Below are 115,343 nucleotides of genomic sequence, written 5' to 3'. Positions count from 1 at the left end.
GTAATTAATCCCCAACATATAAGAAATCGCAACCCCAGGAAGTACCGCATGAGAAATGGCGTCTCCCATTAGTGCCATGCCACGTAATACAATAAAACAACCAATTACGCCGCAAATGATCCCGACCATGATCGATGTAAATAACGCTTTTTGTAAAAACCCATAGGTCATCAGATCCGAAATAAATTCCATTACACACCTACCCCCACATCATTTAAAATTGGAAAGGGCGTTTGGTAAGCCTGCTTCATCAGTTCAGGTTTGAAAACAGATTCTACTGGACCAGATTCAATCAACTCCTGATTGATTAAAATCAATTCATCAAAGTATTCCTCTACTTTCGATAAGTCATGATGTACAACGAATACTGTTTTCCCCTCGTCTTTTAATTGCTTTAAAATCTTAATAATTGTTTGCTCACTTGAAATATCAATCCCTACAAATGGCTCATCAAGGAAAAAGTAATCTGCTTTCTGCGCCAATGCCCGAGCAAGAAATACACGCTGTTGTTGCCCACCAGATAACTCACCAATCTGTGCCTTACTAAAACTTTCCATCCCAACCTGTTTCAGGCATTCCATTGCCCATTGTTTCTCTTTTTTTCCGGGGCGGTGAAACACACCAAGATTCGGATAGGTCCCCAGCATTACCGTGTCACGCACTATGATTGGAAAATCCCAATCAATATTATTTCGTTGTGGAACATAGGCGATTTTTTTCCGTACCTCTTTAATTGTCTTGCCATCAAATGATATTTCCCCTTTATCGATCGGTATCAAATTTAAAATAGCTTTCATTAAAGTTGATTTTCCCGCCCCATTCGGTCCAATCACGCCAATCAGGTTTCCCTGCTCAATATGAAAAGAGACATTCTTAACCGCTGTTTTACCGTAATAAGAAACTTGTAATTGGTTCACCGTAATCGCATTACTCATATTCATCCCTCTTTTTTCTCTGGTTTTAAATCTCCTCATTTTATAATTTACCCGTTATATATTGTTTATATTCACGGTAATTGCATAAGCTATATTATGTAGTATAGAAGACCATTAGTTAGTTGTCAACAATTAAATTGTACGAGGGCAACATTTATATAATAAAGTATATGCATTGCTTTTATTATTGCTTATTTTATAGGACTAGGGTTCATTGTGGCACATAGGCGATTTTTCCGTAATAGCATTACTCATATTTCATCCCTCTTTTTTTCTCTGGTTTTAAACCTCCTCATTTACCCAATATATTGCTTATATTCACGTTAATTGCATAGGCTATATTATGTAGTATAGAAGACCTTTAGTTAGTTGTCAACAAATAAATTGCATTAAGGCAACATTTACGTAATAAAAGTATATACAATGCTTTTGTCTTTACTTATTTATTTTAAAAAGAGCATCCCAATGCAATTGAGACACCCTTTATCCTTATTTAAATTATTATTTTCTTCTTGTTTTTCGTTGATTATTTCCTTTACTCTTTTTGCGAAAACTTATCTTTTTGGAACTTTCCAGTTCAAAGTCAACTGCACGTTCATCTAGATTTACACTAGTAACCCTCACTTTTACCTCATCACCGATTCGGTAAACATTACCGGTACGTTCTCCGATAAGTGCTTGGCTACGTTCATCGTAATGATAATAATCATCTGTTAAGTAGCTGACATGTATGAGCCCCTCTACTGTGTTCTCTAATTCCACGAATAAGCCAAAATTCGTTACAGAACTAATCACGCCGGTAAACACTTCACCAATTTTATCCTGCATATATTCCGCTTTTTTCAAATCATCCGTTTCCCGTTCAGCATCAACAGAAGTACGTTCTGCTTCAGACGTATGTCTCGCAATTTCCGGGAGACTATCCTTCCATTTATTGATTGTTCGCTTGTCCATTTGTTTGTTAATTAAATACGTTCGGATCAGGCGATGGACAATTAAATCCGGATACCGGCGAATCGGTGATGTGAAATGGGTGTAAAATTCTGTTGCTAATCCAAAATGCCCAATACTATTCGGGTCATATTTGGCCTGTTTCATCGAGCGCAGCATTAATTTAGATACAATCATTTCTTCCGGCTTACCTTTTACGCTATCAATTACTTTTTGCAATGCTTGTGGATGAACTTCATTCGACTTTCCTTTTACTGCATAACCCAAACCTGCAACAAATTCAAAGAAGTTTTGCAACTTGCCCTCATCCGGGTCCTCATGAATACGATGAATGAACGGCACATCCATCCAGTGCACGTGCTCTGCGACTGTTTCATTAGCAGCCAGCATGAATTCTTCAATCAATCGTTCGCCAACAGAACGCTCGCGCAAAACAACATCGGCTGCTTTACCTTTTTCATCTACAAGAACCTGTGCTTCTTTAAAGTCAAAATCAATTGCACCACGACCCATTCGCTTGCCATTTAATACCGCTGCAAGTTTTTCCATGTGCTCGAACATCGGAACGAGCGATTGATACTTCTCACGCAATGCTTCATCCTTATCAACGAGGATTTTATTAACGTCATGATAAGTCATTCTTTCCGTTGTATTAATAACACTTTGGAAAATCTCATGGTTAACGACGGCACCACTTGTATTAATTTCCATTTCACAACTGAGTGTTAATCGATCCACTTGTGGGTTCAATGAGCAAATCCCATTAGATAATTTATGTGGAAGCATTGGGATAACGCGGTCCACCAAATAGATACTTGTTCCTCGCTCATAGGCTTCTTTATCCATCGGTGTATCTGCTTCTACATAATAGCTGACATCGGCAATGTAGACACCGAGTTTGTAATTCCCATTATCAAGCCGCTTTACCATTACTGCATCATCAAGATCTTTGGCATCTGCGCCATCGATCGTTACCATCACTTCCTCACGCAGATCTCGTCGATCCTTGATTTCCTCTTCTGAAACTGTCTCAGCTGTATGTGCAGCCTGGTCCAATACTTCCTCGGGAAAATCGATGCTGATTCCGTGCTTATGAATGATAGATATAATATCAATCCCTGGATCATTTTTATGCCCAAGGATATGAATAATCTCCCCTTCAGCACTCATACGACCTTCTGGGTACTTTGTGATCCGCGCAATTACTTTATGCCCACTTACTGCACCATTGGTACTGCTCTTCGGAATAAAAATATCATTAGGAATTCGCTTATCATCAGCAATCACGAAACCGAATGACCGATTATCGTCAAATGTGCCGACTACTTGCGTTACAGCGCGTTCCAATATTCGAATAACCGCTCCTTCAGGACGATCTCCATCCGTATCCTTTTTCTCTAATCTTACTAATACCAAATCTTTATTCATGGCTGAAGCTAAATCAGCATGATTAATATAAATGTCTTTCTGTTCCTCATCATCCGGAATTAAAAAAGCAAAACCCTTTGCATGCATTTGAATCCTGCCACGGATCAAATTCATTTTTTCCGGTAGTCCAAAACGGTTTTTCCGTGTACGAACAAGTTCGCCAGCTTCTTCTAATTCATTTAATGCTTTTACAAGCTCTTTAAATTGTGTTGCCTCGTCCATGTTCAGTGCATCTTCTAATTCATGGATCGTTAGTGGCTTTGTTCCTGCTTCTTTGAAAAATTTTAATAGTTCATCTTTCATTTGTTCACCTTCTTCCATATTATTGTACACCTTTTTTTCGTGATATAATCATTCTTCCCAATTCAGTGATTCCAAAAACTGATAAATATCCTCATAAAGCAAGTCTTTCTCTTTATCCAATGTAATCACATGACCCGAATCTTCATACCATTTGATATCTTTCATATCTGCTTCAACATGGTCATAAATATAATCCGCACTGTCTGTATTAATCATTTTATCTTTCCTTGCTTGGGTAACAAGTGTTGGTGTGTAAATTGTATCTATATTACTTTTTACTTCATCAATTAAATCGCTTAATTGTTTAAAGTTTGCATGTTCCATTAAGTAAGCTATTTCCGAATGAATCGTTGCTTCATCCTTTTTCTCCAGTTGCTTATACTCTTTTGAGAACTGTTTAAATCCTTGTGTTAGTTGGGTCCTATTATCAAAGAACATTGGCGCACACATCGTGATAATCGCTTTTGTCTTTTCTGAATATGCGAGTTTTAACCCAAGTACACCACCAAGCGACAATCCAGCAACAGCAATTTCCGTATAGCCTAAATCCTGCAGGTGTGCATAGGCGTTTGTTACATCCTCCCACCACTGCTCTGGAGTTGCCTTGAGTAACTCCTCCGGTGGAAGGCCATGTCCACGATAAATTGGCGCATGACTCGTATAGCCTTTCTTTTCTAAAAAGCGGCCCAGCATTCTAACATCAGCGGAATGCCCGGTGAATCCATGTAATAATAACACGGCTCTTGGACCCGCTTCAAAAGTAAATGGTTGTGGTTTCACTATTTTCATTCAACATTCTCTCCTATTCTAACTACTACATACTCTACCCGTTATTTGACGTTATACAACATCAACCTAAGATAATCAAAAACCCTTACCACACAATATGTGATAAGGGTTAGTTTCTATTGTAAAACATATGCACTTAGAAAAGCTAACACGAAGAACAACGTACCTGTAACAACAGTTCCGCGGTGTAGAAATAAATCTGCACCCCGCGCCTTTTGTTTTCCAAATAATTGTTCAGCACCACCTGAAATAGCTCCTGAGAGACCTTCACTCTTACCAGATTGTAATAGTACTAAGACGATCATAATTACTGCATCTACAACCAACAATATATTAACAACACTTAACATGTCTCCACGACACCTCCCAATACGGAAATATACCTCTATCTACTTTATCATAATGATGATTTATTTAGCAAGGTTATTTTGTTATTTCCTATTATACCTTATAATGATAAAGAAGACTTGGTTCAAGTGATAATTTCAACTGAACCTTAGCCGCACTTATTTCGAAGCTTGGCGGAACTTATCATCCGCCTGTAGAGGCGGGGCTATTAGTGACGCCGCGAAGATAAATATAGAAATGGGTGATATATTTGGAGAAATCATTTTGGATAACAATGGAAAATGGTGTGGATGTTTATCTAAAAAAGTGGTATCGACCAGGTAAGCCAAAAGCAATCGTTCAACTCTCACATGGTATGGTCGAACATATTGATCGTTATGAAGAATTTGCAGAATTTCTAGTAGAACGGGATATTTTTGTATATGGACACGATCATCGCGGGCATGGCAATACCGGGGAGAGACAAGGATTACTTGGATATTTCGCCGAAGCGGATGGTTTTTCGAAAACAGTCAATGACCTACACGAGATAACGACCATCTTGAAACAGGAATACCCAGATATTCCATTATTACTTTTTGGTCATAGTATGGGGTCATTTATTGCTAGAGTATATTTACAAAAATATGCTGCTGACATTGATGGTGTTATCCTATCTGGGACTGGTCATTTTCCAACCGCAACATCTAAGGTTGGTAAAAGCATGGCTGCCGTGCTTCCTCAAGGGGAAGCGTCCGAATTCATGAATCGCATTGCTTTTGGCAACTATAATAAGCGAATCAAAAATAAACAAACACCGTTTGATTGGTTAACTCGAGATCCGATCGCTGTAAAAAAGTATATGGATGATCCCTATACAGGGTTTATTCCAACTGCACGCTTTTTTTATGATTTGATGTCTGGATTACTGACAATGAACGATCACAAGCTGAATCGGGCGATCAGAAAAGGATTACCAATGCTACTAATCAGTGGGGATGCAGACCCCGTTGGCAATTATGGAAAAGGGATTTGGAAAACAGCCGAGCAATACAGGCAAATAGGTTTAAATCGGATCGTTGTGATGCTATTTACAGATGGCCGTCATGAATTATTAAATGAAATAAATAAAGAAGAAATCTTTTTTGCAATATATAATTGGTTGCAAAAACGGTTACCTTAACAATAATGCTTGAATACAACAGTCCTACCATATAAAATGGTAGTGGTAGAAAATATGGAAGGGTTGGTCGAACTTTATGATAAACAAACAAGGAATCGCAGCATCTTCAGGCATAGCAATTGCCAAAGCTTATCATCTCGCTGTTCCGGATTTATCTTTTGAAAAAAAGAAAATTGATAATCCAAATACAGAAATCGAGCGTTTAAATAAAGCTTTAGAAATCTCCAAACAAGAACTTGAAAAAATAAGAACCCATACGAAAAATGAACTGGGAGATGAACATGCAGAAATTTTCTCTGCGCATTTACTCGTATTAAGTGATCCAGAGCTCATCAACCCGATCACAGATAAAATTAAATCTGATAATGTCATGGCGGAAGCGGCGCTGGAAGAAATAGCTAATATGTTTATCGACATGTTTAAAAATATGGATAATGAATATATGCGCGAACGAGCTGCAGACATCCAGGATGTGACAAAACGTGTCATGGCACATTTACTAGGGGTATCATTCCCAGACCCTGCACTAATTGACGAAGAAGTGATTGTCATTGCGAATGATTTAACGCCTTCAGATACGGCACAACTAAACCGTCAATTTGTTAAAGGGTTTGCTACAGATATCGGTGGCCGTACATCGCACTCAGCCATTATGGCCAGATCACTTGAAATTCCAGCTGTTGTGGGAACAAAAAATATCACAGAGGAAGTTTCACAGCATGATATGATCATTGTTGATGGTTTAGAAGGTATTGTTTTAATCAATCCTTCAGAAGATGAGCTGGCTAATTACCGTGAGAAACAAGCAGCATATGCGGAACAAAAAGAAGTATGGGCACAGTTAAAAGATGAACCTACTTTTACAAAAGATGGCGAACAAGTGGAACTAGCAGGTAATATTGGTACACCTGAAGACGTTACAGGCGTATTGAACAACGGTGGAGAGGCTGTTGGTCTCTATCGTACAGAATTCTTATATATGGGCAAAAACGCACTTCCAACAGAGGAAGAGCAGTACGAGGCATATAAATCCGTTCTTGAACAAATGGACGGAAAGCCTGTTGTTGTTCGAACATTAGATATTGGTGGAGATAAAGAACTCGATTATTTGGATTTACCGAAAGAAATGAATCCTTTCTTAGGTTTTCGCGCGATTCGTTTCTGTTTAGAAAATGAAGCAGTCTTCCGTCCACAGTTACGGGCACTACTGCGTGCGAGCGCCCATGGAAACTTAAAAATTATGTTCCCAATGGTTGCTACACTAGAAGAATTCCGTCAGGCAAAAGCAATTTTGCTGGATGAAAAAGAAGCGTTGAAAAAAGATGGCTTTAAGATTTCCGATGATATTGAGGTCGGCATCATGGTGGAAATCCCATCCACAGCCGTTATTGCCAAACAGTTTGCAAAAGAAGTAGATTTCTTTAGTATTGGAACCAATGACTTAATTCAGTATACAATGGCTGCCGATCGGATGAATGAACGTGTTTCCTATCTATACCAACCGTATCACCCAGCAATATTGAATTTATTAAATAATGTAATCGAAGCGGCACATAGTGAAGGAAAATGGGTCGGAATGTGCGGGGAAATGGCCGGCGACTCTATCGCGATCCCTATCCTGCTTGGACTTGGATTAGACGAATTCAGCATGAGCGCAACCTCCATTTTACCAGCGCGTACGCAATTACGTGATCTGTCTAAAGGAAAATTAGCTTCTTATAAAGATAAATTATTATCTATGGGTACAGCTGAAGAAGTCGTCGCATTTATTAAAGAAAAAACAGAATAGTAACGACGGATAGCGCTCAGACTGATTTTAGTCTGAGCGTTTTTTTGCCCGCGCACATCTTATAGCTGCTGCGCCTGATTTCAAGGTATGCTCTCCTGTTTTTATTTTTACTAGTACTGACGCCCGATTGCCTAACTACTCAGTTATAATCTTTAACTTCTCCTCAATTGGTAACCTACCTTTATCACGCCCCACATGTTGCGGATAACCGATTTGCATCACAGCGGCAATTTTTACTTCATTGCTGTCTAGGCCGATATCAGCCGCAAACCCGGCATCATGCATATATGGCGTAATCGTCCACAGCATGCCTACACCATATTCCCAGGCAGCGAGTTGTGCGTTTTGAATAAAGGCGCATACTGCTGCATAATCTTCTTCGTACCGCACAGCTTCAGCTTCCTTTTTAAAATAAATCAATGCGTGATGTGGTATTTCTAAAAGAAATGATGACATGGAATCTATCACTTTTACTGTCTTAGCATCGTTATCTTTTTTTAACATACCGATCCGCTGATAACTCGCAATAATCGCATCAACAAATGCTACTCTTCCTTTCTCCTGGTATAGATTGATATTCCAAGGTTCTTTCATGTAATGTGTTGGTGCATAAGATCCATACATAAATATATCCTTTAAAATTGCTTCATCCACTATTTGCTCCTTGAATGAAAATGTGGACCTACGTCGTTTAATTGCTTCTAATATATCGATTGGACTCACCTCAAACTAAATCTTTCTATACGTCCACTATATCAGAATTTCTATTTAATTCATTCAAACCTCTGCTCTGTCATGATCGACATAAAATCAATATAAAACTTTTGATAATCCAGATTAAAAGCAATCCGATGTTTCTTTGCAGTTTCATCTTCTAAATCTGTAAATGGTCTAATATCAGCAATACTTTGTCCTCTTTCTGTGCCTTGTTCTGCTTGAACAATAGCAACTGGTAATGTTTCAAAAGTAAACATATCTTCATGGATCGTAGCCATCAAGGTTAAAACGTCATGAAGCGGACTTCCTAGAACATTTGGGTTTCGCTTTTTATAAAAATCATAATAATAATCTAATAAAGGCTTAACAATTTTAATCGGCCCTACACGATCAATATAATCAACCATTTGCTCTGTAGCTATCGCTTTTTCTGTCACATTCAATGGAATAATTGTTAAGTTTTCTGCATGGGCTAATACTGCACGGGCTGCAACAGGATCACCATTAAAATTAGCTTCTGATACTGCTGATACATTACCAGGTACCCAAAACGCCCCACCCATTACATAAAATGCTTTTACTTTACTCATTAACGTACGGTACAGAATGAACATCGTTGCCAGAGATGTTAGTCTTCCTATGTTAACAATAATTATTTCATCTTCATATGCTTTGATAATGTCTACAATTTCAAGGAAATTTTCAAGGTCGCCTTCAGGGTAATTTGTTGGTGGAATAATTGGCCCAAGTCCATATTCACCATGTATCTCAGGGTAATAGATCGGTGTTTCTCCTGTCATGGGTAATTCAGCACCTGTAATAATTTTTACATCCTCAATCTCCTTCGAATTAAATAAGCCTTTAACATATTCAATATTTGCAATAGCGTTTTTCCGAGGTATATTCCCATAATCAGCAACAACGCCGACAATATCAATATCATCATTTAAATAACCATAAATGAGTGCTATCGTATCATCGATTCCAATATCTCCAAATAGCAATACCTTTGCAGCCAATAGAGCTCCCCCTTTATCCCTTTTCCTATATCGTATTAAGTCCCGGTATTGTCCTATGCCATTTTATGTTATTTGTTTACCGTCTGAGCAAGATCATCTTTCTACTATTCTATTTTAAGGTAAATTAAAGAATCCTACAGCCTCTTTTTCTTTTTATTCGAGCAATTGATATGAAAAATAACCTGAAAATTAATAATTAACTTCCGGGTTATTACGTTTTTTGATCTTTATTTGATTGTTTATGGAACTGATTGTATAATTTGATGAATTGCTTATCAATAGCAATGAAAAGCAAATAGATTACTAGTTTTAGGAGGAGTTATGATTCAATGAAGATACCTATTATCTATGAAGACAACCATCTACTTGTTGTGGATAAGCCTGCCAATATACCTGTACAGGAAGACAGTAGTGGTGATATTGATTTACTTACCCTTTTAAAAAAGGATATAAAAGTTCGCTATCAAAAACCCGGAAATGTTTTTCTAGGTCTGGTCCATCGTTTAGATCGCCCTGTTGGTGGTGTCATGGTACTTGCCAAAACATCCAAAGCGGCTTCCAGATTATCTGATGCCATTCGTAGAAAAAAGTTCGGGCGTGATTACTTAGCCATCGTACGAGGTGTCCCAGACAAAAGCCAAGGGATGTTGGAGCATCATTTGTTTAAAGATACGAAGAAAAACAAAGTGCATGCCGTCTCTGCCGACCATGTTCATGCAAAAAAAGCGATGCTTGCATACAAAGTTACCAACAATACAAGACAATTGAGTCTGTTGTCTATTCGATTACATACAGGGCGTTCCCATCAAATTCGAGTGCAGTTGTCTACAGTTGGAGTTCCACTCTATGGTGATCAAAAATATGGACAACCAGTAAACCGGCCGGGACAGCAAATTGCTTTAAAAGCACACACACTTTCGTTTCCACATCCGACAACAAAAGAAATCATGCGGTTTGAATCAAAACCGCCAAAAGAATACCCGTGGGATCTTTTTGAATTTAAATAGTCATAGTCCTATACATAAGAAAGAGGCAGATTACTCTGCCTCTTTCTTTAATTCATCTTTCATATTTACTTTTTCAAGTTATAGAATGCACTTTCACCAGCATACACACCCATACCTGCTAGTTCATCTTCGATACGTAGCAACTGGTTATATTTTGCAACACGGTCTGTACGTGATGGTGCACCGGTTTTAATTTGTCCTGCATTTGTCGCAACGGCAATATCAGCGATTGTTGCGTCTTCTGTTTCACCTGAACGATGCGAGATGACTGCAGTATAGCCTGCCTGTTTTGCCATTTCGATTGCTTCAAACGTTTCAGTAAGTGTACCGATTTGGTTCACTTTAACAAGAATGGAGTTACCTACACCTTGTTCAATACCTTGGGCAAGCTTCTTCGTGTTTGTAACGAATAGGTCGTCACCTACAAGTTGGACACGATCTCCCAAACGATCTGTTAGCAATTTATGGCCTTCCCAGTCATCTTCATCCAGACCATCTTCAATTGAAATGATTGGATATTTATTTACCATTTCTTCATACCAGTCAACCATTTCTGCGGAAGTGCGAACAACACCTTCGCCTTTTAGGTTGTATTTTCCATCCTCATAAATTTCGGATGCAGCAACGTCCATTGCCAACTTGATATCTTCACCAGCTTTATAGCCCGCTGCTTCAATCGCTTCTACAATTGTTTCCAGTGCTTCTTCATTGGATTTCAAGTTAGGAGCAAATCCACCTTCATCTCCAACAGCTGTATTATAGCCTTTTTCTTTCAATACATTTTTCAATGCATGGAAAATTTCTGCACCAGTACGAATTGCTTCCTGAATAGATGGAGCTGAAATTGGCATAATCATGAATTCTTGGATATCAACATTATTATCAGCGTGTTCGCCACCGTTAACAATGTTCATCATTGGTGTTGGTAATGTTTTTGCATTAAATCCGCCTAAATAATTGTATAGCGGAATTTCTAGATGACTTGCAGCCGCATGTGCCGCAGCCATGGATACACCTAAAATTGCATTTGCACCCAATTTCCCTTTATTTTCTGTACCATCCAACTCAATCATCAGTTGATCGATAATGTTTTGTCTCGTTACATCTAAACCTAGTAATTCCGGTGCAATTAGATCGTTGACATTTTCTACTGCTTTTAAAACACCTTTACCTAAATAACGTTCCTTGTCACCGTCACGTAATTCCACAGCTTCATATTCCCCCGTGGAAGCACCACTTGGAACCAATGCAGAACCAAATGCTCCTGACTCTGTAAGCACTTCTACCTCAATTGTTGGGTTACCACGTGAATCTAATACCTCGCGCGCATAAACATCTGTAATATATGGCATAAAATCTCTCCTCTATTTTTTAATTAATGATTCGCCTGTCATTTCTTCCGATTTTTTCACTTCTAATAAATCAAGTAATGTTGGAGATAAATCAGCTAAAATCCCACCATCACGCAGTTCAATATTTTCTTTCGTTACGATGACCGGTACCGGGTTGGTTGTATGTGTTGTCATCGGATTACCTTCCATTGTAACGACTTCATCCGAATTGCCATGGTCCGCTGTAATAATGGCGTATCCACCAAGTTCGATTATTTTATCCACTATTTTCCCTAAACATGCATCAACCGCTTCAATTGCCTTAATGGTAGGTTCCAGTTTACCTGAGTGTCCAACCATGTCCGGATTGGCGAAATTAAGAATTATCCCGTTATGCTGTCCTGAATCAAGTTCCTCAAGCAAGGCATCCGTCAGTTCGTATGCGCTCATTTCGGGTTTCAGGTCATATGTCGCGACTTTTGGTGAATTAATTAACACGCGTTTTTCACCAGGGAATTCTTCATGTTTGCCACCACTCATAAAGTAAGTTACGTGTGGATATTTTTCCGTTTCCGCAATACGCAATTGATTCATATTGTTGTTTGCAAGTACTTCACCAACTGTATTAATCAAATCAATTGGTTGATAGGCTACCTGTCCTTCTATTTCATCACTGTATTTCGTAAACGTAACAAAGCTTACATTTTTCGGAGCCTGTTTGCCAAGATCAAACGCATTAAAGTCTTTATCTGCAAACACGCTTGAAATTTGGATGGCACGATCTGGACGGAAATTATAAAAGATAATGGCATCCTCATCTTCTATTTTGCCGATCGGATCTCCACTTCCATCTGTTAGGACAGATGGAATAACGAATTCGTCATAAACATCGCTTTCATAGGAATCGTTAATTACTTCATATGGATCACGGTAACTTGGACCTTCCCCATAAACCATGGCATCATAGGACTTTTTCACACGATCCCAACGTTTGTCGCGATCCATTGCATAATAACGGCCTGAAATCGTAGCAAATTGTCCAACACCATATTCTTTCATTTTCTCTTCTGTCCGCTTAATATATTCCAATGCAGACTTTTGTCCAACATCACGACCATCCAAGAAAGCATGTACATACACTTTTTTCAGGTTTTGATCTTTGGCTAATTTCAATAATGCAAACAGATGGTCAAGATGACTGTGTACTCCACCATCAGATAAAAGACCAAATAGATGTAGTGCTTTGTTTTTTTCTTTCGCATTGTTTATTGCTTGTAAAAAGGCTTCTTTTTCAAAAAAGTCGCCTTCCTTGATCGACAAATTAATACGTGTCAAACTTTGATAAACAATTCGGCCAGCACCAATGTTAAGATGTCCAACTTCAGAATTTCCCATCTGGCCTTCAGGAAGACCGACTGCCTCTCCGCTGGCTATTATTTGATTGTGTGCATATTTGTTATAGTACCGATCAAAATTAGGTGTATTCGCTTGTTTCACTGCGTTACCTTCTGTTTCACTGCGGATACCAAATCCATCTAGAATGATTAGCGCAGCCAGTTTGTTTTGACTCATTTTGTACCTGCCTCCACAAGTTGCAAGAATGACGCTGCTTCTAAGCTGGCTCCTCCAACTAATGCACCATCAATATCAGACTGTGCCAACAATTCATCCACGTTTGCCGGTTTCACACTACCACCGTACTGAATGATCACCTGATCTGCAATTTCCTGTGATGTAACTGCTTTTACGACATTGCGAATGTGCGCACAGACTTCATTTGCATCAGCACTGGATGCTGTTTTCCCTGTTCCAATTGCCCAAATCGGTTCATAAGCAATAATTGTTTCAGCTACCTGTTTTTCTGATAAACCTTTTAATGCCGCTTTTATTTGCGTTTCCACATGACTTTTCGTTTCATTTGCTTCACGTTGCTCTAATGTTTCTCCACAACAAACAATTGGTATTAAACCATGATCAAAAGCTGCATGTGTTTTTTTATTTACGATTTCATCGGTTTCAGCGAAAAGTTCTCTACGTTCCGAATGTCCAAGCACAACATGTGTAACACCTAGGTCTTTTAACATAACCGGACTTACTTCTCCGGTAAATGCACCACTTTCTTCAAAATGCATATTTTGAGCGCCAATTTTCACACTGGATCCTTTTGTTTTCTCTACAAGGGAAGCAAGAAATGGAAATGGTGCACATACAATCGCCTCGACCTTATCATTGGTAGGGGCTTTGCTTACTGTTTCTTCAACAAATTCATTTGCTTCTGTTAACACCTTGTTCATCTTCCAGTTACCTGCAATTACATTTTTACGCATCTTCTCACCTCTCCAATTTTATAAATTATTTATCACTTAACGCCTCGACACCAGGAAGAACTTTCCCTTCCATAAATTCGAGGGAAGCGCCGCCACCAGTGGATACATGATCCATATCTTCAGCAAAGCCAAACTTTTCGACCGCTGCAGCAGAGTCTCCTCCACCAATAACTGTATAACCTTCCGTATTTGCCAATGCTTCTGCAACTGCTTTCGTACCACCCGCAAATGCATTCAGCTCAAACACACCCATTGGTCCATTCCAAATAACCAGCTTGGAGTCTGCTACAATATCCTGATATACTTCTCGCGTTTCAGGGCCAATATCCAGTGCTTCCCAATCAGAAGGAATTTGATCGATAGGAACGATTTTAGTGTTTGCCGTTTCTGAAAAATCATCTGCCACAACAGCATCAACTGGTAATACAAATCTAACGCCTTTATCTTTAGCTTTTTTAATGAATTCATTTGCCAAATCGAGTTTATCTTCTTCTAATAACGATTTTCCAATTTCGTGACCCTGTGCTTTAATAAATGTATAAGCCAGTCCGCCACCAATAATTAAATTGTCCACTTTTTCCAACAGGTTATCAATTACGTTTATTTTATCCTTTACCTTCGCACCACCAATAATAGCGGTAAACGGGCGTGCCGGATTTTCTAATGCTTTCCCTAATACATCAATTTCTTTTTCCATTAAAAACCCTGCTACAGCAGTTAATTTCTCTGCAACGCCTGCTGTTGAGGCATGAGCCCGGTGTGCTGCACCAAAAGCATCATTGACATAGAAATCAGCCATATCTGCAAAGTGCTGCGCTAATGACGGATCGTTTTTCTCTTCTCCTGCTTCAAAGCGAACATTTTCAATTAATAAAATATCCCCGTTATCCATTTTTGAAATGGCTTCATTTACTTCTGTCCCATAAACAGCATCTGTTTTAATAATATTCTTCCCAATGAGATCACTCAGCCGTTTCGCGACCGGATCCAATCTCAGTTCTTCTACAACTTGCCCTTTGGGTCGGCCAAGATGACTTGCCAAAATCACAATTGCACCTTGATCAGATAAATAGTCAATCGTTTTGAGTGCTGCTTTTATTCTTGTGTCATCCGTAACTTCCCCGTCCTTCATCGGTACGTTGAAATCAACTCGGCAAAACACCTTTTTACCTTTTACATCAATATCCTGAAGCGTCTTTTTATTCATTTATCCACCCTCCCAATTGTCAGCTATGTAGCATGAGCCATTTTAGGTTTTCCCCGAATAGCTCCATCTTAATCATTATATACCATGGAATACCAGCATGTCTGTTTTGGTGCAGTAAATCCTTCATATAATGAAAAACGGAGGAGGAATGTGCTCCTCCTCCGTTTTATTTGCTAAAACTTATAGTCCTTTTTCTTTCATAAATGCTGCTAAATCAATACAGCGAGCCGAGTATGCCATTTCGTTGTCATACCATGAAATAACTTTCACCATGTTATCTCCTAATATCATTGTTGATAGACCATCAAAAACGGATGAATGGATATTACCCACAATATCCGTAGATACAAGTGGTTCTTCACTGTACTCTAAAATACCTTTTAGATCGCCTTCTGCAGCTTCTTTAAACACTTGGTTTACTTCCTCTACAGTAACGTTCTTATCCAACTCAGCAACTAAATCGATAAGTGATCCGTCTGGAGTTGGGACACGCACAGCCATACCGTTTAATTTACCGTCTAGCTCTGGTAATACTTTACCAACTACTTTTGCTGCACCGGTAGATGTTGGGATAATATTTTCAGCTGCAGCACGTGCACGACGATAGTCTTTATGCGGCAAATCAAGAATTTGCTGATCATTTGTATAAGAGTGAACAGTTGTCATTAATCCACGTTTTAAACCGAATTTTTCATGAAGTACTTTCGCAAGTGGTGCTATAGAGTTTGTTGTACATGATGCATTGGAAACCACGTGATGTTCAGCTGCATCATAGTCTTCGTTATTAACACCCATAACAATAGTTAAATCTTCACCATTCGCAGGTGCTGAGATAATTACTTTTTTCGCTCCTGCATCAATGTGTTTTTGTGCATCTTCACGTTTTGTGAAGCGGCCAGTTGATTCAATAACAATTTCTACACCCAAATCTCCCCAACCTAAGTCTGCTGGATCACGTTCAGATAGTACTTTGATTTCTTTGCCGCCAATAACAATATTAGAACCATTTACAGTAACTTCTTGATCCAATCGGCCATGCACAGAATCATATTTCAATAGATGTGCAAGCATGTTTGCATCCGTTAAGTCATTTACAGCTACAACCTCTACCTCATCATTCTTCAATGCTTGACGAAATACGTTACGTCCAATTCTTCCAAAACCATTAATACCAATTTTTACTGCCATGTTTATTCCTCCTAATATAAATTAAGTACTTTTGAATTTAATATATTTAAAGAGGTTAAGAACCCCTTAAAATCTCTTTTGCTGCTGCTTCGTCGGTGATCAACAGATGACTCTTTCCTTGCTTAAAATAAGATGCGATCGCTTGTCCCTTGGATTTCCCACCAGCAATGGTAATGACATATTCAATAGAAGCTAAATCCTCTAATTGGATACCAACTGTTCTTACTTTATGAACGACATTGCCATCTTCATCAAAATAAAACCCAAATGCTTCACTCACCGCACGATTCGCCTTTAACTTCTCGATTACAGCGTCCTCAGTCTTTCTTCTTTCTGCCATTGTCAGGGCATCCCCGATTCCATGGAGAACGATCTCCGCACCTTTGATCTGCTTTAATGTTTCTTTTACCGATGGTTCATTGATAATCGTTTGGTATGCCGATTCGCTTAGTGGATCAGGTACATACAACAACCGATACTCAGCCATCGATTTTCGGGCCATCTCCGCGGCAATCGTGTTCGCTTGGTTTTCAACCTTCTCACCAATCCCACCACGTGCCGGAACAAACAAGTAATTATTTGTCTTATTGAGGGTCGACATGACGTCAGCAACGGCTGCCATCGTAGTACCACCAGTTACGGCAATTGTACTTCCTTGTTTTAAAACGTTATTCAGAAATGTAACACAGGCTTTGCCCATTTCCTGTTTGACCCATTCATAGTTATCACTATCATCAGGAACAATTATAACGTTCTCTATTTGTAACTTTTCCTTAATTTGATTTTCTAAAACATTTAAACCCATCATTTCACTCATAAAGCCAGCAAGTTGATCAACAATTAATTTACCCTCTTTTGTCAGATACATCCCTTTCGATGTAACGAGGATTAAACCTTGTTTTTGCAGGAAGTCAATTTCACTGCGAACAACTCGCTCTGTTAGACCAGCATTTTCTGCAAGCCCTCTTCTGCCAACCGGCTGAAAAAGGTCTACACTATGCAAGATAGAATAACGCTGCTTCATTACTTTTAACAGATCGGGTAATAGTTTTTTTTGTAAATCAATTAAAGCTCTCATCAATAAGACTCCTATTCGCTGGACATAAAAAGTCCCACATGGCTATATTATGTCCCGCTTACAATTTAATTATAACATAGCAAGCTAAATATTCAAACTGAATGCTCTATATATATATAACATTTTAAAGGTACCGGTATAACGTAGGTGATAGCCAAGCTTGCTTATTACTAAATAGCTATCAGCTTGTTCACTTCCAATTATACATTATCTTTTAACGCCTGCTCCAAAGTATTCATATTGATTTGTTCGCAGTCTAGTGTTGTTTGATTTATTTTCACATACGGAATGAGCAGTTGGTACTCCTCCAGCCATTCATCATTTGAATAAATATCCCTTTCCTCCAGTTCAAAGGAATAATCGCGTTGCAGCATGGTCAATAACCCATTCGCATCATCACACAGTGAACAATTCTCTTTTGTGTAAAAAATCACCTTCAACATCTTTACCCTCCATTCCAATCGTGCGCGCTTAAAAAACCACTAGCAAGGTACTTATAAGTACCTTGCTAGTGTGGTTTTATACTATAATTTACTTTGACTTTGCGTCTTGTGATTCTTGCTGAACTTCATTATAATACTGAACGCTCGTCATTGCACCTTCATCAACCATATGCGCATCGTCGATTTCCTCAGGTTTGCCCCAGTCCTTCACATATTGGGAACCCAATTTATTAATTACTTTATTAAATTGAAGTTTTGTCTTTTTTCGATTCTCACTTTTGGACAAATAAGCGGCCCCTGCAACTGCTCCAGCTACACCGATTGCTTTTGTAAGTTTACCCATTTGAAATCATCTCCCTTTCCGTAATGGTTTGTAGAATCTCTATTATCAGTCTATCTTTATTATCTCACATAGGTGAATATAATGGAAATATTCCTTTTCCTAACAGCATCGGTACTCAGTAATGGTTTACAGATCGGTACCCTGGGGTAGAAATGAATAGCATGAGATTCTATCAAGCAGGAGGGTTACTATTGCAAAAGCAAATTGTAGGGGTTTATCAAGAAAAGGGAGAAGCCATCGATAAAATAAGGGATTTAACAATCGAAGGATTCTCTGTTGATGCAATCACTATTGTGACAAATCGTAGAAAAACAGATAGAATTGAGGATGACACAGGTGTGGAAGTCCAACGTGGAAAACCTGATCATAAAGATGATGAATCAATTATGAATAAGATTGGTCGAATTTTCACGGATGATATTACGAACCCAGATGAGCAACTCGTCACCCTTGGTATTCCCAAAGAACAAGCGGTAGTGCATCGTGACGATTTAAAGTCCGGGAAAATCATCATCGTTGTAGATAAACTTTAACAAAATCGGAAGCGTCAATACTGAAAACCAGGATGCATACACCGAAACACTACATGTTCACAGTGCTTCGGTGTGCTATTTTTTTACCCCAATACCTTCAAGCCAACCGCACCGGCAATGATACAAACTAAAAAGAGCATTCGTTTCCAGCCGGCAGACTCTTTAAAGAATATAATTCCTATTAAAACTGCGCCTACCGCACCCAGACCTGTCCAAACCGCATAAGCCGTACCGAGCGGTATATCTCGCATCGCAAGCGATAAAAATACAAAGCCACTACCAAATGTGAATATAATCATCGCCAGCCAGCTATATGATTTTTTGCGTAGGTAGAGATTGATGCTCATGACTCCGAATATTTCCCCAAAACTGGCAATCACCAGATAGATCCATGCCATCTTACTCCCCTCCTTCGTCTGCGGTTTTCTCATCTGGTGTCGTCATTTTGATACCGACTACGCCTATGATAATTAATCCAATAAAGAAAAGCTTAGCAATCGAGAAGTCTGCACCAAATAGAAGGAAGTCGATCAATACAATGGCAGCTGCTCCCGATCCGGTGAAAACAGCATATACCGTTCCAGCAGGTAATTTTTCACATGCTTTAATAACAAAATAAAAGCTTAGTACAATCACAATAAAAGTACCAATCCATTCTATTGGTGAATCCGAGTATTTTAATCCAATCACCCAAAATACTTCTACAATTGCAGCGAATAGTACATAGAGCCAAGCCAATTAAACTTCCTCCCCATCAGAAACAATATCATTCCATCCTAATTCTAACACAAATCAATGGAACAAAAGCACGCCAAACATAGCAAGAGCACATGACAGAAGTTCATCTATTGTTCACACTTCAACAACAATAAAATGATATACTGTGTTTGGTATTGTTATTTTCAATCAATAAGAATTAGTGAGGGAGGGGTATTAACTTGCTACCCATTGAACGGCAAAATCGCATTAAAGCGTTAATCTTGAACAAGCGCAATATTAAAATTTCAGAGTTAAGTCAAACGCTGCAAGTTTCTGAGATGACGATTCATCGTGATCTAAAACCATTAATCGAGACAGGAATGATCATCAAAACTTTCGGTGGTATTTCACTCAATTCTAGTGAAGCAGGGAAATTAGACGATACCCAAACGTGTGTTTTTTGCAGCAGTGGCGTCGACGAACGTCAGGCATACCGGCTGATTTTATCTAATAACCAAATAGAAGTGGCATGTTGCGCACATTGTGGTCTGTTAAGACAACGACAACTTGGGGATGATGTTACCCAGGCAATTTGTCATGATTTCCTAAAACAAACTACCATTAGTGCTCCTGACGCTTGGTATGTGATGGATACATCGATACATATGGGATGCTGTCAGCCGCAGGTCCTAACATTCCAATTCAAGGAACACGCAGTTAAATTTGTTAAAGGATTTGGCGGAAATGTTTATCCTTTTCAGGAAGCAATAGAAGTTCTTGATCAAAAAATGAATCCGAATCATCCGCATTGCTGTCAAGCGGATAAGAAAGGAAGGTAGCAGATGAGTAAACTAAAAGTTATCATGCTAGGTCTTATACTTTTCCTCGTTGCATGTGGAGGAGAAGAGATTGAAACGAATATGGATGAAAGTGTAAAACCATTTGAATTTACTACAGAGAGTAATGATACATTGAGTAACGAGGATCTTAATGGAGAGTGGTGGGTTGCTGATTTCGTCTTTACGAACTGTACCACTGTGTGTCTGCCAATGACATCAAACATGTCTGTCCTACAGACGAAAATGCAGGAAGAAGATATTGACGCACAGCTTGTTTCCTTTAGTGTCGATCCGGACTATGATAGCCCAGAAGTGTTAACAGAATATGCAGCAGATTATGATGCTGATTTGGATAATTGGACTTTTTTAACTGGGTACGACTTTGATACGATTAAGGAACTTTCTATCAAATCGTTTAAATCATTACTTGCTGAAGCCCCTCCTGGGGATGATCAAGTCACACACGGAACGAGTTTTTTCCTCGTTAATCCGGATGGCGAAGTGATTAAAAAATATAATGGTGTCGATACAAAGGTAATGGATGAAATTATTGATGACTTGAAAGTTGTAACTAAATCTTAAATAGATTGTTCAGGGGGAAATAATGATGGGTAAAAAAATAAGTTTATTGATCATGATTTTCGGTCTGATTCTGCTTGCAGCATGTGGCCAGAATAACGATGACGCAACATCCGATGCAGATACTGAAGATCAAGAAGCGTTAAAAACATTGAATGTAGCATTTGAAGTTCCGGAAACGGCCGATCTAAATGAAGATGTAACGTTAAAAGCGATTGTTACCTATGGTGATGAGGAAGTCGTCGATGCAGATGATGTTGAATTTGAATATTGGTTAGCTGGGCATGAAGATGACAGCACTATGTTAGATGCAGAAAATAATGAAGATGGGACCTATACACAAACTGTTTCCTTTGATCAGGACGGCGAATATGAAATATATGCACATGTAACTGCAAGGGATTTACACACCATGCCAAAGAAAGCAATTACTGTTGGAGATGGCGCTAGTGAAAATACAGATAGCGACAAAGATTAAGACGATCCCTACGAACGCGGAAGCAAATAATGAAGGGACTAATCCTCATGCTTGGATTAGTCCCTTTTTCATCCTAAAATGCGCCTGCTCCCCCATCGTCAGTGGTGGAGATCATTGTTGTTGTAGTGGAACTAGCCGAAACTACTGTTACATATAATGCGATATTAATCGCATTAAACACTGTTGTTGCATAGACCGGATTGTTTAGCAATGGATAAAAAGCATTTAATTTTTCGATCTGCTTAACATCATCGACAATTAAACAAATTTTACCCTTCTTTATGTATCACATCTAATACACTTCTCAGATCAGCTACTGCAATTTGACCTGGTGCTGATACATGTTTCCCTACCGCAAATGTTGCCACGGAACCAAAAACTTGCCCTGTTAAGCGACTAATTAAACCTATCTTCCCCATCGCCATCGTGATAATCGGTACGTCCTTATGCTTTGTTTTCATTACGTTAGTCGCGTCCAATAATGTGAGAACGTCCGCTGAACTGTTTGGCATGACAGCTATCTTCGAAATATCCGCACCAAGTTCCTGCATCTTTTGTAATCGGGAAATAATCTCATCTTTTGTTGGTGTTTTAATAAAATCATGATTAGAAAGTATGGTATGCACATGATTCGCTTTCGCCTCTTCGATTAGCGATTTAACTTTTTCCTCATTAAAAAACAATTCAATATCAATTAAGTCAACAGCTTTTGACTCCATGGCTATTGTAAGTAAATTAACATATGCCTGATCTGTAATTTTTTTATTTCCGCCTTCTTTATGACTTCTGAAAGTAAATATAAAAGGAATATCTTGAAGCTGTTTGCTTAACTTTCCAATCATTGCTTGAACAGATTCTAGATGATCAACATGTTTAAATTCATCCACTCGCCATTCGATCATGTCCGGTTTTACTTCCTTCACTGCCTTTAACTCTTCTATCAGTTCTATCTCTGATTGTCCCATTAATGGAACAATCACTTTCGGCATACCTTGACCGATCTTCACATTTTTTATTTGGATAATATTCATCTGCAACAGCTCCCGACACTTTTTTAGACGTTCTATAGTAAGTGAAACATAGGATTTCACCATTAAAATTTTATCAATAAGCCAATTTTCCTAAAAATCATCATAGCATTTGTAAGCAAAAAATTCTATACTAGAGACTAGAGATATTATCTTAACATAACCAATGACTCATCTATCAGTTTAATCGTTATAGTAGAGAAGAGAGGCGTCCACATGACAAGCAATGACCAATCACTGCGAGAGAAAAATATCGTATTCACAGGATTTATGGGTGTTGGAAAAACAAGCATCGGTAAAGCTGTAGCAAAGAAATTGTATCGGGATTTCGTGGATATTGACGAGGAAATTGAAACGAAGCACAATATGGCTACCACTGATATATTTAAAGAGATCGGTGAGCAAGCATTTCGGGAAGAAGAAAAGAATATGATTGCGGACTTTTGTAAATCAAAATTGAAGATTATTTCAGTTGGAGGCGGTGCCTTCTTACATGAAGAAACAAGGGAGATTTGTTTATCCGAGTGCATCGTCTTCTTTCTTGATTTATCATGGGAATCGTGGCAGGACAGAATAAGTCTGATCATTGACAGTCGACCGGTTTTACAAGGTAAGAGTATTGACGAAATCAAATCGTTATTCTATGATCGGCAATCCATCTATGAAGGTCATCACTCCAAGGTAAAAACGGATAATCTGGTGATTGAAGAAGTTGCCGACAATGTCGTTCATGCATTAAAGACAGCCTGGGATATTTACGAACCGAATTAAGAAGTATTGGGTTTAGGATAAACGAAAGACAAGGGATACCATTTCCCTTGTCTTTCGTTATGGCATCGTATTCCCCTTTTACGAGCCAAAAGTTATTTTAATAGCTTGTCCTTGATTCATGAACAGTTATATACAAACTAACACATTTTTATATGTGTGGTTCTATATTCCGCCGGTTTGCTGAAAAAACGATTCTCTGTTCGACGTGCGAAACCCCATTCTATTTATTTTATACGAACCTCAATTGCATCTTTGTTTCGTTCCACTAAATCGTCCAATAACTCACTGGCATGGTGATTATATTCTTCTATACCAAACTCATCATCTTCTAGTTCACCCAATATTTCTGAAGTATAAACATTGATATATGCAGCTATTTCCGCGGAAACTTCAGTATACTTTTCATAATATTCCTTCGGGTCAATCCCAAGCTCCCTCGCCTGTGGATCAGCAAATGCACGAATGGATTGTGCTTTCGCGCTATATAATTCGTCCTGGGGATACTCGCCATATGATTCCTTTATCTCTTTTACTTGCTTAGAAACGTCTATATTCATCTTTTTTACTTCCTGTTCAGCCAATTTAGCTTTAACAGCTTCATCAATCATCTCCACTATTGCATCATCTGTATACAAAAAACGCAAGTAACCAACCGTGATTTCTTCTCCTCTAACCATTGCTGCAACATCGTCATCCTTATAATCCGTTGAATTCATACATCCACTAAGGATGAACAAACAAATAAGTAGCATGGAACCAACCCATTTGTACATTGTACACCTCCATAATTTCCTGGTTCCGCCAATCTCTTACTATATATAATGGCCGGATTGCTGAACAAGAATAAAATTTATCCACCCATGGAACCTCTCCCTTTACTCTATTCGATATAATAAATAAAAATTCTTTTTACGACCTCTTTTGTAGAAAGTTTTCTATCTTATATCTTATCGAAATAAGTATACGCGTACGTCTTTATAAAGAGCATCCTAACATGGTGCTTGTTCAGGACTTAATTGATGATGAAAGTTTATTGTATAGTCACAAATGAAATAGATGCGTTGGTTAGTAAAAGGATTGTGAAACTGGAAGGGACAAAATATGAAGTTGTGTATGGTATTGTCTAGGGATGTGATTGTGTAATAAAAATAAATAGAGGCTTCTGTGTAGTAGATCTCTTCTACATACATTGATTCTGCTTTAGCAAATGGACTTAAATCTCCATCTATAATACTATCGTTTACTTTTTTTATAATAATCATTCGAATAAGCACTAGTATCATCAATACCGTAGGGCAATTTACTACGAGGCTCTCTTTAGGCAAGGACAAAATGAAGGTTGGTCTCGAATACGAAATAAAGATATGGTATGCGCCACTTCAACTGATAAGTATATGAAATCAACCTATTTGAGGGCCTTATTTAACCTGATTATTAAAAAAGTTATAAAAAAATACTCCGAGACCCGATGGTTAGAAGTTTGTTACTAACTCCCCATTTTCATCAAAAATGACAAGGGTACAATAAACGCTGTATCCCTTGTCACCATTGACTTTATAAGTAGCGCGCCCGAGAGGAATCGAACCCCCGACACCTGGTACCGGAAACCAGTGCTCTATCCGACTGAGCTACGGGCACATTCTAAAAACTATTTTTCGCACATAGGCTATTATAACGTCCTTCACTAATAGAAACAAGTCATTTATAAATTTAATCGTAAAATTTTTCCAAACCAAATACTAGATTTTTTCGAGAAAAAAGAGAAAAACAACAAAAAAATGAAATAAACTATATAATATAAATAAATTAAAGAGTCTAATTATTCGTTACATAGGGAGGTTTTTTAAGATGGATGAAGCTACTCCGCTTTTAGAGGTTAACAATCTACATACCCATTTCTTCACTAAATCCGGTGTTGTTAAAGCTGTTGATGGGGTTGATTTTACAATTAATCCCGGGGAAACACTAGGTATTGTCGGAGAATCTGGTTCAGGAAAAAGCATCACCGCGATGTCGATTCTCGGGCTGATCCCTTCGCCCCCTGGAAAAATAACCGAAGGAGAAGTTATTTTTAAAGGAGAGGATTTGCTTCATAAATCAGAAAGACAGATGCGAAAGATACGCGGCAAGGAAATTGCCATGGTGTTTCAAGATCCAATGACATCGTTAAATCCTGTATTTACAGTAGAAAAACAAATGATGGAAACAATTCTGGCACATGAACCCGTTTCCAAAAAGCAAGCAAAACAACGGGCGATTGAATTATTGGACCTGGTTGGTATTCCTGATCCGAGAAAACGATTGAAAGACTATCCACATGAATTTAGCGGTGGCATGCGGCAGCGTGTCATGATTGCCATGGCATTATCCTGTAACCCTTCCCTATTGATTGCTGATGAGCCTACAACAGCGCTGGATGTAACAATTCAGGCACAGATACTTGAACTCTTTAAAAAAATGCAGACCGAGCTAAATATGGCAATCGTTATGATTACACATGATTTAGGCGTTGTCTCAGAAGTATGTGATCGTGTCATGGTCATGTATGCTGGTAAACCTGTTGAATATACCGAAACAAGCCATTTATTTGATCGTGGCAAGCATCCATACACACTTGGGTTGATGAATTCTATTCCTAAAATATCTACAGAGAAGCAAAAATTGGAAGCCATTCATGGTTCCCCACCCGACTTAAGATATTTGCCAAGAGGTTGCAGCTTCGCTCCAAGATGCAAGCATGCAATGGAAAGCTGTTTAACCATTGATCCTGCATTGAAAAAAATAGACACGGACCATTATGTGAGCTGCTTATTATATGACGAAGCAAAAAAGAAGGTGACGACATGAGTACTTTATTGGAAGTTAAAAATTTGAAGAAGCATTTCCCACTCAAAAGTTCAAAGTTATTCAGCACAGAAAAACCGATACTCAAAGCGGTAGATGGTGTTTCATTTTCAGTTAAAGCTGGTGAAACACTTGGTCTTGTAGGAGAAAGTGGTTGCGGTAAATCCACTACAGGGAGAAGCATTCTGAAATTGCAGGAACCGACAGAAGGTGAGATCTTTTTTAAAGGAGAAAACATCACAACTTACCGTGGTGAACAGCTACGTAAGCTTAGACGGGAAATGCAAATGATATTTCAGGATCCCTATGCCTCCTTAAATCCCAGAAAAACAATTGAGAAAATCATTACCGAACCCATGCGTATCTTCAATATACCAAAAGCGGAACGAAATAAAAAACTGGATGACCTGCTTGATGTCGTTGGCTTAAGTGCTTATCACAAGAATCGCTACCCGCATGAATTCAGTGGTGGACAGCGACAAAGAATCGGCATTGCACGCTCATTGGCACTCGAACCGGAACTAGTCATCTGTGATGAACCTGTTTCCGCTCTAGACGTGTCCATTCAAGCGCAGGTTATCAATTTAATGGAATCGTTACAGGACAGATTTAATCTAACTTATATTTTTATTGCGCATGATTTAAGTGTTGTACATCATATTAGTGATCGTGTCGCTGTCATGTACTTAGGAAAGTTGGTAGAAATTGCAGATGTGGACGATCTGTATCGATCTCCCAAACATCCCTACACCCAAGCATTACTATCAGCTGTCCCTGAAGCAAATCCACATAAGGAAAAGGAACGGATTATATTAACCGGTGATCTGCCTTCACCTGCCAATCCACCAAGCGGATGTAAGTTTCATACCCGCTGTCCTTATGCAGAAGCGATTTGTCTTACTGAAGAACCTATACTAAAAAACGTGTCACCAGAAGGTCAAATGGCGGCATGCCACTTTGTAAAGGAGGTGGTGGAACAAACTACCGTGTAACACATGTTGTAAAAACAATATATTCAAGGGGGAAGTACATTGAAAAAGCGCAATCCTTTTACATTGTTTGGTTTTCTTTTAATCATGCTGCTCGTTGTTAGTGCCTGTAGTAGTAATACGAGCAGTGATGACGCTGACGCCGGGAATGACAATGCAGAAGCAACAGAAGATAATGACAGCGATAAAACGCTTGTATTTGGCCGCGGAAGTGATTCCATTACACTGGACGCTGCAATCCCAACAGATGGCGAATCTATTTATGTTACCAATCAAATCTACGATACACTCGTCAGATACGAAACGGAAAATACCGAAGTTAAACCAGCATTAGCAACAGACTGGGAAGTGAGTGATGACAACCTCGAATGGACTTTTCAATTACGTAATGATGTAACATTCCATGACGGTAATGATTTTACTGCAGAGGACGTTGTCTTTAACTTTGAACGCTGGACGACTTCAAGTGAATTTTTCTATTATGGATATATGTTTGGAGCTACAGAGGACAATATGAAAGGGATCATCGACAAGGTGGAAGCAACGGATGATTATGAAGTGAAAATCACCCTTTCCGAACCGAACGCACCATTCCTGCAGACATTGGCAATGCCACCTTTTGGCATCGCGAGTCCGGAAGCGGTTGAAGAATCTGGGGATGATTATTTTAAAAACCCGGTTGGAACAGGTCCATTTGTATTCGAGGAATGGATTCCGGATGACAGTATTACCGTTTCCAAAAATGAAGATTACTTTGGCGAAGTTGCAAAGGTCGATCAAGTTGTATTCCGTGTCATTCCTGATAATGGAGCACGTTTCATGGAACTTCAAGCGGGATCCATTGACTTGATGAACGGTTTAAATCCACAGGATATTCAAACAGCGGAATCAGATGAAGACTTGCAGATTATTCGCAGACCATCGATGAACGTGGCTTACATGGCTTTAAACACTGATAAAGAAGGCCCTATGTCGGAAAAGTTAGTCCGCCAAGCAATCAACCTTGCCATTGATAAAGAGCAATTGATTACCTTGTATGAAGGAATTGGTAAAGCAGCAGTCAATCCGATTCCGCCATCATTATGGGGCTATAACGATGAGATCAAAGACTACGATTATGATGTGGATGAAGCAAAAAAATTGTTAGCTGAAGCTGGTTATGCAGATGGCTTTGACATTACACTATATACTTTCGCAAATCCACGGGATTATATGCCACAGCCAAAAGTTACTGCGCAAGCCATTCAAGAAATGCTGAAGGAAGTAAATATTAACGTCGAAATCGTTGAAAACGACTGGGATAGTCACTTAACCGCAACCGAAAATGCAGAACATGATATGGCATTTTTAGGTTGGACTGGCGACAATGGCGATCCGGATAACTTCTTTTATGTCTTGTTGGATAAAGATAATACAAAAGTGGGTTCAGCTGGAAACGTTGCTTTTTATAAGAGTGATGCAGTTCATGATCTATTCAAAGATGCACAAATGGAAATGGATCAGGATAAACGAACGGAATATTATATGGAAGCACAGGAAATTATCCATGATGACGCACCATGGGTTCCCATTGCCCATACAACACCACCACTTGCAGGGAAAAAAGGGATAACAGATTATTTACCACATCCAACAGGTAGTGAACCATTTAACTTGGTGGAAATCGAGTAATAAAACATCCTACAGGGGGGAGTAATGCTTCTCCCCCACTTATGCTGAAAGATTTACGTTAGTGTTATTGAATGGAGGCATACGACCATGTTAAAGTACATTATTCGAAGGCTATTGATGCTTGTCCCTGTGTTGATTGGGGTCTCTATTCTCACCTTTTCACTGATCCACCTTATTCCAGGGGATCCAGCCAGAAGTATGCTCGGGGAAAAAGCGACAGAAGCACAGCTGGAATTATTACGGGCTGATTTAGGTTTAAACGATCCTTATATTGTTCAGTATGGTAGGTTTTTAGGAGACATATTACAAGGAGATTTAGGTCAATCCATTCAATCTAAGGAAAATATTGCTTATGAAATCATGCATAAATTACCTGCAACGATTGAACTAACTATTTTCGCTATGATTGTCGCGATAATTATCGGTATTGTTGCGGGCGTGATTGCAGCAGTGAAGCAATATTCATGGTTTGATAACATCAGTATGACTGGTGCCTTATTTGGTGTTTCCTTACCGATATTCTGGCTTGGTTTAATGATGATCTGGATCTTTTCTGTAAAATTCAATGTGTTGCCACCTTCCGGAAGAATTACAGCCGGGACGGGTTTACAAACCATCACGAATTTCTATTTATTAGATAGCATTCTAACTTTGGATTGGCAGGCATTCAAAGATGTATTCCTTCATTTATTAATGCCGGGCGTTGCACTTGGAACAATACCGATGGCAATTATCGCAAGGATGACGAGATCAAGCATGCTGGAAGTCATGCGGCAGGATTATATTCGTACAGCTGATGCAAAAGGGTTAAAAAAACACCTGATTGTATTTCAGCACGCTTTAAAGAATGCCTTTCTCCCTGTGCTTACAGTTATTGGCTTGCAATTTGGGTTATTGCTTGGTGGCGCAGTATTAACCGAAACGATCTTCTCCTGGCCAGGTGTTGGCAGGTACGTCTATCTTGCAGTACTCAGTCGTGATTACCCGATCGTTCAAAGCACGATTTTAATCATTGCAATCATTTTTGTGCTCATTAATTTAGTTACTGATATTCTCTATAAATACTTCGATCCGAGAATTCGATATGATTAAGATTTGCTAAAGTTACTTTGCTGGAAGGAATGAAGGAAAGGATGTGCAGCACATGCCAATTCAACCAAACCCGGTACCAGATCCTGAACCGGTCATTATTGATCAGCAACAACGAGAGATAAAGCCCAGGCGGATGTGGGTAGATTCATTATTACGCATTATTAAAAGCAAAACATCCTTCGTCGGATTATGTATCATTCTCATTTTAATTATTACGGCCATCCTTGCGCCGGTCATTGCGCCGTACAGCCCGACAGATCAATCGATCATTGATCGCTATCAATCTCCTTCAGGAACCCATTGGTTAGGCACAGACGAACTCGGACGAGATATTTTCAGCCGAATTATTTATGGAACACGTATTTCGATCCAAATCGGCTTGATCACGGTGGGAATTTCAATGGTGATTGGTGTCCTTTTAGGCGGGATTGCCGGTTATTTCGGCAAATGGGCAGATCAGATTATCATGCGCTTAATCGATATTCTTATGGCCTTCCCTAGCATTCTGTTGGCGATCGCCTTAGTAGCTGTACTTGGGCCGAGCCTGCAAAATGCAATGATTGCAGTCGGAATTGTCGGGATCCCGCAATTTGCCAGGATTGTTCGATCCGCTGTTTTATCTGTAAAAGAGACGGAATACATCGAAGCTGCACGCGCGATTGGGGCAAAGCACAAAAGGATTTTTCTACAGCATGTATTACCTAACTCCCTTGCACCGATCATCGTACAAGCAACACTAGGAATCGGTACCGCCATTCTTGATGCAGCAGGACTCAGCTTTCTCGGTTTAGGTGCCCAGCCACCTACACCAGAATGGGGAGCCATGTTAAGTGATGGGAGATCCGCCTTACAAACAGCGCCATGGGTCGTTGCATTCCCAGGAATTGCTATTTTCCTAGTTGTACTTGGATTTAATCTCTTCGGTGATGGCCTACGTGACGCGTTAGATCCAAGACTGAAAGAATAGATGTACCAACTGCAACTAATATAGTAAACTAACAGGTAAGATTACGCTTACTTGTTAGTTATTTTTTTGCACAATGTGAGGTAAAATGTTTTTAGAGCCAAGCTTGATGGAGGTGCACTTTTGAAAAAATCTATTCCTTTTTTGCTCTGTTTAGTCATTGCGCTCATAATAGCATTTACAAACATGGACACATCCCAATCAAACCCGATGACAACCTACCCCAATTTACCAGCACCGATTGGCAAAGAGAAAATTTTAATTACTTCTGCAGGACAGGCAATGGAAGGCGCCATCGTTTACTCCATTTCAGAAAGCCTTCACCTTGATGCTGATTACCGGCCAAGAGCATTGGACAGCGATTTATATGATTATCAAAGTGTCATTATCATCCTTGGCTATAGCGCAAATGGGTTAGCTTACACGAATCGTTCCTTTCAAGAAGAGCTTAGCCTTACAAAAGCGTTATTAACCGAAGCTATCTTACAAGAATTACCGATTATAGTGGTTGATCTTTCCAGCAGAGGCAGAGATAGTAAACATACACGTGAATTGTTTGAGCTAGTTACGCCATATACAGCTTATTATATTGGACTTAAAAATGAACAGGGATATCACCCATATAAGCAGGATCTGCCAAAACTTGATATACCCGTAACACTTTTAAATGAGCTAGATGACTTAGCCACACCACTCAATTCTGCATTTCGATAATTCATTTGAAAGGCTTGATTCTATATGCTTCAAGATAAAAAATATCCGTTCATTGGTATAGCTGGTCTTGCATTAGTTATCTATGGAATTGCCATCTCGTCATTCTTTGAAGGGTGGTCCAATTTTATTACGGAAACGATCTATGAGAGCATATTACTGCAAGATAGTGGTCAACTGTTAATTGCTACATTTGCTTATGTCGCTAAAGGATTTCTATTATTCTTTTTTATTTATTTTGGCTCGATGATGATGACACATGTTTTTTCCAAACGGGTTTCCGGCCTGATCTCTTCCCTATTATTTATGGCTGTGACTACCATTTCTATTTTTACATTAAACCAATTATACCAGGAAAACTTCTCCTACCTTAGCCATTTTATCACCATAACGATTATTTCGCTTTTACAAATTTTTATCCCAAAACAACGCTATTTCCTAACAATTTTCGCTATTATCTTATTGCTTGTCATCATGTCCATGCAATGGCTACAACTTATTCCGTCTCTTTCCCAACTCGGCATTGGTACGGGTGATTTCGCTGTCATGATTAAAATGGCCGACAATTACTTTACTAAAAATAATTTATTTAATACATTAGCAACCATCTTCTTTCTGGTATTTTTGATTATCGCCATCATTTTCACTTTTTTAATTCATCTTTTGCATAAACAGATTTACACTTTAAAAAAGTACCACGAACAAGAAGAAAAATTAAGGGATGCACAGGTCGCTTTAGCAGAATCAAAAGTATATCAGGAAATAGCCATGGTTGTTCATGATTTAAACACACCACTTGTTACTGTTGAAGGTTTACTTTCCTTAATTCAATTAAAGATGCAGCCGGAAGACCAGAACCAAACTGCAGCTTATTTTAACCGGATGAATCAGTCCCTGAATAGAATGAAAGATATGATAGCAGAAATATTATATGAAAATACCAAACACCCGATTGAAGTGAAGGAATTACTTAAATATGTAACAAGTCACCTTTGTTTAGATGAACAGCTGGTTAGATTAACTGTAAATATACCACCAGATTTACCGCCTATTCCTGTGAATAAAATACGATTTTCACGTGCCATTGCAAACTTATTAGAAAATGCAATAACTTCTTTTGCAGGAAAAGCAGGAGAAATCACCACCAATGTCAAAGTAGTGGATAACAGGGTTTCATTTCAAATCCGGGATAATGGCTCGGGAATCGAGGCCGATCTATTAGATCAGGTATGGACCGACGGTTTTAGTACAAGGAACTCTTCAGGACTGGGCCTTTCTTTCGTGAAAAAGGTAGTCGAAAGCCATGCTGGTACCGTAACAATCGATAGTGTCCCGAATCGTTATACAATAATATGCATCTCCATACCGATTAAAAAGGAAGGTGAGATAAACGTTGAGCGCGACCATCTTAGTCGTCGATGACAATGAAGATATTCGTTTTACGCTAAAGGAAATTTGCGAATATGCAAATTGGCAAGTGATAGAAGCCTCTACTGGAAAAAGAGCAGTGGAATTAATCAATGTGCTTGCACCTGACTTAATTTTACTTGATTATCACATGCCCGATTGGGATGGCATCCAGACTACCAAGAAAATAAGAAGATTGAATGAAAACGTACCGATCATTATTTTAACGGTGGACGAACGTCAAGAAATCGCAAATTCCTTTTTGCATGCAGGCGCAACGGACTTTGCACTGAAACCGATTAAAGCACCAGATCTCATTTCCCGTATTCGGATTAATTTAAAAATGGGAAAATTAACGGAAAACAAAAATAGCGCCTATGTGGACAAAGGAATTAATCATAAAACTTTACTGTCGATTAAAAATTGCTTAATTCAATTGGATAGGCCATCCACGATCAACGAAATTCAGCAAGGGCTTCCCATCGCTTATCAAACAGTACACCGCTATTTAATTTACCTTGAGGAAAAAGGAGAAGTCGAGGTGATTTCTCAATATGGAAAAAAAGGACGTCCAAGGAACACCTATCAATTAACCTGGTCGTCTACAAATGTTTATATTACCCCAAACGGGGAATAATGATACAGTATTTTCGAAATGAATGATTCTCGAACGTTTTTGTTTGACCTTCATTGACCTTTTAGTTATGATAAAAACAGATCCAAATTCAATGGATATTCGTGTTAGAAATTAGGGAGGAATTTAATTATGAATTTAATACCAACAGTTATTGAACAGACAAACCGTGGTGAACGCGCATACGATATTTACTCACGTTTATTGAAAGACCGAATCATTATGCTAGGAAGTGCGATTGACGATAATGTTGCAAACTCTATTGTTGCGCAATTACTTTTCCTTGAAGCGGACGATCCGGAAAAAGATATTTCACTATACATCAACTCTCCAGGTGGATCTATCACCGCTGGAATGGCAATTTTTGATACCATGCAATTTATTAAATCTGACGTATCAACTATTTGTACTGGGATGGCAGCATCTATGGGATCATTCTTATTAGCTGCTGGTGAAAAAGGCAAACGTTATGCACTGCCAAATAGTGAAGTGATGATTCACCAACCGCTTGGTGGTACCCAAGGACAAGCAACCGATATTGAAATTCACGCAAAAAGAATCATTGAAATCAAAAGAAGAATGAACGAAATTCTTTCAGAACGTACAGGTCAACCACTTGAAGTCATTGAACAAGATACAGAACGTGATAACTTCATGTCAGCACAGAAATCAGTTGATTATGGATTAATCGATAAAATTCTCGTGCGTAATACAGATAAATAATAAAAAAACCTTTCACTATTATGTGAAAGGTTTTTTTATCAGTAGGAAAGTATAAAAATTCCTACTGTATAACTGCAACTAAGGCATTCACCATTAAAGCTTGGTGAATGCCAAGTTTTATTTTATTACTTTTACACTAGGCATTATTTGTTCCCTCTAAGCCTGTGCTTCCTCTCTTGAAACAAATGAAGATAAATGATCGATTGCAGCTTCTGCATCCACACCATCAGCTATTAACGTGATCATCTCCCCAGTTGTGATTGCTAGGCTCATGAGCCCCATAATACTTTTGGCATTCACTCTTTTACCATCTTTTTCAAGAAACAAATGTGCTGTGTAATGATTTGCTTCCTGCACAAATAGTGCTGCAGGTCTTGCTTGTAAACCTGTATCTAACTCAACTTTGACTGACCTTTCGACCAAATCACTCATCCTCTCATTTTCGTAAGCGCTATCATTCGTATTTAATTTTTATCGACAGTAATGTACCATCATACAAATACTGCCGATAAGATCGACATTCCATAAACATTCTGATCGTTTAAAATTACCAATATTATATCATGAAATAACGATAAATTGAAATTATTGATTTCCAACCCTTTTATACTTCGCCTAGTTTAATTTTCTCAGCAAACAGATCGATTTTTTTTAATCGATGATTTACACCTGACTTGGAAATCTTTCCACTTTCAACCATTTCCCCTAATTCTTTTAATGAAACTTCCTGATGCTCCACACGCAATTTTGCGATTTCCTGCAATTTTTCAGGAAGCTGATCAAGTCCTACAGTACGCTCAATAAAATTAATATTTTCTATTTGGCGAAACGCAGCACCGATCGTTTTATTTAAGTTTGCTGTCTCACAATTTACTAGTCTATTTACCGAATTCCGCATATCCCGCACAATTCTTACGTCTTCAAACTTAAATAATGCATTATGCGCACCAATAACACTTAAAAATGCAGTAATTTTTTCTGCTTCTTTAATATAAACAATATACCCATTTTTACGTTCCAATGTTCGCGCACGTAAATCAAATGTGTTGGCAAGTTCACACAATGCTTCATTATGTTCCTGGTGGAAATTAAAAATTTCTAAATGATAGGAGGATGTCTCCGGGTTATTGATGGAACCGCCTGCTAAAAAGGCACCACGTAAGTAGGATTTTTTACAACAGGTTTTGTTTAAAAATTTGTTTGAGATTGATCGGATAAATGTAAAAGGTTCCCGGAATATTTCCAGATCCTTTAACATTTTGCCGACGTCTTCCTTCATTCGAACAATATAAACATTGTTTTTCTTTAGCTTCATCTTTCTTCGGACAAGTAGTTCAATGGGGATCGTGTATGCTGTTTTAATTAGCGTATAGATACGGCGTGCGATTGCTGCATTTTCAGTTTGAACATCCAGCGAATAATCATCTTTTGCCAGGGAAACAGTTCCATTCATTCGAATTAAAGCTGTTAATTCCGCAAGTACACAACAATCATCAAGTTCAATTGTCGTCAATTCCTTTTTTATTTCTGAAGCAAAGGACATTTTTTTCCCTCCTTTACTATGACCACAATGATACTTAAGCTAATATCGAATATAATAATTTAGCAATTTTTCTTGTGTCATGCCTTAATGTGGTTCGCTCATGGTTAATGATGTCACCTTCAATAATTTGTAGCCCCATATCAATTAAGCGTTCTGTATCATAAATGACTGGCTCTGCGTTCTCTTCCGCATATATTTCACGAACCGGCCCTTTGATTGGTTCGTTATGTACTACGATTGCATCCACACAGTCTTGACCAATATGATCATTGATTGCCTGAACATGATCTGCAGCACTGTATGCAGTTGTTTCTCCAGCCTGGGTCATGACGTTACAAACATAAATAATCTTGCCTTGCGCCTGTTTCAGTGCATCATCTATCCCAGGAATAATAATGTTTGGCATGATACTTGTATACAAGCTGCCAGGTGAAATGACAATTAAATCAGCTTCTTTAATCGCTTGAATAGCACCAGGAAAAGGTTTTACGGGCTGAGGACTGAGAAAAACACGCTTTATTTGCTTATTCGATAGTGGAATATTCGATTCTCCAGAAACAATCGATCCATCCATCATTTTTGCATGTAAATACATGTTTTCATTAGAAATGGGATAAATATTCCCTTTCACATTTAACACACGGGAAATCTCTTTAATACCGGTATAAAAATCACCTGTTATAGATGTCAGAGCTGCAAGCAACAGGTTCCCCATCGAGTGACCTGATAATCCATTACCTGTAGCAAATCGGTGCTGAAATAATTCTACAAGCATTGGTTCCGCATCAGACATAGCAGCAATTACATTTCGTATATCACCAGGTGCTGGGATATCCATTACATCCCGTAGTCTACCTGTGCTTCCTCCATCGTCAGCCACTGTAACAAGTGCAGTTAATTGAATGGGCAAGTCTTTAAGCCCACGCAAAAGAACAGGCATACCTGTACCGCCACCGATAACAACTACTTTTGGCTCCGTTTGATTTCCCATCTCTAATGTTCCTTTCTTTTATCGATGTCCCTATGGCTGATGTGCGTAATATAACTAGCTGATAACTCCTTCGCAAAATACTCAGTTAGAGCGACTGAACGGTGCTGTCCACCCGTACATCCAATGGCTACTACAAGCTGGGATTTTCCTTCTTTTTTATATTGTGGAAGCATAAACTGCAATAGATCAAGTACTTTTTCATTAAATATTTGTGTTTCTGACCACTTAAAAACATAAGAAGAAACCTCTTGGTTTAAGCCTGTTAATGGTTGCAGGTGCCCTACATAGTGGGGATTGGGCAGAAACCTTACATCGAAAACCAAATCAGCATCAATTGGCAGACCATATTTAAATCCGAATGATACCATATGCACGGAGAATATCTCTTGTTTATCGGTTGTGTAAGCTTTTACGATTTTTTCCCGTAATTCTTTTGGCTTTAAATTGGTAGTATCAATAATGCGCTGGGATCTGCCTCTTAATTCATCTAAGATCTTTCTTTCCTGCTGGATTCCATTCAATGGTAAACCGCCTACAGCCAATGGATGTGCACGTCTTGTTTCTTTATATCTGCTAACAAGCTTTTCATCCTTCGCATCTAGAAAAAGAATATGTTCTTCCAACCAGTTTTCTTTACCTAAAACATCTAATGATTCGAATAAGGAGTCAAAAAATTCACGTCCACGCAAATCAATGACCAGTGCAACTTTTCGAATGTTGTTTGTAGAGTCCTTCATCAATTCAAGGAATTTCGGTAACAATGTTGGCGGTAAATTATCTACACAATAGTAACCTAAATCCTCGAAGCTTTGCACGGCGACCGTTTTCCCTGCACCAGACATGCCTGTTATAATGACCAAATTCGTTCCTTTTTCTTCGTTTTCCATAAGATATCGCCCCCATCATCAACCTATTCCCGGAAGGCTATTCCGGAACTACATGTGAACCCTCTTACACACCATCTTCTGTGTAAGAGGGTACTTTATTTTATTGCTTCTGTTTCCCTCAGAAGCATATAATTTAAGCATTACTTCTATTATACAATGAATGAATGGAAAGCAACAAGCATAATAAGCTCTCCTGATTGTTCGACAGGATGGGACAAGTTATGAAAGATACACCAGCCTTATAATATAAAAAAAGCACAGGTGATTATCACCTGTGCAATAAACTAATCTATCTATTAAAAGGGGGTCAATTAGTTAAGTTCATTGTACCCCATCTATATTGCGAGCGTGTTACAACAGCGTTAAAAAGTAATTACTTTTTAAAAAATTGTTCCACACCTTTTCCGCAGATTAACGGGCATTAAAATTCCACCTCAAAAATTGAGGCTAAACGACAATTTTAGTGGGGACTACTGCCCACAAAAGCCCTGCAAACAGGGAACAAAGACTAAAGTTAAAGTCACGACGTCTACACTAACACGTCCTGCGCGTCGAAAACTCCTACTGAATGAAGTTTAACTTTACGAGTTTGCTGTTTTGATCGATTCTTTTAGGTTATCCACATATTTTATTGCTTCTTCAGCTGCAATACTTCCGTCTCCAGTAGCTGTCACAATTTGTCGAAGCGTCTTTTCGCGAATATCCCCTGCGGCAAAAACACCTTTGACACTGGTTTCCATGTTTTCGTTCGTAGGAATATATCCTTCTTCATTTGTAATACCCAACGATACAAATGGTTCACTAAGTGGTACGGTGCCAATATAAACAAAAACACCATCAACAGGTTGTTCATATTCCTCACCAGTTTCTCTATTTTTCAAAGAAACACTGCTTACTTTACCACCTTCACCATTGATTTTTTCTACAACAGTATTCCAGATAAAGTCCATTTTTTCGTTTTCAAATGCACGCTCCTGAAGAATCTTTTGTGCGCGTAATTCACCACGACGGTGTACAACCGTTACTTTGTCGGCGAATCGGGTTAAATAGCCCCCCTCTTCCACTGCAGAGTCACCGCCACCAATGACAATAAGGTTTTTCTTTTTAAAGAATGCACCATCACATACAGCACAGTAGGATACACCACGACCAGTTAATTCTTCTTCGCCAGTAGTTCCTAATTTCTTATATTCTGCTCCTGTTGTAATGATCAATGCTCTTGTGTTATATTCTTTTTTTCCTGCAACAACCGTTTTATAATCACCATGATCAATCACTTCTTTTATATCGCCATAACCATACTCTGCACCAAATTTCTTCGCATGCTCAAACATGTTATTGGATAAATCTGCACCTAAAATATGCTCAAATCCCGGATAGTTTTCAACATCCTCTGTGTCTGCCATCTGTCCTCCAGGAATACCGCGCTCAATCATTAATGTTTCTAAATTTGCTCGGGATGCATAAACAGCCGCAGTCATTCCAGCTGGCCCTGCTCCTGCAATAATTACATCATACATACGTTCTTCGGACATTCATACCGCCCCTTCTCACTACTTAATTTAAACCATATATAGTTTAATCAATCATTAGCCCCACGTCTATTATTATGCTCACAGACCGTCCGGACCTACTTCATTTACTAATTTCGGATGTTTTTTTATGCCTTCTTCCCATAAATTCTGTGCCTTTTCGGGAAAACCCTGTTGAAAAATCGTTTTACTGTACCACCGATAAAAAGAAGGGTGTCCTTTAACGATACCCTTTGCCAATAATCTAAAACGACTATATGCTTGTTCATGAAAACCCGTCTTAGCCAATGTAACCGCGATTCTCAATTTCTGCTGCTCATGCATGGGGTATACGTTTAGTAATGCCTGAATATAATTTTCATATTCCGGTTTATTGCCCTGTTCATAATAAAACACAGCCAAATTTGTCATACTGTATAAAGAATTGGCATCGTCTTTTAGTATATCTAATTCCATTTCGATCGCATCCTGTTGCTGACCGGAAAAGAATAATGCCTGTGTATAATCATGTTTAGCAAGCTGGTGCTCAGGAAATAATGTCATCATTTCCTTAATCACCAATAATGCTTTATCCCATTCCATGAATTCCATATGATAAAAGGCCGTTTCCTGATAAATCAGGAGTTCATCTTCTTCTTCCAAATCCCAGTTATCATCTACTTGTTCCTCATCAATGTCAATTAAGTCCAATAATTGTTTCGTCTCTTCACTAAAATCACCTTCAGGCTCTTTATCAAGGTATGCGTTGGCATACTTTGCCGCATCATTAAGCAGTCCCAAATGTGCATAATTATTTGCTAATAAATAATAGCAGTCCACATAATCTGTTGTTTGTAAAACAGTAGTTAACAACTCATTCGCTTCATAATAAGAGCCAATCTCCGTATATATAATAGACATCTGACATGCATATAATGGATCTTCCGGTTTTTCATCCATCGCCTTATTCAACCATTTGATTGCGATGTCAAATTTCTTTTTTTGAAAAGCCTCTACACCTTTTGAAAAATAAAAATCACCCTCAGGTATAAAAGGGATAACATTGTTTTGTTTTCCATCTAACTTATCTTCGAGCTGTGGCATGTGTATCCCTCCTCACATCTTCACATACGAACAGATTATAACATACTCACATGGCGAATCATACTGGAATAACTAAGTAAGTCGATGGATCACACAAATTCATCTTTCACCGCAGCAAAAAAGTTGACCAAATGGGGTCAACTTTTTCCACTATCAATTATTCTTTATCCGGTGTCACTGCCTCGTGCATTAATTGCTCAAGTTCGGATCGATAGTCCTCCTCTTGCTCCTTGCCCCATTCCAGGGTTTTTGCCATGTAGGTGATAACACTTTCTTTGTGTTCCTTTAGCCAATTAATTTTGAAAAATAATGCGCCGGTTCTGCGGACGAAGAAGTCTACTGGTTTATACGCTAGTTCATATTCCATCGCATAGATCAACTCGGCAAACACGACCGGGTCCACATGATTTTCCTTCGCTTCTGTTTGTCTTTTCTGATAAAGCTCAAAGATCGTTTCTACATTTGCCCCATATGTTTGAATAAGCATTTCCAAGGTTTCCTCATCCAACCCAAGGGTCTTTCCTTCTTCCATTTTTCTTTCTTTAAAGCGTTTAAAGCCTGTAGATCCACCAACTTCTCCGCCGGAGATTGGCAAATGCTTTGTTTCTGATGACGTGTAAAGTATGCCATCTTCCGCTTTCAATTGTTTTACAACCGTATTGACTGCTTCTTCCGCCATTTTACGATATCCAGTTAATTTTCCTCCGGCCATTGAAATCAGACCAGAGTCGGAAATGAAAATTTCATCTTTCCGCGATATTTCATCTGGATTATCCTTGTCTTCATCTGCGATTAATGGTCGCAATCCAGCCCAACTTGATTCCACATGCTCAGCAGTCATTTGCAATGACGGGAACATGTAATTAATAGCATCAAGCAAATAATCACGATCTTTTTCTGTCATGGTTGGATGTGCAATGTTGCCGCCATATCCTGTATCTGTTGTTCCCACATAGGCTTTATTATTACGGGGTATAGCAAAGATCATCCGACCATCTGGCGCATCAAAATAGATAGCTTGTTGTAATGGGAATATCGATTGCGGAAATACAAGGTGTACCCCTTTTGTCAGATGTAGTGATTTTCCTTGTTTCGATCCGTCCATTTCTCTTAATTCGTCTACCCACGGTCCACCTGCATTAACGATTTTTTTGGCATATATTTTATACGTTTCTTTTGTTATTTGATCTTCCACCAGTACACCATATACTTTGTTTGAATCATCATATAATAATTCAATAACTTTAGTGTAATTGACAGCATGTGCACCTTTTTGGACGGCTTTCTTCATCACTTCAATCGTTAAACGGGCATCATCTGTTTTATACTCAACATAATAACCGGCACCTCTTAATGCTTCTTTTTTAATGAGTGGTTCTTTTCGTAGTGCTTCTTCCGGTTTCAGCATTTTTCTGCGTTCACTTTTTTTCACACCGGCTAAAAAGTCATATAACCTTAGGCCAACATTTGTTGTAAATGGACCAAAGTTTCCTCCTTTGTGGAAAGGAAGCATCATCCATTCAGGTGTCGTCACATGTGGCCCATTCTCATAAACAATTGCCCGTTCCTTACCTGTTTCCGCGACGATTTTAATTTCAAATTGCTGTAAATAGCGAAGTCCTCCATGTACAAGCTTGGTCGACCTGCTCGATGTCCCTGCAGCAAAATCCTGCATTTCCACCAATCCAGTATTTAATCCGCGAGTCACCGCATCCAGCGAGATTCCTGCGCCTGTGATCCCACCTCCAATGATCAATACATCTAATTGTTTATTTGCTAATTGTTGTAATGTTTCTGTCCGTTTATGACTTGAAAAATCTGACATACTTATTCTCTCCAATCATCACATATTGTCCATACCTAACTCTACCCTATTTTCGAATAGTCATGCGTCTAAACCCGATCAGTTTACGAAAAACAGAAAAACCGCAAAACATACCAATGCGCGATTGCATTCGTAGTTTGCGGTTTCTCCAATTCTCCGTCCGGAACTTATTAACTTAACTTCACTATATCATATATATATCATTTCGTATAGCAATTTGATTTCATATACGATCAATCAAATTGCCATAGATCGATATTAGATGTAGAAACAGCAATAGCTCCTGCTTCGTATGCTGCTGCTATTTGATTTTGCTCTTTGATAAGCCCCCCAGCAATCACTGGCAAGTTGGTCTCTTCCTTTATCTGTTCTACAATACTTGGCATCAATCCTGGAAGTACCTCGACACAATCCGGTCGTGATCGCTCAATCAATTTAATATTGTGATCCAGTGCTAAGCTATCTAGCAGGAACATCCGCTGAATAGCCAGTAAATTATTTTTCCTGGCTAACGTTATAATGTTCCCTCTCGTTGATAAGATGCCATCCGGTTTTACTTCCCGGATTAAATATTCCATACCGTATTCATCTGCTTTTAATCCTTGGATTAAATCAAAATGGATCAGTACTTTTTTATGCTCCCGTTTTGCATAAGTAACCATACTTTTCAATTGTGAAAGTCTTGTTTCCAGTAGCACGATTGATGCATGCTTACTTTTCAAGGCACGGTCGAAGTCTTTCATTTTTCTGATTGCAGGTAGTACGCCCGTCGGGATTTCCATTTGCTCACCTACTTATCTGTTCATTTTCGTTTTTCCATTTCTTCTTTCGTGTAGATCAGTTGCATTGGATTTCCGCCTACAAACGCACCTGGTGGGACGTCTTTATTGACGAGTGTACTTGCGGAAATAACCGCATGATCACCAATTGTCACACCAGGCAATATGGTTGTGTTAGCACCAATTAATACATGATCACCAATGATCACCTCACCAATTCGGTACTCTTCAATCAGATATTCATGCGCTAAAATCGTTGTATTATAACCAATAACACTATTTCTCCCAACTACTATTTTTTCAGGAAACATTGTGTCAGGCATAACCATCAAAGCAAATGCAGCCTGATGGCCTACCTTCATCCTTAAAAAAGTACGATACAGCCAATTTTTAACACTCAAAAAAGGCATGTATCTTCCAAGCTGGATAACGATAAAGTTTTTGACAACTTTCCAGAAAGAAACAGTCTTATATATTTGCCAAAGTGAATTCGCGTTTTCAACGGGATAGCGTTCGGTTTTCCGCATGATTTACACCTCTAAAACATCTAACAAGTCACGTATATCATCTAACATATAAGTCGGATCATAGGCTAAAAGATGTTCTTTTCCCTTAAGGGACCATGCTACACCCGCCGTTTGAACACCGGCATTTTTTCCCGATTCTATATCATGGTAATTGTCCCCAACCATTAATGTGGTAGAAGCATCTGCATTCAGTTCCTCCATTGCTTTAATAACTGGTTCCGGATGTGGCTTTGGATGGGTTACATCATCCAAGGTAATCACTGTATCAAAGTAAGCATCCAACCCAGTCAACGTTAGACCCATTGTTACGGCCGCATTCATTTTTGTTGTTACAACACCTAGCCTAATCTGCTTACTCCTCAATACCTCCATCGTCTCAATGACGTGTGGAAAAGCTGTCACATAGTTATCATGTTCCGCCAGATTATGTTTTCTGTATGTTTTAATCATCATTTCAGCACGCGCTGGATCAATCTGATGAAAAGTATCCGTTAATGGTGGTCCATTAAACCCAATAATTTCATCTCTGGTGTAGTTTAATTGGTAATGATTAAATGTATGGGTGAAAGACGCAATAATTAATTCGTTCGTATCGATCAATGTTCCATCAAGATCAAACAGTATTGTACGTATGCTCATTCTCTATTTCCTTCCTTTTCCGTGAATCTTTTCTATTCCATATATAGCCTACAATCATTGTTAATATAATCGCCGTTGTCAGTCGAATGACAAGTAATGGCCACACTGGAATGCCTAACGGGATAAAGACGAGTGTGTCCTCCACAACCGCATGACATGCTACAAGAAATATCAATGCCAAATGCATATCCTTCTTTGATACACCATCTTCTTTAACAGCTTGGATCATTAAACCAGCACCATAGGCCAATCCGATTGTTAATCCCGCCACCAGTGTCATGGATGTATTTCTTTCCATTCCAAGTACACGTGTAAATGGAGCAAATTTATTAGAGAAAACGGTCAACCAGCCCTTCTCTCTTAAAAATTGCATCACAATCATTAACGGGATAACAATACATGCCAACTGGATTACTGCAATAAGAGCCGTTTGTAGTCCGTGAAGTGCAAGACCCTGCCAGCCATTGAAGTCTGTGCTTTGGGATGTGATAAATCCATATTGCGCCTGTTCAGCACCCCCGCTCCATACGAGATTGATAACAAATGCTGCCAGAAGGGCCAGCCCGATCCGGATTCCAGATATTAACCACCAATTGACACCTACACGAGAGGCAACTGTTGATTCAATAAATAAATTGTGCGAGAAGGATAGCATGATAGCCATGATAAATACTTCCTTCACTGTAAAGTCGAACGAAATGATAGCAGCGATCCCAGCGTATAAATTCAGTGCATTACCTAGAACAAGTGGTACTGCTGCTTCCCCAGATAAGCCAAGCAATCCCATGATAGGACTCAACTGTTTAATTACCCAAGGTAATACAGGTGTATATTGTAATATAGTTACAATTAATGTAATGGGAAAGATAACCTTTCCCAATGTCCAGGTTACGTTTAAACCTTGACGTAACCCACGTGTCATTATGCCTGTCATTTCGCTTCCCTCTTTCTTACCAATCAGAATACATGTTATTTTTTCCTTTTAACTACCCGCTTACCGTCATAATGTTTGTCTGCCTGATTCGTTACCCGTCGGTAAATAATCAGAATAATTGCTAGGATAATTAGTAGTACAGAGATTGTTTGCGCAGTACGAAGCTGACCAATAATGTACAAACTATCTGTACGCAATCCTTCAATAAAGAAACGTCCAACTGAATAAGCAATCATATAGGTTAAAAATATTTCCCCACGTAATGGATTAAATCGGCGCAGAACAAGTAATAGTATAAATACCAATATATTCCAAAATGACTCATATAAAAAGGTTGGGTGATACATGACCCCATCAATACACATCTGATTCATAATAAAGTCAGGTAAATATTGGTGAAAACTATTATATGTAGATTCGGCGATTGGTCCACCATGTGCTTCCTGATTCATAAAGTTACCCCAACGCCCGATTGCCTGCCCTAAAATGAGACTTGGTGCCAGTATATCTGCTAATTGCCAAAAGGATACCTTTTTCACCCGGGCGTAAATAATGGCTGTGATGACAGAGCCAATTAATGCACCATGGATGGCAATGCCACCTTCCCAGATCGCAAACATTTTCCACCACGGCTCTCCGACATATCGATCCCATTCAAAAATAACATAATAAATACGTGCAGAAATGATTGCTATTGGGATAGCAAATACAATTAGATCAACAATTAAATCTTTTTTTAAACCGAGACGATCACTTTCCTTTGTAGCTAAATACAGCCCAAGAAATGCTCCAGCTGCGATAATAACGCCGTACCAATAAATAGGCAACGGACCTAGCTGCAAAAAGACCCTATTGAGTGAAGGGGCATCACATGTCATAAACAATCACTCCTATTCCAATCCGTCTTTTTCTTGTTCAATCATTTTCGTTAATCGGTCAGAAAATTCCTCTGCTGCATTAACACCCATCCGTTTCAACCGGAAATTCATTGCTGCAACTTCAATAATTACGGCAAGATTCCTACCTGGACGGACTGGGACGATTAATTTCGGAACATGTACATCCATAATTTTCATTGTCTCTTCTTCTAAACCAAGACGGTCATATTGCTTTTTCTCATCCCATAGTTCCAAATTCATAATCAGCGAGATCTTTTTGTAGTTACGAACAGATCCTGCACCAAAAAGTGTCATCACATTAATAATTCCCAAGCCGCGGATCTCCAATAAATGTTCAATCAATGGAGGTGAATTTCCAATCAGACTATCGTAGTCCTCTTGGCGAATTTCTACACTATCATCCGCTACAAGCCGATGTCCGCGTTTAACCAATTCTAATGCAGTCTCACTTTTACCTACACCGCTCTGTCCCGTAATCAGGACACCTACACCGTAAACGTCCACAAGCACCCCGTGAACTGCAGTCGACGGTGCATATTTTGCCTCCAGGTAATTGGTCAGTCTGCTAATAACACGCGTTGTCTTTCTTGGAGATTGAAGAATCGGTACGCCGGATTTATTTGCCGCTTCAATCATACTTTCAGGGATGTCCATCCCGCGCGAAATCACAATCCCCGGTGTAATATCTGTGCACAACCGCTCGGCCCGATCCTTTCTTTGTTCATCACTAAGCGATAGGAAATAAGCCATTTCTGTCTTTCCAATTAATTGTAACCGCTCTTTTGGATAATATTCAAAGAAACCTGTCATTTCAATCCCCGGACGGGAAATATCACTTGTAATAATTTCTCTATGTAAACCATCTTCACCAGCGACTAAAGTAAGTGTGAAATTTTCCAATAAATCTTTCGTTCGCACCATATCCATTTAAACTCATCCCTCCAGACCATTTAGCTGTGTATTATTGTAGCATATACAGATCATAAAAACTTGTCATTTGTCTATTTTGCAATATAAAAACGCAGACGTAGAAGTCTGCGCCAAACATCATCTGGTGGAATCTCTGATCAGGCTGTTTAAAAGTAAATTAATAATCGATATTACAATCGATGCGATAATTGCGGTTCCAAATCCATCTATCACAAAGGTCGATCCCATTAGACCTTGCGTGATCATTAATGTAACAGCATTAATGACAAACAGGAATAGTCCTAGTGTGACAACCGTTATCGGCAATGTAAAGATAACGAGAATCGGCTTCACAATCACATTTAATATCGATAAAATAAAACTTGCTATCAATGCGGGGCCAAAACCTTCCAATGTAAACGAATTGAATAACTGCGCAACCGCAATCAGTGCAATCGCATTAAAAAATATCGATAAAAACCAACGAAGCAGCATTAATGCACCTCCCGTTCATTCGGAATAATAACTGCAGCAACTACATACACAAGTGCCAATGTAAATACACTAAAAAATAATCCAATAATAAACAGCAATCGTAAAACTGTTGCGTCGATATTCAAATAGTCGCTTAAACCACCAAATATGCCCGCTACCATCCGATTAGAATTTGATCGATAAAGTCGTTTCACTTTATTACCTCCCAGTTCATTATATTACTTTCCCTATCCTATGCGGATTATAACCATTATTTATCTATATGCGATTACAATAAATGATTGAACGCAACAACAATAAGTCCCCTTATGAATAAGGAGACTTATTGTTAGGAATTAAAATCCCAAGTATAAAATTGTTCTTGTCCCATTTGCTTTTGCGCTTCTGCTTTCAAATCGATTTTGTTATTCTCTGTTTTATTCCTTTGACTGATCACCCCGCCTGCTTGCGAATCATGACAAAAAATAGCTTCTATCTTCTTATCAATTTGATCAGAAATATCATTGTTAATATCCGGTTGTCCAAGCGCTTCTTTAAAATTATTGCTAAAAGCCTGTGCCCAAACGGTTGGCCGTTTTCCCGGTTCCATTAATTTTACGGCCTCAATTGCCGCGGCTCCTAGGGCATTATGGTCTGGGTGCACTGCATATCCAGGATAATGCGTAATGACCAAGCTTGGTTCCATTTCATCTAAAATTGATTTTAAATGCATCGCTACTTCCTGCCGATCTTCATATTCCAGTGTTTTATCACGATAGCCTAGCATACTTAATTCCATATCCAGCACCTTACATGCCTCAATCAGTTCTTGTTTACGAATTTCCGGCAATGTTTCACGATTTGCAAATGGCGGATTTCCCATGTTTCTTCCCATTTCCCCAAGCGTTCCACATAGATAAGTCACAGATACCCCTTGTGTTCGAAATTGGGCAATCGTTCCCGCAGCACCAAATGATTCATCATCTGGATGAGGATATATAACAACTACATGTTTTTCCATATTTTTCACCAATCCTTTGCTTAATAATTAAAGGGTGTTTCACTGATTTGCAGGGAAACCATTAAACGACCTTCCCGGTCATGACCTGCAAGTAATAATTTTGTATCCTCATGCATCGTATAATCTGTCAGACCTTCTGCATAAATCCAACCCATTTCCATTTTCAATCCGACACGATAAACATTTTCGCTTCCGACGATCTTCGCCTGCTTAAATGTAACTTTAGCATTGCGAATATATGCACCAACATTATAGGCATTCTTGTTAACATGGCTTGCGTAAGCGCCATTTGTTGTTTCCAGATGGACATAGACATCTTTATTAACATAGTTTTCCAGCTTTTCTTGTACTTTATTAATCTCAATCGGTTTCATCTATTTCTTCCTCCCAACTTACTACCTATTTTACCTTACGTGAATGATACAGTTGCGTCAAAAAATTTGTCTGGAATTGGGTAAGTTATTTGTCAACAATAGCTTCGTCAACCAGTCAAAACAGATAAAGCAGGAAGCCTCAACCGCTTCCTGCTACCATCATTGCTTGGCAGTCACTTTTTCCCGTTGCTCAACCATAGCTTCTGTAAGCTTCCGATCCCGTTCTAGAACAGGCTTTAAATAACGGCCGGTATACGAATCCTCTACCGCGGCAATTTGCTCTGGTGTACCTGTAGCAATAATTTGTCCACCACGGTCTCCGCCTTCAGGACCAAGGTCAATAATATGATCCGCTGTTTTAATAACATCAAGATTGTGTTCAATGATTAATACAGAATCCCCATTATCAACAAGCCGCTGCAATACATCCAATAATCGTCTAATATCATCTGTGTGCAGTCCGGTTGTTGGTTCATCTAAAATATAGAACGATTTCCCGTCAGAACGTTTGTGCAACTCACTCGCTAATTTAACCCGCTGTGCTTCTCCACCCGATAAGGTTGTTGCCGGCTGTCCAAGTTTAATGTAGCCTAAACCAACGTCATACATCGTTTGCAGTTTTCGTTTAATTTTCGGAATCGGAGCGAAGAAATCTAATGCTTCTTCAATTCGCATTTCCAATACATCGGCAATACTTTTTCCTTTATATTTCACTTCCAACGTTTCTCGATTATAACGTTTCCCATTACAAACTTCACATGGCACATAGACATCAGGAAGAAAATGCATCTCAATTTTAAGAATCCCGTCACCACGGCAGGCTTCACAGCGACCACCTTTGACATTAAAACTAAACCGTCCTTTTTTATACCCGCGTACTTTTGCTTCATTTGTTTGCGCAAAAACATCTCGGACATCATCGAAAACACTCGTATATGTCGCCGGATTGGAACGTGGTGTTCGACCAATCGGCGACTGATCAATATCAATTACTTTTTCAATTTGCTTAACGCCATTCAACCTTTTGTGTTTTCCAGGTTTACGTTTACCGCGATACAACTTTTGGGAAAGCCCCTTAAATAATATTTCATTAACCAAGGTACTTTTTCCCGATCCGGATACACCGGTAACGACTGTCATTAAACCAATTGGAAATTTAACTGACACGTTTTTCAAGTTATTTTCAGAAGCTTCAACGACTTCTATATTTCGTTTTGTTGGTTTGCGGCGCTTTACAGGTAGAGGGATAAATTTTTCTCCGGATAAATATTTCCCTGTGAGCGATTCTTTATTTTTCATGACATTTTCTGGTGTATCACTGGCAACAATTTCTCCGCCATGCTCACCGGCTCCTGGCCCGATATCGATCAACCAGTCCGCTGCCATCATTGTGTCTTCATCATGTTCTACGACAATCAGTGAGTTATCAAGATCACGCATCCTCTTCAATGTACTAATTAATCGATCATTGTCCCGCTGATGTAAACCGATTGAAGGCTCATCAAGTACATATAATACACCTGTTAGCGCTGAACCAATTTGTGTAGCTAGACGAATACGTTGCGCCTCCCCACCCGAAAGTGTTCCGGCTGCACGCGATAATGTTAAATAGTCCAGGCCAACGTTATTCAGAAAATCAAGTCGGTTATCTATTTCTTTCAAAATCATCCTGGCAATTTGTCTTTCCTTCTCAGTTAGATTTAAGTTTTCAAAGAAATCCCGTGCCTCGACAATCGAAAAATCTGTGACATTGCTGATGTGCTTGCCATTAATGCGTACGGCTAGAGCCTCCTCTTTTAATCGGTAGCCAAGACATGTCGGACAGTTCGTTTGTGCCATATATTTACCTAATGATTCACGAATAAAATCGGACGATGTTTCCCGATAACGGCGTCCAATATTGTTCAATACACCTTCAAATTGAATATCATTATCTCGCACATTTCCAAAATCGTTCACATAGTAAAAATGGATTTTTTCTTTGCCACTGCCATACAATATTTTATCCATCTGTTCTTTTGGAATATCCTTCACGGGGATTTTCATATCAATTCCGTAATGATCACAAACACTTTTCAGAAGCTGTGGATAATATTGTGAGCTAATTGGCTCCCATGCTGCAATGGCATGTTTCTTTAGCGATACATTCCAGTCTGGAATTACCAGATCAAGATCCACCTCGAGATTCGTACCTAAACCATCACAAGTCGGACAGGCTCCAAATGGACTATTAAAGGAAAATAGGCGGGGTTCGAGTTCACCAATTGAAAATCCGCAAATAGGACAGGCATGATTTTCACTAAACATCAATTCTTCCTGATCAATAATATCGACAATAATATTACCATCGCCCAATGAAAGTGCTGTTTCAATCGAGTCACTAAGCCGGCTTTCTACGCCCTCTTTTACAACGATACGGTCAACAACAACTTCAATGGAATGTTTTTTGTTTTTCTCCAACTTTATCTCATCGGTAACTTCTTTCATTTCTTTATCTACGCGAATGCGCACGTATCCCTCTTGTTTCAACTTTTCAAACGTTTTTACATGTTCACCTTTACGACCAGAAACAACAGGAGCCAGAATTTGTAATTTCGTCCGCTCTGGATATTCTAAAATACGATCTACCATTTGCTGTACGGTTTGCGAGCTTATTTCAATGCCATGTCTTGGACAAGTTGGACGTCCGGCACGGGCATAGAGCAGCCGCAAATAGTCATAAATTTCCGTTACCGTTCCTACCGTTGATCGTGGATTTTTACTCGTTGTTTTTTGGTCGATCGATATTGCAGGCGATAAGCCCTCGATCGCGTCCACATCCGGTTTATCCATTTGTCCTAGAAATTGCCTGGCATAGGCAGAGAGAGACTCGACATAACGACGCTGTCCCTCTGCATAAATGGTATCGAACGCTAATGATGATTTCCCTGATCCCGATAAGCCTGTCATCACGACCAATTTATTCTTAGGGATTGTTACATCTATATCTTTTAAATTATGTGCCCTAGCACCTTGTATTTTAATTGATTTACTCGGCATGAACCTGTCATCCTTCCACATGAAAAATATAATCAAACTTCATTCAGTGTGAGAGCTTTAACTGCCCGTCAAACTGCGATAAGTTTTACGCCTCAGCTTTAAGTTCCAATACGATATCGCGAAGCTCTGCAGCTTTTTCGAAATTAAGCGCTTTGGCAGCTTCCCTCATTTCTTTCTCCATTTGGTCGATTACTTTCCCTTTTTCTGCTTTCGATAGTTTTGTTAAGCTCTTTTCCTTTTTGCCATATGATTCCTGATCCTCCGCCGCTACCGTTGCCCGGATCACATCACGTACTTCTTTCTTAATAGTTTTAGGTGTAATGTTGTGTTTTTGATTGTACGCCTCTTGTATGCCACGACGTCTGTCTGTTTCATTGATTGCCTGTTCCATGGAGTTCGTAATCCTATCTGCATACATTACTACTTCTCCATGCTCGTTACGGGCAGCGCGCCCCATGGTCTGGATCAGCGACCTTTCAGATCGTAAGAATCCTTCTTTATCGGCATCCAGAATGGCAACCAGTGAAACTTCTGGAATATCCAGTCCTTCACGCAATAAATTGATCCCGATCAATACATCATATTTTCCAATCCGTAAATCCCGAATTACTTCTGTACGCTCCAGCGTTTTTATTTCAGAATGCAAATAGGCTACCTTCATACCAAGTTCCTTTAAATAATCGGTAAGATCTTCAGACATCTTTTTCGTCAAGGTCGTCACAAGTACCCGTTCATTCCGTTCCGTGCGTTTGTTTATCTCCCCAATCAGGTCATCAATTTGACCGTGAATCGGACGAACTTCAATTTCCGGATCGAGCAACCCTGTCGGACGAATAATTTGTTCGGTCATTTCCGGTGAATGTTCCAGCTCGTAAGGTCCTGGTGTAGCGGAAACATAGACAAGCTGTGTTGTCTTTTCTTCAAATTCTTCAAATGTTAATGGACGGTTATCTAATGCGGATGGAAGCCGAAACCCATGTTCCACCAGTACTTTTTTTCTGGCTTGGTCCCCGTTATACATTCCCCTGATTTGTGGTAGCGTTGCATGTGACTCATCCACAACGACAAGAAAGTCGTCCGGGAAATAATCAAACAAGGTATATGGTGTCGCGCCTTCCTCCCGTAAGGTCAAATGTCTGGAGTAGTTCTCGATACCAGAGCAAAATCCCATTTCATTCATCATTTCTATATCATAATTGGTCCGCTGTTCAATTCTTTGCGCTTCCAGAAGTTTGTTCTCTTCTCGTAAAACAACTAACCGCTCTTCCAGTTCTTTCTCTATGTTTGCAATCGCCTTTTTCAGTTTATCTTCACGTGTAACATAGTGAGATGCCGGGAAGATAGCTACATGTTCACGATCCCCGATGATTTCTCCGGTTAATGAATCTACAACCCGTATCCTGTCAATTTCATCACCGAAAAATTCAATACGAACACACTCTTCATCCCTCGATGCGGGGATAACTTCGACCGAATCACCTCGTACACGAAAGGTACCACGTTTAAAATCAATGTCATTGCGGGCATATTGGATGTCGACGAGTTCACGTAATAACTGGTCCCGATCCATATCCATTCCCATCCTTAGTGAAAGGACATGACTCCCATATTCCTCAGGTGAACCTAACCCATATATACATGATACACTCGCAACAATTAATACGTCATTCCGCTCAAACAGAGATGAAGTTGCAGAGTGTCGCAGTTTATCTATTTCTTCATTAATACTTGCATCTTTTTCAATAAATGTATCCGTGGATGGTACATACGCCTCTGGTTGATAGTAATCGTAAAAACTAACAAAATACTCCACGGCGTTATTTGGGAAAAACTCTTTAAACTCGCTATATAATTGACCCGCCAATGTTTTATTGTGCGCAATCACCAGCGTTGGTCGATTGATCTCCTTCACAACGTTTGACATGGTAAATGTTTTACCTGTTCCGGTTGCACCAAGTAATGTTTGATGCCGTTGGCCGGCTACAATTCTATCTACTAATTCTTGAATAGCCGCTGGTTGATCCCCAGCTGGCATATATTGTGACACAAGCTCAAATTTATTTTTCACAATGCAAGCCTCCGTTCTCCTCTATCCTACTAGTTTACCACATATAATAACTTATTTTAACACAAACGCGAACGAACATTCGAATCATTTGCTTACAATCCCTATTTACTATAATACCCTTTATAAGGATAATAAAATCATTTAAGCCCATATATACAGAAAAAACATCGGCAATTGTTGACCAATGTTTTTCCAAATAAAATTAAACTGTCTTCTAATCTACTGTTAAAGCATCTGATTATTTACGACGATAGGGCTCTGTTATAAATACGAGTCCTAATTCGTAGTGATCCCCTTCATACAAAGCACTTTGAAGAAAACGTACCTCATTTGCGTCGTCCAATATATCCAATTTAAAAGTCGCTCCACTTTCACGTAATGCCAAGTAAAATGCATCAGCACTATTCACCTTTTTCCCATTGACTTTAGAAATAGTCTCCCCTACAAGAATCTCAAGGCGATCTGCAGGACTTCCAGGTATGACACTTAAGACTTTTAAGCCTTCATTTAATGGGTGAAAATAAGCCAAGCCTTGTCGGTCTTTCACTTTGTGATCATAGCGAATCCATTCTTTGCCGATGATTGCCACCAATACAGCAGCGAGCGACAACCACGATACAAAGATACTGCCGATTGCAATGAGTAAGACCACAACTGCTAAATAAGCGGTCATTTTTGCTAATCGAGCCGCTGCTAATCGAGGTAAACTCCCTCTTATCAGATAATCCACACCTATAATAAAAGGAACGACGATTAAACTATATGAGGTTTCGCCGATCGAAAAATAGGGCCAAAATGGAGCAAACGGCGTAATCATACCAGCAGGAACTAAAGCAAAAAATGGAATAAAGCCCAATCTTTTGATCCGATGTTGTCCAATCGGTAAGCCTCTATTCCCAATGATGACACTTGGAAGGGACGCATTCCGTTTAATTGTACGCAATAGAATGGCCTCTATCACCAAAAACAATCCTAATAGCAGGGATAAACCAGTGAAATTCGTTTGCGAAAATAAATCCGTTGCCACATAAGATTGATTTTCCAATAAAAATGGTAAAAATATTAATAGTAAATAAGTAATTCCAATTGTATAACCTGCAGATAACATCGTAAATTTTAATGTAAAACTTAATAAGATTGCAATAATACACAGTAGCAGCATTGTTTCATAGAAAAAAACAACTCCAGTACCAATAATAAGGAGCGATAGGACAATTCCTGAAACAAGAGATAATACCCATGTTCGCTTCCATTCTGTAAAAACATCGAAAACTTTAAACCCAAAATCCATTCGTTCCTGTTTTATCCGCTTATAACCCGCTAAGAAGAGCAGCAGAAACATCCAGTATAATAATGGGTTCATAAACATTTTACCGATTGCCTTTACAATTTCAATTAACCATGCTTCCGTCATAATGATCACCTTCCAGCAAAGCTGTTATCTGTGAGAATACCTTATCATCTGATTTCAACGATAGACATCTTCTTTTCCTAATTGTTTTTTAAAATATATCACTTTTCTATTATTGTAATAATATATTCGGTATTTGTCGAATTTTTCCTATTTGTTGAAGCAGAAATAATCAGTTCATTCCATATGAAAATCCGCGGGCAGTACCCGCGGATTTCCTACTAAGCAATCAATATAGGCTGTTTTCGTATTCTTTGTTGCTATTGATATAAACTGCGACGGAATAAACCCGAGTTTCTTGTCTTACCGCTTCGGAAATACACTTCGCTATTATTGTGCAATGAATGCCAGATCCCATTTATAACCGTTGATTGAAACGGATGGTAGTCAACTCCTGCGAAAAGCAACATTCCAATTAGTCACAATTTATACCGACTTTTAAGATTCATTACTTAAAATTTTTTTTAAGAAACAGTCTTAATATAGCTCATCTAATGCTTTTTCCAATTGCTTATCATCTTTACCATCACGAATTCTCTGCATAATTTCTGCTTCTATCATGCCTGCAGTGTCTTTGTCAATTTCGCCCGTTGATTTCGCATCATTCTCTTTTTGAAATTGTTTAACTGCAGCTTCCGTTTCTTTATTGAAATAACCATCCGTACGTCCTGTGTCATAACCAAGCCCGCTTAACATGGTTTGTACATTCGCTATTTTCTTATCGGTATGATCGTATGTTAATGGTTTATCTATTTGAATCGGATTTGTATAGAAATAATCTGGTTGAGAAACTGCTACTGTCGGCTCAACACCTTTTTCATTGATCCAATTACCCTTTGGTGAAAGCCATTTAAAGAATGTAAGCTTAATTGTACTGCCATCTCCCAATGGAACAGCTTGTTGGACAGTTCCTTTTCCAAAGCTGGTATCACCAACAATATCATATCCTGCTTCCTTCATCGCAACCGCTAGAATTTCTGATGCAGATGCACTTCCCTCATCAACGACTACATTAATTGGATAATCTTTCTTTTTATCCAGATCAGAGTAATAAGGTGTTTTTTCACCGTTCTGATCCTCTATTTGCATATATGGCATATCCTTTGGAATAAACAACGCTAGCATGTCTTCAACAACATCTAGAAGCCCGCCCGGATTTCCACGAACATCGATGACCAATCCCTCAATGCCATCATCCTCTAACTGCGTTAATTGCTCTTCAAATTCCTCAGCAGTGTGTTCAGAGAAATTGGTGACTTCCAGTACACCAGTCTTCTTGCCATCAATCGTTTTTACATCATTATATACCGTTTCAACCGGTATCTTATCACGCGTAAGTTCAACTTCAAATGGTTCTTCGGACCCCGCTCGTTGGATTTTTATTACGACCTTCGAGCCTTTTTCACCACGAATTTTATTAACTGCTTCATTTAAATCTAAACCATCCAAACTTTCATCGTCAACTGACAACACCTGATCATTTGGTCTTAATCCGGCCTTTTCAGCAGGTGAATCTTTGATTGGGGACACGATGGTTACAACATCATTAACCTTGCTTACTTCCGCCCCAATACCTTCAAAAGAAGATTCTATTTGTTCATCAAACTCTTTCATCATTTCCACATCCATATAAGTACTATACGGATCGTCCAGCGTTGCGAGCATTCCCTGGATTGCCCCTTCAACCAATTGTTGGTCTTCAGCGCCTTCCAAATAATTTTGTTTGATTAAACTGATGGCCTGGCCAATTTTATCCATGTCTTCTGGAAGACTTACTTCTTTCTGGTCACCTTGTGCAGTGGATGCATCCTCTTTCTGCTGCTGATTCGTTGTGTTTTCAGATTCACTAGGCTGAGCCATTTTTACACCAGTATACGCCCCGGCAAACCCTAAAACCAAAGCAGCAATCAATAAAAGAACAATATGTGCCTTTTTAAAATTCATCTTTTCACCCCAACTTATCTAATGCTTTCACTGAATGCGCTATATAATATACAAAAGCATATCACGAACGACCCATTCTGACTATGGTTTACTCTACATCATTTTAAAAAAAGACATCGCACCGTAATGGGCGATGCCTTTCCACTATTTAGTTTATACATGTTTTATTAAAAAAGAACACTTAAAAATTTAACGCAAATATTTTAATGGATCCACAGAATTACTTTTTGCTGCATTCCAGCCACCCTCATGGATTTCGAAATGTAGATGCGGTCCGGTAGATCCGCCTGTGTTTCCTGTAGCACCAATTGTTTGTCCTTGACTAACGTGTTGTCCAGCTGAAACAGAGACACTATCTAAATGAGCATATAGCGTTGTATAGCTTTGTCCATCTATCGAATGAGATATCATAATCGTGTTCCCATAACCGTTCATTGCGCCTGCCGAAATTACAACACCAGAAGCCGCAGCCTGTAGTGGTGTCCCAATTCCAACACCGATATCCATCCCTGCATGGAGTTTTTTTCCGCCAGATATCGGGTGGGACCGCCAACCATAGTCAGAAGTTTTAGGACCATTTGCAGGCCAGATAAACTTCCCGCCCCCACCACTTGATGATGGCGTAGATGCTGGTGCACTAGCTGTACTTGCAGTCTTGCTTGAACTGGATTCCGATTTAGAACTGGAGTTGTTGGAACCAGCGCTTTTCTCTTTAGCTTGTGCTTGTTGCTGTTCCTTTTCTGCTTGTTCTTTGGCCGCCTTTTCCTCGGCAGCTTTTTCTTTTGCCGCTTTTTCTTTCGCTAGTTGTTCCAGGTTACCCTTTTCTTGTTCAGCAAGTTGTACCGCTTTTTTGTTTGCATCAGTTTGTGCAGCTAGAATTTGCTTTTCTTCCTCAAGCGATAGTTTATGATCTTCCAAATCTTCATGCTCTTCTTCGAGTTGCGCCATCAATGTTTTTCGTTGATCTTTTTGCTCGTCCAATTGTCCTTTAAGTGCAACCAATTCTTTCTTTTGGTCCTCAAGGGCAACTTTTCTTTCTTCTACCTCTACTTTGCTGCTTTCAACTTCTTTTTTGTTGTCTTCTAATGCAAGTTTGTCAGCAGTTTGTTCTTCCATAATTGTTTTATCCTGGTTCATAATTGTGTTAACCGCACCAGATCTGCTGATAAAATCGCCAAAGCTTTTGGAACCCAAAATCACTTCAATATATTTCATATCTCCGCCAGTTTGTTGAATAGCGCGCAGGCGATCCTTTAATAATGCTTCCCGTTTTTCAATCCGTTCTTTTAAAACAATAATCTCTTCTTTTAAAGCTTCTATTCTATTCTTTAGATCCTCTATTTTCTGATTCGTTTCTGTTATTTCATTTTCCTTATTATCAATATCACTTTCTGTGTTGGATAATTTTTCATCGATATCATTAATTTCCGATGAAACGTCACTTTGTTTACCGAGATTTTTATCTATATCTCCGTCTACCTCTGACTTATCATTATCAATATTGCCTTGTTTTTTATTTAATTCTTCTTGTTCTTTTTCCAGTTCATTAATTTTATTTTTTAAACCGTCAATTGATTCTGCTGATGCTTGACCAACATTTACGGTAACTGTTGTAAGGAACAAAACAGAAATCAGCGCAAACGAGTAAACTTTCTTCACCTCGTAAATCCCCTTCCACTTGAACATAATACGATCTGTATTTGTTGTTTTTTATTTTATATTTATACTTTTAGGAACTTCCGGATACTCATTACGCTTCCCCATGTACCAATGAGTGCACCGATTGCTAGAATAATAAGGGAAAGTTGCCATGCAAATGGATTAAACGGTAATATATCCACAAAGGCATATTTGTTTTGTCCACTAACAACTTTCTCTAAGTAATCATATCCGCCTAAAACAACTCCAATCGGAATAATCGATCCAATCACACCAAGCAGCAAGCCTTCCACAAAGAATGGCCATCTAATGAATCCATTGGTTGCTCCAACCAATTTCATAATTCCAATCTCTCTGCTCCGGGCCATAATAGTAATTTTAATCGTATTGGAGATAAGGAAAATCGCTGTAAATACCAATCCAATAATTAAAACTAGTCCGATGTTTCTCGCGTACTTATTAAACTCGAATAAGCGCTGAACTACATCTTCTCCGTAGTTGACCTCCTGAACACCATCGAGTTTTTCAACTTTTTCCGCTATCTTCATTGTATCTTCAGGGTTTTGCGCCCTGATAATATAAACATGGTTTAACGGGTTATCCTGTTCAAACAACTCCCAGGATTTTCCATCGTCCCCCATACTATTGATTAATTTTTCCAGTTCTTCATCATTAGACGAAAATACAACCGAGTCTATTCCATTAATATCTTTAATTTCTTTGCCTAGCTCTGTAATAACATCCGGATCTGCAGTTCTATCTATTAATGTATTTATTTTTACGTCTTCTTCTACTTTATTTGCCATTTGATTCAAGTTCAGCATTAATGCCAAAAATGCACCTACTAAAATCAAAGTTGTTGTTACCGCAGCAATAGAAGCGACTGTCATCCAACCATTACGTGCAATATTTTTAAACCCTTCACGTATATGGCGTGTCATTGTTCTAAATTTCATAGCCATACTCTCCCCGATTCTCGTCCCTAACAATTAGTCCGCCTTCGATGGCTATCACACGCTTTTTAATCGTATTAACAATCTCTTTACTATGTGTTGCCATAATAATTGTTGTTCCACTTGCATTTATTTTTTCAAATGTACGCATGATTTCCCATGAAGTATCTGGGTCCAGGTTTCCTGTGGGCTCATCCGCAATAACAATTTTAGGGTGATTAACAATTGCCCGGGCAATAGAAACCCGCTGCTGTTCTCCACCTGATAGCTCGTCCGGTATCGCTCTTGCCTTATTTTTTAATCCAACTTGTTCCAACACTTCCATGACCCGTTTGCGAATCGCGCGTGGCGATTCCTCAATGACCTCGAGTGCAAATGCAATATTTTCATAGATTGTTAGTTTAGGTAGTAACTTAAAATCCTGAAATATAACACCTACGTCCCTCCGCAAGTAAGGAACTTTACGTTCTTTCAATGTGCTTAAATCTACATTATTAATAAAAACAGATCCAGTGGTAGGCCTTTCCTCTCTGTAAATTAACTTTACAAAAGTGGATTTACCGGCTCCGCTTGGACCAACAATGTATACAAATTCACCTTGATCAATATCAACATTTAAACTATTTAGAGCAGTAACCCCGTTGGAGTATGTTTTATAAACATCTTTCATTAATATCATACGTATATCAAACCTTTTTATTGTTTTAGTGTTGCTACTGGTATCGATTTTTGTTCTTTTATATGTACAATCGTAGAAGCAATCGACCTTTTTCCGTATTGCTTTTTACAGTATAACATCTTTCGACATGTTTTTTGGCTATAAAATTATTACATTTGTATTTCAAACATTACTGCCCTGTTAATTTGATCAGAAATTAGCATACAAAAAAGACTTGACCTCTTTTTTTGGAAGTCAAGTCTCTAATATTACACGAACTTAAGATTAATTATTTCTTTTCCGCTAACCAACTTGCAAGTGTATCCAAGTCATCACCAGTTACTTGTTTCTGAGCTGGCATACCGCCTTTACCATTTTGGATGATATCCTCAATGTCTGCTTTGGAATGGTCAGCGCCAACTTTTGTTAAGTCAGGTCCTGCACCACCGGAGAGGTCTGCGCCATGGCATGAAGAACAATTGCTTTTGAATATATCTTCCGCTGCTGCACTATCTACAGCGCCGTTATCTTCACCTTTATCTTCACTAGCACCATCATCTCCGCCCCCACCACATGCACCAAGTACAAGAGCCGAGCCGAATAAAACTGCAAATAACCATTTTTTCATTAATAAATCCCCCTCACAAATTGTAGATAAGTTATCATGTACATTATAACCTAATTTCGCCATTTTAAAACATCGTCTAAAATAATTGTTCTTTCGATTGCCATCTAACCTTATGGCATCAATGATTCAACTGTTTATGACAAATTTATGAAATTAACTAATCTGATTGATAACAAATATAGCTTGTGATTAATCAATTTGTGATCTTAAATAGGCATCGATAAACGGATCAATGTCCCCGTCCATCACCCCTTGGGTATTTCCAATATCTAAATGTGTGCGGTGGTCCTTGACCATCGAGTATGGATGGAAGATATAAGATCGAATTTGACTGCCCCAACCAATTTCTTTTTGTTCTCCCCGGATAGCAGAAATTTCTTCCTGCTGTCTTTCAATTTCCACCTGATGCAATTTTGATTTAAGCATCTTCATTGCAGCTTCCCTGTTCTTAATTTGTGATCGTTCATTTTGACATGTCACAATAATATTTGTTGGGATGTGGGTAATTCTTACAGCCGAGTCCGTCGTGTTTACATGCTGGCCTCCAGCTCCACTTGCGCGGTACGTATCTATATTAAGATCCTCTGATCTAATTTCAATTCCCGTATCCTCAGTCATTTCTGGCAATACATCGCAGGATACAAAAGATGTATGACGACGTCCGGAAGAATCAAATGGTGAAATACGGACCAAGCGATGCACACCCTTTTCCGCTTTCAAATAACCATATGCGTTATGTCCTTTAATTAATAATGTTACGCTTTTTACACCTGCTTCATCACCAGGCAAATAATTTAGTGTCTCCACTTTGAAATTCTTGTTCTCTGCCCAGCGCTGATACATGCGCAAGAGTAGGCTGGCCCAGTCCTGGGACTCTGTTCCACCTGCACCTGGGTGCAATTCAAGTATAGCGTTATTCGCATCATAGGGTTCGCTTAAAAGCATTTGTAATTCAAAGTTATTGATCTCTTTGATTAGTTCGGTTACTTCTTGATTGAGTTCTTCAAACAATTCCTGATCTTCTTCTTCCTTCACTAACTCATACGTTACTTCGAGATCGTCCAGACCTTCTTCAATTTCCTCAAATTTATTGACATAACTTTTTAACCCATTCACTTCATCAATTACTTTTTGTGCCTCATCCTGATTATTCCAAAAGTCAGGTGTTGCCATTCGCATTTCCAGCTCTTCTATTCGTTCCTTTTTGACATCTAAGTCAAAGAGACCCCCTAAAATCTTCAACGCGTGAAGCAATTTTATCCAATTCATTTCTAATTTCTACTAATTCCATCACATTCACCTCTGTTAATTAATTGCATGAAAACACTCCCAGATATGGGAGTGCCAATGCTTTACTTACCATGACAATTTTTATATTTTTTACCACTGCCACATGGGCATGGGTCGTTTCTGCCGATGTTATCTTGTTTCACAAATGGTTTTCGCGATTTTTTCTTTTCTTCTCCGTCGCCGGAAACTGCCTGTGTATTTTTAACAACTTCCTCGCGTTTTAGATTATCACGAATTTGAGCTTTCATAATATATTTCGCAACCTCATCCTCAATGTTTGCAATCATTTCCTCAAACATCGCAAATCCTTCAAACTGATATTCCCTTAATGGATCATTTTGCCCGTAAGCCCGTAAATGAATACCTTGACGTAACTGGTCCATTTGGTCAATATGATCCATCCACTTCGAATCTACGGTACGTAGTAAAATAACCTTTTCAAATTCATGAAATTGATCCGGTTCGAGTTCCGTTTCTTTTTCATCATAACGTTCCCGTATTTTCTTCATCAGTAGTTCTGTGATTTCTTCAGGCTCAATTCCTCTCAGATCCTCCACTGAAATGTCTTCCGGATCTAATAAATTACCATGTGCATACTCTATAATGGTCTGCAGTTCCCAATTATCCTCATCGTCATCCTGTGTATGTGCTGCAACAACGCGCTCAACAGATGACACAATCATATTCTCTATAATTTCACGCAGGTTTTCATCTGAATCAATCACATCGAACCGCTGCTTATAAATAATTTCACGTTGTTCTCTTAGTACGTCATCATAGGATAGTACCGTCTTACGTGCATCAAAGTTATTACCTTCAACCCTTTTTTGTGCCGATTCAACTGCTCTGGAAACCATTTTACTTTCAATTGGCTGGTCATCGTCCATTCCCAGACGTTCCATCATCGATTTTAAATTATCCGAGCCAAAACGGCGCATGAGTTCATCTTCCATGGATAAGTAAAACTCAGTCACCCCTGGGTCTCCCTGACGACCGGAACGACCACGCAACTGGTTATCAATTCGGCGGGATTCATGTCTTTCCGTACCAACAACAGCGAGTCCGCCAACTTCTTTGACACCTTCGCCTAATTTAATATCTGTTCCACGTCCAGCCATGTTAGTCGCTATCGTAACCGCACCTTTTTGACCGGCATTTTCAATAATTTCAGCCTCTCTAAAGTGGTTCTTAGCGTTTAGTACATTATGTCTGACACCAGCTTTTTTCAATAGCTGCGCGATTAATTCAGATGTTTCAACAGCTACTGTACCGACTAAAACTGGTTGTCCAGTTTCATGGCGTTCTTTAATATTCTCAACAACGGCACGAAATTTACCTTCCATCGATTTATATATTAAATCTGCACGGTCATCACGTACGATTGATTGATTTGTCGGAATAGCAATAACGTCCATATTATAAATGTTCCTAAATTCTTCTTCCTCTGTTTTCGCAGTACCTGTCATACCTGCAAGCTTATTATACATACGGAAAAAGTTTTGGAATGTAATGGAAGCAAGTGTCATACTTTCGTTTTGAATTTGTAATCCTTCTTTTGCCTCAATTGCCTGATGCAGCCCATCACTATAACGACGGCCCTTCATCAGACGGCCGGTAAAGGTATCAACAATCACAACTTCATCATCTTCTACAACATAGTCATCATCACGGTGCATCGAAACATGCGCCTTTAATGCTTGATTAATATGATGGGTTAAGGAGACATTATCAAGGTTAAATAAGTTTTCTATAGAAAAATAACGCTCCGCCTTGTTAATTCCTTCTTCTGTAAGTTGGACACCTTTTGTTTTTTCATCATACGTGTAATCTGTTTCGGCATGCAACGTAGTTACAAAACCGTTTGCCTGCTGATAGGAAGATGCAGATTTCTTTGCAGAGCCAGAAATAATTAAAGGTGTTCTGGCTTCATCAATTAAAATGGAGTCGACCTCATCAATAATGGCAAAATTCAACGGGCTCTGTACCATTTGTTCTTTATATAGCACCATATTATCCCGTAAATAATCAAACCCATACTCATTGTTAGTACCATAAGTGATATCACAGGCATAGGCTTCTCTCTTTTCTTCTTTAGACAACCCGTTTCCATTTAAACCAACAGTCAAACCAAGAAAATTATATAATACACCCATTTCTCTTGCGTCACGTTCTGCCAAGTAATCATTTACCGTAATAATATGCACACCTTTGCCAGTAATCCCATTTAAATAGGCAGGCATGGTTGATGCTAATGTTTTACCTTCCCCTGTTTTCATTTCAGCAATATTGCCTTCATGGAGTGCAATAGCACCAATAATCTGAACGGGGAACGGGCGCATATGAAGCACCCGTTTAGACGCTTCACGAACAACCGCAAACGCTTCGACAAGTAAATCATCGGTTGTTTCTCCATTGTTGTAGCGTTCTTTGAATTCCTCCGTTTTTTGCTGCAATGCTGTATCGGAAAGTTTTTCAATATCCGCTTCTAATGCTTCTATTTCGTCAACCCTTTTTTGAATCAGGTTCAATTGTTTTTTATTTCCATCACCAAAAATTTTCGTCAATATTCCAGCCATTATAAACGCTCCTTAAAATAAATTAGCTAAATACCGCTAATAATAACATATATGAATAATTTATTTAAGATTATTACCCTTAATATGATCCAATATTAATAATAACACTATCCAAACGTGTATGCCAACAACTTCTGTTTCGAATCTTCATAAAGAAGCGTTGGTTCAGATGAGGGAAACCTCCTACCGAATGAATTTTCACTTTATATTGCTTTTTTTATATTCTTATTCCCACCAAAATAAAAAGGGTAGTTTGAGGATAAACTACCCTTTGGCATTTAGGGAACGTGCGAGGAGTCTTTTTTTATAAAAAGACTAGGATTGTGGATATTATTTTTATGATAGTAAAAATTGATTTCCGCTTTTCTTTTGTTGGATAGACAAATCTGTAATTCTCCGATTTGTTGCTGCAATGATTTCAACAAGCTGTGTAATCGTTTTTTCCTGCTGATCAATTTTTTTTGCTAATTGATCTAGGATTGCTTGCTCTTCCACGCTCATTTCCTTCACTCCTTTGTAGTTCTATTGACTCATTTATAACATGTGTATAGGCAAAAAGTCTAGTTGTTGTTTTTTGATTTTCGGCTCCAATTCGACATGTTTCTGCATAGAAAACATAGATTTCGACATGCTATTTTTACAAGTTTTGCAGTTTAAGAGCATTTATCGCTTACAAAATTCAATTTCTGTCTTTCGTTCGTCAAATTCCGACAAATTCATAAGAAACGCTCTGGACACTTTGTTTCCCGGTAGACTTCAATACATGACTCTCCCTATTTTTACACTAATCCAATATAAAAGGCGATCCTTATTATAAGGATCGCCTATACTTTATTCAATCATTTATCTCTATCAATCAACTTCAGGCTCAATCAAACCGTACTTTCCGTCTTTTCGACGATAGACTACGTTTGTTTCATCGGAATCAGCATTTGTAAACACATAGAATGCATGTCCTAACATGTCCATCTGTAATACCGCTTCTTCAGAGTCCATCGGTTTCAAATTAAATCGTTTCGTTCTTACAATGTCAATTTCATCGGAAGCCTCTTCCAATGCAATGTTATTTGCTTCTCTTTCCAATTCAGCAAATACATGTTTTGGAGAGCCTTTTTGCCGGAATTTACGATTTACTTTTGTCTTATATTTCCGGATTTGTCTTTCTAATTTGTCGACAACTAAGTCGATTGCAGCGTATAAATCTAAATGCTGCTCTTCTCCACGCAATAATAAGTTTGTCATCGGAATGGTAACTTCAATCCGTTGCTCATCATTATAGACACTTAAATTCACATGTACATCGGATGTTAGCGGTGTATCAAAATATCTTTCTAATTTACTAATCTTTCTTTCTACATACTCCCGTATAGATCCTGTCACCTCAAGATTCTCACCACGAATGTTAAATTTCATAAAAGTGTCCTCCTTTCATACTTATATTATACTATGTTTCCCCTAAGTTTTCCTGCTTAAACCATTTAAAACTTTGTAACAATTTGTAGATCCACTTAATTGCCTGATTAAAACCACTACTGTACAACATTCGTGGATATAAAAATAAAGACACCCTTTTTTCTAAACTGTCTATATTTCCGGGAACAGTTCTTATTTTCAGGTGTCTTTTTGCGTTTTTTGCTATTTTTTGCTATCAAGAAACATTCCATCCATCGTTTGAACATGTTCATAGGGGTTGGTATAGTTTCGATTAGACTGTTTTTGTTTTTTTACTTGTTTCATTTCGCTTTTTAACACATTAAATATTTTTTCCATGGTTTGTTCAATCTGATCATTTAGTAAAATTATTTTTTTGCCAAGGACCTTCTCAGCTTCCGAGTACGGCGCAGCCAATTTTTCCATGTGCTTTCCTCTTGCTTCAACTAATTGGTTGACCTGCTCGATTACCTGCTCACGGTTTTTTACTGTGATTTCCTGTTTTAATACTTCCTTCATCTGCCATGTTACGTCATATACATCCAGTAAACGATTCATTATATATGTGCACCTTGGACAAATTGTTTCTGACGAGATGTTTTTACAACTTGCTTCCATGTATCTCTAAATTCAACCGCAAACTGTAATACTTCCTCAAGCTTTTTCAAGTCATTATTTATATTAGCCGTTTTGAGCAGATGCTGCATATATTCATATAATGGCAGCATTTGCTGGGAAATTTCTACTTCTTGATCCAACGTCAGCATTAATTCCTGAATGATGTTTAGCGCCTTCTGAATGTTGCTATTTTTCGCTTCATAATTCTGATCATTCATATCCCTCATTGCTTGTTTGATGAATTTAATACAGCCGTTATAAAGCATCAGTGTTAACTCCCCACCTGAAGCTGTGTTAACAGCGTTATTCTGATAAGCTTGAAATGGTTTATTAGATGACATTGGTCTCTTCATTCCTTTCCTTTTTTAACTTTACATACCCCCGCCAAATTGGGAAAATAATTGTTCCGATTGCTGATTCATACGTGATATTGCTTTTTCCATTGCGGTAAATTGATTCCAGTAACGTGTTTCCACCTGTGTGAGTCGATCTTCGAATGAAGATATTCGATTATTTAAGTCTTTCATTCGTTTCCCTAATGTGTAATTTTCAAGTGTATCCGTGCCATTTCCTGCTCGGTTACGAATTTGATCCATTGTTGATTTAATGGAATCTTCCAGTCGATTTACAAGACCACGGCTTTCGTCCTTCTTACTACTGGAAAATAACTTTTGCACATCATCCGGATTTTGCTGTAGTGCATTTCTCAATGCATCCTCATCCACAATTAACTTGCCACCATCCATGTAATTGGCAGATGTTTTAATACCTATTTGAGTTAAAGATGTGAACTCGCCACCTGTTTCCACTTGGGCATACCAGCTTTGACGCATAGAAAACAAACCATTTGAAATAGCTGACTCACCTTTAAGGATGCCACTTTTGGCCCGTTCTTCCCACAGTTCAATTTCTTTATCAGACATTCCCTTTTTTTCTGCGTCGGTTAATGGTTTAAAGTCACGAAATTTTTCTTCACGTTGTGATTCGTTTAATGTCTCGATTACTTCATTGTATTTATCAACAAATTTCATGATGGATTCAAATGAAGCTTCCACATCATTGGTAACGGTCAATGTAGCATCGCCATCTGTAACAGCTTTAAATTGAAACGTAATATCGTTCAATTTATAGGAGTTGTCCTTAGAAGTCATTTCAATGCCATTATAATGAAATTCGGCGTCTGTTCCACCTACCTCTTTACCAGTTAACTTCAAATTTTTGACAAAGGGCGAGTTGTTTTCAAAAACGATTTCCGCACCGTCTTTATTATAATTACCGGTTCTAGTTGTTTCTAGAAACACTTTCTTTGACTGTGGATCATAAAAAGCACGAACGTTTTTATCTTCCTTGTTAAATTTACTTAAGACACTATTTAGCGTATCACTATCGGTCACTTGTACGGTATGCTCAACCATCTTTTCTTCCTCTATATCGTACGTCGAAAATTTGATTTCCGAGCCAATATCGATTCCAAGCTCCTTCAATGTCTTATTAGGATCAATATCCAATTCCTCTTGACTTACATTGATCGCAGAACTTGCAAGCTGTGTAACTGCAATTTCATACGTCCCATTCGAGGAACTGGATGAGCCTGTTGCAGTCACTGCTCCTTCTTGAGAAGAACTGATCGTTTTTGAATTATACGTTTTACTCATTTTCATATCTAACATCATCTTATCCAGTTCTGATAGCTTCAAATTCATATCACGAAAACTATCCCGTTGCCATTCCAATGTTGTTTTGTCCTGGCTCATTTTGTCCAATGGAATTCGTTCAGCAGACATTAACTTTTCAACAAGTGCATCAATATCCATTCCTGTAGCCAACCCGCCAATGCGCATGATAAATCACTCCTTCTTATATCTTTCTATCAATTAGAATTCCCATTAATTCTGCCATTTCAGCATACATATCCAGCATTTTCTCCGGTGGGATTTCTTTAATTACTTCACTCGTCAGCGGATTTACCACAGTTACATAATACTCATTTAATTTCTCATGGTATTTAAATTTCAGATCGGTTCTAAGTGGTTCGATCATTTGATTTAGTTTAGACACCGCTGTTTCTACTTCTTTTTGGGTAATAACCCGATCCTTATGTAATATCATATCTTTATGTAATGCTTGATTATCCGTCGCTATTGTCATTTGCTTATTTGGTTCACTACTTTGCAGAGGCTGTGATCCATTCATCACTTTTTCAATTTCCATTTCGCTTGCAACTCCTCATCCCGCTATCTTTATTATTTATATCGGCTGGAGAATAAAAATTGTAAAGGATTCACTTTTCAGTTTGGCTGCTATCTTTTAATAAGGAAAATAAATCAAGGGAAATATCGGCTGCTTCATTATTTTGCTGTTGAATTGCTGCGTATATTTCTTTGCGGTAGATATCCAATGATTTTGGTGCATCAATTCCCAGTTTGATTTGATCCCCTTCTACAGCCAGCACTTTTATCTCGATGTTATCACCAATTTGAATCGATTCATTCATTTTTCTCGTTAAAACAAGCATGATTAATCCCCTTTCAATGTAGCAGCATGATTTGGTGCAATTGGAGCTTTGGTCAGGTAATCCCCCTGATTCAAAATGTATTGTTTTCCATGCATATTTCCAGAATGAATAATAATCGGAGCTTTTAGGTTTAATGTACTCGTGTAAAATGGTTTTTTCAATGTCACAATCGCTAAAACAACTACATCCGCTTCATTTTTTATTTGTAGGTTTGCTAATATACTGTCGTCGAGATGAAACGTATAATCTGTGTAAATAGGATATGGATTAGTTACAATGAACGCTATGTCCTCTGATTGTACGGATTGTAAAATTTGGAAAGCGGGATTATCAGGCAAATCCAAAAGAACAAATTCTGTTTCATCAATAAATCCTGGGATTCCGGCTGAGAAATGGATAACTTTTTCCACTTCTATTTGGACTTCCCCTAAATATTTTGTTTTTATTTTCATGCTTTCTCGTCCTTTCTTAGTCGTTATAGACAACATCCATTTCGAGTTGCTGATATTGCTCCATATCTACCATGACCGTCCCACGTTCAAAGTTATGTATCGGTTTTTGTGTGCTCGCTTCCACTATGGGCTTATTCGTCTGAACCTCGATTTGGACCTGTGCCGGTTCATAGCTTGTCTTTACAGCAAATTGGGAAGGTATAAATTTTATCCCCAGCGATTTGTTTTGCCGATTACCATCCATTATTGCCTGGTTTATGACTGGGGTCCCTACATTTTCAAGCTTCATTAGTTCTGATCCTTGTTCCGCCCTTCGTCCTATACCTTCTAGTAAACTATTTTTACCTTCTTCTGCAGCTTTTTCATTCTGCCTAAAAATATGCATCAAGTTCATATCCTCCCATGCCTGCGTCTGATCTATTTGCAATTTTGCCGGTGTGGTTTGAATTGATAATGCTACATGTGGTTGTTGAATCGATAATTCAGCGTTTGGCTGTCTTATTTCCTGTATTCCTTTTGTTTGTCTGATTTGAATTTGTGCCATTTGTGATTGCATACTAATTTGTGGAATTTGCATTTTTTACAGCACTCCTATTTAAACAATAAAACCCCAAACCCTTCTCGGGTCAGGGTTTCATACTATCTTAGAAAATCTATTAATGATGGTTGAATGATTCTTGATCCAGCAGCTAAAGCAGCACGATGCAGACTTTCCTGTGTGATTAAATCCGTAATGACTTTTTCATAATCAACATCTTCGTTTTCTGACATCATTTTGGTCGCGATAATATTTTGTTCATTCAATCGATTCTCGATCAAATCCAAACGATTCATTCGTGCGCCAAGACTAGCCCGAGCATTGATCACATTATTAATATTATCATCTATCGAGTCGATACTGGATTGAATAGCTTCCTGGTCATCACTGTCTAAAGCAACAATAAATTTATCGATATCATCGAATAATTCTTTACCAAAAATGGAACTTGCATCCACATTTGCCTGGATCTTTATTCCATTAGAAACCTCTATATTGACCGCTCCCCCGGAAAAGTTATACTCACCATCTTTTATTGGTGCTGTTTCTGTATTTGTTCCATTAAAAATATATTTCCCATTTACTTTCGTATTTGCAATATCTATAAGATGTTCTTTTAGTTGTACAACTTCTTCCTTAATGTTTTTTCGCTCTTCAGATCCATAAGTCGAGTTACTTGCCTGGATAGCTAATTCACGTAACTTTTGCATGGAGCTGGTTGCTTTATCAAGCGATGAATCTGAATTATCCATCCAGTTATGAACTTCGTTTGTATTACGAATATATTGTTCAACCTCTATAACCTGGCTACGATAATTCATCCCTTTCATCGCAATCACCGGATCATCGGAAGGCCGGTTAATCTTCTTACCAGTACTCACTTGATTCATATATGTATCCAGTTTTGTGTAGCTATTGGATAAATTTCGTAGCATGTTATCGGACATCATACCTTGGGTAATCCGCATTACTATCCCTACCTTCCAACTAACCCCATATTATTAATAATTCGATCAATCATTTCATCAACCGCCGTCATACTTCTTGCTGAGGCGTTATAGGCATGCTGAAATTTAATCATATTTGCCATTTCTTCATCCAGTGACACTGCACTAACTGACATTCGTTGATTTTCCACTTGTGAGCGAAGCGTGTACGTATTTTCCGTCATTCGAATTGCTTCCTGTGCATTAACACCCAGTTCACCAATTATCGATTGATAGAAACTAGTTACAGACGTATTCTTACCCAGGACCTCGAGATTCTCATTAAACATATCTGCTAATTTTCCTGCATTTTCTCCATCACCAGCATTGTTTGCAGCGGAGCTTGCCGCCAGTTTATCTGCATCATTCAGCAGTTCTTGATTCACGGTAATCGAACCTGCAGCACCTTCACCATTTATTTCGAAAAAATCAATACCTTCATTTCCATCCAGATCATAGCCTTGATGGTGCACTTGATTAAATGTTTCTCCAAATGCTTTGGCCATCTTGTTTAGATCCTTTAGCATATCTACATATACACCCGAAACATTCCCATCTGATTCATAACCAAAGGATTCTATCAGTCCTTTTAATGATCCATTAGAATCTAGTATAGATATACCACCAGCCTCCAGCGACGTTACAGCACCCATAGCTTCCTCTGTATATGCAACAGAAATCTCATTTATTTCCCCACTCGGATCGATCAATGTGACACCTAATGGCTTCCCATTACTATCTACCACTTCGATTTTGGCTATTCCTTCCGCAATTGCTGAAGCACCATCACTACTTTTCTCATGCGTCACTTTAATGTTCACAATACTAGAAAGTTGATCAATTAAACGATCCCGTTCATCATATAAATCATTTGCTACATAACCATGCGGTTCTAACTGTTTTACCTGCTCATTTATTCCGTTAATCTGCCGAAGCAATGAATTTGCATCTTTTACAGTAACATCCGTTTGATTTTGTAAATCTGCTCGGATCGAATGTAGTGATTTAGAGAAATAATTAAATGTTTCCGCAACTGCAACTCCACGTTCCACTACAACAGATCTCGCGCCAGCATTGTCCGGGCTGACAGCCAAATCCTGAAGAGATTGCCAAAATTGATCCATTGTTTTTGCTAATCCATTTTCGGAAGGCTCATTCATCAGATCTTCCATACGGCTCAGTGCGGATGCTTTTGTATTCCAGTAGCCTGACTTACTATTTTCCGCACGAAATTGGTAGTCTAAAAAGCTACTACGAACACGTTCCACCGATCCTATTTGAACGCCCGTCCCTATTTGTCCAGGGATTTGCGGACGATTGCGGGATGCAGATGGATATGGATTCATTGCTTCAAAATTAACACGTTGTCTTGAATAACCATCCGTATTTGCATTAGATATATTATGTCCTGTCGTATATAAAGCCGATTGTTGGGCAAATAGGGCTTGTTTAGCCATTTCCAAACCATGAAATGTACTCATCTTTTTACTCCTTTACGCTTTCGAATCAAACACGGACCGTTCAACTGCCTGTGTCGCTTTTTTATTTCCATAATTCATCTGCTTGATGGATGGATTCATCACATCTAGTGACATCTGGACAAAATGCATCGATTGATTGATTAACTCCTGATTTAATTGCTCCTGCTGTTTTAGCTGAATGATGATGTCGGTTAACTGGATTGCTGTTTTTTCCAATTCCCGCTTTGCTTTTTCGTCCTCTATATTGGTTAACATCTCTGTGATGGTCACATTCTGTTGGGTTTGTTGCGTTTCTATCATCCACTCATTTGTCGCAGTTTCCCGTTCTGATTCCGCCTGCTCCAGTAGCCGGATATATTTACGCTCTTTTACGAGCAAAGCCTGCAAGTTATCGACAGATCCCGCAGTAACAATTTCCGTTTTTTCCTGTGATAAATTTAATAAATGTGACTTTACTTGGATTAGTTTTTTCAGTGATTCAATCACTTTTTGAACAGTTATCATGCTGGCCCCCTTTTTGGAACTTGTAAAAGTAAATATGATTTCGCATCGTTTTTATTTTTTCGACCAAAAAGCAATCATTTTTTCCGCTATTTTATCTGGATCAATTTTATATTCCCCGGACGCTATTTCATTTTTTATTTGTTGAACATACGCTGAGCGTTTTGCATACGGTTTTTCGCTTTCCTGCAGTTGTTTTGCCTGGCTGGATATTTCTAATTGGTCTTCCCGATTGATTTCCTTTTTTACATCCGCTTGTTTTTGCATATGACTTTTATAAGGATTGAAATTAGCTTGGTTAGGACCATTGATTTTCATCGTAAGTTCACCTCTTTAAATTGTTAGTTGTTTATAAAAAAACGCTACATCTTCTTCATTCTTATTATCGGTATAGATTGCTTTTATTTAAAGAAATAGTAAGTATTCGTTTTGTCTTTATCACTTTTATGCTTACTTTGCGATTTTGTTTGAAGTGCTTCATGTTCGTTTAATGCTTGCTTTAATTGTGCTGTGCAATGGCTACAAATTCGTCCAGAAACGATAGATGTGCCACACTGTTCACATGCATACGCTAAGTTCGGAAATTGTGATGCCTGCAAACGGCCTTCCTTCAAGAATTTGATAATGAGTGCTTCGTCTATTCCAGTTACTTCCACAATTTCAGCCATTGAAGCTTCTCTATTTTTTTGGTCCATTAAAAAACGGTATACCACTTTAAATGCTGCTTCTTCTTCCTGGTAACAGCCCTGACATATATCACGCATCGTTTTTACGTACAGCGTATCACATCGTGTGCAATTTGCTAATTCAGCCATTGTGGACTCCCCCACTTCTCTTATTATAGCATATTTCCAATTAGCCCCGAATCAATGTAAAAGCATAAACTTCCGGGCAGCCATGCGCTTTTAGTAATGATCCCGCATGACGTAATGTTGTACCTGTTGTATATATATCATCGACTAGAATGACCGATTTGTTAACTGTTTTTGTTAATTTAAATGGATTGTTTGTAGATATTCTTGCTGTCCGTGTCTTTTTGGATTGCTTTTCCCCGTGTATCCTTGTTAGCAACTCTTCACATGGCAATGGTAAAAATTCAGCTAACATTTTAGCTTGATTAAAACCCCTTTCCCGCAATCGCTCTTCACTTAATGGGATTGGTACAAGCAATGCCTCGTTTTTTAAAAAGGCAAATCGTTTAGAAAATACTTGAAATAAATCCAGTTTAAATGCTGTCCCCAATACATAATCACCACGGTACTTCCACTTTGCAATCATATCCTGCATAAATGAATTATAATTAAATATGGAGTAATTAAATGCAATGGAATCCCTTTCCGCATGTTCATTCCACCACTTACAATCCAGGCAAACCGCTTCTTCCGACAATCTACTGCATTTTTTGCATCGACTTCCTTGTAAATATTCCAATTTCCCTTCACATTCCCCACACAGTGATTTAGGTTTCGCAAGCATAAAAATGTTTTCCCAGTTTATTTCCGGTATGATTTGGCGATCGCACCACAAACAATTCATTTTAGTGAAACCCTCCCCGCTTATTCATTAAACGAATCGAATCAACTGCCTCAACCATTGCATCCGTTCTACCATCATGAAAAAAGACCACTTCCCCAGTTGGATCATCTGGACTCCTGCCGGCTCTTCCAGCGATTTGTACGAGTGCCGCCTCATCGAAGACTTCATGCCCCGCATCTAAAATAACAACATCCACTGAGGGAAACGTCACACCTCTTTCTAGAATCGTGGTCGTAATCATGATCAAGATATCCTTTTTTCTAAAAGCCTGCACCTTTTCCGTACGGTCTGGATCCTGTGCATGAACAGCTGCCAACTCATTGGTCGATTTGATTAACCCTTCCTTTCGAAACCGGACAAAAAGCTGATCCCTCATGTTATCCGCTAACTGGATGGTTGGTACGAAGATCAATAATTGACGCGTTTGATGCTTTCTGTTTTTAAGCCACTTCATCAGTGCTAATGGGACTTCACTTTTCTGCAATTCTTTTTTCAGGGAAAAACTCATCTTCATCGTTGGCACTGGTAAAGGGTGACCATGAAAACGAATGGGCACAAATATGTGTGGAAGTTTATTTCCTACCATTTGCCTGCGCTGTTCCTGCCTTGGGGTAGCGGTTAAGTAGATTGTCGTGTGTTGGGGCGCCTTAGCGCGGTTGGCTGCGAATGGTAAGGATGCATCCGCATGGAAAGGGAAGGCGTCAATTTCATCGATGATTAATAAGTCAAAAGCTTCTCGATAACGAAGTAATTGGTGGGTAGTGGCAATAATGATTTGTGCGGTTCCAGCTCGGTCCTTGCTACCGCCATATAATCCTTGAACAGGAACATGTTGGAATGCCTTTTGTAGACGAGGCATCAGTTCACGCACTACATCTGCCCTTGGTGTGGCAATACAAATACGTTTTCCTGCAGATAATGCTGTTGCCATTCCTGGAAAAAGCATTTCCGTTTTTCCCGCACCACAAACCGCCCATATTAACAGCTCTTGTTGATGGTTGTTCACAGCGTTAACTATATGATCTGCAGCACGTTGCTGGGCTGCCGTCAACTGCCCATCCCATGTACAAGGGGCTTCATGTTCCAGCCATTTAACAGGCTTTCCAGTCCAATAATATAGTGGTTCGGAATCGATGACACGTCCCATTTCAATACAGTTACGGCAATAGTGGAGGATTTTCTTACCAGACGTGCGGGGTAATGTAGCAAATAATGATCTTTTTTGGTTACCACAGCGTTGACATTGATACGTAAACTTTTTTCTTTTAATCGATTGGACAGGTGTAAATAAATGTAATGAGAGGAGTTGCTGAAAAGTGTTTTCATCTAATAGGATTTCTGTTCGTAAAAGGAGTTTTCCCGAAAATTGTCGCGCGTAGATTTCCAATGGAGGACTGTCATGTGAGGTGTTTTTTATGTCCATGTTTTCACATTCTTCCTTTATTTTTTGTTCGAGGATAAAGATGTAGCTACCAACCGGATGGCTGGTAGCAGTTAAACCTTATACCAGGCGGCTGCAATCGTTCCCTCGCCCAGGTGCGTTCCAATCACCGGTCCAATATACGCGATGGTTGTTTCTGTGGTTGGGAATTTCTCGTTGAATTCCTCACGGAGCTCAATCGCTGCCTGTTCATTATTAGAATGAATAAATGCGACCCGGAGTTTATCTCCCCCGTTTGCTTCTTCTTCAAGCAATTCCATGATCCGTCGAACTGCTTTTTTCCTTGTACGGATTTTCTCAAATGGTACAATCACTTTATCTACAAAGTGTAAAATTGGTTTCACTTGCAATAAGCTGCCAAGGATTGCCTGTGCGTTGTTCAAGCGCCCTCCTCGTTGAAGGTTACTAAGGTCATCCACCATGAAATAGGCACGCATGCTTTGCTTCACTTCATCTAAGCGTTGGATAATTTCATCTGGCGTTTTATTTGCACGTGCCATCTCCACAGCTTCCCAAACATAATAAGCTTGTGGCATACAACTGATTTCACTGTCATACGTATAAACGTCAATTCCTTCCACCATTTCCCCCGCGCTTGCCACTGTTTGAAAAGTACCGCTGATACCACTGGAAAGATGAATGGAAATCACCGCATCATAATCCTTTGCCAATTCCTTCAATTTTGCTGTTACTTCACCAATGGACGGCTGTGAGGATTTGGGTAAAGTCTTTGCATCTCTTAGCTTTTGATAGAATGCTTCTGTAGAAATATCTATTTCTTCTCGATAAGTCGTATCTTCAAACGTGACACTTAGCGGGACCATATGAATATGATGCTTGTCCCGTACATCCTTAGGGATATATGCCGTACTGTCAGACATCACAGCAATTTTCATATATAACTCTCTCCAATCTAAAGTCGATCAACAAGCAGATGAATACACACTATATATTACATGAAACCAACCAAAAATGCATTATATCTCCTGCAAAAAGGTTAAATAAAAGCCCTGGTACAACCATGTATCAGGGCAAAATAATCTTATGTTACGATGGGCTCTTTTCTTATAGTGTGTTGTTACTCAGTCTTTACCATGCGTCAGAAATAAGTTCACTTTCCTCAGGACTTATGCCAGGACGTGACCTTTTTTAGCCGACGTCATTAGTAGTATCACATATTTTCTCTGCTCGTAAGCCTTCATTTATAGACATTCTGAGCGGAACGAATACGCGTAGACTCCTGCGGGAATAGTGGCCAGAGTGAGACCCCACAGAACGAAGAAGGCCACTGAAAAAGTGGTAGATTTTAAAAATCTTGTCTTTTTATCTTCACCTAGCATCTCGAATATACGGAGACTCCTGCGGGAAGTAAGAGATCGACGAGACCCCGCAGGACGGTAGTCCGAGGAGACTCGACACTCGCCCGCGGAAAGCGCAGTGTATTCGAAGATGCGATGGTAGATCCGCATATTTTAGTGCTATATTTAACTTTTTCAGTGACCTCACGAAGTTCGAGGAGGCACACGGGTCACCCGCGGAAAGCGAAGTGTATTCGGGCCGCGGGCTAAATTGTAACAATCTTTTATAAAACAGCCTTACAGCACTTCCACCCAGCCATTGCGGATAGCCATTACAACTGCTTGGGTACGGTCATTCACATTAATTTTTTGTAGAATATTACTTACATGATTCTTAACAGTTTTTTCACTGATGTATAAGGACTCGGACACTCCACGATTGCTTTTTCCATCTGCTATTAATTGCAATACCTGACATTCCCTATTGGTAAGAATATGCAATGGTTTCGTATATTCAATACTGCTATCTATCACATTTGTTGTTTTCGATTGCGCTAATCGACGATACTCTCGCACCAAATTGTGCGTTACTTTTGGATGCAAATAAGAGCCACCATCATTTACAACCTTAATCGCTTCAATTAAAGAATCTGAATCCATTTCTTTTAATAGATATCCCTGTGCACCAGTTGTCAATGCATGTGTTACATAGCTTTCATCATCATGTATTGATAGAATAATAACCTTTGTATTCGGAAAATATTTTACCAGATTTGCCGTTGCTTCTACACCATTCATATCCGGCATATTAATATCCATTAAAACAACATCCGGTTCATTTTCTCTCACTAGTTTTGAGGCTTCTGATCCATCGCTTCCTTCGGCCAACACATTAAATGCTGGTTCAAACTCCAAGATGCGTTTTACACCCTCCCGAAACAGTTTGTGGTCATCAATTAAAACAATACTGATCGTTTTTTCGCTATTCATCATTTTGTTCCTCCTAGGTTATTTTTCAGAATCCCCATGCTAATCAATAACTCGATAATCTGTTTTTATGATGCTGTAATTGTATGCGGAACTTTAATGAGAATAGAAGTTCCTTTCCCCACCGCAGAATCAATACTCAGTTTCCCTTCAAGCATTTCTACTCGTTCCCTCATTCCAATCAGTCCGAACGACTTATCTTTTTTCATTGATGGGTCAAAGCCTTTGCCATTATCTTTAATGATCATGGTTATGTAACTTTTACAGATTTCCAATTTCACTTGGATGAGCGACGCTTCAGCATGTTTTATTGCATTTTGTACAGCTTCCTGAACCAAACGGAAAAATGCGACTTCATATTTTTGATGTAACCGCTGATCTTCGCCAAGCGCCGTAAATTCAACCGTGGTATTGTTATAGTCTGCAATATTCCCAACATATTTTCTAATGGTTGGAATCAGTCCCAAATCATCCAACGCCATTGGACGCAAATCATAGATAATTCGTCTGACTTCATATAAAGAAGTGCGGATCATCTGTCGGACACTTTTTATTTCAATGAGTGCCTGGTCCACATTTCCCCCACGGAAGGATCGGTCAACAAGTTCTGAGCGAAGCAAGATATTCGCAAGCATTTGAGCAGGTCCATCGTGAATTTCCCGTGAAATCTTCCTGCGCTCCTCTTCCTGTGCTTCAATAATTTTTAAACCAAACTCCTGTTTTTCCTTTGCTTCCTCAATCATTTCATTTACTTGTCTAAAATCATCATGTAAATAAGTAAGAATAACCGAAATTTTACTTGCTAAACTTTCTGCCCGTTCAATAGTGTGAATCAGAGCAACCAATCTTCTTTCTAAATCATCCCGCTTCTCGCGAAGTATTTTTTCTTCTTGCTGAATCATAGCGAGCTTTGTTTGCATCGCATGCGTGTTTTCATAAACAGTTCGAATCTCATCTTCTCCATAACGATCGAAAAATTTACTCACTTCCGCTAATCGTTGTCTGGAAAATTTGACTTTTTGTTCAAGCTTATCCCCATTATCAATATGACGAATTACCTTTTCTTTCGTTTCCTTTAACTCCTTAGCAAGGTATCCATGCTCACTACGTGCTTCTTCACTAATATTAAAAATTTCATCTTTACTATTTTCGACAACTTCTATCATTTCATCAATGACATAATCCAATGCATGCTCGGTAACTTTTTGTGCCATCGTTTTCCACCAACCTATGTTATAATTATACGTAAAATTGTTACTTTTTTATAGGGCCTTTGTACACACTTAAAGGAATTTTTTTCAAGTTATTGCTACTTACGATCAAAAAGCTGTCAAACATGTAGTACTATCTACTATAATGCCCCTTTAGGAGGTTAAAATCAATATGTTATCTAATTATTTCACAGTGAAAAAAGAAGGCTCTGATCAAATAATCATACAAAAGTCCCGTTTTATTGGTTATGTGAAACGTGTAGAATCTGAGGAAGCTGCCCAAGCATTCATCCAAGAAATCAAGAAAAAACATCATGATGCGACACATAATTGCTCCGCCTACATGATTGGTGAAAATGACCAAATCCAAAAAGCAAACGATGATGGTGAGCCCAGCGGTACTGCAGGTGTACCAATATTAGAAGTATTAAAGAAGCAGCATTTAAAGGATACCGCCGTCGTTGTTACGAGGTATTTTGGAGGTATTAAACTGGGTGCGGGAGGACTCATACGCGCTTATGGAAACACCACATCACAAGCCATACAAACGACAGGTGTTGTAAATCGCCAACGTATGCAAGGATATTCCATTACGGTTGACTATACATTGTTAGGGAAGCTTGAAAACGTATTACGTACTTCCGATCATATACTAAAATCAATAAATTATCTAGAAAAAGTCGAATTTATCGTATATGTAAAAATAGGCGAAGAACAAAAATTCCTGGACTGGATAGTAGATTTAACAAGCGATACAGCAATTATTGAGGAAAAAGATACTGCTTATATCGAAACAGATAAAACGCCGGAAACCTAAATTGATATAAAGTGAACTTCATTCAGTGGGAATTTTCAACGTACAGGACGTCGCGAATTTCTGCTTCCATCACGAGTAACCTAAGGTAACCTTTCTTCTCTAAAAAGAAAAAACGAGGATTTTCTCTTTGTTTACTTTTTTAATCATACAAGGATAGATAACTGCTAAGAACTAACTATCATCAAAGCTTAAGAAATATACGTAGACTCCTGCAGGAAAAGCGTAGTCGCTGAGACCCCGCAAGAAAAGTGGTCTTCTTTTCTGAGGAGACTCAGTGCAAGCCCGCGGAAAGCGGAGTATATTTCTGGATCGACACGTATTGGATAACGTCCTTCGTTCATACTTTCTTTATTGGTAAAAAAATCCATCAGCAACTAATGTCTGATGGATTTTTCATTTATTCTCAAATTATGCTTTTACTTTTGATAATGCCGCTTCATCCGCAATAACTGTCACATGAGCATGTTTTTGCAGGATAGACGCAGGGAAATCTTCTGTTACTTCACCTTCAATTAAATGTGCGATAGCTTCTGCCTTATTTTCACCGGAAGCTAATAAGACAATTTCTTTGCTTTCCATAATGGATTCAATTCCCATTGTAATGGCATTCGTTGGAACTTCATCCAATGAATTAAAAAATCGAGCATTTACATTACGGGTAGATTCATCCAGATCGATCACCTGGGTTCTACTTGAAAAAGAAGTGCCAGGTTCATTAAATCCGATATGACCATTTGTTCCAATTCCCAGTATTTGTAAATCAATATATCCCGCTTCACGGATTAGCGCCTCATAATCACTGCATTCCTTCTCTAAGTCTTCGGCAGCACCATTTGGCAAATGTGTTTGTTCATTGGAAATATCAACATGATTAAACAACTTTTCATTCATAAAATGGTTATAGCTGTTTGGATCATTTTTATCTAAACCAACATATTCATCTAAATTAAAAGTTGTTGCATTTTTAAATGAGGCTCTTTTTTGTTTATATTCTTCAATTAGACATTCGTATAAACCTTCTGGTGTTGAACCTGTGGCTAAACCAAATATAGGATTTTCTAATTGATGAAGCTTGTTTACGACGATAGAGCACGCTTCTTCACTCATTTTTGCATAATCTTTCACTTTAATAATTTTCATTTTCTTACTCCTCTTCAAAAGCAATTTCACCACGACAAATGGTGTACTTAATATTTAATGCATCATCAACAAGTAGCACGTCCGCGTCTTTACCTTGCGCAATGCTTCCTTTTTGTTGAAAAACATGAACCTGTTTTGCCGGATTAATGGAAGCCATCTCAATAATATTCTTTATCGATACATCTGGCAATTGAAGCATTTGCTGTGCACCTTCATGCATTTTCAATATACTTCCAGCTAACGTCCCGTTTTCCAAAACTGCCCGGTCCTTTGTAACTTTAACAGGCTGTCCACCAAGTTCATAATTCCCAGGTTGCAAGCATTTCGCACGCATCGCATCGGTAATTAAAATCAATCGTTCACTACCCATATTCGTATAAATCAGCTCAAGCATTTCAGGCGAAACATGAATACCGTCCGCAATTAGTTCAGCACGTAAATTCTCCAATTTAAATGCTGCACCAACTACCCCGATATCACGATGATGAATACCTGACATTGCATTACATAAATGGGTTACTTGCCTCACCCCAGCCGCAACAGCTTGTTTCATTCCCGTAAAGTCGGTTGCTGTATGCCCTGCAGAGACATTCACACCAGACTGATATAAATAATTTATGAAGGAACCGTTATTATCATGTTCAGGGGCCATCGTAATTGTTTTGATTTTATGACCTGACAAACTTTGCCATTGTTTAAACTGCTCGATATCTGGTTCCATAATATATTGGATAGGCTGTGCACCAGCCCTGCCTTTTTCAATAAAAGGTCCTTCTAAATGCAGTCCAATCATTTCAGCCTGTCCTGGTTTATTTTGATAATTGGCTGCATTGATTAAGGCACCTTCAATATTTTCCGGTGACTGTGTAATCGTTGTTGCCAGAAAGCTCGTTGTACCTTCCGCTGGTAAAATCTGTGCCATTGTATCAAGAGCGACCTCCGTCGCATCCATGACATCTGCACCATTTGCACCGTGAATATGTCCGTCAATAAAACCTGGAATGACATTTAAACCTGCCCCATCGATAATATGTACATCATTAGGCAAGTCAGATAAGGCCTGGTTAGCGATTAACTTTATTTTTCCATTTTCAAGCAATAATGAACCATTTACATAAATATCTTCTTCCGTGAAAACTTTTGCATTTTTAATATATATGGCCGTGTTACTTACCATTAGATCAATCCTCTCAACCTTTTCCATTCACATGAAAAAATGCTGCATTTCTTCTAAAACGTAGCTTCCATACTTGTATTGCTTTTAAGTTCGTTAATTAACAACTGGATTAATTCCTCTGAAGATTGTATTTTTTCATTTTCTGTATCAGCAATTAACTTTTCCAGCATCACTTTATATCTTTCCTGCTCGCCCATTCTCTTCACCCTTCTCTACCATTTGTTTTGTATAACAAACACGATGGATATGAAATCGTACTTTATATTATATATCAAATTTTAGTCGAATAAAAACATTTCTTCATTCTTTTTGTCATTTAATTTTTACTTTGTGGATCATCAGCAGTAAAAAGACCGCCAATAAGGCTCCAAAGCTGTCTATAAAAACGTCACCAATATACGCAGTTCTATTCGACGTAAATCCTTGATGAAACTCATCTAAAGTAGCATATGCAACGGTAAGGAAAAATGAAATGGAGATAGCAGGAATTAATGAGATCGTGCACGCCTTTTTTAATGCCATATAAAAAAAGCATAATAAAAGAAAGAACACAGCGACATGCGTTCCTTTTCGAATGAAAAATTCAATAAATCCATTTATACCTAGCGAGACTACACTTACTTCAGCGTGATTATAGCTGAATGAAGTCCATCCTAATAGCGGTTCCATGAAAGAAAGATCCAGCTTTCCAGATAAATATGGTTTTATATCCTGTTTTTCATAAGGCTGACCGGAAGCATAGAAAATAACCCCTATCCAGCATATAGCCAATAACCAGTACAAATATTTACCCATGTATCAATCACCTTGCTGTCTTTTTCTACTACTTATAGGCTTTCATACGAGAAAAACCGTGAGCATTACATCGCTAACGGTTTTTTCCTAGTCTTCCTGCTTGTTTCTCCATTTATTGAACGCCAGATACTCTTTAAACTGTTCTTTCGTAACACCGGAATCCATTGCCTCTTGTACAATCTTCAGCCATTCATCATCCAGTTCTTCCAGACTCTGTGAATCTTTCTCATTAATGATATCGTTCACAGAAACGCCCAAAACATTACTTATCTTCTCAATAAACTGAATCGATGGATTTGATTGCAGGTCCCTTTCGATTGAACTTAAATACGACTTTGCAACATTAGCCTTTTCAGCTAATTCAGATATAGACATCTTCTTGTCTTGACGTAATTTTTTTATGGTTTCACCAATCAAGTCCATCACCTTCTTTCACAGCGCATTATATCACATTTTAGGTGATGCTTTCTATTCCTAACAGATAAATTTTCATTCACTTTGCCGCTTCCTCCGTCCCTGCTAGAAATAGCCGGACTTCTTCTATTGTTATCCCTTGTACTTTTGCTTCTTTCATCAATATAACCCATTCACAGTCTAAGGCAATAATTTCAGTTACTTTTTCCACGTCATCGTCCCCCATTATTCTTCTCAGATTATCTGCTTGTCGTCCTGTCTTTTCTATGACTATCATACTATATAATACTGCCTTAAAGGGTGTCTTGTTTTGGCTTATTGCTTCTAGTTTTGTAGAATAGGAAAATCAAAATGTGCGATTCCTGTCACATCTTTTATCGAGAGACCAACTAGTTCCTTTTTCACTAAAAAAGTTGCCCTGATTACAGCTTTAGTATCAAGGTAAGTTCTATCAGGTGTTCATTTTACATCGATTGTATCGGATTAACCATCCACCGCCAGCTAACAAAAGCGCACCGACGAGAATCATATTAAAAACACTTGTTGCTGTAGCGGGGAGTTCTGATCCGCTGCTCCCACTTGCTCCGGGACCTCCATCATCACCACTAATCGTACCGCTGATCGCTTTTTCATCCTTACTATTATCGCTCCCTTCTGCACTGAAAAAAAGTGTAAACTTGGCATCTAATCCCTGAAACTCATTTCCTAAATGCGTAGGAAAGCGTACAGTAAAGTCAATTTCTTCCTGTTTAGCAGGTTTTAGACTTCTTGATTCCAGTTGCTTAAAATCTGCAAGTTTGCCATTATATAATTCTCCCTGAGCGTCTTCCACTTCAAGCAGTAATTCATTAAACAATTTCATTGATTGCTTATCCGGCTGCAATGTCGTAGCATAACTAAATTCCTGTAAACCATTATTTTGTACGACAACCGTTCTTGGTGCCCAATCGCCAGGCTTCATGTTATCTACATCAAATAAAACTTCACCTGGCATAATGTCGAGAGTGATTTCTCCTTGTGCTGACGCACTAGATAGATTTACCACACTGAGATATACCAATGCCGTCAGCAAACTGATGATGAATAGATTTACTTTTTTGGTGTTCATAAGCATCTTCCTCGTATTAGATTATATTACTTACTTTGCCTCGGCTATTTTCGTTTTATCTTTATCTTCCAATTCTCTAAGTGCACGCCAGATTGTAAAACCAGCATAGCCAAGCATGATCACACCAGGGAATATCAGAAAGACAATGGCCCCGTTCGGCGATTGGGCAAAGCTTATTAGGTAACCAATATATGGAACAGTAACGCCACTATATACACCCACCACATTTTCTGCTAAAACCGGATTTCTGTCTGCCGCGTTATTGTTGTCGCCCTTTGTCGTGTAGAGCACACCATTTCCAGTTTCCGTAATATCAGTAATTCTGTGCGTGATTAATTTATTTTCTTCTTCCATAAAAGTGATGACATCACCCTTTTTGAAATTTGAACCGTCCGTCACTTTTTGAACAGCAATAATGGATCCGGTTTGGATACCCGGTTCCATCGATCCAGAAAGAACCGTTTTTAGTTGGTATCCTAATACTTCAGGTTCTCCTCCGGAAAGCTTTGTAGATATCACTAACAACGCAACTCCTATGAGCAATACCATTAAGATACTTGTTACCATTCGATTCAACCACTTCATCACTTTACGTTTCTTCATTCTTCTTCACTCTCCTGTTCATTATCATCTGATTTGGTTTTTACTTCCGATTTTGACTCCCCGTTTGTTTTGGCCTTCATTTCTGTTTTTCCCTCTTTTTTATTCTCCTTGGCTGATTTTTCTTTCGCTGCGTCCTGTTTATCTTCGTCTTCTTTTTCCACCTTTTCCGGATTTTCTTTTTCTGTATCTTTTTCTATATTTTTCTCCGTTTCATTTGTCCCCGTCTGTTGTTCCTCCGATTCCTGCTTTACCTCTTTAGACGTACTATCTTCTTTGTTCGTTTCCTTCACTTTTTCTTTTGGTTCTTCCGTATTCTTTGGCTTACTATCAGAAGGGCAATGAACCTTGATCCACTCACTCCATGTTTTCTGTTCTTTTAAATCATCATTACTTTGATTTGCCAAAAACACATAGGTTCCCGGTTTATCTGTTTTATATACCAGTTCAATCGTATTCCCACTTTGAACCGCTTGAATATTCCCCTTATCTTCATCGAGTTTGACCTTCGTGCCCTGTTTTTCCGGGTTTCCATTTTCTACATGGTACACTTCATACGTACTATCACTTTTCATATCAGTGCCAGTGTTTTTTAACGTTACCTTCATCTCAACAGATTGGTCACATGCTTTAATATTTTGATTGCCTTTCTTTACAAATTTCAATAGACTACCATCCGGTTCCTCCCAATCTCCGATCCTAATTACGTTTTCCGTTTGATTGGTTGTAGTAAAGTTTGCTGCCGTAGTTGACGTTAAATAACTGGTCGAAAAAAGGACTACATACCAAACAAGTACTACTTTTAACAAGATGATCAATCCTTTATTTTTTAATTTAAATTTATTCAATCGTGTACTTCGCAAAATCAATCTCCACCTTTCAAAATAAGTTAGTAGCTATTATAAATATTCGAAAACGCAGAAATTACGTTTTGCGCTTTTGAATATTTATAAGGACCGGAAGAGGAAGATTCCCCTTCCACCTAATTATCAAAATTTAGTTTACCATCTCTTTGAACAGCCTCGAATTCCCATATCAGTTTTAATTCGTCTCCCTGAAAGTGGTTTTGATTTCCACCATCATCAATAAATTCAAATTTGACAGTATACTTTTCTGCTTTACTTTTTGCCGGGAATTCTTTTAATACCCGGACAGGATTCTTTTTCAGTTCTGATAACGTCTGTTGATGTACAAGTTCTTCTTTACCGTGAACTTTGTTTAGATATTTCACCTGAATATGATCCCCAAGATCATCCCCATTATTTGTGGGTTTTTGATCAATTACTTCATAATCGGTGTTTAAAATGACCTCTTTCATATCGACAGTCCCATCATTTGTTAACTCAAAACTACCGAGAATAGTGTCCCCTGGAACAAGATCCCCTATTTCAATAATAGATTCTTTATTGATGCCAAGATCGAGCATGCCATTGGCAAAAGTATTGTTGGTCACTTCCGTATCATTAAAGTAGGCGTATGTTCCGCCACCGATTAGACTGAGACCAATTGCGGCAGTAGCCATTCCCGTTATTAATCTTTTTTTTATAGTCATTTGTAGACTCCTTTCACTATTTTTTTAAAATAGAACAAGGAGAAGAAAGGATTTTCTTCTCCTCTATGTTGAATTATCTTTTTTCACCTTTAGTTTGTTGCGCATCGAACGTCCATTCAAGTGTGATGGATTGGTCTTGCAACTCATTTTGATCCTCGCCACTATCAACAAATTCAAATTGCACATAAAAATCATCTGTTGTACCTGCTTTTAACCCACTTTTCTCACCGAAAAAGGACCAAATTTTCTTTTGTACTGCATCTGGTGCAGTTCCTTTAAGCTGATCTAATGTTGTAGAATAAACAATATCATTCGGTTGAACAAGGCCACTTTTATCTATATTTTGCAGGAAGTTAACTCTGAGATGTTTTGCAAATTCCTCATTATCATAAGATGTCGTTAGCAATACTTTGGAAATATCAAGGCTTCCGTTGTTTTCTAGTTTAAACGTACGATTCATCCAGTCACCTGGTTTTAAATTATCTACTTTAATAATCTGAGTTGGGTTTACCGCTAGATCTAACGTTCCAGATGCAAAATCAGCCGTCGCTTCCGCTGTATCGCTAAAATAAGCAAATGTTCCTCCACCAATTAATCCAATTCCTAATACTGCTGTTGCTACGCCCATACCTAATTTTTTCTTCAAGTTCATTTTGTTTCCCCCTGTATTTTTGATTTTTTCTTGCCTTTGAAGAACGAAATAACTTCTATTGCTGTTTTCTTGAAGTCCGAGATGTTTTGTACTTTACCAAATCACTTTTCTCCGCTAGAATGGAGGTGTATCGCTTGATATGTTATTTGGTCACTGAATTTCCTCCTTTCCAATTATGTAGATCATTCCACGCATCGTTCTTTCAAACTCTCATTCGTTCCCTATAACGAACAACATAATCGAAGTATAGGACATTACTCCTATTTTGAAAACCTTCAAATTAAGCCGTTTATACATTATAAAGAACAAAATACTCGATTTACCTCTGATTATCTATATATCACTTAGATTCAGATATTTTTTGTTCCTTAATAAGAACAATAACCTAGTTATCGTGCAACTTAGTAAGATTAATTTCATAAATACTTTAATTATTCTCCAATATTCTATATACTAGTTGGTAAAGAAACTGAGGAGTTTTTCCTATGAAAAAATTATCTGCACTGCTCATTATTGCCGGTCTATGCCTTTTAGGATTTGGCGGCTACCAGTGGTTTAAAACTGAAAACGCACAAAATACCAGTCTGGCAGAGGCACAGGCTTTATTAAGTGATAAAGAAAACATAGATAAAACGGGTGGAGCAACTGCTGAAACAGAAGAAACTGCTCAATCATTTTCGCCTGGCATGGGAGAGACTGTCGGTATTCTCCATATTCCAAGTCTTGCATCAGATCTGCCAATTGTAGAAGGAACAGATGAAGATGATCTGGAAAAAGGTGTCGGCCATTATAAGGGAACGGCCTATCCGCAACAGAACGATCAAATTGTTTTATCCGGCCACCGTGATACAGTGTTTCGACGAATGGGCGAATTAGAGCTTGGGGATATCATGACGATTCAACTGCCACATGGCGAATTTTCCTACGAAATCGTTGATACCGAAATCGTCAAAGCAGACGATCTGACTATTATTTCGCCTACTAGTCCGGACGAGGTTTTAACCGTGACAACCTGTTATCCATTTTCTTACATCGGCAGTGCGCCCGACCGTTACATCATTACGGCAACCCCTGTTTCGGAAAAAGACTAAAGAATAACTTTAAACTTCATAGACGAAAAGCATCATTTCCGTTATAATTTATGCAAGATTTAATAATTTTTAGCAAATTGCGTACTTTTTTGCGAATATTCGACAGAGGAGCATACAAGTGAATTCCAGAGTAGATAAAAGACATAAGAAAAGACGAAAGTGGCCATTTTGGGTTGGTGGAATTATTCTAGCTTTTGTTCTCATTATAGGTGGCTATATTTATTATGTATGGGATAAAGTAGGAGATACTATTGCAACCATGCACGATCCATTGGAAGGAGATAATCAAAAAGAATTAAACGCGCTATTTAAAAATAATGATTCCGTTAACATTTTATTACTCGGTGTGGATGCACGTGAGGGTGATAAGGGGCGTTCCGATACCATGATACTAATGTCGCTCAATCCGAAAACAAATGCAATGACCATGCTAAGTATCCCTAGAGATACATATGTTAATATTCCTGGACGAGGGATGGATAAAATCAACCATGCGTATGCATTCGGTGATGTAGCATTATCTGTACAAACAGTTGAAGAAGCATTTGATTTACCAGTCCACTTTTACGCAAGGGTTAACATGGAAGGATTTCAACAGGGTATCGATGCCATCGGTGGTGTCACCATTAATAATACACAGGAATTTTCACAAGACGGTGCAAGTTTCTCCAAAGGAAATATCACGCTAAGTGGTGAGGATGCATTGAAATACATCCGCATGCGTAAAAATGATCCACGTGGTGATATGGGGCGTAATGAGCGTCAACGTGAGGTGCTAACAGCTGCCATAGATAAAGGTGCCAGCTTCAACAATATTACAAAAGTTGGCGACATATTAAATATTTTAGGCGGTAATGTGAAAACAAATCTGGATAAGGATAATATGCAAACATTGTTCAGTGATTACCGCGGAACACGCAAAAACTCCAAAACAATGGAAATTAATGGAGACGGTCAAACGATCAATGGCGTTTGGTATTATGTAGTACCTGACGGTGAATTTAATCGGATTACAACCGAGATTAAAGACCATATGGAAGCGAGGTAACGCCACGGAGATAAAAGTCACCTGCAAATCCATAGATGCAGTGTGACTTTTATCATTTTATACTTTTTAATGGTATGATAAAGAGATGATTTATTATTTAAGAGGGGGGCTTCTTAATGAAAAAAATGATAATGGCAATGTTCGTTATTCTAATCGTTTTTCTTGGCGCATGTTCAGCAAAAGATGAAGCAACGCCAAACGAACGTTTTGATACATTCGTAAAACAATGGAACGAGCTTAAGTTTGAAAAAATGTATGACATGTTTGCTTCTGAAGCAAAAAACACGTATGCAAAAGAAGATTCAATTGATCGTTATGGAAAAATTTATGAGGACTTGAACATTTCAGATTTAAAGATTAACTTTGAAAAATTAAATGAAGAAGATCTGGAGGCGGCAATGGATTCCGGTGAAGCTACCATTCCTTTTACTGCTGAAATGGAAAGCCTTGCAGGACCGATTACCTTCGATTATGAAGCCACACTTATTCAAGAAGGAGAAAAAGATGACAAGAATTGGTTTGTAGAATGGGATCCAGGCTTTCTATTTCCAGAAATAAAAGATGGCGGAGAAATTAGTGTCGAATCCGAATCCCCAGAACGTGGGGACATACTTGACCGCAATCAAATGCCGCTGGCAATCAATGATATTGTCTATGAAATTGGCGTAGTTCCTGAGAAACTCGGGGATAATCCGAAACAGGCTAAAAAGAAACTTGCAGACTTGCTTCAGCTTTCTACTGAACAAATTGATTCAGCAATAGACGCAGATTGGGTTGAACCTGACCTATTTGTCCCATTGAAAAAAATTCCTAAAACAAATGAAAGCCTGCTGGATAAACTCTGGAAAGTTGATGGCGTTACAGGTCAAGAAGTAACCGGCCGCATCTACCCTGAAGATAAGGCTGCTGCACAATTAGTTGGGTATGTTGGCCAAATCAATGCAGAGGAACTTGAAAAACAAGATCCTGGTATGTATAGCGCGAATGACATCATTGGAAAAAGAGGACTGGAACAGTTGTATGAAAAGGAACTCAAAGGAGAACCTGGAGCAAAGATCATCGTTTCTAAAGACGATGATGAAATTGTCTTAGCTGAGAAACCTGTGAAAGACGGGGAAAATATTACGGTTACAATCGATGTGAATATACAGGAGAAGATTTATAAGTCCTATGATGGTGACACTGGTACGGCAGCTGCAATTGATCCAAAATCCGGAGAGACATTAGCACTTGTCAGCAGTCCATCATTTGATCCGAATGAAATTTTATATGGCACCACACCAAATATGTGGGAAAAATTGCAAGACGATGAAAAGCAACCACTACTTAATCGTTTCAAAGCAACGTTTGCCCCTGGTTCCGCACTTAAACCAATAACTGCGGCGATCGGGTTGGAAAATGGCACCATTAAGCCGGATGAGGGCATTAAAATTAATGGTCTGACATGGAGTAATGGAAAAGGCTGGGGAGATTACAAAGTTCGTCGTGTATCTGAATCAAGTGATCCAGTAGATCTTTACGATGCTTTAATCCGTTCAGATAATATTTACTTTGCAATGCAGGCTGTTAACATGGGTAGCGATGCTTTTGTCAGTGGAATGGAACATTTCGGGTTTGGAGAGAAACTCCCTTATGAGTACCCGATTACTGCTTCCAACGTATCTTCTGATGGAAAAATCAGTGATGAAGTTTTACTCGCCAACTCAAGCTATGGGCAAGGTCAATTGGAGATGAGCTCCCTGCATTTAGCATTAGCTTATACACCTTTCCTGAATGATGGAAATATGGTTAAACCTACACTACTTACCAGTGAGAAAACAGGTGAGATTTGGCAAAAGGATTTAATTTCAAGTGAAAATGCAGATATCATCAAAAAGGCCTTAAAAGATGTTGTTGAAAAAGGGACAGCGAAAAAAGCAAAAAAGGATGAGCTTTCCATTTCTGGAAAAACTGGAACGGCAGAATTGAAGCTAACAGGTGGAGAATCCGGCAAAGAAAATGGCTGGTTTGTTGGGTATCCAACGGATGATCAGGATATCCTTATTGCAATGATGGTTGAAGGAACGGAAGATAAAGGTGGTAGCACCTATACCGCTAAAAAGGTTACCGATATTTTAGTAAAGCTTAAAAAGTAATAAAAAGGTCTATCCAATGATGTGGATAGACCTTTTTACGTTTATCTAAAGCAATGTTAATAAATGATAAAAGGTCTTTTCATCCCGCTCATCCAATGATCTATCAATCAATCTTTTAATATTTAACCTTTCTAATTCTCCAATAACCACTTCATCTTCAATTAAACCATCATCTGTTGCAGTATCGTCTATAAAAAAAGGTGCTGCAATCTTTGCCAATATAATTAGAAAATCAGGTATCTTCATGAGCTCACCCATTGTTATGTAGATTAGCTCGCTATTTTTTCGAAAGGTAAATTCTACGTTCAGATTTGCAATCGTTTTATCTCTTCGTTTAATGATAATTTCCTTCGCCTTTGTTGGATCCAGCTGATACTCTTCCCTGTTAATCAGTAAGGTAAAATAAGATGGTGAAACAATTACGTATAAATGATCTGCGTCTGCTTTAATATGGTACGGTTTTAGCTGTTTAACTTTCATTTTCAATTCACCCACCCCCAAGTATTGAATTTAATTTGTTCTTTAAATAGAACTTTTAGGTATAGTATAATCGATAATCCAGTTTTTATAAAGGGTTAAAAGAACTTTATAACGAACTAAAAGTAAATAAAAAGAAGCACCATCCTAACGAGCAGACAATGCTTCTATTTTGTACAGAAAAAGTCATCGAAAATTAGTATCCACAACTTTGTTATAATAATTCTACGAGTCGATGAAATGCTTCTTGATCTCTTTCATCCAACGCTTTATCGATCAATCTTTTTAAATTCATTTGTTCTAATTCATCAATAATGACTGCGCTATCATCTTTTGTATCATTTGTATTTACGGTATCTTTTTTATAATATGGTTCGGCAATAGCATGTAATTGCTCGATAAAATCAGGAAGAGAAATTAGTTCTGACATACTGACATATACAACATCTTTGTCTTTTTGGAAGGCAAAATTAGCATCAAGGTTTTTTACCTTACGAGTCGAACGATCAATACGTATTTCTTTCGCTTCAACTGGTATAAACTGGTATACTTTTTGATTAATAATTACAGAGAAATATTGATAAGCTAGAATCACGCGCACATAATCAGCATCTGCTTTTATATAATATGGCTTGAGCATTTTTACTGTTACCATCCTTTAACCTCCCTGTCCTATCTTAATTTTCAGTTAACTAATTCTACAACAAATCCAAAAAAATTTCAAGTAAAAGATTTACTCCACGTGAAATTCCATGATAAATTCAATGATTTTTTCTCTTTCTTTATCACTGTACGCATATTGTTGCTCTTGTTTTTCTACGATCTCACCCGCTTCTTTTAGTTGCCGAATACCTTGTTTCATATAGGATTTATAATTGCTGTGAATCGCTTGAATCTCTTTGGCATATTTTTCATCTGTTCCGGGTTCCACTGTTTCTTTATACAAATCAATGATTTTTTCCGCTTCTCGTCTTGGAACAATTTCATGGGGATCTGTACTATCAAAGATACAGAAATCGAGCTCAGGTACGCGTACCATATCAATACTATGGGGATCAAAACTGCAATGGAATAATTCAACATCAAATCCGTAATCTGTACAGGCTGCTAGAACTTTTTTCATAAATGTGGATTTTCCTGTTCCCGCTCGGCCTTTTAAATGATAAACATGGGAAAGACTTTCAATCAGTTGTGGAACAATATTTACGACACCCTCTGTAGTGTTTGTACCAAATAAACGACGATAAACATGGGATTTTTTCTTTCGCTTTGGTTGTTCTTTCAACAGCTCCCTAATAAACTGGTCTGCTAGTTGATCTGCCTTTGCAAAGTCCATTTCATTAACGTATATTGCTTCCAGTTTATCGTGGATACGAAGACCAGCGGAAAAGCTATTATATGCCTGGTGAAAACGCTCATTTTCGATAGGAAGTACTTTCTGCTCTGCTAAAAATAATGACAAATCAACTTCCACTGTTGCTTTTAGATCAGGTATTGCAACATGATCGATGATGATTGCCATCGATCGCTCTCGAATGATAATCCCTTCCAAGTATTGACCACTTATTGAGCTAAGCATAATTTCAAGATCATATGTTTTTTCGTATCGTTTAATAACACCTCTTAAAACATCCGTTTTCAATTGTTCCGATGGATGTTTTAATATAACTATTTGCTCAAACCCTGTTACATTTGATGGTAAAAAGTTAACAAGCCCTTCCGCTGTATTCCCGCTAACGTAATAATATTTTTTAATTGACAATTGAACACATCCTTTGTATACAGTTTATCTCCGGGTAGTACTAATACCCCCCTTTTCAGACTGATGATAATGTCAGCAAGCTCCAGAAACCAAGATAATAGCACTATCTACACTATATCCTATACGTCGTAAGTGCGATCAAAACCCAGATATAAGTAAAAATGTATCTGGATCAGGTTTTTTTATCTTTATTTAATTTATGAATAATCCTAGCAAGAGGTGAATCAATTCTCAGTGTTCATCTTTTACTGCTTTCTATATATATATATGTTAATATGTTCTTTTTAGAAAAAAAATCGCCAAATCCCTCAAAATAAGAGATTTGACGATCTTTGATATCTTATTGCTCAACTTCCGCTAATGCCGTTCGCTCGTCTGCAGTAAATACGCGTGATCTCGTCAGGAAACGCTTCCCTTCAGGACCTTCCAATGAAAACATGCCGCCCCGACCGTTTACCGCATCAATAATTAACTGGGTATGCTTCCAATATTCATACTGATCCTTTGACATATAAAATGATGCATCACCGATTTCACCAAGCAAAACATCTGAGTCGCCTACATGAAACTCTCCCTTTTGAAAACACATCGGAGAACTTCCATCACAACAACCGCCAGACTGATGAAACATTAATGGACCATGCATTTCTTCCAAAGAATGAATTAGGTTTAAAGCTTCATCAGTAGCCGTTACACGCTCAACCATTTTTTACACCCTTTCCTGATAATCGAAAAGATTAGTAAGCTTAGCATTCACCAAGCTTTTAATGGCGAATGCCTTCGTTGCCTTAATACAGTAGAAAGTAGCTATACTTTCTTAACTGCTAAAATAAACCGGTCGCTTCTTCACTATAACTAACCAATAGGTTTTTCGTTTGCTGATAGTGATCCAACATCATTAAATGATTTTCTCTTCCAATTCCGGATTTTTTGTAACCGCCGAAAGCCGCATGTGCTGGATACTGATGATAACAGTTCGTCCATACACGACCAGCCTGAATACCACGTCCAAACCGATAGGCTGTATTCACATTTCTCGTCCAAACACCTGCACCTAAACCGTACAATGTATCATTGGCGATTTCCATTGCCTCATCTTTATCCTTAAATGTTGTGACTGAAAGTACTGGTCCAAATATTTCTTCTTGGAAAATACGCATGCTATTATCTCCCTTGAAGATTGTAGGTTCAATATAATAACCAGTTTCAAGATCTCCATCAAGCTTATTTACATTACCACCAATCAGAACTTCAGCCCCTTCCTGTCTTCCAATATCAAGGTAGGATTTAATTTTTTCCATTTGTTCTTCTGAAGCTTGTGCACCCATCATTGTTTCGGTATCAAGTGGATGACCTATTTTGATTTGCTTTACCCGTTCGATAACCCGTTCCATAAATTTATCATAAATCGATTCGTGAACAAGTGCGCGTGATGGACAGGTGCAAACCTCCCCCTGATTCAAGGCAAACATAACAAATCCTTCCACAGCCTTATCAAGGAAACCATCATCCTCATCCATTACGTCATCAAAGAATATATTCGGTGATTTACCGCCCAACTCCAATGTCACAGGAATGATATTTTCTGAAGCATATTGCATAATCAACCGGCCTGTTGTTGTTTCTCCGGTAAATGCTACTTTAGAAATACGGCTGTTTGTTGCTAAAGGCTTTCCTGCCTCAACTCCAAAACCATTGACAATGTTGAGGACACCTGGTGGTAAAAGGTCCTGAATCAGATCCAATAATATATGAATCGATACTGGCGTTTGTTCCGCAGGCTTTAATACGACACAGTTACCAGCAGCTAATGCTGGTGCCAATTTCCACGTTGCCATCAGGATGGGAAAGTTCCATGGGATGATTTGTCCAACAACACCTAATGGCTCATGGAAATGATATGCCACTGTATCATCGTCAATCTGACTAAGACCGCCTTCCTGTGCACGGATTGCTCCAGCAAAATACCGGTAATGATCCACTGCGAGCGGTATATCTGCTGCCAATGTTTCCCGTACTGCTTTACCATTATCCCATGTTTCCGCAACTGCCAGCGTCTCTAAATTTTCTTCGATCCGATCGGCTATTTTATTTAAAATATTCGCGCGTTCTGCAACTGACGTTTTCCCCCAAGTATCCTTGGCCTTGTCCGCTGCATCGACTGCCGCCTCCACATCTTCCTTGTTTGATCTGGCTACTTCACAAAAAACCTTACCGGTAACTGGGCTTACATTATCAAAGTATTTTCCACTTGCTGGCGGACGATATTCACCACCAATAAAATTATCATAACGTGGTTTAAAATGAACCAATGAACCTTCTGTATTCGGATTTTCATATCGCATAACATTATTCCTCCTCTTTGTAAACGTTTACAACTGAACTGAAGTAAACGCCTCCCATTTACATTCAAAGTATATCAGTGAAATCTGAAGTATTCAAATAATTAATCCAATTTGTCAACTCTAAAATTAAAACACGTTGATCCAGGATGGATCAACGTGTTTCTAAGTCGAAACTATATTTTGAAATGAAAAAACGCTGGCGCATCATCCACCCAGCGTCAAATTAAAAATGATGTCAGATTGACATCATCATCCTCTTATAAATCATTTATTATCATCGTATAGTTTCATTTCTTGATGTGTTTCTAAATAATTGCTATTACTTTAATTCCGGGAGTACACGGACTTCCTGAATCATCGAAGATTCACATAGTGGACATTTTGGCTCTTCTTCAAAACTGTATGACTCTCTCATCCATCCTTGGCAATCGTCACTCGTACATGACCATACTTTTGTGTCCACTTCAGGAACTGGCTCTTTTGGTCCGCGAGAAAATGACATGATAGCATCCCCCTTCTTCATACTACCCCCATTATACCTCTTTTCGCTTCATAATGGAAGGTATTTAGGTAAACTTATGATTATATCATGGTCATCATAACTTGTTCAACCATTTTATATGCTTTTAAGATAAATCTTTCACACTATATTTCCTACTATTAGTATAGTCTATTCCATGCGTTATTATACATAAAATGAAGCTTCATTGAGTGCGGCCAAACAGCGATAAAAAAACAGCCTCACATTCATGTGAAGCTGCTCCTCTCTTACAATGCAAAATGTTCAATTGCTTTTGCAACACCGTCATTATTATTTGTATCCGTAACAAAATCAGCAACGTTTTTAATTGCTTCCTGTGCATTTCCCATTGCAACACCAACGCCCGCCTCTTGAATCATTTTTATATCATTCAAGCTGTCACCAACAGCCATTATTTCAGCCATGGTAATACCAATTCGTTTACAAACAAATTGTAATGCTGCAGCTTTACTAACACCCGCTGGATTTGCCTCGATATTCGTCGGTAACGAGTTTGTAAGCTCCAATCCTTCCATATGGGAAAGTTCTTTAATCATAAAATCGAGCTTATTTTGGTCTGTCGTATTACAGCCAAATTTCAGCCACTGATGATCGCTAAGGTTTTGTGGTGGTGAATCATTCCGATAAACACCATCTGTAGCAATCATCCACATGTCGACGCCTGTTTCCTGCCCGAGGTTCCACATGTTTTCGATTGTCTCGGTAGGGAGCAGATGTTGATCCAACAATTCCTTTTCCATTGTATAGATTTCTCCGCCATTTGCTGTAATAAGATAGGAGCTAAGGTTTAATGCTTCTGCATAAGGATAACACGTATCGATTGACCTTCCAGTACTTAACAAAACGTGAATTCCTTTTGCTAGCGCCTTTTTAATTACTTCTTTTGTTGGCTCTGAAACATCTTGATTGTCCTTTAACAATGTTCCATCCATATCCAATGCGATTAATTTAATATCTTTTGTCATGTATGCTTTCCTCCGTTAATCAATTATGCTGTTGTTTATTCGCCTTCGTTTCGATCATAAAACCCCGTTGTTAAAAAATGAGATAAACAAAATCAATACCATTATAATGAGCAATCTATGTTTCTTTGGCGACTTAATCCTCTCCGCTACCTATTTTACCAGAGGTTGGCCAAGAACGGTAAGAAAACCATTTACGGAGAGGCAACACCCTATGATAAACAAGCGATTGCAATTTTTACAGCACGTAGCAAGTCCTCCTGTGACCAGCTGGGCATATTTTTTTCTACAGCTAATGCGTGCGATGCTGGCACATGAATGAAGCCTGCCTGACGCTCAATTCCATTTTGCTTAAAATAATGTAAAGCATGATACATCACGTTATTACAAAGATACGCTCCTGCTGTATTGGATATTTTCGCTGGTAGCTTTTCTTCCTGTAATTTATTAACCATTTTAGCAATCGGCAGCGTCGAAAAATAGCCATCCTGTCCACCCGTAAAAATCTTCTCGCCATTTGGTTGGTGTCCCTTATTATCTGTTGGACCATCATTGCAATTGATCGCAATCCGTTCTGGCGTAATACAGCTTCTCCCAGCAGCCAGTCCAAGTGAAACCACTGCATCTGGATCATGTTTTTCAATTTGTTTAATTAATTCAGTACCGGATTTTTGAAAGTCTACAGATAAAACCCTCCCAATAATCTGATAGTTATTGATTTCGTTTCCATCCAGTTCTGTCGTGATATCTGCTGTCGGATTGATAGGATTGTCCAAAAAAGGTTCAAAGCCTGTTAGTAATAACTTTTTCATAAAATGTACTCCCTTGTGTTAAAAACTTATAAATGGCTTCGAAACTGAGCGAACGCAGCCAACTGTTTTTCTGATTCGATTACACGCTCTTGTGCAGTTTCAATCGATACTGGGCAAAACCTGATTTCTCCGTTCGGTATCAGCTGTGCGATTTTTGGAAGATCGCTGGAAATAACTGTTCCAACCCGTGGATAGCCTCCCGTTGTTTGCCGATCGGCCATCAATATGATCGGCTGATTATTTGGTGGGATTTGGATACCGCCAAATGGAACCGCATCAGACCAAATATTGGGGCTACTTTCTAGAACACTTTGCGGTGAATTTAGTCTGTAACCCATCCGGTTAGAACTAGAATCAACCCGATATGTCGTTGCAAAAAAATGATCTATCTCTGATTCGGTAAAATAGTCTGTATGGGGTCCTTTCACAACAGCCACTTCTACCGATGATTCATATGTAGGTATGCATTGTCTTGACAAACCAACACCATGTTTACCGTCAATTGGAAACCCCTTAATTGTATCTGCTTCATTCAGTTTTGCGCCAAATCCACTATTCAGGTCTGTCGATTGACTTCCAAATATTACCGGGCTTTCAAAACCACCTGTAACAGCAAGGTATGCCCGAACCCCCGACTGATGTTTGCCAAATGTAAGTTTGTCACCAATATCCATACGAAAGGATTGCCACATTGGTTTCACTTTTCCATTTACTTTCGGTTCTAGGTTGGCGCCGGTGATCGAAATCGTAAGTGGCATACTTGCCTCTAACGCAGGACCTATCAATGTTATTTCCAAGCAAGCCGTGTTACGTTGATTGCCCACAAGTATATTAGCGTATTGCAATGCAAATCTATCCATCGCACCAGAAACCGGCACCCCATAGCGTTGATAACCAGTGCGTCCCATATCCTGAAAGGTTGTTAAGATTCCCGATTTGATTACATTAAAAATTGGTTTAGCTTGCATTTTATCACCACCTCAAATGATGTTGCTGTTTATTATAACGCTTTTCTTCATAAAAAGGATTTTACATTAATATGCGCTGCCTTCAGTGCATGACTAAGTTTTCCAGCAAATGAAACGGCATGTGGACCATCACCATGTATACAGACAGTATCGGCCTCGATCGCGACTAATTCTCCATTTATCGCCTTCACCACACCCTCATTAACCATACGTTCTACTTGCGCCACTGCGATATCCAGATCGTCAATCATGGCATTGGCATGCTTCCGGGGAGTTAAGCTCCCATCCGGCTGATATGTGCGATCTACAAAGACCTCTGATGCAACACGCAACCCGACTGCCCGTCCGGCATCAAGCAATTCACCTCCAGCTAAACCATACAGTATTAATGAATCATCAAGGTCATAAACCGCACGGGCAATCGCATCCGCGGTATCACGATCATGACCAGCCACATTGTATAATGCACCATGTGGTTTTACATGTTGCATCCTAACGTTGTGAATCTTACAAAATGCCTGTAGCGCACCGACCTGATAAACAACCAAACGATAGATTTCATCCGGCGAGAATTCGATCATACGACGCCCAAATCCTGCAATATCCGGGAAACCAGGGTGTGCGCCAACGGCTACATGATATTGTTTTGCTAATTGAACCGTTCTATCCATCACATTTGGCTCACCAGCATGTGACCCACAAGCAATATTCGCCGAAGTAATATGTTCCAACAGCTGCTCGTCAGCTCCAAATGTGTATGCCCCAAAACTTTCCCCCATATCACAATTTAAATCCATATATTTCACCACCACAAATCAACCTTTCTCTATATTTACTTGATATGTCTTCGCATTTACTTGGGCTGTAATACGTTCATATTCACCTTCTGACACGCTGTGAAAACGCACCCGATCCCCTGCCCGAAATAAAAATGGAGACGTTTCATGATGAAAATCAAACAATTGAATCGGTGTTTTCCCGATTATGTTCCACCCACCAGGTGAATCAACCGGATATATACCTGTTTGTTCATGAGCAATCCCTACAGATCCAGCAAATGTTTTTGCTCGTGGCGCCTCCAATCTTGGCTTTGCAATTGTTTTATCCAATCCACCCAGGTAGGGAAATCCAGGTAAAAAACCGAGCATGTATACAAGGTACTCCCCATTTTGGTGTCTCTTAATAACCTGATCGATCGACAACTGATTGTGCTCCGCTACCGTTTGCAAATCTGGACCATATTTCCCACCATATACTACCGGAATATGGATTAGACGCAGCGGTAAATACTCCTCTTCGATGAACTCTCTATGTAAATCATGGATCTTCTCACTAAGCTTATGATAGGAGACCAGATGCGGCTCATAATAAATCGTCACAGCATTAAAAGTTGGAACCGATTCAACAACACCATTAATTTCCACCTTCAGAAGCTTTTCATCAAACAGTTGAATCTTTGTGTTTAGTGTAGGTGAAACTGCTTCTGAAAAAGTAACCTTAAGTGCGCCATCTCCAATCGGTTGTAATAAAATAGACATCATATGCTCCCCCTTCCCTTTTACAATATCTGAATCATAGCATATTTCAGTGTGCTATTTCTAATATCTAAATGCATCATTTTTGATTTATCGAAAAATTTGTTATACTAATGGTTAGTACGCTATCAGTGGAGGAGGAAGGCATATGATTACTGCGACATGGAACTGGCTGTGGGACAAGCATGATGAAGTAAAGGACTTATTTAGATTTTTTGTTAAACCAAATACGTCAAAACTTGCGAAAGGATCATCAAGTAACAATGCGCAAGCTGTGAGCGGAAACGGTGGTGACAACGGCAACAATAAACGCAGTTATAAGCCTGCACAACTGTTCGGATTGATTGCAGGACCCCTATTATTTGTTTTAACACTACTCTTCGTTTCACCAGAAGGACTTTCTAAGGAAGGACTTGCCATCTTAGCAAGTACTATCTGGATCGCCGTTTGGTGGATGACAGAGGCTATACCGATCCCGGCGACTTCGCTGTTACCCATAATCATTTTTCCGATGACGGGTGGATTAGATATGGGTGCCACCACATCTGCATATGGCAGTGATACGATTTTCTTATTTATGGGTGGTTTTGTAATCGCTTTAGCAATGGGAAAATGGGATTTGCATAAACGCATTGCATTAAATATCATTGCAATGATTGGAACAAACATGGATCGGATCATCCTTGGCTTTATGGTTGCAACCGGGTTTTTATCGATGTGGATTTCCAATACCGCAACAGCGATGATGATGGTACCAATCGGGCTGGCAATTATTTATCAAATTTCTGAAGCTTTAGCAGATAAACCAGAAATTGATACGTCTAAAGAGAATTTTGCGTTTGGCAAGGCTTTAATGTTAGGTATCGCATATTCCGCTTCACTTGGAGGAATCGCAACCCTTATTGGTACACCTCCGAACACATTACTTGCCGGAGCAATCAACGACATCTATGGTTATGACCTGTCTTTTGCAAAATGGATGCTATTTGGTGTTCCATTAGCTTGGATTTTTATTATTTTCACTTGGTTATATTTAACGAAAATCGCATTTCCATTGAAGATCAAGAAAATGCCTGGCGGAAAATCAATGATCAATAATGAAAAGAAAAAGCTTGGTGTAGCTTCCTATGAAGAAAAAGTTGTATTCGTTATATTCATTTTAGCCGCATTGGCATGGATTTCACGCACATTTATTTTGAATACGTTTGTTAACGAAAATATTGAAGATGCTACGATTGCAATTGTGGCGGCACTTGTTTTATTTATTATTCCATCTAAAAATGTCAAAGGGGGACACTTGATGGACTGGGATACTACAATGAAACTACCATGGGGAATTCTATTACTCTTTGGTGGTGGTCTATCGATTGCAGCCGGTTTTACAGAATCCGGGCTTTCCGAATGGATTGGTGGACAGTTATCTGGGTTACAAGGAATGAACATTCTCATTGTCATCACCGTTGTAACAACGCTTGTTATTTTCTTAACAGAAATCACATCCAATACTGCGACTGCTTCGATGATGTTCCCAATCATGGCATCATTAGCGCTAGCTTTGGATATCCATCCACTTGGTGTGATGGTTGCAGCAGCTGTTTCCGCTTCTTGTGCATTCATGCTGCCTGTCGCTACACCGCCAAATGCGGTTGTGTTTGGTTCCGGCTATCTAAGGATACCCGATATGGCAAAGGCTGGATTTGTTTTAAATATATTCGGCATTATACTTGTTACAGCTGCCATATACTTCTTAATCCCAATTGTTTGGGGAATTGACTTAAACATAATGCCGGATTCATTTAAATAATAGTAAGTGGGGAAAATCATTTGACACGACATTGATTTTCCCCACTTTTTTAAATTCGGCACATCAGACCCCGCGTTTTCTTGTGCGCCCTGATGCCAGTTGAATAAACAACAAATAGATCAAAGGTAGCGCACCAGTTAAAAGGACAATGCCTGTCCAACCTGCGATACCCCATAATGGACCTATCATCGAACTACCAAGCGCAACCCCAATATAATAAGCTACAAGGTATAAACTCGATGCACTTCCCTTATGGTGTGTTGCCCCCTCACTAACAGCAGTTGCTGTTAAAGAATGCGCTGTAAAGAAACCGAGACAGGTGACACATAGCCCAATAACGATGAATAAAATCGAAGCGCTTAATGTTAAAAATATTCCAATTGATAAAATGATGATACCAATCACGCGAATTCGCTTTAGCCCATAATGACCTGCAAGCCATCCTGCAATTGGTGAACCAACTACACCCAAGCCATAAGCAAAAAACATATAGGAAATGGCTTGTAAGGACAATGAAAATGGCTCATTTTGTAGATGGAATGGCAAATACGTCCAAATACCTGTAAAGGAAAATTGCAGCACAATACCAAGCCCAAAAACCAGTATTAATGCAGGATTTTTTAAATGAAACAAAAAACCATCAATATCTTTACGAAATGGTAGGTTACTAGATTGAAAATATCGTGACTTGGGTAACATCACGCAGACAGCTCCTAAGATAACTACTCCAGCTACAGCTAAAAAGTAAAAAGCCATTTCCCAGGAGTAATGATCTGTAATATAGCCTGTCAATACACGACCAATCATACCGCCTAATGCATTACTCGAAATATAGAGTGCCGTTGCAACACCAACACTTTTCCGATCAATCTCCTCACTTAAATACGCAAGGGATGCTGCTGGCAATCCGGCTAATGCAAAGCCTTGAACAAACCTCAAGATAACGAGAACCGCAAAGGAATCAATCATCGGGATCACAATAAACGGGAGAATCGATCCCACTAAAGAAAGCTTAACGAACATACCACGTCCCATCCGGTCTGATAAAAAACCAAGGACGATTAAGCCGATAATAAGTCCGACAATTGTCATAGATAAGGCTAAACTCGCTTCGGAAACAGACACCTCGAATTCATCTACAAAAACAGGTAGAAGTGGCTGCACCGAATACATACAGGCAAATATAAATAATGATGCCAACGCCAAACTGATTGTGATTTTCCAAAAATAAAAATCGCGGATCGTATACATATCCTGTTGCATTATTTCACTTCCAATATAGGTTTAATTTTCTTCGTCTAGCACAAATTTATCTCTTCCTGCTCCCATACCAAATAAAATAACGAAACACGCTACACCGATCAACGTTAATAATGGTACGGTCCACATGTTTGTCAGATCATATAAGTAACCAATGAACATAGGTCCAATAGCAGCTAAAACATACCCAATTGATTGTGCCATTCCTGATAGTTCAGCAGCTTGCTTCGCATTACGTGCGCGCATGCCTAAAAATGCCAATGCTAAAGCAAAGCTTCCATTTAATGTAATACCAATCAATATCGAGCTAATCACCATGACAGTAAATGAATTACCTAGCAACAATCCACCATATCCTGTAATGGAGAACAGCCCCATGACAAGCACAATACCGCTTTGCGATTTAAATCGCCCAGCAATCATAGGCACAATAAAACTTGCCGGAAGCCCAATAAACAGAATAAATGAAAGCATCCATCCAGCTGTAGAAATGCTTACCCCATAATCAAGCAAAATTTCCGGAATCCAGGACACACTTACATAAAATAAGAAGGATTGCAGCCCCATAAAACCAGCAACCTGCCAAGCTAATGGGGATTTCCAAGTCCGATTGCCTGGAGTATGTACATAACTGACATCGACTGATTTCTGCTTACGATCTTTCTTTACAATATAAATCCAAATTATAATTGCAATAAAAGCTGGTATCCCCCAGATCAATAAACTAATCTGCCACCCCAATCCCATTCCTACAGCAAATGGAATACTCAGACCAGAAGCAATGGCAGAAAAAATCCCCATTGAAGTGGAATAAACACTCGTCATTAATGCAACCTTCGTAGGGAATTTCTCTTTAATCACACCAGGTAGAAGCACATTACAAATTGCGATGCCTAAACCGATGAACAAAGTACCAATAAAAAGAAATGATACCATCGAAACGGAGCGAACACTAACCCCAATCAAAAGTAAAATTAAGCCGATCAACATGGTCCTTTCATTCGTCAGTTGTATCCCAATCTTTGGAACGATTGGTGACAATATCGCAAATGCAACTAACGGCAAACTCGTTAAAAGACCAACACTCCAGTTCGATAACCCAACATCATCACGTATGATACCAATAAGCGGGCCAACTGATGTAATCGATGGCCTTAAATTAAATGCAACAAACACAATACCGGCTACTAACAAAAACGCGTACATTCGATTTGATTGTTCTTTTTCTTTCTCTATTTCCAAAACTGCTGCCTCCAAAAAACTTGTTTCTACAAATATAGCATATACCCAAGTAGGTGGGAAGGGATGGGATTCTAATTGACCTGCGATAGCATATAATAGAAACATTTCAAACAACACCACAGGACAAATGACTTTTATTCGAAAATACATCCACCATTGACACGTTTTCCATTTTCAAAACCTATATTTGTGGTATACTATAGGTAGATTGTCGCATATACTAAAAAAGACCACAGCTGTAACTGTGGCCAAATGATAAGCGGTTCCTTCAGGGAATCGGCTATCCAGAGAATAGACCTCTCCCAGCAAATTTTCACAGGTTTATAGGGAGGTCTATTTTTTATTGATCATTTTTATCACGAGTGCTAAGGATGCAATCAGAAAGGTACCGAATGCGAACAGCACCACAAAAACCTCATAAATGGTCAATTGCATCACCCCCTTCTCTTTAAGCAGGGCTAGCCAACCAATCCTAAAAGAACATTATCTATATTTTAGTATATCATAAAATGGAAGAAAATAACCCCTAAACAGAACATTTGTTTGCAAAAATTATTTTCTGATTTATCATATACGAACAAGCTTATATTGCTTGTATACTTTTAGTATATGTAAAGTTTGTTATTACTTGTAATGCATATGGAGGGAGAATACAAAAAATGTTTTATATTTTTAACTATTCGATCAGTTTATCTAGAATCCTACTTAGCCATAAATAAAGGTGCTGACGGTTCAATCGTCAGCACCCCACATTATTATTATTTATCTTGTTGGTCTTGTTCTTCTTGTTCGTGCTCTTCATTTTCTTGCTTGCCATAGAAGTAATCATTCTTATCGACTGGCTTCCAATCCTTGTTTGGTGTATAGAATCGTAACAAATCTCCATATAACACTTCATCTGAAAGTTCTAGTTCCTGCAATACTTCTTCTTTTTGTTTTAACATTTCTTCCGTTGGCTCTTCAATTTTTTCTTTCGTTTCATTGTCATAGAATACATCATTTACTAAACTATATTCCGGTGTCATGAAGCTACCATTTCTGAATGGTACGAAATCCTTATGGTCTTTTGAGAACATATCTGTACCGAACTGGATATAATCCTGTGCATCAATACCTAAAATATGCAATAGTGTCGGCATCACATCCATTTGACCAGCGTATTCGTGATTGGTACCTTGACCTTCCACACCTGGGACTCGGATGATAAACGGCACGCGCTGTAACTCAGCATTTTTAAGTGGTGTAATCTCTTCATCCATAATCTCACTCATCGCACGGTTGTGGTTATCTGATATACCGTAATGATCACCATATAACATGATAATGGAATCATCGTACAAGCCAGATTCCTTCAGGTCATTAATAAACTGTTCCAAAGCTTCATCCATATAACGAGCCGTCTGGAAGTAACGGTCAACAGAACCATCTCCGGTTTCAGCTGGATCAATACTCGCTTCATCTTCATCAATGAGATATGGATGATGATGTGTTAGTGTCATCATGTGTGCATAAAAAGGCTGATCCATATCTTCTAGTAATGGCATCGATTCTTCAAAGAAAGGTTTATCTTTCAAGCCATAGTTAATGATATTATCATCACTCATATCGTAATAACTAGCATCATAGAATTCATCGATTCCCAGTTGTTTATATATTTCGTCACGATTCCAGAATGATTTGTAATCACCATGGAATACCGCGGTTGTATAGTCTTGTTGTTGATGCATGATTGCAGGCAACGCTTGGTACGTATTGTTTCCTTTTGTTACAAACGCAGCACCTTGTGGCAATCCATATAACGACGTATCCATGATCAATTCCGCATCCGCTGTTTTCCCTTGCTCTGTTTGATGGAAGAAATTATCAAAGTACGTGTAGTCCTTGTCTTCATTCACCAATGAGTTTAGAAAAGGTGTAACTTCCTCACCGTGTAATTCATAGTCAATTAAAAACGACTGGAAAGATTCAAGGTGTATTTTAATAACGTTTTTACCTTTCCCTTTACCAAAAAACTCAGCATTAGGTTCTGCATATTTATTTTTTGTATAATTTTCCACTTTTGTAATATCGCTACTGTCGGCTAATACCCGTCTTGTTGACGTCTTGGCACTCTCAATTGCATCATGAATCAAGAAGTTATATGCACCAAGGTATTTCACCACATAATTACGATCGAATGTACGCTCTAATAATTGTGGACGATCCGCTTCAGCCAAACCAAGGTTAACTGTAAATGCAATAACACCAGCAATTAACACTAGAAATGGTTTACGTATTTTCATACGTGTTACGGACCAATTTGCTTTAACTTTTACAAACAATACAATCAGGAAGATTAAATCGACGGCATAAAACAAATCATGGACCATCGCTAAATCTACAATACTACCACCTAAACTGCCAAAGTTACCTGTTTGCAGCAGCGTAGGAATCGTAATAAAATCGCTATTGAAACGATAAAAGATAACATTCGCATACAATACGAAGGTCAATATGGAGTCAATGACAATTAGCCATACACCAGCTCTTCTACCCTTTGCAAATAATGCAAGTCCCAGGAAAATCAATCCTGAGCTAAGTGGATTAAAGAATAATAGAAACTGCTGCATTCCATTGCTGACACCTAGGTCAAATTCTACTGAATATATAATATACGTTTTTATCCAAAAAAGTGCCAGAGTGATCGCAAAGAATCCCATCTTTGTTGATAAAAATTTCTTCACTTTCTTCACCTCATAAATTTAAGTTCTGTTATTCATTTTCTCATGCCAAATTTATTTTACGAACGATTATTAATTATACGTCAAGATGAGCTTGAAAGTCAACACCCTTTAGTCCCATTTTGAAGTAAACCTGCATCTAAATATTGGTAATAGACCAATATTCTTTTAAATCATCAATGTTATAGACTTCAATATTCCCGTTTATATAAATTTAAAACATTGTATTCGAGGAGACTTTTAATTATGATTCGTTGATTTGTGGACCATTATAAAGCGAAACGTCATTTAGTAGGGGGTTAACTGCCCGACAATCGGAGATAAAAAATAACTACCATGATGCATCGCATGGTAGTTATTTTTAATAAAATTACATTTAGTTATAGTTTAAACTGGTTCACCAATCCATTTAGCTCTTCAGCTAATTTAGCAAGCTGTTCAGAACTTCCGGCAACTTCTTCCATGGAACTGCTTGTTTGTTGCGTCGTGGCGGAAGTTTGCTCCACGCCTGCTGCTGATTCTTCAGAGATGGATGCAATTTCCTCAATCGATCCATTCATCTCCTGACTATTAGCCGCAATTTCGGATAGGTTTTCTGAAGACAATTGAATATTGCTTACCATCTCATGGACAGCGGAATTGATTTCTTTAAAGGTATTTCCGGTCGTTTCAATTTGTATTGTTCCTTGTTCAACTTCCGCATACCCGGTATGCAGTGATTTGGTTACAATCTCCGTTTCATGTTGTATACCTGCTACAATGTCAGTGATATCCGTTACCGATACAGAAACTTGTTCAGCAAGCTTTCTCACCTCGTCTGCCACAACTGCAAATCCTTTACCATGTTCGCCCGCTCTAGCCGCCTCAATTGCAGCATTTAATGCCAACAGATTGGTCTGATCCGCGATCCCCTGAATAACAGAAACCAACTTAGATATTTCCTGTGATTGACTATCTAACCCTTGTACCTTTTCAACAGCGTCACGTACAATTTGATCAATCTTAGCCATCTGACCAGTCGTTGCATCCATAATTTCTGTTCCCTCGTTTGTCATGCCAAGAACATTGTTAGAGTATTCTTGAACACGTCCGCCGTTTTCATTCGCTTCCTGAACTTTGACTGCGAATGTTCCCATGATTGCAGCAATGTCACTTGCGCTGTTGGCTTGCGTTTCAGAACCTGTTGCCAATTCCTGCATGGTAATTGCCACTTGTTCAGAACCTGCTTTTACTTCATTCGCTGCCTGGGTCAGTTCTTCACTTTGACTTGTTACCGTTTCAGAAACAGCATTAATTTTGTTCAGTAAATCACGCGTATTATTGCTCATTTCATTGGTTGCTACTACTAGCTGACCTACTTCGTCACGGGATTTTGTTTCCAATGGTTCCAAGCTTAAATCCCCTTGTGCAATGGACTTCATTCGATCCATTACCGTTTTCAGCGGTCTTGATATCATATTGGAAGTAATCAGTGCAATGACCAAACTAGATACGATAACTAGAACAGTTACAACAGTTACAATAACAATCGTTGTTTTTCCTTCATCTATGACATCCTTTTCCACCTGTTCTATACGTTCTTCCCGACTCGCTGCCAGATCTTGATATCCTTCCAAAAGTTCATTTACAGTTTGCTTCGTATCCGCTAAATATTGCTGTGCCTTTTCATGCTCTCCTTGGTCATACGCGGCGAATATTTCGTCCGTGACATACTCACGCCATTCAATCGTTTTTTTCATCAATGCTTCAAATTCAGGTGTTACTTCGATATCCCTAATGATTTGCTCGAAATGCTTGCCATCTTCCGTATATGACTCAAATTCGGCTCTATAATCCCCTCCGTGTAACACATAACCACGTGCCGCAGCGATTCGATTAGCAAGGGAATTTAAGAGCCCCTGGTTTGCCATTAAAAGTGGAAGTTCTTGGTTTGCTATCCTTTCTGCATCTTTCGTATTCGATTTTACTACCGTAAAATTATAAACCCCCAATATAATAACAAGTAAAATAACTAGTGAAAAACCAAATATCATTTTCTGTTTAATACTTTTAAAACTTATAATATTTTTCAATCCATGATCCACCTTTTATTTAATTTTCTATTCAAAATTTGTTATACCAGCAAAATCTAATGTTGGTCTGCAATCACTTCCTGTATTTCATTGGATTCATCAAGATCTAAAATCCGTTCCAGATCCAATAATATTAAGAGTTTATTCGCCACCTTGGCTACTCCCTTCAAATAAATTTCATGTACACCGCCAATAATTCCAGGTGCCTGCTCAATTACCGCAGGGTCAATGTCAATTACTTCTGTTGCAGAATCAACAATTAATCCGATCTGGGTACCTTCTGTTGTCACAATTAAAATACGGGAATCCACAGTTGGCTCCGTTCCTTCAACATGTAAACGTTCCTTCAGATCTATAATCGGTGTGGTTTCGCCACGGATATTGATGACCCCTTTAATAAACGGAGAGCTTCTCGGCACCTCCGTCACTTCTTCTAATCGTTCAATAGAAAGTACTTTTTGAACATCTACGCCATAGGATTGTTCTTTCAGCTTTACAACAATATATTTTGTCATTTCCAATTTCCATGCCCCCTATGTTTATTTACTTAATGCGTTTGGATCGATAATTAAAGCGACTTGTCCCTCACCTAAAATGGTGGCACCTGAAATAGCAAAAATATCTCCAAGGTAATTTCCTAGAGCCTTCAATACAATTTCACGTTGACCAATAAATGAATCAACCATAATCCCCGTCATTTTCTCCCCTTTTTTTACAATCACAACCGATTGGTACTGTTGGTCAACTTTTCTATCACCTGGTATTTGAAAAACTTCCTTTAAGGATATAAGTGGAACGACACTACCACGAAAGTCCATCACTTTCTGACCATGTGTATACAGAATTTGCGCCTCTGTCAGCAGTGCTGTTTCAATAATCGATGACAATGGAATCGCATAGGTTTCCTGTTCCACCTTCACTAATAGTGTCAATAGGATGGAAAGGGTTAAAGGTAATTGAATGGAAAATTTACTTCCGTACCCCTGCTGCGATTCGATCGTTATTTTTCCTCCCAGTGATTCAATCTTATTTTTTACAACATCCAGACCTACGCCCCTGCCAGATATATCTGATACGTGATCCGCAGTACTGAACCCGGACGATAATATCAATTGCGCGACCTCATCATCTGTAAAATGAGCCGATTGTTCTGCAGTAATGATGCCATTTTCAAGTGCCTTTGCAGCTACTTTGTTACGATTTATCCCAGCGCCATCATCTTCAATTTCAATAAATATATGGTTTCCACTATGGTAGGCACGTAAAATAAGCTTCCCTACCTCTGATTTCCCTGCATAGATACGCGTAGCGGGTGATTCTATACCGTGATCAATGCCATTTCGAATCAAATGAACTAATGGGTCACCGATTTGATCGATAACAGTACGGTCTAACTCGGTTTCCGCACCAATAATTTCTAAGTCTATTTTTTTATCCAACTCTTTGGCAAGTCCTCTAACCATCCTTGGAAACCTGTTAAAGACTTGCTCAACCGGAACCATCCGCATCGTTAAGATTAGCTCCTGCATATCCTCTGAAACGCTAGTCATATGTCCAACCGTTTCTGTTAAATCTGGATGGTTTATTTCCTTGGCAATGACCTCCAATCTGCTTCGGTCAATAACAATTTCTTCAAACAAATTCATTAAATCATCAATTCGTTCCAAATTTACGCGAATTGTTTTCGAGGTTGTTCCAGTTTCGTGCTGCCCTTCCGCTTCATCGGATCTGTTGACTTTACCCGGTGTATCGTCAGCCATAGATTTCTCTGAAGCCTCCGATGAATAGCTGGCAATTGCCACATGTTTAACTTCCGAGACACGCATTACCGCAGATTGAATCACTTCTTCACTTTCCGTTGACAGTAAAACCACTGAAAAACCTTGTTCAAAATCAGCCGTTTCCATTTCATCAGCAGCAGGGATTGTCTTCATCAATTCTCCCTTACTTTCCAGTACCTCATAGACCATGTATGCCCGAACTGCTTTCATTACACAGTCCTCGGCAAAGGTCACAGTCATTTGAATGGTTTCATATCCCTGCTCTTTCGCCTGTGCTGCAACGGCGATTTGATATTCGTCCAAATTCATTTGTATCGGAATATTTTGTTCGGATACAGCCGCCATTTCAGGTATATAATCTCCATGTTCGATTTGTTTTAATTGCGTTACTAAGTCGGATACATCTTTTTTTCCATCATTACCTTGTCCAATCGCATCCACCATCTCTTCTAAATGTTCAACTGCCAAGAAGATGATATCAATGAGATCGGTAGAAACAGAAAGCATATTACTGCGAATTTTATCCAATACATTTTCCATCTGGTGGGTCAATGAGGTAATATCATCAAAACCCATTGTGGCTGCAATTCCTTTTAATGTGTGGGCAGATCGAAATATTTCATTCACGATTTGTAGGTTTTCAGGTTCTTTTTCCAATTTTAAAATGTTGTCATTTACAGCCTGTAAATGTTCACGAGATTCATCAAGGAATATTCCCATGTATTCATTTGTGTCCATTTCATTCTTCCTTTCTATCAATCCAGTAATAAATAGTCGGCGTACAAACAGCTTCAAATAATGAAACATGGAAGACTATTCTTGTAGCCAGACTTTCGACAAGTATGAAATAACATTCACAGAAGTAGTAATAAGTACCTATTCTATCTATCGGCTAATAATCACCATCCTGTAGTAATTTCCAAGATAAAAAATAGATCATGTAACGTAAACGCAATCATTTAAATAAGGAAGATTGTTTTCGTATATGTCGCTATTATTTTAGATTTAATTTCATGCAGGTTTGAATATTTCCATTTCAATGAAAATACTTTTGCGTTAATATAGAACCTATATTGAATTTCTTGAAATGGAGGAAATAATTATGAAGGCACTCACCAGATTTTTTGATCGTATGGTACAACGTTATTTACCTGATGCGTTTTTATTTGCAGTTATTTTAACATTTGCCGTATTCCTTCTCGGTACTTTTTTCACTGACAGTTCACCACTGCAAATGATTACGTTTTGGGGTGACGGATTTTGGGACCTGCTTGAGTTTTCAATGCAAATGGCACTTATTGTTGTTACTGGTTATATCCTGGCAAGCACCCCCGTTGTTAAAAGGCTTCTAACAAGGATTAGTAAACTTGCCCATACCCCGGGGCAAGCTATTTTATTAGTAACATTTGTCGCAGCCATCGCCTGTTTGATTAACTATGGTTTCGGACTGGTCGTTGGGGCGCTATTAGCTATCCATGTTGCAAAGCGTGTTCCTTCTGTCGACTATCGCTTGCTAATGGCTAGTGCTTACAGTGGCTTTTTAGTGTGGCATGGTGGTTTATCCGGATCAATCCCATTATTAATTGCTACACCCGGACATTTTCTGGAGGATACAATGGGACTTGTGCCCGTAAAAGATACCATGTTCAGTGGTTTTAATATCTTTATTGTTGTCTTTTTGCTCATAACTTTACCACTACTTAACCGTTTTCTAATGAATTCAAGGGACACGTTAAGTGACTCGAAACCAGCGGCTTGGAGACTACAAGAGACAGATGAATTGGAGGACACACCGAAAGAAACGGAAGAAACAGCAACACCTGCGGACCGACTGGAAAACAGTAAAGTTGTTTCTCTTTTAATAGGAATATTCGGTATTATTTTTGCAATCTATTATTTTGCCAAAAACGGCTTTGACTTAAATATTAATATTGTCAACTTTGTCATGCTATTTCTCGGTATTATTTTCCATGGAACACCGCGTAAATTCTTAGATAGTATTACAGGTGCAGTGAAAAATGCTGGGGGGATTGTCGTCCAATTCCCATTTTATGCTGGAATAATGGGGATGATGGTTGCTTCTGGGCTATCTGAACAAATGTCATTATGGTTTGTCAGTATTTCGAATGAATTCACATTCCCGTTGTTTACCTTTATCAGTGCTGGATTGGTTAACTTCTTCGTCCCTTCCGGTGGTGGTCAATGGGCTGTCCAGGGACCAATTATGATACCAGCTTCCCTTGAAATTGGCGTTGATACCGCGAAAACAGCGATGGCTGTCGCGTGGGGAGACGCTTGGACAAATATGATTCAGCCTTTCTGGGCATTACCTTTACTTGCAATTGCAGGCTTAAAAGTACGTGATATCATGGGGTTTTGTGTCATGATATTGCTCTATAGCTTCTTCCCAATCGCCATCGGTTTACTGTTTTTATAAATTGTATTTTAGTACCGGAAAAACCTCGCTCTATCAATCTGATATGCTCCCCTTAAGGTAGACAGATTAAAAAATAAAATCTGTTTTCCTTAAGGGGAGTTTTTGTATGTCTAAAAGATCTCATTCACGTA

Annotated in this window: 117 protein-coding genes and 1 tRNA gene (1 of these 118 running past the window's edge); 23 read left to right on the top strand and 95 right to left on the bottom strand. The window is 38.7% G+C overall.

Annotated elements, in window-relative coordinates; all coding sequences use genetic code 11:
• The 5 genes from JOC34_RS14650 to secG form a co-directional block, all read right to left on the bottom strand.
• Positions 1 to 192 carry the start of a metal ABC transporter permease gene (locus JOC34_RS14650; RefSeq protein WP_205137518.1) on the bottom strand. The gene continues 663 nt to the left of window position 1, outside the view, so 192 of the gene's 855 nt are visible here — the first part of the coding sequence; its start codon is at positions 190 to 192; its stop codon lies off the left edge, out of view.
• Positions 192 to 935 (bottom strand): metal ABC transporter ATP-binding protein, encoded by a 744-nt coding sequence (locus JOC34_RS14645; protein ID WP_205137517.1) that lies wholly within the window; start codon positions 933 to 935, stop codon positions 192 to 194. The genes JOC34_RS14650 and JOC34_RS14645 overlap by 1 nt, the downstream gene beginning before the upstream one ends.
• Positions 936 to 1,436: 501 nt before the next feature.
• Positions 1,437 to 3,635 carry a ribonuclease R gene (gene rnr / locus JOC34_RS14640; protein WP_239544446.1) on the bottom strand — a complete coding sequence of 733 codons (2,199 nt, stop codon included), beginning with the start codon at positions 3,633 to 3,635 and terminating at the stop codon, positions 1,437 to 1,439.
• 30 nt (positions 3,636 to 3,665) lie between these two features.
• On the bottom strand, positions 3,666 to 4,406 hold the full coding sequence (locus JOC34_RS14635; protein WP_205137516.1) for an alpha/beta hydrolase: 741 nt from the start codon (positions 4,404 to 4,406) through the stop codon (positions 3,666 to 3,668).
• Positions 4,407 to 4,522: 116 nt separating this feature from the next.
• Positions 4,523 to 4,756 carry a preprotein translocase subunit SecG gene (secG, locus tag JOC34_RS14630; protein WP_205137515.1) on the bottom strand — a complete coding sequence of 78 codons (234 nt, stop codon included), beginning with the start codon at positions 4,754 to 4,756 and terminating at the stop codon, positions 4,523 to 4,525.
• Between the two features lie 248 nt (positions 4,757 to 5,004).
• Between secG and JOC34_RS14625 the strand changes: the two genes are divergently transcribed.
• Both JOC34_RS14625 and ptsP read left to right on the top strand, forming a co-directional pair.
• Positions 5,005 to 5,916, top strand: a complete 912-nt coding sequence (locus JOC34_RS14625) for an alpha/beta hydrolase (RefSeq protein WP_205137514.1) — start codon at positions 5,005 to 5,007, stop codon at positions 5,914 to 5,916.
• Between the two features lie 76 nt (positions 5,917 to 5,992).
• Positions 5,993 to 7,705, top strand: coding sequence for a phosphoenolpyruvate--protein phosphotransferase (gene ptsP, locus JOC34_RS14620; protein WP_205137513.1), 1,713 nt, complete (start codon positions 5,993 to 5,995; stop codon positions 7,703 to 7,705).
• 135 nt (positions 7,706 to 7,840) lie between these two features.
• Here ptsP and JOC34_RS14615 read toward each other — a convergent pair whose 3' ends face one another.
• Both JOC34_RS14615 and JOC34_RS14610 read right to left on the bottom strand, forming a co-directional pair.
• Positions 7,841 to 8,428: a nitroreductase family protein gene (locus tag JOC34_RS14615; protein ID WP_338062683.1), complete on the bottom strand. Its 588-nt coding sequence runs from the start codon at positions 8,426 to 8,428 to the stop codon at positions 7,841 to 7,843.
• Positions 8,429 to 8,478: 50 nt separating this feature from the next.
• Positions 8,479 to 9,441 carry a nucleoside hydrolase gene (locus JOC34_RS14610; RefSeq protein ID WP_205137512.1) on the bottom strand — a complete coding sequence of 321 codons (963 nt, stop codon included), beginning with the start codon at positions 9,439 to 9,441 and terminating at the stop codon, positions 8,479 to 8,481.
• A gap of 329 nt (positions 9,442 to 9,770) precedes the next feature.
• On the opposite strand from JOC34_RS14610, the gene JOC34_RS14605 reads away from it, so the two are divergent.
• Positions 9,771 to 10,448 carry an RluA family pseudouridine synthase gene (locus JOC34_RS14605; protein WP_205137511.1) on the top strand — a complete coding sequence of 226 codons (678 nt, stop codon included), beginning with the start codon at positions 9,771 to 9,773 and terminating at the stop codon, positions 10,446 to 10,448.
• A gap of 65 nt (positions 10,449 to 10,513) precedes the next feature.
• Here the strand turns inward: JOC34_RS14605 and eno are convergent, their stop codons facing one another.
• The 8 genes from eno to JOC34_RS14565 all read right to left on the bottom strand — a co-directional run bounded on the left by eno (position 10,514) and on the right by JOC34_RS14565 (position 18,365).
• Entirely contained in the window at positions 10,514 to 11,800 is a 1,287-nt protein-coding gene (eno, locus tag JOC34_RS14600) for a phosphopyruvate hydratase (RefSeq protein WP_205137510.1), read from the bottom strand.
• 12 nt (positions 11,801 to 11,812) lie between these two features.
• Positions 11,813 to 13,351: a 2,3-bisphosphoglycerate-independent phosphoglycerate mutase gene (gpmI, locus tag JOC34_RS14595; RefSeq protein WP_205137509.1), complete on the bottom strand. Its 1,539-nt coding sequence runs from the start codon at positions 13,349 to 13,351 to the stop codon at positions 11,813 to 11,815.
• Positions 13,348 to 14,106 (bottom strand): triose-phosphate isomerase, encoded by a 759-nt coding sequence (tpiA, locus tag JOC34_RS14590; protein WP_205137508.1) that lies wholly within the window; start codon positions 14,104 to 14,106, stop codon positions 13,348 to 13,350. Before tpiA ends, gpmI begins: the two co-directional genes overlap by 4 nt.
• Positions 14,107 to 14,131: 25 nt before the next feature.
• The gene (locus JOC34_RS14585; RefSeq protein ID WP_205137507.1) at positions 14,132 to 15,313 is read right to left on the bottom strand and encodes a phosphoglycerate kinase; all 1,182 of its coding nucleotides are present in this window, start codon (positions 15,311 to 15,313) and stop codon (positions 14,132 to 14,134) included.
• A gap of 180 nt (positions 15,314 to 15,493) precedes the next feature.
• Entirely contained in the window at positions 15,494 to 16,501 is a 1,008-nt protein-coding gene (gene gap, locus JOC34_RS14580; RefSeq protein ID WP_205137506.1) for a type I glyceraldehyde-3-phosphate dehydrogenase, read from the bottom strand.
• Positions 16,502 to 16,556: 55 nt separating this feature from the next.
• The gene (locus JOC34_RS14575) at positions 16,557 to 17,579 is read right to left on the bottom strand and encodes a sugar-binding transcriptional regulator (RefSeq protein WP_205137505.1); all 1,023 of its coding nucleotides are present in this window, start codon (positions 17,577 to 17,579) and stop codon (positions 16,557 to 16,559) included.
• Between the two features lie 200 nt (positions 17,580 to 17,779).
• Complete coding sequence (locus JOC34_RS14570; protein ID WP_205137504.1) at positions 17,780 to 18,022, bottom strand: glutaredoxin family protein; 243 nt, start codon at positions 18,020 to 18,022, stop codon at positions 17,780 to 17,782.
• Between the two features lie 88 nt (positions 18,023 to 18,110).
• Positions 18,111 to 18,365 (bottom strand): hypothetical protein, encoded by a 255-nt coding sequence (locus tag JOC34_RS14565; RefSeq protein ID WP_205137503.1) that lies wholly within the window; start codon positions 18,363 to 18,365, stop codon positions 18,111 to 18,113.
• A 191-nt stretch (positions 18,366 to 18,556) separates the two neighbouring features.
• Here JOC34_RS14565 and JOC34_RS14560 point away from each other — a divergent pair, with 191 nt between their 5' ends.
• Complete coding sequence (locus JOC34_RS14560; RefSeq protein ID WP_205137502.1) at positions 18,557 to 18,898, top strand: general stress protein; 342 nt, start codon at positions 18,557 to 18,559, stop codon at positions 18,896 to 18,898.
• Between the two features lie 83 nt (positions 18,899 to 18,981).
• Here JOC34_RS14560 and JOC34_RS14555 read toward each other — a convergent pair whose 3' ends face one another.
• Positions 18,982 to 19,296, bottom strand: a complete 315-nt coding sequence (locus JOC34_RS14555) for a DMT family transporter (protein WP_205137501.1) — start codon at positions 19,294 to 19,296, stop codon at positions 18,982 to 18,984.
• 1 nt (position 19,297) lies between these two features.
• Positions 19,298 to 19,636 (bottom strand): DMT family transporter, encoded by a 339-nt coding sequence (locus JOC34_RS14550; RefSeq protein WP_205137500.1) that lies wholly within the window; start codon positions 19,634 to 19,636, stop codon positions 19,298 to 19,300.
• A 200-nt stretch (positions 19,637 to 19,836) separates the two neighbouring features.
• Between JOC34_RS14550 and JOC34_RS14545 the strand changes: the two genes are divergently transcribed.
• The 3 genes from JOC34_RS14545 to JOC34_RS14535 are packed head-to-tail and all read left to right on the top strand — an operon-like array spanning position 19,837 to position 21,493.
• On the top strand, positions 19,837 to 20,436 hold the full coding sequence (locus JOC34_RS14545) for a DeoR family transcriptional regulator (RefSeq protein ID WP_205137499.1): 600 nt from the start codon (positions 19,837 to 19,839) through the stop codon (positions 20,434 to 20,436).
• Positions 20,437 to 20,439: 3 nt separating this feature from the next.
• Positions 20,440 to 21,018 (top strand): SCO family protein, encoded by a 579-nt coding sequence (locus tag JOC34_RS14540; RefSeq protein WP_205137498.1) that lies wholly within the window; start codon positions 20,440 to 20,442, stop codon positions 21,016 to 21,018.
• Between the two features lie 25 nt (positions 21,019 to 21,043).
• On the top strand, positions 21,044 to 21,493 hold the full coding sequence (locus JOC34_RS14535) for a FixH family protein (RefSeq protein ID WP_205137497.1): 450 nt from the start codon (positions 21,044 to 21,046) through the stop codon (positions 21,491 to 21,493).
• Between the two features lie 269 nt (positions 21,494 to 21,762).
• Here JOC34_RS14535 and aroD read toward each other — a convergent pair whose 3' ends face one another.
• Complete coding sequence (aroD, locus tag JOC34_RS14530) at positions 21,763 to 22,524, bottom strand: type I 3-dehydroquinate dehydratase (protein ID WP_205137496.1); 762 nt, start codon at positions 22,522 to 22,524, stop codon at positions 21,763 to 21,765.
• Between the two features lie 213 nt (positions 22,525 to 22,737).
• On the opposite strand from aroD, the gene JOC34_RS14525 reads away from it, so the two are divergent.
• Positions 22,738 to 23,292, top strand: coding sequence for a shikimate kinase (locus JOC34_RS14525; RefSeq protein WP_205137495.1), 555 nt, complete (start codon positions 22,738 to 22,740; stop codon positions 23,290 to 23,292).
• A gap of 224 nt (positions 23,293 to 23,516) precedes the next feature.
• On the opposite strand, the gene JOC34_RS14520 is transcribed toward JOC34_RS14525, so the two are convergent.
• Positions 23,517 to 24,065 (bottom strand): hypothetical protein, encoded by a 549-nt coding sequence (locus JOC34_RS14520; RefSeq protein ID WP_205137494.1) that lies wholly within the window; start codon positions 24,063 to 24,065, stop codon positions 23,517 to 23,519.
• 791 nt (positions 24,066 to 24,856) lie between these two features.
• Positions 24,857 to 24,930 (bottom strand) — tRNA-Arg (locus JOC34_RS14515).
• Positions 24,931 to 25,140: 210 nt separating this feature from the next.
• Between JOC34_RS14515 and JOC34_RS14510 the strand changes: the two genes are divergently transcribed.
• The 9 genes from JOC34_RS14510 (at position 25,141) to clpP (ending at position 34,327) form a co-directional block, all read left to right on the top strand.
• Positions 25,141 to 26,139 (top strand): ABC transporter ATP-binding protein, encoded by a 999-nt coding sequence (locus tag JOC34_RS14510; protein ID WP_205137493.1) that lies wholly within the window; start codon positions 25,141 to 25,143, stop codon positions 26,137 to 26,139.
• Entirely contained in the window at positions 26,136 to 27,128 is a 993-nt protein-coding gene (locus JOC34_RS14505; RefSeq protein ID WP_205137492.1) for an ABC transporter ATP-binding protein, read from the top strand. Before JOC34_RS14510 ends, JOC34_RS14505 begins: the two co-directional genes overlap by 4 nt.
• 39 nt (positions 27,129 to 27,167) lie before the next feature.
• Positions 27,168 to 28,796: an ABC transporter substrate-binding protein gene (locus tag JOC34_RS14500; RefSeq protein ID WP_239544444.1), complete on the top strand. Its 1,629-nt coding sequence runs from the start codon at positions 27,168 to 27,170 to the stop codon at positions 28,794 to 28,796.
• 87 nt (positions 28,797 to 28,883) lie between these two features.
• Entirely contained in the window at positions 28,884 to 29,888 is a 1,005-nt protein-coding gene (locus JOC34_RS14495; RefSeq protein ID WP_205137491.1) for an ABC transporter permease, read from the top strand.
• A 52-nt stretch (positions 29,889 to 29,940) separates the two neighbouring features.
• Positions 29,941 to 30,855, top strand: a complete 915-nt coding sequence (gene nikC / locus JOC34_RS14490; RefSeq protein WP_205137490.1) for a nickel transporter permease — start codon at positions 29,941 to 29,943, stop codon at positions 30,853 to 30,855.
• A 120-nt stretch (positions 30,856 to 30,975) separates the two neighbouring features.
• Positions 30,976 to 31,566 (top strand): DUF6305 family protein, encoded by a 591-nt coding sequence (locus JOC34_RS14485; RefSeq protein WP_205137489.1) that lies wholly within the window; start codon positions 30,976 to 30,978, stop codon positions 31,564 to 31,566.
• A gap of 24 nt (positions 31,567 to 31,590) precedes the next feature.
• On the top strand, positions 31,591 to 32,985 hold the full coding sequence (locus JOC34_RS14480) for a sensor histidine kinase (protein WP_205137488.1): 1,395 nt from the start codon (positions 31,591 to 31,593) through the stop codon (positions 32,983 to 32,985).
• Positions 32,957 to 33,607 carry a response regulator gene (locus tag JOC34_RS14475; protein WP_205137487.1) on the top strand — a complete coding sequence of 217 codons (651 nt, stop codon included), beginning with the start codon at positions 32,957 to 32,959 and terminating at the stop codon, positions 33,605 to 33,607. The genes JOC34_RS14480 and JOC34_RS14475 overlap by 29 nt, the downstream gene beginning before the upstream one ends.
• Before the next feature lie 129 nt (positions 33,608 to 33,736).
• Positions 33,737 to 34,327, top strand: coding sequence for an ATP-dependent Clp endopeptidase proteolytic subunit ClpP (gene clpP, locus JOC34_RS14470; RefSeq protein ID WP_205137486.1), 591 nt, complete (start codon positions 33,737 to 33,739; stop codon positions 34,325 to 34,327).
• A gap of 156 nt (positions 34,328 to 34,483) precedes the next feature.
• On the opposite strand, the gene JOC34_RS14465 is transcribed toward clpP, so the two are convergent.
• From JOC34_RS14465 to JOC34_RS14240, 46 genes are all read right to left on the bottom strand, one after another.
• Positions 34,484 to 34,750, bottom strand: a complete 267-nt coding sequence (locus JOC34_RS14465) for an HPr family phosphocarrier protein (RefSeq protein WP_205137485.1) — start codon at positions 34,748 to 34,750, stop codon at positions 34,484 to 34,486.
• A 181-nt stretch (positions 34,751 to 34,931) separates the two neighbouring features.
• Positions 34,932 to 35,870, bottom strand: coding sequence for a DNA-binding protein WhiA (whiA, locus tag JOC34_RS14460; protein WP_205137484.1), 939 nt, complete (start codon positions 35,868 to 35,870; stop codon positions 34,932 to 34,934).
• Positions 35,871 to 35,904: 34 nt separating this feature from the next.
• Entirely contained in the window at positions 35,905 to 36,861 is a 957-nt protein-coding gene (locus JOC34_RS14455) for a gluconeogenesis factor YvcK family protein (RefSeq protein WP_205137483.1), read from the bottom strand.
• A 2-nt stretch (positions 36,862 to 36,863) separates the two neighbouring features.
• Positions 36,864 to 37,748 (bottom strand): RNase adapter RapZ, encoded by an 885-nt coding sequence (gene rapZ, locus JOC34_RS14450; RefSeq protein WP_205137482.1) that lies wholly within the window; start codon positions 37,746 to 37,748, stop codon positions 36,864 to 36,866.
• Positions 37,749 to 38,329: 581 nt separating this feature from the next.
• Positions 38,330 to 39,283: a thioredoxin-disulfide reductase gene (gene trxB, locus JOC34_RS14445; RefSeq protein ID WP_205137481.1), complete on the bottom strand. Its 954-nt coding sequence runs from the start codon at positions 39,281 to 39,283 to the stop codon at positions 38,330 to 38,332.
• 78 nt (positions 39,284 to 39,361) lie between these two features.
• On the bottom strand, positions 39,362 to 40,363 hold the full coding sequence (locus tag JOC34_RS14440) for a tetratricopeptide repeat protein (RefSeq protein WP_205137480.1): 1,002 nt from the start codon (positions 40,361 to 40,363) through the stop codon (positions 39,362 to 39,364).
• A gap of 157 nt (positions 40,364 to 40,520) precedes the next feature.
• Positions 40,521 to 42,188, bottom strand: a complete 1,668-nt coding sequence (locus tag JOC34_RS14435) for a glycerol-3-phosphate dehydrogenase/oxidase (protein ID WP_205137479.1) — start codon at positions 42,186 to 42,188, stop codon at positions 40,521 to 40,523.
• 233 nt (positions 42,189 to 42,421) lie between these two features.
• Positions 42,422 to 42,970 (bottom strand): glycerol-3-phosphate responsive antiterminator, encoded by a 549-nt coding sequence (locus JOC34_RS14430; protein ID WP_205137478.1) that lies wholly within the window; start codon positions 42,968 to 42,970, stop codon positions 42,422 to 42,424.
• A gap of 20 nt (positions 42,971 to 42,990) precedes the next feature.
• Positions 42,991 to 43,494 carry an acyltransferase gene (locus JOC34_RS14425; protein ID WP_205137477.1) on the bottom strand — a complete coding sequence of 168 codons (504 nt, stop codon included), beginning with the start codon at positions 43,492 to 43,494 and terminating at the stop codon, positions 42,991 to 42,993.
• A gap of 3 nt (positions 43,495 to 43,497) precedes the next feature.
• Entirely contained in the window at positions 43,498 to 44,133 is a 636-nt protein-coding gene (gene ppaX, locus JOC34_RS14420; protein WP_205137476.1) for a pyrophosphatase PpaX, read from the bottom strand.
• Complete coding sequence (locus JOC34_RS14415) at positions 44,108 to 45,067, bottom strand: nucleoside recognition domain-containing protein (RefSeq protein ID WP_205137475.1); 960 nt, start codon at positions 45,065 to 45,067, stop codon at positions 44,108 to 44,110. Before JOC34_RS14415 ends, ppaX begins: the two co-directional genes overlap by 26 nt.
• Positions 45,068 to 45,102: 35 nt before the next feature.
• The gene (lgt, locus tag JOC34_RS14410) at positions 45,103 to 45,945 is read right to left on the bottom strand and encodes a prolipoprotein diacylglyceryl transferase (protein ID WP_205137474.1); all 843 of its coding nucleotides are present in this window, start codon (positions 45,943 to 45,945) and stop codon (positions 45,103 to 45,105) included.
• Positions 45,946 to 45,957: 12 nt separating this feature from the next.
• Complete coding sequence (gene hprK, locus JOC34_RS14405; protein WP_205137473.1) at positions 45,958 to 46,893, bottom strand: HPr(Ser) kinase/phosphatase; 936 nt, start codon at positions 46,891 to 46,893, stop codon at positions 45,958 to 45,960.
• 120 nt (positions 46,894 to 47,013) lie between these two features.
• Positions 47,014 to 47,370: a phage holin family protein gene (locus tag JOC34_RS14400; RefSeq protein ID WP_205137472.1), complete on the bottom strand. Its 357-nt coding sequence runs from the start codon at positions 47,368 to 47,370 to the stop codon at positions 47,014 to 47,016.
• Positions 47,370 to 47,564 carry a PspC domain-containing protein gene (locus JOC34_RS14395; protein ID WP_205137471.1) on the bottom strand — a complete coding sequence of 65 codons (195 nt, stop codon included), beginning with the start codon at positions 47,562 to 47,564 and terminating at the stop codon, positions 47,370 to 47,372. Before JOC34_RS14395 ends, JOC34_RS14400 begins: the two co-directional genes overlap by 1 nt.
• A gap of 134 nt (positions 47,565 to 47,698) precedes the next feature.
• On the bottom strand, positions 47,699 to 48,370 hold the full coding sequence (gene bshB2 / locus JOC34_RS14390) for a bacillithiol biosynthesis deacetylase BshB2 (protein ID WP_205137470.1): 672 nt from the start codon (positions 48,368 to 48,370) through the stop codon (positions 47,699 to 47,701).
• A gap of 20 nt (positions 48,371 to 48,390) precedes the next feature.
• Positions 48,391 to 48,744 carry a YojF family protein gene (locus JOC34_RS14385; protein ID WP_205137469.1) on the bottom strand — a complete coding sequence of 118 codons (354 nt, stop codon included), beginning with the start codon at positions 48,742 to 48,744 and terminating at the stop codon, positions 48,391 to 48,393.
• 159 nt (positions 48,745 to 48,903) lie between these two features.
• A complete protein-coding gene (uvrA, locus tag JOC34_RS14380) occupies positions 48,904 to 51,783 on the bottom strand; it encodes an excinuclease ABC subunit UvrA (RefSeq protein ID WP_205137468.1) in 2,880 nt (959 codons plus the stop codon).
• A gap of 85 nt (positions 51,784 to 51,868) precedes the next feature.
• Positions 51,869 to 53,851 (bottom strand): excinuclease ABC subunit UvrB, encoded by a 1,983-nt coding sequence (gene uvrB / locus JOC34_RS14375; protein WP_205137467.1) that lies wholly within the window; start codon positions 53,849 to 53,851, stop codon positions 51,869 to 51,871.
• 238 nt (positions 53,852 to 54,089) lie between these two features.
• Positions 54,090 to 55,265: a PDZ domain-containing protein gene (locus JOC34_RS14370; RefSeq protein ID WP_205137466.1), complete on the bottom strand. Its 1,176-nt coding sequence runs from the start codon at positions 55,263 to 55,265 to the stop codon at positions 54,090 to 54,092.
• A gap of 474 nt (positions 55,266 to 55,739) precedes the next feature.
• Positions 55,740 to 57,206 (bottom strand): S41 family peptidase, encoded by a 1,467-nt coding sequence (locus JOC34_RS14365; RefSeq protein ID WP_205137465.1) that lies wholly within the window; start codon positions 57,204 to 57,206, stop codon positions 55,740 to 55,742.
• Between the two features lie 189 nt (positions 57,207 to 57,395).
• A complete protein-coding gene (locus tag JOC34_RS14360) occupies positions 57,396 to 58,865 on the bottom strand; it encodes a peptidoglycan DD-metalloendopeptidase family protein (protein ID WP_205137464.1) in 1,470 nt (489 codons plus the stop codon).
• 62 nt (positions 58,866 to 58,927) lie between these two features.
• Positions 58,928 to 59,821, bottom strand: a complete 894-nt coding sequence (gene ftsX, locus JOC34_RS14355; protein WP_205137463.1) for a permease-like cell division protein FtsX — start codon at positions 59,819 to 59,821, stop codon at positions 58,928 to 58,930.
• Complete coding sequence (ftsE, locus tag JOC34_RS14350; RefSeq protein ID WP_205137462.1) at positions 59,811 to 60,497, bottom strand: cell division ATP-binding protein FtsE; 687 nt, start codon at positions 60,495 to 60,497, stop codon at positions 59,811 to 59,813. Before ftsE ends, ftsX begins: the two co-directional genes overlap by 11 nt.
• A gap of 268 nt (positions 60,498 to 60,765) precedes the next feature.
• The gene (gene cccB / locus JOC34_RS14345) at positions 60,766 to 61,104 is read right to left on the bottom strand and encodes a cytochrome c551 (RefSeq protein ID WP_205137461.1); all 339 of its coding nucleotides are present in this window, start codon (positions 61,102 to 61,104) and stop codon (positions 60,766 to 60,768) included.
• 189 nt (positions 61,105 to 61,293) lie between these two features.
• A protein-coding gene (gene prfB / locus JOC34_RS14340) for a peptide chain release factor 2 (RefSeq protein WP_205137460.1) occupies positions 61,294 to 62,395 on the bottom strand; the annotation gives its coding sequence in 2 pieces (ribosomal slippage) (positions 61,294 to 62,322 and positions 62,324 to 62,395; 1,101 coding nt in all).
• Positions 62,396 to 62,456: 61 nt separating this feature from the next.
• Positions 62,457 to 64,970, bottom strand: a complete 2,514-nt coding sequence (secA, locus tag JOC34_RS14335) for a preprotein translocase subunit SecA (protein ID WP_205137459.1) — start codon at positions 64,968 to 64,970, stop codon at positions 62,457 to 62,459.
• Positions 64,971 to 65,306: 336 nt separating this feature from the next.
• Positions 65,307 to 65,471, bottom strand: a complete 165-nt coding sequence (locus tag JOC34_RS14330; RefSeq protein WP_205137458.1) for a hypothetical protein — start codon at positions 65,469 to 65,471, stop codon at positions 65,307 to 65,309.
• A 351-nt stretch (positions 65,472 to 65,822) separates the two neighbouring features.
• Positions 65,823 to 66,383 (bottom strand): ribosome hibernation-promoting factor, HPF/YfiA family, encoded by a 561-nt coding sequence (hpf, locus tag JOC34_RS14325; protein ID WP_205137457.1) that lies wholly within the window; start codon positions 66,381 to 66,383, stop codon positions 65,823 to 65,825.
• A 222-nt stretch (positions 66,384 to 66,605) separates the two neighbouring features.
• Positions 66,606 to 66,959 (bottom strand): flagellar protein FliT, encoded by a 354-nt coding sequence (fliT, locus tag JOC34_RS14320; protein ID WP_205137456.1) that lies wholly within the window; start codon positions 66,957 to 66,959, stop codon positions 66,606 to 66,608.
• On the bottom strand, positions 66,959 to 67,360 hold the full coding sequence (gene fliS / locus JOC34_RS14315) for a flagellar export chaperone FliS (protein WP_205137644.1): 402 nt from the start codon (positions 67,358 to 67,360) through the stop codon (positions 66,959 to 66,961). Before fliS ends, fliT begins: the two co-directional genes overlap by 1 nt.
• Before the next feature lie 30 nt (positions 67,361 to 67,390).
• Complete coding sequence (locus JOC34_RS14310; RefSeq protein WP_205137455.1) at positions 67,391 to 68,860, bottom strand: flagellar hook-associated protein 2; 1,470 nt, start codon at positions 68,858 to 68,860, stop codon at positions 67,391 to 67,393.
• 16 nt (positions 68,861 to 68,876) lie between these two features.
• Positions 68,877 to 69,230 (bottom strand): flagellar protein FlaG, encoded by a 354-nt coding sequence (gene flaG, locus JOC34_RS14305; protein ID WP_205137454.1) that lies wholly within the window; start codon positions 69,228 to 69,230, stop codon positions 68,877 to 68,879.
• Between the two features lie 70 nt (positions 69,231 to 69,300).
• Positions 69,301 to 69,534, bottom strand: a complete 234-nt coding sequence (csrA, locus tag JOC34_RS14300; protein WP_205137453.1) for a carbon storage regulator CsrA — start codon at positions 69,532 to 69,534, stop codon at positions 69,301 to 69,303.
• A gap of 2 nt (positions 69,535 to 69,536) precedes the next feature.
• Positions 69,537 to 69,986: a flagellar assembly protein FliW gene (gene fliW, locus JOC34_RS14295; protein WP_205137452.1), complete on the bottom strand. Its 450-nt coding sequence runs from the start codon at positions 69,984 to 69,986 to the stop codon at positions 69,537 to 69,539.
• Positions 69,987 to 70,002: 16 nt separating this feature from the next.
• Positions 70,003 to 70,563: a DUF6470 family protein gene (locus JOC34_RS14290; protein ID WP_205137451.1), complete on the bottom strand. Its 561-nt coding sequence runs from the start codon at positions 70,561 to 70,563 to the stop codon at positions 70,003 to 70,005.
• Between the two features lie 62 nt (positions 70,564 to 70,625).
• The gene (gene flgL, locus JOC34_RS14285) at positions 70,626 to 71,492 is read right to left on the bottom strand and encodes a flagellar hook-associated protein FlgL (RefSeq protein WP_205137450.1); all 867 of its coding nucleotides are present in this window, start codon (positions 71,490 to 71,492) and stop codon (positions 70,626 to 70,628) included.
• 8 nt (positions 71,493 to 71,500) lie between these two features.
• Positions 71,501 to 72,991, bottom strand: coding sequence for a flagellar hook-associated protein FlgK (gene flgK / locus JOC34_RS14280; protein ID WP_205137449.1), 1,491 nt, complete (start codon positions 72,989 to 72,991; stop codon positions 71,501 to 71,503).
• A 12-nt stretch (positions 72,992 to 73,003) separates the two neighbouring features.
• Complete coding sequence (locus JOC34_RS14275; protein WP_205137448.1) at positions 73,004 to 73,495, bottom strand: flagellar protein FlgN; 492 nt, start codon at positions 73,493 to 73,495, stop codon at positions 73,004 to 73,006.
• Positions 73,496 to 73,546: 51 nt separating this feature from the next.
• Positions 73,547 to 73,810, bottom strand: a complete 264-nt coding sequence (flgM, locus tag JOC34_RS14270) for a flagellar biosynthesis anti-sigma factor FlgM (RefSeq protein ID WP_205137447.1) — start codon at positions 73,808 to 73,810, stop codon at positions 73,547 to 73,549.
• A gap of 83 nt (positions 73,811 to 73,893) precedes the next feature.
• On the bottom strand, positions 73,894 to 74,307 hold the full coding sequence (locus tag JOC34_RS14265) for a TIGR03826 family flagellar region protein (RefSeq protein WP_205137446.1): 414 nt from the start codon (positions 74,305 to 74,307) through the stop codon (positions 73,894 to 73,896).
• A 40-nt stretch (positions 74,308 to 74,347) separates the two neighbouring features.
• A complete protein-coding gene (locus JOC34_RS14260; RefSeq protein ID WP_205137445.1) occupies positions 74,348 to 75,028 on the bottom strand; it encodes a ComF family protein in 681 nt (226 codons plus the stop codon).
• A gap of 1 nt (position 75,029) precedes the next feature.
• Positions 75,030 to 76,451, bottom strand: coding sequence for an ATP-dependent helicase ComFA (locus JOC34_RS14255; protein ID WP_205137444.1), 1,422 nt, complete (start codon positions 76,449 to 76,451; stop codon positions 75,030 to 75,032).
• A gap of 71 nt (positions 76,452 to 76,522) precedes the next feature.
• Complete coding sequence (locus tag JOC34_RS14250) at positions 76,523 to 77,365, bottom strand: DegV family protein (RefSeq protein WP_205137443.1); 843 nt, start codon at positions 77,363 to 77,365, stop codon at positions 76,523 to 76,525.
• Positions 77,366 to 78,064: 699 nt separating this feature from the next.
• Positions 78,065 to 78,757, bottom strand: coding sequence for a response regulator (locus JOC34_RS14245; RefSeq protein WP_205137643.1), 693 nt, complete (start codon positions 78,755 to 78,757; stop codon positions 78,065 to 78,067).
• A gap of 65 nt (positions 78,758 to 78,822) precedes the next feature.
• On the bottom strand, positions 78,823 to 79,968 hold the full coding sequence (locus JOC34_RS14240; protein WP_205137442.1) for a sensor histidine kinase: 1,146 nt from the start codon (positions 79,966 to 79,968) through the stop codon (positions 78,823 to 78,825).
• Positions 79,969 to 80,137: 169 nt separating this feature from the next.
• Here JOC34_RS14240 and JOC34_RS14235 point away from each other — a divergent pair, with 169 nt between their 5' ends.
• Complete coding sequence (locus JOC34_RS14235; RefSeq protein ID WP_205137441.1) at positions 80,138 to 80,782, top strand: YigZ family protein; 645 nt, start codon at positions 80,138 to 80,140, stop codon at positions 80,780 to 80,782.
• Positions 80,783 to 81,190: 408 nt separating this feature from the next.
• On the opposite strand, the gene nagB is transcribed toward JOC34_RS14235, so the two are convergent.
• From nagB to JOC34_RS14180, 11 genes are all read right to left on the bottom strand, one after another.
• Complete coding sequence (nagB, locus tag JOC34_RS14230; RefSeq protein WP_205137440.1) at positions 81,191 to 81,922, bottom strand: glucosamine-6-phosphate deaminase; 732 nt, start codon at positions 81,920 to 81,922, stop codon at positions 81,191 to 81,193.
• Between the two features lie 4 nt (positions 81,923 to 81,926).
• Positions 81,927 to 83,099, bottom strand: coding sequence for an N-acetylglucosamine-6-phosphate deacetylase (gene nagA / locus JOC34_RS14225; protein ID WP_205137439.1), 1,173 nt, complete (start codon positions 83,097 to 83,099; stop codon positions 81,927 to 81,929).
• Positions 83,100 to 83,152: 53 nt separating this feature from the next.
• Entirely contained in the window at positions 83,153 to 83,296 is a 144-nt protein-coding gene (locus tag JOC34_RS14220; protein WP_205137438.1) for a hypothetical protein, read from the bottom strand.
• 115 nt (positions 83,297 to 83,411) lie between these two features.
• Positions 83,412 to 83,894 carry a VanZ family protein gene (locus JOC34_RS14215; RefSeq protein ID WP_205137437.1) on the bottom strand — a complete coding sequence of 161 codons (483 nt, stop codon included), beginning with the start codon at positions 83,892 to 83,894 and terminating at the stop codon, positions 83,412 to 83,414.
• A gap of 87 nt (positions 83,895 to 83,981) precedes the next feature.
• Positions 83,982 to 84,311 (bottom strand): helix-turn-helix domain-containing protein, encoded by a 330-nt coding sequence (locus tag JOC34_RS14210; RefSeq protein WP_205137436.1) that lies wholly within the window; start codon positions 84,309 to 84,311, stop codon positions 83,982 to 83,984.
• A gap of 76 nt (positions 84,312 to 84,387) precedes the next feature.
• Positions 84,388 to 84,519 carry an anti-repressor SinI family protein gene (locus tag JOC34_RS14205; protein ID WP_338062682.1) on the bottom strand — a complete coding sequence of 44 codons (132 nt, stop codon included), beginning with the start codon at positions 84,517 to 84,519 and terminating at the stop codon, positions 84,388 to 84,390.
• A 240-nt stretch (positions 84,520 to 84,759) separates the two neighbouring features.
• The gene (locus JOC34_RS14200; RefSeq protein ID WP_205137435.1) at positions 84,760 to 85,416 is read right to left on the bottom strand and encodes an LPXTG cell wall anchor domain-containing protein; all 657 of its coding nucleotides are present in this window, start codon (positions 85,414 to 85,416) and stop codon (positions 84,760 to 84,762) included.
• Between the two features lie 30 nt (positions 85,417 to 85,446).
• Positions 85,447 to 86,019 carry a signal peptidase I SipW gene (gene sipW, locus JOC34_RS14195; RefSeq protein ID WP_205137434.1) on the bottom strand — a complete coding sequence of 191 codons (573 nt, stop codon included), beginning with the start codon at positions 86,017 to 86,019 and terminating at the stop codon, positions 85,447 to 85,449.
• The gene (gene tapA, locus JOC34_RS14190) at positions 86,016 to 86,879 is read right to left on the bottom strand and encodes an amyloid fiber anchoring/assembly protein TapA (protein WP_205137433.1); all 864 of its coding nucleotides are present in this window, start codon (positions 86,877 to 86,879) and stop codon (positions 86,016 to 86,018) included. Before tapA ends, sipW begins: the two co-directional genes overlap by 4 nt.
• 119 nt (positions 86,880 to 86,998) lie before the next feature.
• Positions 86,999 to 87,568: a TasA family protein gene (locus tag JOC34_RS14185; protein ID WP_205137432.1), complete on the bottom strand. Its 570-nt coding sequence runs from the start codon at positions 87,566 to 87,568 to the stop codon at positions 86,999 to 87,001.
• Between the two features lie 73 nt (positions 87,569 to 87,641).
• Positions 87,642 to 88,220, bottom strand: coding sequence for a TasA family protein (locus JOC34_RS14180; protein WP_205137431.1), 579 nt, complete (start codon positions 88,218 to 88,220; stop codon positions 87,642 to 87,644).
• 485 nt (positions 88,221 to 88,705) lie between these two features.
• On the opposite strand from JOC34_RS14180, the gene JOC34_RS14175 reads away from it, so the two are divergent.
• From JOC34_RS14175 to JOC34_RS14165, 3 genes are all read left to right on the top strand, one after another.
• Entirely contained in the window at positions 88,706 to 89,311 is a 606-nt protein-coding gene (locus JOC34_RS14175; RefSeq protein WP_205137430.1) for a class D sortase, read from the top strand.
• A 118-nt stretch (positions 89,312 to 89,429) separates the two neighbouring features.
• Positions 89,430 to 90,359, top strand: a complete 930-nt coding sequence (locus JOC34_RS14170; protein WP_205137429.1) for an LCP family glycopolymer transferase — start codon at positions 89,430 to 89,432, stop codon at positions 90,357 to 90,359.
• 116 nt (positions 90,360 to 90,475) lie between these two features.
• A complete protein-coding gene (locus JOC34_RS14165) occupies positions 90,476 to 92,494 on the top strand; it encodes a penicillin-binding transpeptidase domain-containing protein (protein ID WP_205137428.1) in 2,019 nt (672 codons plus the stop codon).
• A 45-nt stretch (positions 92,495 to 92,539) separates the two neighbouring features.
• Here JOC34_RS14165 and JOC34_RS14160 read toward each other — a convergent pair whose 3' ends face one another.
• The 11 genes from JOC34_RS14160 to pxpB form a co-directional block, all read right to left on the bottom strand.
• Positions 92,540 to 92,980 (bottom strand): IDEAL domain-containing protein, encoded by a 441-nt coding sequence (locus tag JOC34_RS14160; protein ID WP_205137427.1) that lies wholly within the window; start codon positions 92,978 to 92,980, stop codon positions 92,540 to 92,542.
• Positions 92,981 to 93,185: 205 nt separating this feature from the next.
• On the bottom strand, positions 93,186 to 93,626 hold the full coding sequence (locus JOC34_RS14155) for an IDEAL domain-containing protein (RefSeq protein ID WP_205137426.1): 441 nt from the start codon (positions 93,624 to 93,626) through the stop codon (positions 93,186 to 93,188).
• A 78-nt stretch (positions 93,627 to 93,704) separates the two neighbouring features.
• Complete coding sequence (locus JOC34_RS14150) at positions 93,705 to 94,733, bottom strand: hypothetical protein (RefSeq protein WP_239544442.1); 1,029 nt, start codon at positions 94,731 to 94,733, stop codon at positions 93,705 to 93,707.
• A gap of 340 nt (positions 94,734 to 95,073) precedes the next feature.
• Positions 95,074 to 95,439, bottom strand: a complete 366-nt coding sequence (locus JOC34_RS14145) for a DUF779 domain-containing protein (protein WP_205137425.1) — start codon at positions 95,437 to 95,439, stop codon at positions 95,074 to 95,076.
• 118 nt (positions 95,440 to 95,557) lie between these two features.
• Positions 95,558 to 97,078: an aldehyde dehydrogenase gene (adh, locus tag JOC34_RS14140; protein ID WP_205137424.1), complete on the bottom strand. Its 1,521-nt coding sequence runs from the start codon at positions 97,076 to 97,078 to the stop codon at positions 95,558 to 95,560.
• A 319-nt stretch (positions 97,079 to 97,397) separates the two neighbouring features.
• Positions 97,398 to 97,580, bottom strand: a complete 183-nt coding sequence (locus tag JOC34_RS14135; protein WP_205137423.1) for a cold-shock protein — start codon at positions 97,578 to 97,580, stop codon at positions 97,398 to 97,400.
• 266 nt (positions 97,581 to 97,846) lie between these two features.
• On the bottom strand, positions 97,847 to 98,584 hold the full coding sequence (locus JOC34_RS14130; RefSeq protein WP_205137422.1) for a Cof-type HAD-IIB family hydrolase: 738 nt from the start codon (positions 98,582 to 98,584) through the stop codon (positions 97,847 to 97,849).
• Positions 98,585 to 98,793: 209 nt separating this feature from the next.
• Entirely contained in the window at positions 98,794 to 99,393 is a 600-nt protein-coding gene (locus JOC34_RS14125) for a pyroglutamyl-peptidase I (protein WP_205137421.1), read from the bottom strand.
• Positions 99,394 to 99,419: 26 nt separating this feature from the next.
• Positions 99,420 to 100,361 carry a 5-oxoprolinase subunit C family protein gene (locus JOC34_RS14120; protein ID WP_205137420.1) on the bottom strand — a complete coding sequence of 314 codons (942 nt, stop codon included), beginning with the start codon at positions 100,359 to 100,361 and terminating at the stop codon, positions 99,420 to 99,422.
• A gap of 47 nt (positions 100,362 to 100,408) precedes the next feature.
• Positions 100,409 to 101,167: a 5-oxoprolinase subunit PxpA gene (locus JOC34_RS14115; protein WP_205137640.1), complete on the bottom strand. Its 759-nt coding sequence runs from the start codon at positions 101,165 to 101,167 to the stop codon at positions 100,409 to 100,411.
• Between the two features lie 9 nt (positions 101,168 to 101,176).
• Positions 101,177 to 101,899 (bottom strand): 5-oxoprolinase subunit PxpB, encoded by a 723-nt coding sequence (gene pxpB, locus JOC34_RS14110; RefSeq protein WP_205137419.1) that lies wholly within the window; start codon positions 101,897 to 101,899, stop codon positions 101,177 to 101,179.
• A gap of 145 nt (positions 101,900 to 102,044) precedes the next feature.
• Between pxpB and JOC34_RS14105 the strand changes: the two genes are divergently transcribed.
• On the top strand, positions 102,045 to 103,700 hold the full coding sequence (locus JOC34_RS14105) for an SLC13 family permease (protein ID WP_205137418.1): 1,656 nt from the start codon (positions 102,045 to 102,047) through the stop codon (positions 103,698 to 103,700).
• 63 nt (positions 103,701 to 103,763) lie between these two features.
• Here the strand turns inward: JOC34_RS14105 and JOC34_RS14100 are convergent, their stop codons facing one another.
• From JOC34_RS14100 to JOC34_RS14075, 7 genes are all read right to left on the bottom strand, one after another.
• A complete protein-coding gene (locus JOC34_RS14100; protein ID WP_205137417.1) occupies positions 103,764 to 104,963 on the bottom strand; it encodes an MFS transporter in 1,200 nt (399 codons plus the stop codon).
• Positions 104,964 to 104,984: 21 nt separating this feature from the next.
• Positions 104,985 to 106,166 (bottom strand): CynX/NimT family MFS transporter, encoded by a 1,182-nt coding sequence (locus tag JOC34_RS14095; RefSeq protein WP_205137639.1) that lies wholly within the window; start codon positions 106,164 to 106,166, stop codon positions 104,985 to 104,987.
• Between the two features lie 369 nt (positions 106,167 to 106,535).
• Positions 106,536 to 106,637, bottom strand: a complete 102-nt coding sequence (locus JOC34_RS21830; protein ID WP_239544439.1) for a putative holin-like toxin — start codon at positions 106,635 to 106,637, stop codon at positions 106,536 to 106,538.
• Positions 106,638 to 106,960: 323 nt separating this feature from the next.
• Entirely contained in the window at positions 106,961 to 108,925 is a 1,965-nt protein-coding gene (gene ltaS, locus JOC34_RS14090; protein ID WP_205137416.1) for a lipoteichoic acid synthase, read from the bottom strand.
• Positions 108,926 to 109,302: 377 nt separating this feature from the next.
• Positions 109,303 to 110,994, bottom strand: a complete 1,692-nt coding sequence (locus JOC34_RS14085; RefSeq protein WP_239544437.1) for a methyl-accepting chemotaxis protein — start codon at positions 110,992 to 110,994, stop codon at positions 109,303 to 109,305.
• A 56-nt stretch (positions 110,995 to 111,050) separates the two neighbouring features.
• Positions 111,051 to 111,509 carry a chemotaxis protein CheW gene (locus tag JOC34_RS14080; RefSeq protein WP_205137637.1) on the bottom strand — a complete coding sequence of 153 codons (459 nt, stop codon included), beginning with the start codon at positions 111,507 to 111,509 and terminating at the stop codon, positions 111,051 to 111,053.
• A gap of 24 nt (positions 111,510 to 111,533) precedes the next feature.
• Entirely contained in the window at positions 111,534 to 113,513 is a 1,980-nt protein-coding gene (locus JOC34_RS14075; protein ID WP_205137415.1) for a chemotaxis protein CheA, read from the bottom strand.
• Positions 113,514 to 113,877: 364 nt separating this feature from the next.
• Here JOC34_RS14075 and JOC34_RS14070 point away from each other — a divergent pair, with 364 nt between their 5' ends.
• Positions 113,878 to 115,212 carry a short-chain fatty acid transporter gene (locus JOC34_RS14070; RefSeq protein ID WP_205137414.1) on the top strand — a complete coding sequence of 445 codons (1,335 nt, stop codon included), beginning with the start codon at positions 113,878 to 113,880 and terminating at the stop codon, positions 115,210 to 115,212.
• The last annotated feature ends 131 nt before the right edge of the window (positions 115,213 to 115,343 follow it).

Origin of the sequence: Virgibacillus halotolerans (assembly GCF_016908515.1) — a bacterium.
Classification (GTDB): domain Bacteria; phylum Bacillota; class Bacilli; order Bacillales; family Amphibacillaceae; genus Virgibacillus_M; species Virgibacillus_M halotolerans.
Note: the sequence above shows the minus strand (reverse complement) of the source record. Positions and strands in the feature narration are given on the sequence as shown.

Bases quoted from the DNA above. Each gene is read 5' to 3' on its own strand.
- JOC34_RS14645 (WP_205137517.1), bottom strand. From the start codon at position 935: ATGAGTAATGCGATTACGGTGAACCAATTACAAGTTTCTTATTACGGT.
- rnr (WP_239544446.1), bottom strand. From the start codon at position 3,635: ATGGAAGAAGGTGAACAAATGAAAGATGAACTATTAAAATTTTTCAAA.
- JOC34_RS14635 (WP_205137516.1), bottom strand. From the start codon at position 4,406: ATGAAAATAGTGAAACCACAACCATTTACTTTTGAAGCGGGTCCAAGA.
- secG (WP_205137515.1), bottom strand. From the start codon at position 4,756: ATGTTAAGTGTTGTTAATATATTGTTGGTTGTAGATGCAGTAATTATG.
- ptsP (WP_205137513.1), top strand. From the start codon at position 5,993: ATGATAAACAAACAAGGAATCGCAGCATCTTCAGGCATAGCAATTGCC.
- JOC34_RS14605 (WP_205137511.1), top strand. From the start codon at position 9,771: ATGAAGATACCTATTATCTATGAAGACAACCATCTACTTGTTGTGGAT.
- eno (WP_205137510.1), bottom strand. From the start codon at position 11,800: ATGCCATATATTACAGATGTTTATGCGCGCGAGGTATTAGATTCACGT.
- gpmI (WP_205137509.1), bottom strand. From the start codon at position 13,351: ATGAGTCAAAACAAACTGGCTGCGCTAATCATTCTAGATGGATTTGGT.
- tpiA (WP_205137508.1), bottom strand. From the start codon at position 14,106: ATGCGTAAAAATGTAATTGCAGGTAACTGGAAGATGAACAAGGTGTTA.
- JOC34_RS14585 (WP_205137507.1), bottom strand. From the start codon at position 15,313: ATGAATAAAAAGACGCTTCAGGATATTGATGTAAAAGGTAAAAAGGTG.
- gap (WP_205137506.1), bottom strand. From the start codon at position 16,501: ATGGCAGTAAAAATTGGTATTAATGGTTTTGGAAGAATTGGACGTAAC.
- JOC34_RS14575 (WP_205137505.1), bottom strand. From the start codon at position 17,579: ATGAGAGCTTTAATTGATTTACAAAAAAAACTATTACCCGATCTGTTA.
- JOC34_RS14570 (WP_205137504.1), bottom strand. From the start codon at position 18,022: ATGTTGAAGGTGATTTTTTACACAAAAGAGAATTGTTCACTGTGTGAT.
- JOC34_RS14565 (WP_205137503.1), bottom strand. From the start codon at position 18,365: ATGGGTAAACTTACAAAAGCAATCGGTGTAGCTGGAGCAGTTGCAGGG.
- JOC34_RS14555 (WP_205137501.1), bottom strand. From the start codon at position 19,296: ATGGCATGGATCTATCTGGTGATTGCCAGTTTTGGGGAAATATTCGGA.
- JOC34_RS14540 (WP_205137498.1), top strand. From the start codon at position 20,440: ATGAGTAAACTAAAAGTTATCATGCTAGGTCTTATACTTTTCCTCGTT.
- JOC34_RS14535 (WP_205137497.1), top strand. From the start codon at position 21,044: ATGGGTAAAAAAATAAGTTTATTGATCATGATTTTCGGTCTGATTCTG.
- aroD (WP_205137496.1), bottom strand. From the start codon at position 22,524: ATGAATATTATCCAAATAAAAAATGTGAAGATCGGTCAAGGTATGCCG.
- JOC34_RS14525 (WP_205137495.1), top strand. From the start codon at position 22,738: ATGACAAGCAATGACCAATCACTGCGAGAGAAAAATATCGTATTCACA.
- JOC34_RS14520 (WP_205137494.1), bottom strand. From the start codon at position 24,065: ATGTACAAATGGGTTGGTTCCATGCTACTTATTTGTTTGTTCATCCTT.
- JOC34_RS14510 (WP_205137493.1), top strand. From the start codon at position 25,141: ATGGATGAAGCTACTCCGCTTTTAGAGGTTAACAATCTACATACCCAT.
- JOC34_RS14505 (WP_205137492.1), top strand. From the start codon at position 26,136: ATGAGTACTTTATTGGAAGTTAAAAATTTGAAGAAGCATTTCCCACTC.
- JOC34_RS14495 (WP_205137491.1), top strand. From the start codon at position 28,884: ATGTTAAAGTACATTATTCGAAGGCTATTGATGCTTGTCCCTGTGTTG.
- nikC (WP_205137490.1), top strand. From the start codon at position 29,941: ATGCCAATTCAACCAAACCCGGTACCAGATCCTGAACCGGTCATTATT.
- JOC34_RS14480 (WP_205137488.1), top strand. From the start codon at position 31,591: ATGCTTCAAGATAAAAAATATCCGTTCATTGGTATAGCTGGTCTTGCA.
- clpP (WP_205137486.1), top strand. From the start codon at position 33,737: ATGAATTTAATACCAACAGTTATTGAACAGACAAACCGTGGTGAACGC.
- whiA (WP_205137484.1), bottom strand. From the start codon at position 35,870: ATGTCCTTTGCTTCAGAAATAAAAAAGGAATTGACGACAATTGAACTT.
- JOC34_RS14455 (WP_205137483.1), bottom strand. From the start codon at position 36,861: ATGGGAAATCAAACGGAGCCAAAAGTAGTTGTTATCGGTGGCGGTACA.
- rapZ (WP_205137482.1), bottom strand. From the start codon at position 37,748: ATGGAAAACGAAGAAAAAGGAACGAATTTGGTCATTATAACAGGCATG.
- trxB (WP_205137481.1), bottom strand. From the start codon at position 39,283: ATGTCCGAAGAACGTATGTATGATGTAATTATTGCAGGAGCAGGGCCA.
- JOC34_RS14440 (WP_205137480.1), bottom strand. From the start codon at position 40,363: ATGCCACAGCTCGAAGATAAGTTAGATGGAAAACAAAACAATGTTATC.
- JOC34_RS14435 (WP_205137479.1), bottom strand. From the start codon at position 42,188: ATGTCAGATTTTTCAAGTCATAAACGGACAGAAACATTACAACAATTA.
- JOC34_RS14430 (WP_205137478.1), bottom strand. From the start codon at position 42,970: ATGGAAATCCCGACGGGCGTACTACCTGCAATCAGAAAAATGAAAGAC.
- JOC34_RS14425 (WP_205137477.1), bottom strand. From the start codon at position 43,494: ATGCGGAAAACCGAACGCTATCCCGTTGAAAACGCGAATTCACTTTGG.
- ppaX (WP_205137476.1), bottom strand. From the start codon at position 44,133: ATGAGCATACGTACAATACTGTTTGATCTTGATGGAACATTGATCGAT.
- JOC34_RS14415 (WP_205137475.1), bottom strand. From the start codon at position 45,067: ATGACAGGCATAATGACACGTGGGTTACGTCAAGGTTTAAACGTAACC.
- lgt (WP_205137474.1), bottom strand. From the start codon at position 45,945: ATGACATGTGATGCCCCTTCACTCAATAGGGTCTTTTTGCAGCTAGGT.
- hprK (WP_205137473.1), bottom strand. From the start codon at position 46,893: ATGGATATGGTGCGAACGAAAGATTTATTGGAAAATTTCACACTTACT.
- JOC34_RS14400 (WP_205137472.1), bottom strand. From the start codon at position 47,370: ATGCTGCTTCGTTGGTTTTTATCGATATTTTTTAATGCGATTGCACTG.
- bshB2 (WP_205137470.1), bottom strand. From the start codon at position 48,370: ATGGAAAAACATGTAGTTGTTATATATCCTCATCCAGATGATGAATCA.
- JOC34_RS14385 (WP_205137469.1), bottom strand. From the start codon at position 48,744: ATGAAACCGATTGAGATTAATAAAGTACAAGAAAAGCTGGAAAACTAT.
- uvrA (WP_205137468.1), bottom strand. From the start codon at position 51,783: ATGCCGAGTAAATCAATTAAAATACAAGGTGCTAGGGCACATAATTTA.
- JOC34_RS14370 (WP_205137466.1), bottom strand. From the start codon at position 55,265: ATGACGGAAGCATGGTTAATTGAAATTGTAAAGGCAATCGGTAAAATG.
- JOC34_RS14365 (WP_205137465.1), bottom strand. From the start codon at position 57,206: ATGAATTTTAAAAAGGCACATATTGTTCTTTTATTGATTGCTGCTTTG.
- ftsX (WP_205137463.1), bottom strand. From the start codon at position 59,821: ATGAAATTTAGAACAATGACACGCCATATACGTGAAGGGTTTAAAAAT.
- ftsE (WP_205137462.1), bottom strand. From the start codon at position 60,497: ATGATATTAATGAAAGATGTTTATAAAACATACTCCAACGGGGTTACT.
- cccB (WP_205137461.1), bottom strand. From the start codon at position 61,104: ATGAAAAAATGGTTATTTGCAGTTTTATTCGGCTCGGCTCTTGTACTT.
- secA (WP_205137459.1), bottom strand. From the start codon at position 64,970: ATGGCTGGAATATTGACGAAAATTTTTGGTGATGGAAATAAAAAACAA.
- JOC34_RS14330 (WP_205137458.1), bottom strand. From the start codon at position 65,471: ATGAGCGTGGAAGAGCAAGCAATCCTAGATCAATTAGCAAAAAAAATT.
- hpf (WP_205137457.1), bottom strand. From the start codon at position 66,383: ATGAAATTTAACATTCGTGGTGAGAATCTTGAGGTGACAGGATCTATA.
- fliT (WP_205137456.1), bottom strand. From the start codon at position 66,959: ATGAATCGTTTACTGGATGTATATGACGTAACATGGCAGATGAAGGAA.
- fliS (WP_205137644.1), bottom strand. From the start codon at position 67,360: ATGTCATCTAATAAACCATTTCAAGCTTATCAGAATAACGCTGTTAAC.
- JOC34_RS14310 (WP_205137455.1), bottom strand. From the start codon at position 68,860: ATGCGCATTGGCGGGTTGGCTACAGGAATGGATATTGATGCACTTGTT.
- flaG (WP_205137454.1), bottom strand. From the start codon at position 69,230: ATGGAAATTGAAAAAGTGATGAATGGATCACAGCCTCTGCAAAGTAGT.
- csrA (WP_205137453.1), bottom strand. From the start codon at position 69,534: ATGCTTGTTTTAACGAGAAAAATGAATGAATCGATTCAAATTGGTGAT.
- fliW (WP_205137452.1), bottom strand. From the start codon at position 69,986: ATGAAAATAAAAACAAAATATTTAGGGGAAGTCCAAATAGAAGTGGAA.
- JOC34_RS14290 (WP_205137451.1), bottom strand. From the start codon at position 70,563: ATGCAAATTCCACAAATTAGTATGCAATCACAAATGGCACAAATTCAA.
- flgL (WP_205137450.1), bottom strand. From the start codon at position 71,492: ATGCGGATTACCCAAGGTATGATGTCCGATAACATGCTACGAAATTTA.
- flgK (WP_205137449.1), bottom strand. From the start codon at position 72,991: ATGAGTACATTTCATGGTTTGGAAATGGCTAAACAAGCCCTATTTGCC.
- JOC34_RS14275 (WP_205137448.1), bottom strand. From the start codon at position 73,495: ATGATAACTGTTCAAAAAGTGATTGAATCACTGAAAAAACTAATCCAA.
- flgM (WP_205137447.1), bottom strand. From the start codon at position 73,810: ATGAAAATCAATGGTCCTAACCAAGCTAATTTCAATCCTTATAAAAGT.
- JOC34_RS14265 (WP_205137446.1), bottom strand. From the start codon at position 74,307: ATGGCTGAATTAGCAAATTGCACACGATGTGATACGCTGTACGTAAAA.
- JOC34_RS14260 (WP_205137445.1), bottom strand. From the start codon at position 75,028: ATGAATTGTTTGTGGTGCGATCGCCAAATCATACCGGAAATAAACTGG.
- JOC34_RS14255 (WP_205137444.1), bottom strand. From the start codon at position 76,451: ATGGACATAAAAAACACCTCACATGACAGTCCTCCATTGGAAATCTAC.
- JOC34_RS14250 (WP_205137443.1), bottom strand. From the start codon at position 77,365: ATGAAAATTGCTGTGATGTCTGACAGTACGGCATATATCCCTAAGGAT.
- JOC34_RS14245 (WP_205137643.1), bottom strand. From the start codon at position 78,757: ATGAATAGCGAAAAAACGATCAGTATTGTTTTAATTGATGACCACAAA.
- JOC34_RS14240 (WP_205137442.1), bottom strand. From the start codon at position 79,968: ATGGCACAAAAAGTTACCGAGCATGCATTGGATTATGTCATTGATGAA.
- JOC34_RS14235 (WP_205137441.1), top strand. From the start codon at position 80,138: ATGTTATCTAATTATTTCACAGTGAAAAAAGAAGGCTCTGATCAAATA.
- nagB (WP_205137440.1), bottom strand. From the start codon at position 81,922: ATGAAAATTATTAAAGTGAAAGATTATGCAAAAATGAGTGAAGAAGCG.
- nagA (WP_205137439.1), bottom strand. From the start codon at position 83,099: ATGGTAAGTAACACGGCCATATATATTAAAAATGCAAAAGTTTTCACG.
- JOC34_RS14220 (WP_205137438.1), bottom strand. From the start codon at position 83,296: ATGGGCGAGCAGGAAAGATATAAAGTGATGCTGGAAAAGTTAATTGCT.
- JOC34_RS14215 (WP_205137437.1), bottom strand. From the start codon at position 83,894: ATGGGTAAATATTTGTACTGGTTATTGGCTATATGCTGGATAGGGGTT.
- JOC34_RS14200 (WP_205137435.1), bottom strand. From the start codon at position 85,416: ATGAACACCAAAAAAGTAAATCTATTCATCATCAGTTTGCTGACGGCA.
- sipW (WP_205137434.1), bottom strand. From the start codon at position 86,019: ATGAAGAAACGTAAAGTGATGAAGTGGTTGAATCGAATGGTAACAAGT.
- JOC34_RS14185 (WP_205137432.1), bottom strand. From the start codon at position 87,568: ATGACTATAAAAAAAAGATTAATAACGGGAATGGCTACTGCCGCAATT.
- JOC34_RS14180 (WP_205137431.1), bottom strand. From the start codon at position 88,220: ATGAACTTGAAGAAAAAATTAGGTATGGGCGTAGCAACAGCAGTATTA.
- JOC34_RS14175 (WP_205137430.1), top strand. From the start codon at position 88,706: ATGAAAAAATTATCTGCACTGCTCATTATTGCCGGTCTATGCCTTTTA.
- JOC34_RS14165 (WP_205137428.1), top strand. From the start codon at position 90,476: ATGAAAAAAATGATAATGGCAATGTTCGTTATTCTAATCGTTTTTCTT.
- JOC34_RS14155 (WP_205137426.1), bottom strand. From the start codon at position 93,626: ATGGTAACAGTAAAAATGCTCAAGCCATATTATATAAAAGCAGATGCT.
- JOC34_RS14145 (WP_205137425.1), bottom strand. From the start codon at position 95,439: ATGGTTGAGCGTGTAACGGCTACTGATGAAGCTTTAAACCTAATTCAT.
- adh (WP_205137424.1), bottom strand. From the start codon at position 97,078: ATGCGATATGAAAATCCGAATACAGAAGGTTCATTGGTTCATTTTAAA.
- JOC34_RS14135 (WP_205137423.1), bottom strand. From the start codon at position 97,580: ATGTCATTTTCTCGCGGACCAAAAGAGCCAGTTCCTGAAGTGGACACA.
- JOC34_RS14130 (WP_205137422.1), bottom strand. From the start codon at position 98,584: ATGACAAAAGATATTAAATTAATCGCATTGGATATGGATGGAACATTG.
- JOC34_RS14125 (WP_205137421.1), bottom strand. From the start codon at position 99,393: ATGAAAAAGTTATTACTAACAGGCTTTGAACCTTTTTTGGACAATCCT.
- JOC34_RS14120 (WP_205137420.1), bottom strand. From the start codon at position 100,361: ATGCAAGCTAAACCAATTTTTAATGTAATCAAATCGGGAATCTTAACA.
- pxpB (WP_205137419.1), bottom strand. From the start codon at position 101,899: ATGTCTATTTTATTACAACCGATTGGAGATGGCGCACTTAAGGTTACT.
- JOC34_RS14105 (WP_205137418.1), top strand. From the start codon at position 102,045: ATGATTACTGCGACATGGAACTGGCTGTGGGACAAGCATGATGAAGTA.
- JOC34_RS14100 (WP_205137417.1), bottom strand. From the start codon at position 104,963: ATGCAACAGGATATGTATACGATCCGCGATTTTTATTTTTGGAAAATC.
- JOC34_RS14095 (WP_205137639.1), bottom strand. From the start codon at position 106,166: ATGTACGCGTTTTTGTTAGTAGCCGGTATTGTGTTTGTTGCATTTAAT.
- JOC34_RS21830 (WP_239544439.1), bottom strand. From the start codon at position 106,637: ATGCAATTGACCATTTATGAGGTTTTTGTGGTGCTGTTCGCATTCGGT.
- JOC34_RS14080 (WP_205137637.1), bottom strand. From the start codon at position 111,509: ATGACAAAATATATTGTTGTAAAGCTGAAAGAACAATCCTATGGCGTA.
- JOC34_RS14075 (WP_205137415.1), bottom strand. From the start codon at position 113,513: ATGGACACAAATGAATACATGGGAATATTCCTTGATGAATCTCGTGAA.
- JOC34_RS14070 (WP_205137414.1), top strand. From the start codon at position 113,878: ATGAAGGCACTCACCAGATTTTTTGATCGTATGGTACAACGTTATTTA.